Here is a 113,545-nt window from a genome sequence, read left to right as displayed (position 1 = left end):
TTGGCGACCCGCTGGTGAACCACCCCGGCATTGCCGCAGTGAGCTTCACGGGTTCGGTCGGCGTGGGCCAGCGCATTGCCCAGGCCTGCGCGCTGAACATGAAGAAGGTCCAGTTGGAGATGGGTGGTAAGAACCCGCAAGTCGTGCTGGACGATGCAGACTTGGCGACTGCTGTGGAACTCAGCGTGCAGAGCTGCTTTTATTCGACCGGCCAGCGCTGCACCGCATCGAGCCGCCTGATCGTCACCGATCGCATTTACCCGGAATTCATCGCCGCCATGCAACGCCGCATGGCCACTATCCAGGTGGGTGATGCCTGCCAGACGGGAACCGATATTGGCCCCGTGGTCTCACAGGCACAACTGGAGCAGGACCTGTCGTATGTGGAAATCGGCAAGGCCGAAGGCGCACAACTGCTGATGGGCGGGGAACGACTGACACGGACCACCGAAGGGTTCTACATGGCGCCCGCGCTGTTCGTGGACAGCACAGCCACCATGCGTATCAACCGTGAAGAAATCTTTGGCCCGGTGGCCAGCGTGATCCGCGTCAAGGATTATGAAGAGGCCTTGGCGGTTGCGAACGACACACCGTTTGGTCTGTCGGCCGGCATTGCCACCACATCGCTCAAATACGCCACCCACTTCAAGCGCCATGCACAGGCCGGCATGGTCATGGTGAATCTGCCCACCGCTGGTGTGGACTACCACGTGCCGTTTGGCGGGCGCAAGGGTTCCAGTTATGGTTCGCGTGAGCAGGGCAAATATGCGCAGGAGTTTTTCACGACGGTAAAGACGGCGTATGTGATGGGTGGGTAGATAGGGGTCTGTTGGGGCATCTGCGGCGGCTGTGCTGAAAGTAGCTCCCGAGACAAAGCCGAAATTGACTAGAACGAACTCGGCGCTCAATAGCAGACGTTGATGCTCTAAAACCTGTCGTTTGGCTTGGTGCCTCAGATGTCATGGACTTTAGTCGGTCTCTGATGTTCGGCAATTGGCCCCGCAACGGAGATTGGTTGGAGGAACGCGCCGACTATTTGCGGCAGTTGGTGATCACTTTCAATCGTGCTGCTCAAGAGTGTGTTCGATGGATCAGACTCATCCCATCTCGCAAAACAGTACCTTACTGACTGGCCTTGGTCGATAGAGCAAACGGACGAATCTGGGCAATCACCGCATCGACCAAAGGATTCGGCCGGGCTTTGTTCCACGCCATCGCCGTGGTGACAACGTCCAGTTTTTCCTGCAATGGCCGCACCACCACATTCTCTGGCGCCAACTTCTTCAACACTGCAGGCACCAGCGCGATGCCTTGCCCACAACCGACAAACGCAATCTGCGACGCCACCGAACTGACTTCATGCACGATGCGGGGTGAAAACCCGTGCGTCTGGCACGAAGCAATCAAGTGATCAAAATACACCGGGCTGACCCGGCGCGAAAACATCACAAAGTCTTCCTCAGCAAGCGACGCAAGACGAATGCGCGCTTTTTGGGCGCTTGGGTGTGTGCGTGGTAGCGCGACGGCGAGGCGCTCCTGGATCAACGGCAGGGCTTGCACCGTCTCTCCCAGGTCGCCCTCCAGACGGGCGAAGGCCAGATCGATCTCGCCCGCCAGCAACAGCGGCACCGCGTCCACACTATCGATCTCCCGAACTGAAACCGTGAGCTGCGGATACTGGGACTTGAGCTTGCTGATGATGCCAGGGAGCACGTCCAGCATCGCGGAGGTGATGGCGCCCAGGGTCAGAACGCCGGTTTGCCCGGTGGACGCCTCACGCACCACAAACTCCAGGCGCTCCAACTGCTCGGCCAACTTCTGCACGGCGGGGAGGATCGCTGCACCCACGGGGGTGAGTTGCGCGCCGCGGCGCGAGCGGTCAAACAACTTCACCTTCAGCGATTGTTCCAGCACCTGGATCTGCTCGGTCAGCGGAGGCTGGGACATGCCCAGCCGCTCTGCGGCTTTTCTGAAAGTCTTCTCTTCGGCCACCACAAGAAAGAGCCACAGGTGGCGGATCAGGCGGAAATTGATCATGCTGTTAGTGATAGGTTTTCAGGAATGAAATGATCTGTTCTTAGGAATTTACATATCATATCGCTGGCCTCAGAGTCACGCCTATCCAAGCAACCTGAGGACCATCCATGACCCCATCCAGCCCACTGGAACGCCTGTCGGCACTTGATACCAACACGGTGTCCGACGCCCTGGACTTTCTCCACCTGCCGGGAGCAACCTTCGGTATTCGCCCGCTGTGGGACTGCCCCAAGATCGCCGGCCGCGCCAGCACGATCCAGTTGGGAGCCAAGACCGATGCGGCGCCCACGGTTCACCTGATCTCGCCGGTCATCGCCGACATCACCACCGGTGATCGCGTCCTGGTCATTGCCGGCGGGCTCGATGGCATTTCCTGCTGGGGCGACATCTTGGCCAACGCCGCGCAGGTGAAGGGAATCCGCGGTTCCGTCATCGATGGCAACAGCCGTGACATCGACGGCAGTGAATCGATTGGCTACCCGGTCTATGGGCGCGGGGTGACGATGGTCAGTGCGCGCAACCGCGTTGTGCAAGTGTCAGCTGGGCAACCGGTCAACGTGGCAGGCGTCACCGTGCAGGAAGACGACTACGTGATTGCGGACCGTTGCGGCACAGTTTTTGTACCTGTCGCGCACATTGCAGCAGTGCTTGATCTGAGTGAGCGCATCGAGCGACGCCAGGCGGGCATGGTCGAAGCCGTGCGATTGGGGCGCTCGGTGGCGGATGTCATGCACGACAAGGAATTCCAAGCCATCCAGTCGGGGAGCGCGCAATGACACGGCACGAAGACCAAGAACTCGTCGCCCTGTTCGCGGGCCTGGACACACCGGGCGTCTCGGACGCCATGGACAAGCTGGGCCTGCCCGGCCAATGCCTGGGCATCATGCCCCTGGACAACTACAAGGGCGTGGTGGTCGGCCCGGCCTTCACGGTCCAGTACGTGTCGGCCAGCACACCACCCGGAACCGTGGGCGACTTTATCGATGACGTCGCTGAGGGTGACGTGGTCGTCATTGCTAACAACGGTCGCACCGACTGCACGGTCTGGGGCGACATCATGACCCAGTACGCTGGCACCCGCAAGATCGCTGCCACGGTCATCGACGGCGTCTGCCGCGACGTGTCAAAAGCCCTCAGCGACAACTACCCGCTGTTCAGCCGGGGCCGCTTCATGCGCACCGGTAAGGACAGGGTGCAGGTGGAGGCCACGCAGGTACCGGTCTCCATCGGCATGGCGCGTGTTTGCCCACGCGACATGGTTGTTGCAGATGCGAATGGTGTCGTGGTGGTTCCCCGCGCACGGGCCCGAGAGGTTGCCGAGACGGCGCGGGCCATCGAACAGGTGGAAGCCAACATCCGAGCCCAGATTGGTCAAGGAAAGACGCTCAGAGAGGCCCGCGCGGCACTGGGATATCACACACTGCAAAGGAAGACAGCATGATGATCCCCACCCCACATATGGCTGAACGCTGCGTTCAACTCGGAAGCTCAACACTCTACGAGGCTTCGGGTTTGCCGTGCTCCGTAGACCCCGATATCCGCAGCCTCTGGGTTGGCGCCACCCTTGCGGCGCCAGCGTTTCCGCTGGTCTGCTCACCGGGTGACAACCTTTCCATCCACATCGCGATGGAGCGCGCACCGCGCGGCAGCGTGCTGGTCGTCAGCACGGGCAATTTTGTGGCTGGCTATTGGGGCGAAGTGTTGACCGTCGCCGCCGAAGCGGCGGGAATCGTAGGGCTGGTCATTGATGGCGGTGTCCGCGACGTGGCCGCCATGACCCGGCGCCGGTTTCCCGTCTTTACGCGGGGCGTCAGCGTGCGGGGAACGATCAAGGCCAGCAGCCCATCGGTGGGACAGAGCATGCTCCTTGGTGGTGTGCCCGTGGCCGCAGGCGATATGGTGGTCGCCGACGATGATGGTGTCATCATTGTCCCCGCCGCTGCGTTTGAGCACACCCTGGCCGCTGCTGAAACCCGGGCCAGCAAGGAAGCCGAGATGATGGTGCGCCTGTCCCAGGGAAAAACCACGATGGACCTGTTGGGTCTTTCCGCCTGGAGGGCGCAGCCATGAGCACGCATACACACATCCTGAACGTCAACCTGGCCCAGGCCCAACCCTCGGCCACCTACCGCATGATCGACCGCGTGGCCGCGCGTAGGGCATCCGGTGCCAATATCATTTCCTTGAGCGCGGGCGAGCCGGACTTTGATACGCCTGTACATATCCGTGAGGCGGCCATTGCGGCAATCCATGCTGGACACACGCGCTACACGCCGGTAGCAGGCATGCGTGCGCTGCGCGAGGCTGTCGCCGCCAAGTTCCGCAATGAAAATGACCTAGCCGGCACGACCTGGGAAGACACCATCGTGTGCAGCGGTGGCAAGCAGGTGATCTACAACGCGTTGGCCGCGACCCTCAATACCGGTGATGAAGTCATCATTCCGGCGCCCTACTGGGTCAGTTACCCGGAGATGGTGCAGTTGTGCGGCGCAGTGCCTGTGCTGATTCCGTGTGGCGGCGCAACCGGTTTCAAGTTGACCCCGCAAGCCTTGCACGCGGCGATTAGCCCCCGGACGCGCTGGCTGATCCTCAATTCACCATCCAACCCCACGGGCGCTGTCTACAGCCGGGATGAGCTCGCTGCATTGTCTGCGGTACTGCTCGACCACCCGCAGGTGCTGGTGCTGGCCGACGATATCTACGAGCATCTGGTCTTTGACGGCGCCACGTTCCATACGATGGCGCAGGTGGAGCCGCGGCTGCGCGAACGCACGCTGACGATGAACGGCGTGTCCAAGGCCTATGCCATGACGGGTTGGCGGATTGGTTTTGGCACCGGCCCCCGCTGGCTGATTGACGCGATGGAGAAGCTCCAGGGGCAGCAGACGTCGGGCGCCTCGTCCATCTCACAGCATGCGGCACTCGCCGCACTGACCGGGCCGCAGGACTTTATCCCCACATCCCGGTCGGTGTTTGCCGCGCGACGCGACATTGTGGTGCGGATGCTCAACGACACTCCGGGCCTGCAATGCGAAAACCCAGGCGGCGCCTTCTACGCGTTCGCGTCCGTAGAGGGACTGATTGGCAAAACCACGGCGGGCGGAACCCTGCTGACAAGTGATGAGGATGTTGCCTACGCCCTGCTCGACGAAGCCGGCGTGGCCATTGTCCATGGCAGTGCGTTCGGTCTTGGTCCTTACATTCGCATCGCCTATGCGCTGGACGACGATTCCCTGCGCCAAGCCTGTGCCGCAATCCAGCGTTTCTGCCAGCTTTCCACTTTCTAGGAGCCCACCATGCCTGAGCACGCAGAATTCACCAAGAGCCATCTACCGCTGTCCGTAGCAGGTGTTGGACTCGACATTGCAACTATCTTCCGCCACGGCGACCGTGCGCCCATCGTGTTTCTGCACGGTTTTGGCTCCACCAAGGAAGACTACGCGGACATTGTTCAGCACACCGCCTTTGATGGTCGGCCGTTTCTGGCCTACGACGCGCCCGGCTGCGGTGACAGCACATGTGCTGATCTGTCACAGGTCTCCATCCCTCTTTTGGTCGACACGGCACTGGCCGTAATGCAGCGACACGGGATAGAACGCTTCCACCTCGTCGGCCACTCCATGGGCGGGCTGACCGCGCTGATGCTCGCGCACCAGAACCCGGAAAGAGTACTGAGTTTTGTCAACATCAAAGGCAACATCGCGTCAGAAGATTGCTTCTTGAGCCGGCAAATCGTGGACCATCCCGAAGCGGACGCCGAGCGCTTCTTTGACGCTTTCATAGACCGGGTTCTGCACGCGCCAGCCTATGCCAGTGCCTTGTATGCCTCCCGCCTGCGCCACACCGTTCGCAGTGGCGCCGTGCGCGGCATTTTCCAATCCATGGTGGAACTGTCCGACAACGGCGACTTGATGCGCAAGTTTGTGGGCCTGGCATGTCCAACCATGTTTATGTATGGCGAGCAGAACCGGTCCCTCTCCTACTTGGACCACATCCAGGCGAATGGTGTCCGACTAGCCGAAATTCCGCAATGTGGTCACTTCCCGATGTATTCCAACCCGGTTGCCATGTGGGACGGGATCGCGGATTTCATTGCGGTAACTGAAGCCGCTTGATGAGCGAAAAGGTTGCGAATGGAGCGCGGCTTGGATAATTCACACGGATCCTTAGGTCCTCACTTAAGACGCCTGCCGATAAGTGAGCCGGATACCCGAAAGCGGTCATTGATAAACGGCAGCAATTGGCCCACAGCAGTACATTCCTCCGCCGTCTGCAAGACCCGCAAGGCTTCCCGCCCCCAATTGCCCAGCGAGTCGACATCGTTCCCCATGCCCGCACCCGTTAGCACCATGCGCTACGTTGTTGATAGCAATATAGCCATATCCCACGAGGGCTAGAGACCATTTTTAGTTGGAAATCGATATCTCAAGGGGTTTTTGGGCATTCCCGTCAATTTCAATATCACCGGCGATATCAAGTTTGTGGAAATTAGGCCAACCGACGCCGTCAGCCTTGGACTTCTCGCCAAGCTTGAACATACAAGCGCCCCCTGGCCAGCACCTCGCTTGCGGGTGTGCCCGGCGCATAGAGCTGACTGCCAATACCAAAGCCGGTAGCTCCAGCGGCAGCCCACGGCGCCATGCTCTCCGGCGTGATGCCGCCGACGGGCCACAAATCGGTGCCCGCGGGCAACACCGATTTCAAAGCCTTCAGTCCGCCATGCCCGACCATTTCTGCCGGAAATAATTTGAGCGCATGTGCACCAGCCTGCAAAGCCGCGAAGGCTTCGGTCGGTGTAGCAACACCGGGTGCGCACAGCATTCCCAGTTCCACGCCGCGGGCGATCACACGTGCATCGCAGTTGGGGGCGACCATCAGGCGTCCACCGTGGGCATGGACCGCTTCCACATCAGCCACGGTCAGCATGGTGCCGCCGCCTACCAGTGCATCGGCGGGTAGCATGCGGGCCAGTATTTCTATGCACTGCAGCGCGCTGGGGCGGTTCAGCGGAACCTCCAAGGTACGAAACCCACTTTCCAGCAGCGCCTCGCCAACGGCCAGTGCGTTGGCCGGGTCCAGGCCGCGCAGTATGGCGACCAGCGGCATGTTTCGGGTTTGAACCAGCCGTTGTTGTGGTGCAGTGTTCATCATGGGTGTTGGGTAGCAGATTGAATGCGGGCCACGGCCGCTAGAAAGGCCGCCTTGGCGTCCAGCACCTCGAAGCGCAGGTCGAACAGCGTGGCGGCGGCCTGGTAGTGCTGGGCAAGTTCGGGTGAGCCTATGAGTTTGAACGTGTCCATGTTGTGCGAGCCGGTTGGGGTTCGCCGCACATCATGGAGTTCACTGCCGATCAGCAGGCCACTCAAGTACGCCTGGCTGCTGGCGGCGGGCATGTCGCCGCACACTACCCTGGCACGGCAAGAAAAGAGTTGGTGGCTCAGCGCGTCTTTGCCGGCAGCATGCACACCGTCGGCGAATGCGCTCGCATCCCACACGGGTGCTGACTTGCCCATGGCCGTCGCCAGCGTGCCGTGCTGGCCCAGCAGATTGAACAGCTCGCCCGTCATGTAGGTGCGCAGTTGCAGGATGCGTCCGTGTTCCAGCTCGACCCATTTGCTGTGCGTGCCCGGCAACACAAACCAGCCGCTGTGGTGGCCCAGGGCCAGTGCACCCAGCAACTGGGTTTCCTCGCCCCGCATCACGTCGGGCTGGCCCCACTGGTCGCGGATGCAATAGCCCGGGACGATGACACAGCGCGCGGCAGTGGGCACGTCCGGCACCGCGAACAGGTGTGCGGGCAGTGCATCCAATGCAATACAGCCGTCCACATACGGCACCTCGTGCCAGCCCAGCGCACTGCCCACCATGCCGGACAAGACCACCAGTTCCGGCCTTCCCTGCAACTGGTGCAGTGCTGCGTGCAGTGCGGTAGCGAATCGCCCCTTGCATGCCATGGCGCCGTCACTGTCGGCGAAGGTGGCTACACATGCACCGCCTGCATCTAGCGCATAGGCGCGGCGGTGCGTGGTGCCCCAGTCCACACCAACGACTTTCACTTTTTCGTTATGCGTCATGTTTTTCTACTTGGCCAAAGATGTGCACTATTGCGACTTGCGCCCCGACTCAAACACCCGTTGCAGCACACAAAATACAAACAGCAGCACCCCAATCACAATACGCGTCCACCACGAGCTGAGCGAACCGTCAAACATGATCAGCGACTGGATGATGCCAAGCGTGAGCACACCAAACAACGTGCCCACCACATAGCCCACGCCGCCACTGAGCAGCGTGCCGCCAATCACCACGGCGGCAATCGCATCCAGCTCCAACCCCACGGCGTGCAGGCCGTAGCCCGACAGCATGTAGAACGTGAACACCACGCCACCCAGCGCCGAGCAAAAGCCGCTCACGGTGTAAACCAGTATGGCGGTGCGGGCCACCGGCAGACCCATCAGCTTGGCCGAGTGTTCGCTGCCGCCGATGGCATACACGGTGCGGCCAAATTCGGTGCCATGGGCCACGAACATGGCGACGGCCAGCACCACCAAGGCCAGCAGCGCGCTGAGTGACAGGGCGGCACTGTCGCCCCACAGTTCGACGCGCATTTGCGCCAGCGCGGTGTAGGCCTCGTCGGTGATGCTGATGGAATCGATGCTGATGAGGTAACACAGGCCACGCGCCAGAAACATGCCCGCCAGCGTGACGATGAAAGGCTGCAGGCGAAAGCGCTGGATCAGCCAGCCCATGAAGGCGCCGAACAATGTGCCCATGGACAGCACCAGCGGGATCGCCAGCCAGAGGCTCCAGTGGCGATGTTCCACCAGCGCCGCCAGCACCATGGTGCTGAGTGCCACCACTGAACCCACCGACAGGTCGATGCCACCGGACAGAATGACGAAGGTCATGCCCACCGCCACAATGACCAGGAAGGCGTTGTCAATCAGCAGGTTCAAAAATGCCTGGGCCGAGAAAAACCCGGTGTAGGACACCGAGCCAAACACGGCCATCGCCAGGAACAGCGACACCGTGGCCGCCAGTGGCATGAATTTAGGGTCCAGCCGCCAGCGCCGTGTGGATGTCGTCTGCGTGAGGTTGTTGCTCATGCGCGGCTCCCTGCTTCTGGGCGCACCACCCATGTCCGCACGGCACTGCGGAAGTCGGCCGACTGCAACAGCATGACCGCAAACACCACGGCCGCCTTCACCACCAGGTTGATCTCGGGTGGCACCCCAATCGAATAAATGGTGGAGGTCAGCGTCTGGATGATGAGTGCACCCACCAGGCTACCCGCCAGACTGAAGCGCCCACCGGTGAGCAAGGTACCACCCAAGGTCACAGCCAGAATCGCGTCCAGCTCCATCAGGTTACCGGCGTTGTTGCCATCGGCACTCTTGACGTTGGAGCTGATGATCAGGCCCGCCACCCCGGCGGTCAGGCCGCAGAAGGCATAGACACACACACTGATCAAGCGCTCACGCACACCGGCCAGCCGCGCGGCGGCCGGGTTGATGCCAATGGCCTGGATGAACAGGCCCAAGGCCGTGCGTGTGACTGCCAAATGCACCAACAGGTACACCGCAGCCGCAATGAACAGTGCAAACGGCAAGCCCCACAGGAAACCATTGCCGATGTAGAAATAGGGGGCGTAGTACACGGTCACGATTTGCCCGCCCGTTGCCAGTTGTGCAATGCCGCGCCCGGCCACCATCAGGATCAGCGTGGCGATGATGGGCTGCAGCCCGATCTTGGCTACCAGCAAGCCATTCCACAAACCACAGGCCAGCGCCACCAGCAAGGCGCACAGGATGGCCAGCGGCATCGGGTAGTTGCTCACGTGGGTGGGCACACCGTCGTGGATGACCAGCTTGCCGCCAATCATCAACGCCGCCACCGAGGCACTGATGGCCACCACGGCGCCGACCGAAATGTCTATGCCCCGCGTAGCGATGACCAGGGTCATGCCCAGCGACACCAGCATCAGCGGGGCCGAGCGGTTCAGGATGTCGATGATGCTGCCGTACAGGTGGCCATCGCGCCACTGCAGCACCCAGAAGCCCGGGTTCAGGCTGGCGTTGACGGCCAGTATCAGCACCAGCGTGACCAGCGGCCACAGCAGCGGATGCGCCCGCAGGCGTTGGGCCCAGGAGCCCGTGTTGTGCGCAGTCATGCCTGCCCCGCAATCATGGCGTAGACCGCGTGGTCGGTGGTGCCGGCGGGCAGTTCACCCACCTTGGCGCGGTCACGCATCACCACGATGCGGTCAGATACCCGCACCACCTCTTCCATCTCCGATGAGATGAACAACACGGCCATGCCCGCGCGGGCCAAGGTCAAAATCTCGTTCATGATTTCCTGCTTTGCCGCGATGTCTATGCCGCGGGTCGGTTCATCCAGTATCAACAGACAGGGCTTGGTCGCCAGCCAACGCGCCAGCACCGCCTTTTGCTGATTGCCGCCTGACAATTGACCGATAGGTGTTTCGATATCGGCGGTCTTGATGCCCAGGGCCTTGACGTAGTGCAGTGCCAGTTGCGCCTGCTGCGCGCGTGACATACAGGGCCACAGGCCTTGGCGCGCCTGCAGCGCCAGCGCAATGTTTTCGCGCACCGAGAGTTCGGCAATGATGCCCTCGGCCTTGCGGTCCTCGGGACACAAACCCAGGCCCAGACGGATGGCCTGCGCCGGCGAATGCAGGCGCACGGCCTTGCCCTGCACCGTCATCTCGCCGGCATCGCTGCGGTCCAGGCCAAACAAGACACGCGCCAGCTCGGTGCGCCCCGAGCCCAGCAAGCCCCCAAGCCCCACGACCTCGCCCCGGCGCAGAGCTAGGTCCAGCGGTTTGACATGGCCTTGCCGCGCTAGGCCATGCACCGTTAGCACCTCGGGCGCCTGCGCGAGGGCATCCTCTTGTGTGCTGGCGTGTGGCGTCAGACTGTTCACCATCTCGCGGCCCACCATGGCCGCAATCAGCGCGCTATGGCCCAGATCGGCGGCCCGGTATTCACCCACCAGTTGGCCATTGCGCAGCACTGTGATGCGATCACACAAGGCATATACCTGATCGAGAAAATGCGTCACAAAAAGAATCGCCATACCCTGCGCACGCAGTTGGCGCAGTACGGTGAACAGGCGCTCGACCTCGTCGTCGTCCAGGCTGGAAGTGGGCTCATCCAGAATCAGCACCCGCGCCGAGATGCTCAGGCCCCGCGCAATGGCCACCATCTGCTGCACCGCCACCGAATAGCTGCCCAGCGTTTGCGTGACGTCGATGCTGAGGTTCAGCCGCGCCAGCAAGGCGCTGGCGTCGCGGTGCATGCGCGCCCAGTCGATGGCCCAGGCACCACGGGCGCCGCGGCGCGGGTAGCGCCCGGCAAAGATGTTTTCCGCCACCGACAAATTGGGGCACAGGTTGACCTCCTGGTACACCGTGCTGATGCCCAGTTGCTGCGCCTCCAATGGCGAGGCCGCGGCGATGCGTTGCCCGCCCAGGCGCATCTCGTCCTGGTCGGCACGGTGCACGCCGGTCAATACCTTGATGAGCGTGGATTTGCCCGCGCCGTTTTGCCCCATCAGGGCATGCACCTCACCGGCGAACAGGCGCAGGTTGACCCCGCCCAGCGCCTGCACGCCCGCAAAATGGATGGCAATGGCGGACAACTCCAGCACGGGCTGCGCCGCGCCGGTGGGTGTCTCGTGGTGGACGGTCATAGTTTCTTTGTTGGCTCATGCAAAACAAGCCGCAGAGCGGCTTGCTTCAATCAATATACGCCCGGGCTCATTGCACCCGGGTCAAACCGGCTCAGTACTTGCGTGACGGGAATTCCTTGGCCGCCACTTCCATGGGGAAGATACCTTCCTGCGTCACGATGCGGCGGGGCAGGGTCTTGCCCGCCACCAGGTCTTTGACGGCTGACATCAGTTGCGGGCCCAGCAGGGGGCTGCATTCCACGGTCACATCCATCTTGCCGGCGATCATGGCTTCGAACGCGCCCTTGACGGCATCTACGGAGATGATGGTGATGTCCTTGACCGGCTTCAGTCCTGCTTCTTCAATGGCCTGAATCGCGCCAATGGCCATGTCGTCGTTGTGTGCATACAGCACATTGATTTTCTTGCCCTCGGCCTTCAGGAAAGCCTCCATCACTTCCTTGCCCTTGGCGCGGGTGAAGTCACCGGTTTGCGAGCGGATGATCTTGATACGCGGCTCGGCCTTGATGATTTCCTCAAAACCCTTTTTGCGGTCAATGGCCGGGCCCGAGCCCACGGTGCCTTGCAGCTCGACCACGTTCACATCACCGGTGGTGTTCTTGACTTTTTCCAGCAACCAGCGGCCGGCCTTGCGGCCTTCTTCGGTGAAGTCGGAGCCCATGAAGGTCACATACAGCGAGGTATCTTTGGAGTCCACCGAACGGTCGGTCAAGATGACCGGAATCTTGGCAGCCTTGATTTCCTTGAGCACCGTGTCCCAGCCAGACTCCACGACCGGCGCGAACGCAATCACGTCCACTTTCTGCGCGATAAAGGAGCGCAGGGCCTTGATCTGGTTTTCCTGCTTCTGCTGGGCGTCGGAAAATTTCAGCGTGATGCCTTCCTTGGCGGCCGTGTCCTTGATGGAGTTGGTATTGGCGCTGCGCCACTCGCTCTCGGCACCGATCTGGCTGAAGCCCAGCACGATTTTCTTTTGTGCAAAAGCACTCAGGGGCATGCCCACTGCGAACGATGCCGCAACCAGTGTGGCAATCAGCGTACGTCGGTTCTGTGTCATCAAAGTCTCCTCTTGTGTTGTATGGAGCGCGATGATACGGACGCAATTGATATACATCCAATTGATATTTGGAGACTATTGATGTGTAAAGAAGGATTGGTGAAAACCCTGAATTTCGGCGGAAAAGTTGCGCAACGCTGATCATTGCCTTCTCACGCGTGGGAGGAAAAATATTTGAAAAAATTTAACCCCGTATGGCGGCCTCGCTCGTTCCACCCCGTTCCATAACTTTTTTTGGGGGAATCAGCATGCAGTTGAGTTTTTGCGGTGTTGTACGGGCGCTGGTTGGCGCGGGTTTGCTGTTGGGGGGGATGGCCCAAGCCCAGGAAGTTGTCCAGGCGACGCGAGCCGATGACCGGGTGCAGCCCGCCTACGTGCTCGGTGCCAATAGCCAAAAGTGGCCGGGGGGGCAGTTCAATTGGTACTACAACCCGCAAAACCAACCCGCGAACCTGACAACGGCTGCGGTTCTGAATGCCATTCAAACGGCCGCTGCACGATGGAGTGGAATGTGCAACATCACGTTCAACTACATGGGGCTTACCTCGGCGGCGCCGTATCTGGCCACCGATCCCTCTGCAATTGACAGGATGAATGTGATTGGCTGGGGTGTTTTGCCGGGCAGCAGCACCCTGCGTGCCAACAACAATAAGTGGTATGTCGGAACGGCGATGGTCGATGCCGATGTGATGATGAACACGACACTCAGCTGGACGGCCGAAAATGTCGATGCGCTGATGACCCAGGCCTTTGGCAGCAATATGGGCTTGAATGGGTCCAACGTTGCGAATTCGGTGCTGTCAGCCAATGTGCCCCATGACCCAGTGTTCCTGAGGACTCTGCGCGGAGACGATGCCCAGGGTTGCGCGGCGCTCTATGGCGCCGCCAGCACTGCGGAGTCGGACCGTGCCTTCAATTGGGCGGAATCGTTCTACCCGCAATTTTTGGCCCCCGCACCAGCCGTATCCGGTACTTACGCGGGCTACTACTACCGTTATTACCCGGCCATCCAGTCTTATGTAGGAACCAAAGAAGGGGCGGTGTATTTCATGGGGCCCGACGGTGTCATCCAGAGTCTGGGCCCGCTTAGCGGCTTTACCAGCCTGGCCCAGAGCGCCGGGTTTTAAGAGTTAGCTGTCGCGCCATCGTGCGGGGCGGGTGCGAGATTGTTATCTCGCCCCGCCCCTGGGTGGTGTCTGCGGACCCAGCGGTTAAGATTCCAAGCGGCACAAAGATCGGGTTTCATCGCGCTGGGAGGCAAGCATGTGGATGTTGGGTTGGTCGCTGCGGGCGCGCATAGGTTGGTGCTCGTGGGTCGGCGCAAAAGGCTGGCTGCTGGGGCTGGCCTTTTTGCCTCTGTCGGCCTTTGCTGCGGTCGGCTCGGGGACGGGATTTTTCATTACCCCCGATGGCCACATTGCGACCAACTTCCATGTGATTGAAGGGGCCGTCGAAGTGGCAGTGCGCGACAGCAGCGGCCGCACCCACGCGGCCCGCATTGTCCGCACCGACATCAAAAACGACCTGGCGATCTTGAAGATCGAAGGCCGGTTTCCGGCGCTGGCTTTGGCCCATTCCAACACCATGCGCAAGGGCGACTCCGTGTTCACGCTGGGGTTTCCCAATCCGGGTGTGCAGGGCTTGGCAGTCAAGTTCACCGAGGGCACCATCAGTAGCCTCTCCGGCATCCAAGACCAGCCCAATGTCTTTCAGATGTCGGTTCCGATTCAGCCAGGGAACTCGGGCGGCCCCTTGCTGAGTCGCGACGGGGCGGTGGTGGGGGTCGTTGTCGCCAAGCTCAATGCAACGTACGCCATGCAAAACGGCATGGGCGTGCCAGACGCCGTCAATTACGCCGTCAAGTCCAATTACTTGTTGGAGCTGGTGGGTAATGAGCCCCAGGTGCAATCCCAACTGCCCGCACCGACGAATCTTTCTGGAGCGCCCGTACTTGCAGACCTGATAGCGGAGGTGGAGTCCAAGGTTGTCTTCATTGTTGCCAAGCTGCCGGACGTGGCGCGTGCATCTGTTCCGCCCTCTCGCAACACACCGGCGCCTGCACAGCCTCCCGTTGCACGCCCCATGCCGCCGGCGTCCAGCGCACAGCAACCGCGCTACGAGCGCGACGCGGAGGCGCAGGAGGCTTACCTCAACGGACGTACGGCCCTCAAGGAGTCGCGCTGGGCGGATGCACTGCGCTTCATAGGGCGGGCGGCCAGCCTGGACCTCGCTGAAGCACAGGCTGAAATGGGTGTCATGTACGCCTATGGTATTGCGGTGGTGCGGGACGACGTAGAAGCCGTGCGCTGGCTGCGCTTGGCCGTTGACAAGGGCAACGCCACGGCGCAGGCGAATCTGGGCCTGATGACCGAGCAGGGGCGTGGCGTGGCCAAAGACCAGGCGCAAGCACTGCGGTGGTATCGGATGTCGGCGGACAAAGGCAATGCCCTGGGGCAGTACCAATTGGGCCGTGTGCACTTCGAAGGCTTGGGCGTTACCCGCGACCCGGAGGAGGCCGTGCGCCTGTACCGATTGGCCGCAGCGCAGGGACTTGCCAGTGCACAGGCGGGCATGGGGCTGGCGTATTCCAAGGGCGAGGGTTTGCCCAAGGACCGGGTGGAGGCCTTGCATTGGTATCGGCTGGCCGCGGATCAAGGGAACACGGCTGGCCAAGCCTTTGTGGGGCGTGCTTATCTCTTGGGGCAAGGGGTTAAGAAGGATGAAGTGGCAGCCGAACACTGGACGCGATTGGCTGCTGAAAAAGGAGACCCCGAAGCGCAAAACCGTTTGGCATATATCTTGGCAAACGGACTGGGCGTCGCAAAAGACGATGTCCAGGCTGTGCGCTGGGCTCGCCTCTCCGCCAATCAAGGCAACCCATTTGGACAAAATCAGCTAGGCCACCTGTATCTCAATGGTCGCGGGGTCGCAAAGAGCATTCAGGAAGCCTTGCGTTGGTTCCGTCTATCCGCAGAACAAAATCATCCAGATGGGCAAAACAACTTGGGTTGGATGTATGCCAGTGGAACTGGAGTTGCCAAAGATGATGTTGAAGCGGTGCGTTTGTACCGACTGGCGGCGGATCAGGGCAATATGTATGCTGAGAATAATCTGGCAGATATGCTGGCGAGTGGACGCGGTGCCGCGCGCGATGAAGAGCAGGCATTGCGGTTGTATCGCCTTTCTGCGGCCCAAGGAAGCGAAAAGGCACAGGCGAGCTTAAAGAGGCTCGCTCCCACCTTACCTTGATCAATCGCAGCCGTCGTTACAGACGGACGAAAATGCGAACGGCTATCAACCTCATACGCAAGCAGACCGCCAGTCCATGGGTATTGACGCAGCCCTTTGGCAAATACCGCGATGGCGCAGAAAATAGGGGCATTGCAATCAGAAGCCAAGGAGAACCCCATGAAGGGCGACGCACAAGTCATCGCGCACCTGCAAGCGCAATTGAAGAACGAACTGACAGCCATCAACCAATACTTCCTGCACTACCGCATGCTCAAGCATTGGGGGCTGGATAAGCTGGCCAAGAAGGAGTACGAGGAGTCCATTGGCGAAATGAAGCACGCCGACCAACTGATGGACCGCATCTTCATGCTCGACGGCCTGCCCAATCTGCAAGATTTGTCCAAGCTACTGGTGGGCGAAAGCGTGCCGGAGATTTTGGCCTGCGACCTGCAGAGCGAACAGGGTGCTCAGGCGACGATCAAGGCAGGCATTGCGCACTGCGAATCGGTGCGCGACTATGGCTCGCGCGACCTGTTGCAAGGCATTTTGGAAGACACCGAAGAGCACATCGACTTCCTGGAAACCCAGATTGACCTCATCGACAAGGTTGGCCTGCAGAACTACCTGCAAAGCCAGATGGGGACGCCCAGCTAGTTAATCAGCCGGCAGGAGACGAGGCAGGTGGTCTAAGCGTGAATCGCTGCCAGCCTGCCGTGCATCACGACGGGCTGGGTTTCGCGGTTGAGTGCCGCCACGGGGTGCGTGCGGTTGCACTGGGCCACCACGTCACGGGCGCATTCTTCGCATTTGCCACATTGCGTTGCCACGCCCAATTCAAACTGAATGTCGTCAAAGCCCATGCCCGCATGCACATGGCGAGCAATTTCTCGGTCAGAGACGCGCTTGCAAACACAAACAATCATGGGCTAGGGCTATGTGGGCGATAGGTTGATGAATGTGATTATAAATGCGAATTCCTCGCATTCGCAATATCCCTAAAGTCTGCCCTGGTTCTGTTCCGTTGTGCCTCTGCACCGGTTAAGCCTAGGCTGAAGCCTGCAACACGTGGGCCAAGCCCGTCACGTTGATACGTACCTGGGAACCGGTGGTGATGGCCGGGTTGGTGGGGATGTTGACCGCAATGGAGGTTTCTGGCGAGACGTCCCGGGTTAGCAAGGCCGAGTGTTCATTCGAGGGCAATCGGATGTGTACGTCACAGGTACTACCCAGGAAATTCAGGCCGCTGACCACGCCAGTGGTCGCAGGAAGGCTGGCGTCTGCAGTATGCGGCGTTGCGTTGACGATGGTCAACTGTTCGGGCCGCAGCAGGATGCGTTGTGCGCCCGACAGCGGCGAATCACCCACTGGAATGTCGCCCAGATCGCAGCGTGCACGGCCGCCCTCTACCAGAGCCTGCAAGATGATGGCGTCGCCCAGGAAGATCGCCGTTTCGGCATCCACCGGGCGCTGGTACACCTCGCGGGCTGGGCCTACCTGCACCAGGCGCCCGTTACGCATCACGGCCACGTTGTCGGCAAATGACAGAGCCTCGGCTTGGTCATGCGTGACCAGAATGGTGGTGATGCCCGCGCGCGCCAGCAATTCGGCTACGGCCTTGCGGGTGGCGACCCGCAGGCCGGTGTCCAGCGCAGAAAAGGGCTCGTCCAGCAGTATCAATTGGGGGCGCAAGGCCAGGGCTCGGGCCAAAGCAACACGCTGTTGCTGCCCACCCGAAATCTCATGCGGCCGTGCGCGCAGCAGCGCGTGGTCCAGGGCAACCATATCCATCAACTCGTGGATGCGCGCTTGCCGGTCCGCCGCTTTGCGCGGCAGGCCAAAGCCGATGTTGTCCGCCACGCTCAGATGCGGGAACAGTGCGCCCTCTTGCGGCACAAAACCTATGCCCCGCAGATGGGCTGGCACCGCTTGCGCGCCGTCGGCCAGCGTGCGCCCGCCCAGGCTCAACTGCCCGGCATTGGGTGCCTCAAAGCCTGCGATGACGCGCAACAGCGTGGTCTTGCCCGAACCGGAAGGCCCCACGATGGCCATTCGACTGCCTGCCGCTACCCGTAGATCGATGCCATGCAGCACGGCTGTGTCGCCATAGCGCTTGTGGATGCCGTGGAGTTGGAGGTAATCGGTCGTCATCTTCTTGTTATCGCCCAGCGCTTCGTTTCGATTGCATTTGCAGCATCCATGTCATCGGCAGCGACAGCAGGACCATCAGCAATGCATAGGGTGCAGCGGCTGCGTAGTCCAGTTCACCGCTGTAATTCCAAAAGCTGGTTGCCAGGGTTTGCGTGCCATTGGGCGCCAGCATCAGTGTGGCCGTCAACTCGTTGGTCACACCCAGAAATACCATGGCCATGCCAGCAGCTGCCCCCGGTGCGGCCAGGCGCAGCGTGACGGACCATAGTGCGCCAGTTGGTGTGCGGCCCAGGCTGCGCGCCACTTGTTCCAACTCCACTGGCGCCTGGGAAATGCCTGCGCGCAGGCTGACCAGTGCGCGGGGCAAAAACAAGATGGCGTAGGCCAGCAAAACGGTGAGGGCGGTTTGGTAGATCGGCAGGCGCACGGTGACCGTGATCAAGGCCAGGGCTACCACGACCCCCGGCAAAGCGCCCACCACGTAGTTGCCGGTTTCCAGCCAGCGCTGCAGGCGGCTGGGCGCACGTACGGAAAGCCAAGCCATGGGTATTGCCACCAGGGTTGTCAGCAGGGCTGCACCGGTGGCCAGACCCAGGGTTTGTGCAATGGCTTCGGTCATTTCCGCAGCGTTCCAGGCCCCGGCGCCACCGATCAGCAACCAGCGCCCCAAGGTAAGCAGCGGCACACCCAAGGCCAATGCGGTTGTCAGTAGGGGCAATATCAGGCACAGCAGCGTGGCGCCGCCCAGGCGCTGGCGTATGGGCATGCGCGGTGCGCCTGTGCCCACGCGCGCATAGCGCTCATGGCCCCGCGCCAGGTTTTCTGCGCCCAGCAAGGCCAGGCAACACACAGCCAGCACGCCGGCCAGCATGCTGGCGGCAGGGCTGTTGTAGCTGGATTGAAATTGATCGACGATGGCGGTGGTGAACGTGTCAAAGCGAATCATCACGTACAGCCCGTACTCTGCCAACAGATGCAGGCCGATCAGTAGCGCACCACCACACAGTGCCAGACGCAGTTGCGGCAAGACCACGCGGAAGAAGACTTGCACAGGGGGCAGGCCCAAGGAGGCCGCGGCATCTTCCACACCAGGGTCCAGACGGCGCAGTGCGGCCGCGACGGGCAGGTACATGAAGGGCAGGTAGGCGCAGATCGAAACCAGAACCCCGCCACCCAGACCGCCAAGTCCCGGTGCCACCGTGATCCATGCATAGCTTTGCACAAAGGCGGGCACTGCCAAGGGGGCCACTGCCAACCAGGACCATAGGCGATGGCCGGGCAGGTCGCTGCGCTCGGTCAACCAAGCCAGCGCGGTGGCCAGTACCGCGCACAGGGGTATGGTGCAACCAACCAATAGTGCGGAATTGATCAACAACTCACCCACGCGCGGGCGAAAGACCAGAGCGACAACCGTGTCCCAGCCGGTCTGTATCGCGACCCACACGACAAAGCCCAGTGGCAGCAACGCGCACACGGTCACCAAGAGGGCAGCTACCAGCACCCACGGCGTGCCCATACGGCTGGCTTGGTAGTCTCGGGTAGCAGCGGCCGGGCCACGCGCAGCCTGTGGGGCTGCCGTTACGGTGCTGTCGGTGGTCAAAGAGGGCGCTGTCTGCAACGGTTAAGAGCCTGGAGCCTTACAGCAGCCCAGCCTGAGTCATCAGCTCCGCGACCTTGCGGCTGTTGAGCTTGGAAGGCTCCAGCTTGGGCGCATGCAGATCGGCCAAAGGCACGAGCTTGGAGCTGGACTCCGCGCCCAGTCCCACCGCGTATTCGTAGGAGCTGCCGGTGCGAAGGATCTCTTGCCCGTTCTTGCCCGCAATCCACTGCACAAAAGCTTGCGCCTGTGGCTTGTGTTTGCTGGCAGCCAACACGGCACCGCCGGAAATGCTGACAAAGGCGCCGGGGTCTTCATTACGGAAGTAGTAGACGCCGGTGCTGTTGCTGTTCTCACCGGTCTTGGCCTGGTCGCTGACGCGGTAGTAGTGGTAGATCACGCCAGAGTCCACCTCACCGGAGTTGACTGCCTTTAACACCACGCCATTGCCTTTGTAGGTCTTCGCGTTTTCCTTCATGCCTTTGAGCCAGTTCAACGTGACGGTCTCGCCTTTGAGCTCCAGCATTGCGCTGACGATGGCCTGGAAGTCAGCGCCGGCCGGTGCGGCCGCCCAACGGCCCTTCCACGTCGGGCTGGCCAAGTCCAACAGCGACTTGGGAGCCTGGCTGGAGTTCATCTTGACCTTGTTGAAGATGAACACGGTACTGCGCGCGGCAATGCCCGTCCATTGACCGGTGCCGGAGCGAAAGTGCGCAGGCACCTGGGCCAGCGTGGCCGGGTCCAGTGGCGCCAGCAGGCCGGCGGATTCCACCAGCGTCATGGCGGGTGAGTTCTCGGTCAGAAAGACATCGGCGGGCGTGTTGGCGCCTTCTTGCACCAACTGGTTGGCCATTTCCGTATCGCCACCGTTGCGGACGATCACTTTGATACCGGTATCTCGCTCAAAGCCTTCGACCCAGGCCTTGGTCAGCGTCGCGTGTTGGGCGTTGTAGACGGTGATGGTGCCGCCGGCTGGGGCCTGCGCCCATGCGCCAACCGAAGTGGCGCCCATCAGGCACAGCAGGGCCGCGCCCACAAGTGTTTTGTATGTCATAGCTTTTGAAAGCACGTTTGAAAATCGGATACCAAGCAAAACGGAGCCTACTGATCGCCCTCAAAACCGTGGCACTTCGACCGGGGTTTCCATGAAAACAGGGGGCGATTCGTGGGAAAAAGACCGTGCTATTGTCGCAAATACAATTGAGAATGATTCTCAAGTAAGGAGTTTAATTTGCCAGGGCGGCTCTGTCAAGCTTGCCAGTCTTCAGTGGATGTTAAGGCCGTAGCCCGCCATTGAGCGCAAAAGGCCCAATTTGGGATACTGTGCAGCACCCCCACTCCTTCTCTGGCCGCCATCCCATGAATGCCACAGCCTCCTCTGGTACACCACCCCACACCGAACCCCGCCTGACCTCGCTATCGCATGGCGGCGGTTGCGGCTGCAAGATCGCGCCGGGTGTACTGTCGCAAATCCTGAAGACGACCACCGCGATGCCGCTGCCACCGGAACTGCTGGTGGGTATAGAGACGGCGGACGATGCGGCGGTCTACCAGCTCAATGCAGAGCAGGCGCTGATCGCCACTACCGACTTCTTCATGCCCATTGTCGACAACCCCTACGACTTTGGCCGCATTGCTGCCACCAATGCCATCTCCGACGTCTACGCCATGGGTGGCACCCCCATCATGGCGCTCGCCCTGGTGGGCATGCCCATCAATGTGCTGTCAGTCGAGACCATTGGCCAGATCCTGGCCGGCGGTGCTGCGGTGTGCAAGGCGGCGGGCATACCCATTGCAGGGGGGCACACCATTGACTCGGTGGAGCCTATCTACGGCCTGGTGGCCTTGGGGCTGGTGCACCCCCAGCGGGTCCGGCGCAACGCCGATGCCAAGGTCGGTGACCGCCTGATTCTGGGCAAGCCCTTGGGCGTGGGCGTTCTGTCGGCGGCGTTGAAGAAAGAAAAACTCGATGCCGCCGGCTACGCCCGCATGCTGGAGGTGACCACGCAACTCAACACGCCCGGGCCCGCTTTGGCGGCCCTGGACGGCGTGCATGCCTTGACGGATGTCACCGGCTTTGGCCTGGCGGGCCACGCCCTGGAAATGGCGCGTGGCGCCCAGTGTGTGGTGCAGGTGGATTGGGCGCGTGTGCCACTCATCGACGGCGTGCAGGCCCTGGCTGGCGCGGGTATGGTCACGGGGGCGTCGGGCCGCAACTGGGCGGCCTATGGGCACGAGGTCGCGCTGCCCGCGGGTTTTGCCGCTGTCGATCAGGCGCTATTGAGCGACCCGCAGACCAGTGGTGGTTTGCTGGTCAGTTGCGCACCTGAGGCGGTGGATGCCGTGCTGGACATCTTTCAGCGCCATGGCTTTGCGGCGGCTGCAGAGATAGGGTGTGTACTACCCGCTGGCAGCGCTGACGGAGGCGCCGTGCTGCAGGTCGTCTGACGCCGCGGGGGTGGGCTTGTCTAGGTGGACGGATGGGCAAACCGCGCGACAAAGCGCTTGTCCCGCCAGCTTTTCCACCACCACACCCACCAGCCCTGGGCGCTCAAGCGGCCCCAGGCCGCCACGGCGTGGCGCCCGCCGCACGATAGCAGGTTCAGGCCCATCCGCGGTGGGTGATGGGGCTTGAGTGCGGAGCCGGTCACTGCTGCTGCCAGGTTGTGGGCCAGTGCGGAACCCGTATTAGCGTCGTTGCCGTCGCTGGCCAGGGGGTGGCGGTCGACGCGGCTGCTGACGCCCCCGGCCGCAAAGACGCGGCTGTGGCTGGTGGAACGCTGGTAAATGTCCACGGCCAAGAACCCCTGGCTGTCCAGCGCCAAGCCACTGCCAGCCAGCCACTGCGGCGCTTGCGCGCCCATGGCCAGCACGGGAACATCACAGGCCAGATTGGCGCCACAACCCAGTTGCACCGAGTCTGCTTTCAAGGACAGGGCCACATCTTGCAACACCGTGACGCGGCGGCGCTTCAGCATGGCCACCAGGCGCTGCTGCACCTTGGGCGAGTAGGCGGCGCCCGGGAGTTCGGGACCGCACACCAAGGTAACGGCCGCGTTGCGCAGGCGGTGGCGCACGGCCAAGGCCAGCTCCACGCCCGGGGTACCGCCGCCGACCACGGCCACACGCAGGGGGCGGGCTTCGCCCATGGCGACCACCCGTGGCCACAGCGCGCTGAAGGCCTCTGCGGGGCGTATGAAGAGACCGTGTTCGCGCGCGCCCGGCAGGGCCTGTTCCATGCGCTCACGGTCCTGCACCGGGCCGGTGTTGACCGACAGCCAGTCAAAGGCAAGTGTGCTGCCATCGTCCAGTTGCAGCGCCTGCCCCTGTGCATCCAAGGCCGTGGCGTTGCGCTCCAACCAGCGGATACCGCTGCGTTGTACCAGCGGCTCCAGCGGTATCTGGCAGCGGTCCAGCGGGTAATGGCCAGCAACAAAGCCGGGCACCATGCCGGCGTATACGAGGTTTTGGTTGGACGCCACCAGGGTCACCGCCACTCCGGGCAGGGGGTGGGCGGCCAATTGAGCCAGCACCTGCACATGGGCGGGGCCGGCGCCCAGCAATACCAGTTGCTGGGTTCTTGGCGGAGTGGCTTGCGGCGGGCTGGCTTGGGCTGTCATAGGGCGGCTATTGTTCCACGAGTGTCAGATCGCCGACATAGGCCAGGCTGGTCTCGCCGGTGTTGTCGGCATCGGCTCCCACCACGATGGCCATCAGCGGTGGCACGGTGTTGCTCTCGGTGCCGAAGCTCTTTAGAAAGTCGGCGTTCAAGTCGCGGCTGTGGACCACCCAGTGTTGCAGCGGACTGTGGGCGGAATCCAGCACCAGGTAGTGCATGCGTTTGGTGAAGGCATTGGGTAGCTCGGTGCCGGCGGCCAGCTTCTGATCCCATACGTAGCACAGCGTAGCCCCCGGCAGGTGTTCACCGCTGGCGCTACGGGCCAGGCGCAGCAGATTGCGGTCGATAAAACCCAGATGGTCCAAGGGGAGATCAAACAGTGCGCAGACTTTGATCGGCGTGTCGTCACCGCTCTTGGTATGCAGGTCAGCCCCCACAATGGGTTGATCCAGCCGCCAGCGCCAGCGCAGCAGGTAGTGGCCGGCGGTCTTGTAGGGAGTCAACGCGTGGGTCAGGTTGGCATAGGAGTGGTCGGTTCGCACGCGCAGCACCCTGTCACCGCCCAGGGGGACTACGTCAAACTGCGTCAAGGGCTTGCGCGTATTGCCCGGAAGGCCGACCACGCGCCAGGGCACAGGGGGCGGCCCCTCGGCGGCGTTGGAGAACGGGTGCAACGTTGGCGGGGTATGGGGAGCTGTCTGTGCTTCTTCCGCCAGGCTCTGGGCAGACAGGCATATGCAAATAATGCCGCCAGCCCTCGCCAAGATTGGATGAGAAGCTATTAAATCAGTAGCAGACGTTTGAAAGCGGTTTACCCGCACGCTGGCCTCCGGCATGGGCCTGCGCAACCACTCCCGCAAGCCTTTAGGGCCAGTGTAGGCCAGGTTTCGCCGCGGGGCCGCTAAATCTGGTTACCTGCTGTTTCCACCGCCAGGGTCTGGCGCAAGCGGTGCTGTGCGCCGGGTTGCAGATGGACCATGTCGGCGCCGGCATTGGCCACCTCCGCACATAAGAAGCGGCACCAGCTCTCGCCGGGCACATCGGCCATGCTCTGTGCTTGGGCCTGGCCGGGGTTCCAGACCACCAGCGACTGGCTGCCTTCGGTGTGGATATGGATGCGGCGCTGCCCAGCCCTGTCGTGCAGCAGGTAGTGGTGCTGGGTTGTGGCCGGTGTGGTTTGCTGGTAAACGCGGTCACACGCCTGGTCCAGCACAAAGGGGCCGGTCTGTGTCTGCCCGGCGGCCCCGGTGAGTTTGTCGTCGTAGCGCAGGCCGTCAAGCGCCGCGATCTGCACCTGTTGAACGTCTTGCACCGCAAAGTAGCTGTGCAGGGCCTGGGTCAGCGCAAAGGTCTGCTCACCGGTATTCTGGGTCTCCAGTGTCTGTACCAGAGTCTCTCCCAGGTCAATCTGCACGCTGACCACCAGGCCGCTGGCAAAGCGGGTCAGAGGGTCGTCGGATGCCGCGGTGCGGCAGGGCGCCAGTGTCAGGCTGACGAGGTCCGCACTGTCGGCGTCGACGCGGACGACCTCCCAGGGCCGGTTGCGCACGGGGCCGTGCTGCATGGCGCCCTCGGGCATGCCCTGCTTGCCAAACCAGGGCCAGCAAATGGGGACGCCGCCCCGCAGCGGGTTGGGCAGAGTGCTCAGCGTGGGCGACACCCACAGCACTTCACGCTGGCCGGCGGGTTGCCACGACAGCAACTGGGCCCCGTGCAGGGCCAGGACGGCAGTGCCGTGGCGGGTGCTCAGCCGCAGGCAGGGGCGGCCCGCATGTGCCAGGGCCTGGATGTGGGAAGGGTTCTGCATGCCCTATCGTAGGCCCTCGGCAAAGGCCCGTGAGAAGCTGAGCGCCGCGTGTTCGTTCAGGCTGCTGCAGGTGGGGGACACAGTAGTGGCGCCGCCCAGGCAGGGCGTGTCGCGGTCCAGCGACCAGAAGTGCAGGCCGCCCAGTTTCTCCTGGCGTACCCATCGTGCCAGCGCAGTGGCGTCGTCTGGCGTGAACACGTTCTCAACGACATCGTTGACACCCAGCATGGCCGTGACCTCGATCTGGGCCAGTGGCACACCGTGGCGGGCATGCAGATTGTGCGCAGCCTGGCGGGCTGACGCCGCCATGTCGCAGCGGCCATCGCGCACCACGCAGTTGGCAGACTTGGCGGGGCCGTAGTCCATGACCATCAGGTTGATGAAGTAGTTGTCGAGTTTGGCCGCGCGTATGGCGTCCAGCACGGTCTGGCCTTGCGCATTGATGCTGGTTTGACTGCCGTCGCTGGCCGCCAATGTGGCTACGGTAAAGCTCAAGCGCAAATGCGGCTGTGCCAATTGCATGGCCTTGATGCGCAGGAGCAGGCTGCGCACCATCTCCGGGGTTTGACCGGCTTCAATGTCAAAGTCAAAGCCCAGCAGCGACGGCGACGCGTAGCGGGCGATGAATTGCGCCATTGCCGCATCGCTGCCGCAGGTGAAGATGTTGCCTTCACCACCGGTGGAGATGATGTAGGGCAGGCCGGCTTGTTGCAGAGCGGTGATGTTCGCATCGGCCACGGTCTGTCCGGCCAGGGTGCCCCAGCGTTCCTGGCCACACTCACCGGCTGCAAAGGCCAGTGTGAGTGCCGTGGCGCCCGGCAGCAGCGTGGGCCGGGGCGTGACGGCCACCACTTGGCGTGGTCCGTTGACCTGGGTCGCGGCAGCAGGCATCTGCGGATCCAGTGCCATGGCCAGGTGCTTATAGGGGCTGTACACAAATTGTGTGGCCTGAGTCTGTGCCGATACCTTGCCCGGTTGTGGCGGAGCGGCGGCACAACCCAGCAGACCCAGGCTCAGGATCGCGCAGGGAGCGTATGCGGCCAGGCTGCGTAGCAGCGCCTTGGGAGAGAAGTGAAGCAGTACGGGAAATGCCATGGTGTTGGTTCTATCTGTTCTTGTCTGATCATTGCATGCGAAAAAAATGGGCAGGGAATTGCTTCCCTGCCCACTAAACAGACTGCGTTCGCCCCCGATTCAAGCAGCCCCCATCGCTCAGGAAATTGTCATATTCATGTAGCACTTAGCACGGGCTATCAGTACTTGACGCGCACGGTCGCAAACAGCGTGCGGCCTTGGCGACCCACGTCCACTTGGTCGCCGGTACGTGCAGAGGTCGTGCTCATCACCGGATCCAACAGATTCTGGCCTTCGATGGACAGGATCACGTTGGGGTTGATGTTGTAGTTGAATGCCATGCCCAGGGAGCCGCCGGCATCGACGTACACCGAGCGGGACGGCTGTGTGCCGAACAGGTAGGGTGAACGCTTGCTGTAGCTGATACGTGCGCTGAAGTTGCTGTCTTCGTAGTAGGCGCCCAGGTTGTAGGTCTGGCGGGATGTACCGAACATATTGCAGTCCACCGCGCCCACGAAGCTGTCGCCTGCGCACAGGGAGCCCTTCAGAGGTGTGGTTTCCTTGCCTTCGGCGTAGGTGTAGTTGGCATCCACACCGAAACCACCGCCCAGCGCTTGCTGGTAGCTCAGCTCGATACCACGCACGGATGCATCGGTAGCAGCGGGGCCGCCGATCGTGTAGGTCTCAACCTGCTTGGTGATGGAGTTGTAGAACTGGGCCTTGCTTTCGCCGTAGGTCACGTAGCCTTGCAGATTGTTGGTGAACAAGGTGGCAGCCAACAGCGAACGGGGAGCAAAGTACCACTCAGCGCCGATTTCAAAGTTGTTGGACGTTGTGGGGGCCAAGGTGGGGTTGGCACCGGTGCCGGTGTTGGTCGTGTCGTTCTTGTTCAGGCCAGCGTACTTGCCGAAGTCGGGGTGCGACATGGTCTTGCTCAGGGCCACGCGACCGATCAGCTCCTTGCTGAAGTCGTAGCGCAGGTTCAGGCTGGGCAGCACGTTGTTGAACGAGGCAGAGGTATCCCAGGGTGCGAACTTGTCGTTGCTTTGCAGCACGGTCTGGTAGGTACCGTTCACGTTGTCCACTTGGAACTGGTGCACGTCGTCCTTGGTAGTGACGAAGCGCACGCCCACATTACCGGACAGCTGGCCTGCGGCGAAGTTGCCTTGCACATAGGCTGCATTGACGGTTTCCTTGAAGTCAAACGCCTGGTTCCAGTCTTGGTCCTTGGGGTTGAAGCGCACATTGGCGTCGCCCCAGGCCTTGATCTGGTCGGGTGTGAAGGTCCAGAAGTTTTGCAGAGCACCGCCTGCGCCAGCGTCAAAGCCGGTGTAGAGGCTGGCACCAGGCAGGCTGGAGCCCAGCTTGCCGGCGTCAGTCTTGCTGCCGACGATCCAGCTGCGGCTGCGGGTGTGCTCTGTGCCGCGGATACCGAACTTCAGCGTGTGGAAGGTGCCGTCCAGGTTCAGCTTGCCGTCCAGGTGGAAGTAGTTCTCTTCATCCTTGGTGTCCATGATGTTGGACCAGCCTTGGACTTCGTCTTCGGTGCCCAGGCCGCCAGCGGTGCGCAGCGCGGCATTGGTTGCGTTGTTGCCGTTGGCGAAGGTGCCCGAGCTGGGGAAGGTCATGTTGAAGGCCTGGCCCTGGCCGTTCATGCGGTAGCCGGAGGCTGCGTAGGGACCCCAGATTTCGATGGCGTAGTCGGTGGAGTGGCCGGCGCTGGTGGTCTTGCCCAGCTTCAGGTCGAAGCTCAGGTCATCGTTGACCTTGTACTTGGCATCGAAGTTGGTGTATTCGGTCTTGGTGCGTGCGTCAGGACGTGCGGCCAAGTCCACGGCATTGGCGTGGGCAGCGGCGCAGCGTGCGGCGGCCTGTGCAGGCGTTGCATTCAGGGACGGTGCGATGACGCAAGGACCGGTGAATTGCAACTCTTCGATGATGCCATTGCCGTTGACGCGGGCAACCGTGGGCACCACACCCTTGTTCAGCATCGCAAAGCCGTCTTGCATCCAGTTGACGTTGTAGTTGGCAGCCTTCATTTCGCTGCTGAATGCATTCAGGCCCAATTGCAGGTTTGCGCTGGGCTTGAATTGCAGATCGATCAAACCACCTTCGCGCTTGCGGTCTTGGGTGAAGACAGCACTACCGTTCAAGGGCGCATAGCGGTGGGTCTTGGTCAGGTCGACGCCAGCGGCGGCCAGGGCTGCATTGGTGTCGCCACCCCAGCTGGTGTCTTCGTACAGCTTCCAGACGTTTTCAAACTCTTCGCGCTTCAAGGTGCGGGCTTGCGAGAACACTTGCACCAGAGCACCGAACGTGCCTTCGTCGTTCTTCCAGGAGCCCAGGGCCGACATTTGGGTGTCGTTCTTGTTGGCGTAGTTTTGGTTGGCAATACCCAGGCTGGCGGAGAAGCTCAGGGGTTGCTTGAAGTCCAGCGGACGGCGCGATTCGATATCGACCGTGCCCGACACGCCACCTTCGGGGATGGATGCTTCGGAGCTCTTGTGCACGGTGATGCGGCCCACCATATCGGAGGGCAACAGGCTGTAGCTGACGCTGCGGCCGCTGCCCACGATGTCGGCCCAGAACCAGTCGGCGCTGGCGACCGAGTGGCCATTCAAGGTGGTCAGTGTCAGGTTGTCCGCAGTACCGCGGATGGACACTTTCTCGTTTTCGCCCACTTGGCCAGCCGCACCACCGGCGGTGGTATTAACGCCAGGCACGCGGGACAGCGAGTCGGCCACGTTCTTGTCGGGCATCTTGCCGATGTCTTCGGCCGTGATGATTTCCACAACGGAGTCGGCGTTGCGCTTTTGGTTGATGGAGCGTTCCAGTGCACCGCGAATACCGGTCACCGTCACCGAGCTGAGCTCAGCTTCCGATTTGCCGGCCGCTGTCTGGGCCTGCGCCGATGCAACGCTCAGCAGGGTGAGCGCTACGGCGGCAGCTATGGGGGTGCGTATGAGTTTCATGTTGTCCTTTTCTTCAATAGGTCAAGGTGGGCCACTGGGTAATAAATCTCTTTTCCACCCCTCAATGCGGCTGGAGGCGCGTACCGCTTGAGGGGTTGTGGAACCTTTGATGCGTACAAACCAATTAATACCACATCAAAATTCTCAGATGCCACTATGCTACCAATTGTGTCCATTTGCAAGAATATTTGGTTCTGTGGTCCTAGGGAAAAACCCTATTTGTGGCTTTTTTCCGTCGTCTTTTGGGACAATGTGGTGCCAATGTTGTATGCAATCCCGTAGACCGGTGCGGCTATGTTGCGCATTAGAAGTCGCAGGTACTATCCAGAGGGGGAATGCTGGGCGGAACGCTGTCTATAGCGGCCTGGCCATTGGCTCGCAGAGCCTTCACTTGGGCGTCCACCTGGGCGGGCGTCAGCAACTGGTCTTTGACATGCAAAACCCAGTCCACATCCTGCTCGTAAATGCGAGTCGTTTTCGATACCGGTAAAAGACCACCTGGGGAAAACCACAGATTAAAGTTCAGTGACATGGGTACCACGGGGTAATTGCGGCCGCCGTGTTCGGCCAATACCACTCCGTCCAGCAAGTGGCGGGTCTTACCGTCCTTGATCTGCAGCATCAGCGTATGCCAGCCAGCGATCGAGCGCTTTTCCTGGTGGGCCTGGTTGTGGGCTTGCCAGGGCTCGACGCGCACCGTCTGCCAGGTAATGCCATACAGACGCGTGGTGGTATCACCCCAGCCGCCGTTGGGCAGGTATTCCCAGTCCACTTCACTGAACTGGGGGTCGAAGTCGTGCTTCAAGGGGCTGACAAGGTAAAAGGTCTGGACCACGACGTCGCCGTCGGCCCCGCTGACGGGCTCGTCGCTGAAGCGGATGCGGGCGGCATAGGTGCCTTCGAAATACTTGCGGGCATGGCAGATCTGGGCCTGGGTCGTTCCCTGGGGTGTGCCGTCGGTGCTGGCCCGCAGGCGCAGGAATTGGTTGCCCGGTACCTGGGGGTCCTGCACCAAGGCGACGCTGTTGGGTCCCCATTGCGCGCCGGCAATGCCGGGGTGGCCTACCGCATGGCGCAGGATCCAGCCATGGGACTGCAGGTCGGCAACGGCGGCCTGGCTGAAGTCGTCAAAGAAAACGCCGCCTGCTGCGGCCTGGGTCGCCGGGGCGTTGCCCAGATGCAGGCACAGCGCGGCGCCTAGCGCCGTGGCGCGGAAGAAATGCTTGATAACCATGGCAAACCCCTCAAGGTGTGTGGGCCAGCGCGCAAGCGACCGCCGCCATGGCGCGGGTAGCCCCTACAGTGCTTTTAAAAAAGCGTTCAGGTCCACCAGCTCCTGCGGCGTGAACCCGATCGCAAACTTCTTGTCGTAAAAGGCAATGACATCGGCCAGGGTCTTGGCCGAACCGTCGTGGAAGTAGGGCGCGCGCATGCTCAAAGCGCGCAGCCCCGGCGTCTTGAAGCGGCCGATGTCTTTCCACAGCCCGCTGACCATGGCACGGCCGGGGTCCTGCGTTTGCACCAGCTCTCCGGTCTTGGTGTTACGCAAGGTGAACAGCGGCATGTCTGCCGTGCGTAGGTCGGCATCGGACGTGCCGATGTTGAAGTAACGGGGCTCCGCCAGGCTACCCACATTGGGTGTGCTGTGGCACACACTGCAGGTCAGGAAGGAAAAGCCCAGGCTTTCCGTGCCCGGCACCGTCTTGCTGACATTGAACTGCTTGGTGTTGAACAGCGTTTGGCCACGGGCTATGGACTGGCGTGCCGCCACGGCCGTAGGGTTGCCTGCCGACGCGTTGCTGACCCAGGTGGTGAACAGTGTGAAGACGTTGGTGTTGAACAGGCTGGCATTGTTGGAGGCCACGGCATTGAAGATGCTGTTGGCAGCAAACGCGGCATTGGCAGTGGACAGGGCTGCCGCCCCACCCGTGCCGTCTGCGCCGAACAGCAAGCCTGCCGCAGTGTCCACCTGCTGGGCCGCAAACAGCGTCTTCTCGAAAGCGACGATGCCGCTTTGCTCGCCCTTGCTCAGGTCGGCCTGGGCCTGGGCATGGCCATTGTTGGCCGTGACCGCCTGGCGGGCCAGGTTGGCATCCAGGGCGGCGAAGCAGCTAGCTTGCACGCAGTTGGTGGAGCTGCTGTCGGCCGTGGTTTCGCGGCCGTCCCACATCACATCGGTGAGGAATTTCAGGTTCGCGGCGGGCAGCGGCCTGCGAAACAGCGACAACTCGCGGGCGGTGGAAAAGTTGTAGGGGTCGTCGGCCCGCAGCAACTCGAACTCGGCGTCTTCGGGTATACGCAGGCCGATGCGGAACACGCCCCGGTCCAGCAGCAGGCTATAGGCCACGCGGCGGTCTTCCAACGTGGTGACGGCCAGGTGTGGTGAGTTGGCGCCGTCGTGGGGCAGGAACACCGGGTCGGTGCCATTGGTTTGTGCAAACAGGGCTTGCACGGTCGTCGCCGATAGCGAAAAGCCGTTGTCCTGCCGGTGGCAGCTGGCGCAGCTTCGGCCATTGCCGAAGGACTTGAAGAAAGGCCCCGTGGTGTCTATGGCACCAGCCGTGCTGTAGCTGCGTGCAAAGCCGTTGTCATTGGCGAAGATGCCGGCCTGGGCATCGGTGGGGAATACATTGTTGGCATCGGCTAGCAGGCCGTGCGCATTGGGTTGGCCCGTGGCTGGTTGCGCGACCGGTGTCGCAGGTGTTGCCACTACCGGTGTGGCACCACCCCCCGAGCCACCACCGCAGGCCCCCAGCACTGCCAGCAGGCTTGCATGCACTCCACGGACCAGGAGCCGCTTCATGGTGGATGGTTACGCAGCGCTGTCGGCAGCAGGAGACGGGAATTTCACGAAGAACATCAGCACCAGGGCCGGCACGCCGCAGGCAATCGTCCACAGGAAGAAGTGCTCGTAACCCATCTGGACCTGGATGTCCCCGCTGATAGTCTTGGAGATGATGAAGCCCAACTGCATGACACCGGAACCCAGCGCATAGTGCGCGGTCTGGAAGCGCCCCGGCGCAACAGCCTGCATGATGAACAGGATCATGCCCACAAAGCCAAATCCATAGCCCAGCATCTCAACGGCCACGGCAATGCCGATGTGCAGCATCTCGGTTGGCAAAGCGCTGGAGAGGTAGTAGAACACCGCATTGGGAACCGCCATGGCCACGATCAGCACGGGCATGGCCTTGCGCAGGCTGAGCCAGGCTGTGAAGTAGCCGCCCAGAATGCTGCCCACCAAAAAGGCGGCTGTGCCCACGGTGCCATAGATGCCGCCCACCTGCTCGGTGGTCAGGCCCAGGCCGCCCTTGTCGCGGGCTTCCAGCAAAAACAGCGGGCCTATGGTCTGCACCTGGCCTTCGGCAAAGCGGAACAGCACGATGAACAAAATCGCCAACCAGATGCCGGGCTTTTGCAGAAAGTCTTTGACCACCTCCACCAGGGTATTCCATACGCTGGCCGCGCTCAGATCCGTGTGCTCGGTGTTAAGCGTGCCGGGCAGGGACCAGGCGTTGTAACTGGCCAATGCGGCCAGCACCACGGCCAGCAGCACAAAGATGGCAGACCAGGCATTGAACACCCCAAAACGGGTTTCCAGATGGCCGGCCAGAACCAGCAGCCCGCCCAGCGTCAGGAACTTGGAGGCGTTGAAGAACGCGCCCTGCCAGCCCGCATAGGCCGCCTGCTGCTTGTCGCTCAAGCTGCCCATGTAGAGACCGTCGCAGGCAATGTCATGCGTGGCCGATGCATAGGCCAGCACAAAGAACACCGCAATGCTGGCCGCAAAGTACAGCGGCAATTGCAGTGCAACGGCCATCAGCGCCAAGCCCGCGGCACCGGTGAACTGCATGGCCACGACGATCAGCTTCTTGCTGCGCGCCATTTCCAGGAACGGGCTCCATAGCGGCTTGAAAGCCCAGGCCAGGCCCAAGAGGCCGGTCCAGCGTGCGATCTGGTCATTGGACACGCCCATGTTCTTGTACATCAGGCCGGCGATCAGCATGACGACAAAGAATTGCATGCCCTGCACAAAGTACAGGCTGGGCACCCAGGTCATGGGCGAACGCGGAGTTGCAGTTTCAACGGTCATGGGGTGTCCAGTTGGGGGATTCAAGAAGTCGTCAGACCCGTGTCAGGGCCACGGGCGCTACGCCGGTGGCTGCAGCCTCACCTTGCAGCCAGTGTTTCAGTGCCAGCATGGCGCCATCGGCATAGCCCCAGGTCACGATGGCCGGTGCATTCACGTCCAGCACCTGGAAGGGGTTCCAGATCGCCAGGTGCAGGTCCACGCCTTCGGCCTGGGCCGACGCCGCCTGGTAGCGGCCATGGTGGTTGGAGACCAGTACATTGCGCCGGCCGTCGCGTGGCAGCGTTTGCACATCCAGCTCGCGCAACGCAGCTACCGGCAGGTATTGCACGTCGCGGAAGTCGGCGAACAACTCCTGGATTTGTTCCAGCGGCAGGCCGGCCTCGGAGACACCATCACTGACCACCGAAGCTTGGGCAATCACGCGCAGCGGCGTGCTGCGGGTGGGGGGGGTGGGCGCACCCACGGCAGTCAGGCCACGGGCCCAGGCCTTGTTCATCAGCGCCACATCCAGCGCCTGCTGCACGTCGCGGTAGGGCGTGGTGTGCAGCGGGAAGCGGCGGGCCAGATCGTCCACGCGGTCGCATGCCGTTTGCAGTGCGGCGCTCTCCAGAGCACCGTCTTGCAGTGCGGCGCCAATGGATTGCAGGGCGGCCAGTTGCTCGTGGCGCGCGCCCTGTGCCAGCACCAGGTCGGCGCCGGCCTGCAATGCCAGCACCGCAGCGCGGGCGTGGCCGTAGCGGTCATACACGGCCTTCATCATCAGTGCGTCGGTGATGACCACGCCTTGGTAGCCGATGGCATCGCGCAGCACACCGGTCAGCACCTTGCGCGACAGCGTGGCAGGGTGCTCGGGGTCGATCTGCGGGTAGACGATGTGGGCCGTCATGACCGCAGGCGCCGTTTTCGCCAGCTCGCGGAAGGGGATCAACTCCAGCGCTTCCAACTCGGCCAGCGACTTGTCCACAGTGGGCAGCGCGTGGTGCGAGTCGGTGTGCGTGTCGCCATGGCCGGGGAAATGCTTGACGCTGCAGGCCACGCCTTCGGACATGGCGCCTTCCATCCACGCACCGGCCAGATGGGCCACGGCCATGGGGTCGGCGGAGAAGCTGCGCTCGGCAATCACCGGGTTGGCGGGGTTGTTGTTGACGTCCAGCACCGGTGCAAAATTCCAGTTGATGCCCAGGCTGCGCAGGCCGCGCGACACAGCAGCGCCCACCTGCTGGGCTTGCTCCAGGTCACCACAGGCGCCCAGCGCCATCGCCGCGGGTGCCTGGGGCAGAAAGGTGGCGCGTATCACCGAGCCGCCTTCCTGGTCGATACCGATCAGGGCCAGCGGCCCCATCACTTCGCGCAGATCGGCGGTGAGCTTGCGGACTTCGGCCTCGGTGCCCAGGTTCTTGCGGAACAGGCACACCGCGCGGATGTGGTGGGTGCGCAGAAAGTCGGCCGTATCGGCGTCCAGGGACTTGCCCTCCATGTCCACCATCACCAGGTGGCCGGGCTGTAGCGTGTTGTGTTGCATGTTGTGTTGGTACTGCGTATGCCGCGTGCGGCTCAGTGGGTCTTGGTGACCTTGGCCAGGAAGCGTGGCTCGTCGGGGTTGCGGCCACGGGCACGGGCCAGTTGCTCCACCATGGGGTAGAAGCTTTGGATCAGCGAAATCGGGTCCAGGTCAATCGAGTCGGTCTCCACGATGGGCAGGTTGGCGCCCGGCGTGCCCGCCGGTGCGGCCAGCAGCACCTTGGCACCGCGCAGGCGCATCTCTTCGGCCAGGGCCAGCAGGCCAGCCTGGGCCGGGCCGCGAGGCGCGAAGATCAGCAGTGGGTAGCCTTCTTCGATCAAGGCCATGGGGCCATGCTTGACCTCGGCGCTGGAGAAGGCCTCGGCCTGGATGCCGCAGGTCTCCTTGAATTTGAGTGCTGCTTCGAGTGCGACCGGCATGCCGGTGCCGCGGCCAATGACAAACAGGCGGTCCACGTTGTGCAGGACTTCTACCGCAACCGACCAGTCCATATACGCCGCGCGGGACAACACACCCGGCAGTGCGGACAGTGAAGACTGCAACACCAAATCGTCTTGCCACGCCGCAACGACACGGGCGCCGGCTACCAACTGGGCGATATAGCTCTTGGTGGCCGCCACGCTGGCCTCGGTACCGGCGTGCAGCGGGAACACCCACTGCGCGGCCTGGGCCAGCGGCGAGTCCGCCTTGTTGACGAATGCCGCAGTGGTTGCGCCGCCCTCGGTGAAGAAGCGCGTGGGCGCGACCAGGTCCGGGCTCTGGCCGGACTGCGAGAAGGCCAGGGACACCAGACCCTTGCAAGCGATCTGCGATTGGTACAGCGTGATCAGCGACATGGGCAGCGAGGTCACCAGGCGCCCCATGCGGGCCATCACCAGATAGGCCAGGAAATGCGCGGCGTGGTCCGAGCTGCCACGGGCCACCGTGAGTACAGCGGAGGGGCTTTGGGTGCGCAACAGGGCACCAAAGTCAAAGTATTCCTTGTCGTTATGGGCCAGCTGAAAAGCGACGGCCTGGGGCGCCTCGCGCGCCTCAGAGAGCATCAGTGTGTTCAATGGGATTCCCTTCAATGTAGATGGATTGCAGTTGCAGGTCGCGGTCCAGCACGACGACATCGGCCCAGGCGCCCATGGCCAGGCGGCCGCGGTCCACCACGCCCAGGTAGTCGGCGGCGTGGGTGGAGACGCGCTTGGACGCGTCCAGAATCGACAGGCCCAGCGTGTCCACCAGGTTGCGCAGGGCCTGGTCCAGCGTCAGCGTGGAGCCGGCCAGCGTGCCGTCGGCCAGGCGCACACCGCCCAGGCACTTGAACACCTGGTGGCTGCCCAGGCGGTACTCGCCATCGGGCATGCCGGTGGCGGCCGTAGAGTCGGTCACGCAGTACAGGCAGGGGATGGAGCGCAGCGCCACGCGGATGGCACCGGGGTGCACGTGGATCAGGTCGGGTATGAACTCGGCGTACTGGGCATGGGCCAGCGCCGCGCCCACCATGCCGGGCTCGCGGTGGTGCAGGCCGGTCATGGCGTTGAACAAGTGGGTGAAGCTGCGCGCACCCTTGGCCAGGGCCTGCACACCATCTTCATACGTGCCCATGCTGTGACCAATCTGCACGCGGTAACCGGCGTCGCACAGTGAATCGATCAGGTCCATATTGCCCGGCACTTCGGGCGCCATCGTGATCAGGCGGATCGGTGCCAGTGCATTGAGCTGGCTCAGCTCGTCGGTCTGCACGGGCCGTGCGAACGCGGGCTGGGCACCGAGTTTGCCGTCGTTGATGTAGGGGCCTTCCAGGTGCACGCCCAGTACCCGGGCGCCGCCCGGTGCGCGCTTCTGGCAAATGCCGGTCAGCGCCTGCATGGCCGACACCAGGTCTTCCATGGGGGCAGTCATCGTCGTGGCCAGAATGGATGTGGTGCCGTGTTGTGCGTGGACCTGGCTGATGCGCGTGGCCGCGTCGCCGCCTTCCATGATGTCGCGGCCGCCTGCGCCGTGCACATGCAGGTCGATGAAGCCAGGCAGCACCAGCGGCTCGCCAGACGCACGGGCCGCCTCTTCGCTGATGGCTTTGCCGTGGATGTGGTCGATACGCCCCTCGGGCGTAAAGGCCATGGAACCGTGCACAAAACCCGACGGGGTCAGGATATTGCCGACGACGACAGCAGCGCTCATCGTTCGCGCCTCATTTCGGCCACAAAGTCGTAGTAGTCGCTACGGCAATAGGAGTGGGTCAACTCCACAGCCTGGCCTGATTCGAGGTAGCCGATACGGGTGATGAACAGCACCGCCTGGCGGTCGGGTATGCCCAGTTGCTCGGCCAGCCGGGGCTGGGCGTTCAGCGCACGGATGTGCTGCAGTGCGCGCACCGGTGTTTGGTTCACGCTGTCCAAATACTCATACAGCGAATTGCCCACCAGCATGGGGTCGGCAATGATGGTTTGTGGCAGCACGCTGACCTCGTAGGCCATGATGACGTTGTCTGCCAGGCGCAAACGCTCCAGCCGCACGACCTTGGCGCCGGTGGACAGGCCCAGCGACAACTGCTCGTCGGTCATGGCCACATCGACCTTGCGCTCCAGCCAGCGCGACGACGGTGTGTAGCCGCGGCGCAGCAGTTCTTCGGAGAAGCTGGTCAGTTGCGACAGCGGCTGCTCCAGCATGGGTGCGATGTAGTTGCCCGAACCGCGCCGGCGCACGATCATGCCCTGCGACACCAGTTGGTCGATGGCTGAGCGGGCCGTGACGCGCGACACATTCAGCGTTTCGGCCAACAGGCGCTCGGAGGGCAGCGCCTCTTCGGGCTTGTAGCGGCCTTCGCGTATCAGCTGGGCCAGCTTGCGGGCCAGCTGCATGTAGATGGGCGAGCTGTCGCGCGGATCCGGCTCGAAGGTAATCTGAACTTCGCCTGATGTCATAGTGACTGTTCCAAGGATTGGTGAACAAGCGTCAGGGCGCCGTGTACGGCATCCTGGGGTGATGCGATGGCGCGTGCGCGGGTAGCGCTCGCCAGTCGCGGCAAGAGTTGGCGGCCCACGCTGCCGCAGATGGCCAGCGGCAGCGTGCCGCTGGGGTCCAGTGCGGCGGCCATGCGTTCCAGTGCGGCGGCGGCTTCCACCAGCAGGGCTTCGGCCACGGGGTCGCTGGCGGCGGATTCGAACACGGTCCGCGCCAACTGGGCATATTCGTTCTGCCCAGCCTTGGCGCACCAGTCTTGCAGGGCGTCGCGGTGGTCGCCGCAGGTGCTGTGGATGCTGCGGGCCAATGCGCCGCCCGGCAGGCGGCGGTCCAGCACCTCCTGGGCGTGGGCCATGGCGCGCAGGCCCAGCCAGGCGCCGCTGCCCTCGTCGCCGACCGGGAAACCCCAGCCGCTGACCTGGTGGCGGCTGCCGTCGGCATACAGGGCCTCGCCCACGCTGCCGGTGCCTGCTGCCACCATGGCGCCGGGTTGGCCGTTGTGGGCGGCCAGCAGCGCGATGTACGCGTCGTTTTCGACAAAGAGGCGGGCAAAGCCCGGGTTTTGGTCCACAAAGGCATCGCGCCAGGGCTGGTGATGCACACCGGACAGGCCAGCGCCCAGCGCGCATTGCGACCAGACGGGTTGGGCCAATCCAGCCTGTTGGAAGGCCTGTTGTGCCGCCGCCAAGATGTTCTGCCAGGCCGTGGCCACGCCTTGCCCCAGCGCGGACGGCCCTGCGCTGGCCTGGGCCAGCACGGAGCCACTCTGGGTGGCCAATAGGACGCGGGTACCGGTGCCGCCACCGTCTACACCCAACAAATACTCAATCATGGCTTTGGGACTTGCTTTTGACGCACCGAGTGGGTGCAGATTGAACTTCGTGATATCTTAACATACCAATTTAATACCAGTAATGGGATTTTTTCAAGTTTTTTTGTAAATATTTGAGTGACGCCGGTTTTACCCGGAACGGACCGGTTTGAGGTGCACAGCCCTGGTGCCAAGTGGTTGCCAGTGTGGCGCACCGATAGGGGGAAGTGCTGGTATGGTCTTGGTCTGGCGAAATGAGGTTGGTTTGCCCTAAACAGAACCGCTACCGTACCGCCCCAGCCGGGCGGCACCGATATTACCCGCCCGATGTGGCAATGCGCAGCAGGCCGTCGGCCGCTATTTCCAGCGGTACGTGGATCAGGGACTCGCCCACGCAATCCCCAGCCTCGCAGACTCCGTCGGCCCAGCGGTAGCGTGCGTAATGCACATTGCAGGTGATGCTGACCCGGGGCGTGAAGATGAGTTGCGACTGCTTGACCGCCAGCGGCACGCCAAAGTGGGCGCAGCGGTTTGCAAAGGCGGTGACCTGTGGGCCATCGCGCAGCAGCAGCAGCTTGAAGACCTGGCCCAATCCGGCGCCGGTCTCCAGTTCCCACAGCGTGGCCTGGCCATCGGCCAGTGCGTCCCGCTGGCACAGCACCGTGCCGGGCGCCGGTGCGTGGGCCAGGGTTTGCCAATGCGGGAGCGGGGTTGGGTGGCTCATGGGGCTCAATAAATACCCAAAATGGGTTTTATGGGGTGGCTTTCGAGGAGATTATAAAGAAATTGGCCTCTAGCCCTCGTCGAATGTGCATAGTGTGCTACATAAAGCGTAGCAAAGACAGGGCGCCTCAATCCACCAACGCGGCCCCTGCAACCGCCAGACCGGCCGCCACGCCGCCAAAGCGGTTGCCCTCCACCAGTGTGGCGCCGGGCATGGCCTCGCGCAGGGCGGCCATCAGCGGGCGCAACGCGGACGAGCCCCCCGTCAGGTAGACGGCGTCCACGCCGGCCAGGCCCGAACGCTGCACGCATGCCTGAGCGCACTCCACCACCTGGGCCAGGGCCTGTTGCAGTGTCTCGGCCATGCCGGGCGCGCTGATGGTGGCGCCCAGGTGCTCGCTGGGGCCGTGGCCCAGAAAGTCCAGGTCTACCAGCGACTCTTCACCGGAGATGGAGCAGGCAATCTTGGCGGCCTCCACCCCGGCCAGCATGCGGTGGCCGTGCTGACCCTCCAGCGCGTCCATCAGGCGGGCGTGCAGGGTCTGGTCGGTGTAATCGGTCCACAACTCCTTGGCAAAGTGCATGGCTTTGCGGCTGTAGGCCTGGTGGATCAGGTGCCAGGTGGTCAGGTCAAAGAACACGCTATTGGGCACCGGGCGCCCGCCGGTACCGATGTGCTTGTAGCCCAAGAGCGGCATCACGGTGGACAGGTCCAGCAGGCGGTCGAAGTCGGTACCGCCGATGTGCACGCCGGTCGTGGCCAGGATGTCGGCCGTGCGGTCGCTGACGCGGCTGCGCGTTGGGTTCAGGCGTATCACCGTGAAGTCGGACGTGCCGCCGCCGATGTCCACCACCAGGGCGGTGGTTTCGCCCTGCACGCGTTGCTCGTAGTCCAGCGCCGCGGCAATGGGTTCCAGTTGGAAGGCGATGTCGGTAAAGCCGGCCTCGCGGGCGGCGCGGCCCAGCGTCTCCTGCGCGCGTGCGTCGCGCTCGGGGCTGTCGTCTACAAAGTGCACCGGGCGGCCCAGCATGGCACGGGTCAGCGGCTGGCCCAGTTGCGCCTCGCAACGGCGCTTGAGCTCCTTGAAGAACAGCACCACGATGTCAAAGAACTGCACGCTCTGGCCGTTGACGGCCGTGTATTCGTCCATCAAGGGGCTGCCCAGCAGGCTCTTGAGCGAACGCAGCAGACGCCCCTCGGCACCGCTCAGGTAGGCCTGCATGGCCTCGGAACCATAGAGCACCGTGTGGGTCTCGCTGGCAAAGAACAGGGCCGTGGGCATTTCAGAGCGGGCTCCATCCAGCGCCATGGTGTGCATCTGGCCGTCGGCGCCTATCAGTGCGGCGGCGGAGTTGGAGGTACCGAAGTCTATGCCCAGGGTCGGGCCCGGTAACGGATCGCTAGGCACTGGCAGACGCCCCTAAAACTTGTTTTAGGAACGCGGAGATATCGGCAATCTCTTGCGGATGCACGGCGTGCTGCATGGGGTAGGTGTGCCATTGCACGGGATGGCCCAGGGCCACCAGAGCCTTGCGCGAGTCTTCGCCGCGGGCCAGCACCACGACCGGGTCTTGCGTGCCATGGGCCATGAAGACGGGGGTGTGGGCATTGGCGGCATGGCGCTCGCTGGCAAAGCGGTCGGCCAGCGGCAGGTAGCCTGACAAGGCCATGATGCCCGCGATGCGCTGGGGCAGGCGCAGGCCGGTGTGCAGGGCCATGGCGCAGCCCTGGCTGAAGCCGGCCAGCACGATGCGCTCGTAGGGGATGCCGCGGGCCACCTCGTTGGCAATCAGCGCGAGGATGTCTTTCTCCGACTTCTGGATGCCGGCGGCGTCCTGGCGGTCCACCAGGTTGAGGCCAAAGATGTCGTACCAGGCCGGCATCACGTAGCCGCCGTTCAGCGTGACGGGGATGCTGGGCGCGTGGGGGAAGACAAAACGGATGGGCGGGCAACCGTCCAGGTCCAGCTCCGGCGCCAGGCCGGCGAAGTCATTGCCATCGGCGCCCAGGCCGTGCAGCCAGATGACAGCGGCCGTGGGGTTGGGGGCGGATTCGAGTTCTACACGGGGAAGTAGAGGGGGCAGTGGTGCGGTCATGGCGTGGAGGGCTCTGGGCAGGGATTGCGGAACCCTCCATTGTCCATGAAGGCGGTGCCCTGACGCCAAGCACCGCGCGACAGCCGGGTTTAGTCGAAGCAGTCCGGGTAGACCAGGCGGGCTTGGTCGAGCGCGCGGTCACCCAGGGCGACCAGATCCTTGACCGTCTGCAAGGTGAGGGGTGCATGGGGCAGACCAGCAATCTCTTCCAGGTGGCGGTTGGCGTGCAGCATCTGGTGCAGGTCGTGGATGGTCATGTCCAGCAGCTCGAAGGCCAGCTGTATGGCCATGGCCCGACTGCCCTCTTGTTCGCGCGGCAGCATGCCGTGCAGGTAGACGGTGCCCAGGCACAGCGCGTAGATGCCTTCGTGGGCGATCAGGTAGCGGCCTATGGGGCTCAGCGCATCGGTCTTGGCGTCGCGTAGGGATACCAAGGCGTTGGACAAAAAGCGCAGTGCCGCAACCTCGTTGAACCGCACCTTTTGCAGTTGCTGGCTCCACTGCAAGAGCTGGAGCTGGGTCGTCGGCCGTTGGAGTAATAAAGATGTTGTCATGCCACGATACCTATGAAATGGTGGACCTCTCACCACTCTATCGGCACATCTTTACAAAACTAAATACCCAATGGATACGCGGCGATCCGGTGGTGGTACGCCGCGGCACAACGGCTTATGCCGGGGTGTCAAAGCCCGACAGGTGGTTGGCGATGTGCATGGCATGGGCCTGCTCGTATTCGGCCTTGTTCAGCTCGCCATAGGCGAAATGCGGGCGCAGCGGGCCGGTGCTGGCCTGAAAGTCGGCAATAGCCTTTTGCAGCCGGGCCAGGGCGGCAAGGGCATCGGTGCTGGTGTCCAACGTGGGCGCGCCGGGTATGGGCTCGGCCAGGTCGTGGCTCATGCGACCGCGCCAACTGAACACCTTGAAGGCCGCGGCACCGGCCGTGGATTGGAACAGCGCCGACTTGGCTTGCGGAAAACCGGTCAGCGAAAACTCGATGCTCTGCGCGCAGTGGGTCAGCGTTTGCGGCCAGCTCCACACGGCGGCGGATTTCAGTGTGGGCAGCTTGGACAAGCGGTCCAGCTCACGCTGCGCATCGGCAAACGAGGCAAATACGAGGCGGCGGTCGGTCATGGCAGCATCCTCGCAGGCGGTGGTGGAACCCGCTGCCAGCAGGCCGGCTGCGGCGGAGGTGGATACGAGAAAGCCTCTGCGTGTAGCGGGCATATGGGCAGGCGTGTGATCGGGTGGGGTGGCCATGGCGGTGTGCGCTCCAGTCAGGGGGTGGATGGTGCGGGCTTGGGCAGCCAACCCAGGCCATGGGCATGCAGGCTCTGCACATAGAGCCGGTCCTTGGTCTCGGTGATGGCCGTGGTCTCGGGGTAGGCGCCACTAGGGTCTTGCAAGTCGGCCACCACCTTGCCGTCTTCGGTGAAGGCCATCACATGGCCGTATGACTTGGGCACGGGCCACAGCGCACGCGGTAGGCGCAGCGTCAGGCGGCGCAGCCAGGGTTTGTCGGCCATGTTGTCGGCGGTGGGGTTGCGCGGCTTGGCCAGGCCCAGCCAGATTTTGCCGTCCAGCCCGCGCATCAGGTTGTCAGGGTAGCCGGGCAGGTTGTCCAGCAGCACGCTGGCCTGCGGGCTGGTCTGCGCCACATCCAGCTTGTTCGCGCTGACGGCAATCTTCCAGACGCGGAACTTGCCGGTCTCGTTGACGAACAGCGACTGTTCGTCGGCGCTCAAGGCCACGCCATTGGCAAAGGCCAGGCCCTGGGCGACAACGCGCGTGGCCTTGGTGGCAGGGTCGTATTCCAGGATGCGGCCGGTGGCGGCACCTTCGATGATGTCCAGCACACTGGCCTCAAACGTACCGCCCCAGTCTTTTGGCCCGAAGTGGGCCGATGCATCGCTGAAATACAGCTTGCCGCTCTTGGCCACGACCACGGCGTCGGCATAGCGTATCGGCTCACCGTTCAGCGTGTCGGCCAGCACCGTGATCTTGCGGTCTGGCGCAATGGACAGCAGACCCTTGTAGCCGTCGGCGGCAACCAGGTTGCCCTGGGCATCAAAGTCAAAGCCCAGCACCCGGCCGCCCGTGTTGGCAAACACCTCTTGCGCCGAGCCGTCGGCATTCATGCGCAAGATATTGCCGCTGGCCACCGTGGTGTAGAGCTTGCCATCGGCCCCGACAGCAATGTGCTCGGGGCCGACCTCGCCATGCAGGTCAATGAGTTGCAGGTTGGCGAGTTTGGTGTTGACGGCGTGCGGACCAGCATAACCGGGAGCCGGTTGCAGACTGAAGGGGACTGGCGCAATGGGCACCGGCCACAACAAGAGGTAGGCGACTGCCAATATGAGCAAGACAGCCAAAGAAGCAAACACTTTTTTCACCGCGGGGTCTCCTTTTTTATGTGCGAAGGATAGCCGCAATGTAGTGGGGGCTTTGTTGTGTGTCTGTCGGGTAGCGGACTTTTCTCCGACAGCGGGCTTGTTGCCGGAGACCGCGCCCGGCAAGGTGCAGGAAGGGGTTAACCCAGCAACGCCTGCGCAAACTCCCGCGCGTTGAAGGTTTCCAGCTCTTCCAGCTTCTCCCCCACACCAATGAAGTACACCGGCACCGGCCGCTCGCGCGCAATGGCCGCGATGACGCCGCCCTTGGCCGTGCCATCCAACTTGGTGATGATCAAGCCGGTGAGTTGCAGCGCATCGTCAAAGGCCCGCACCTGGGTCAGCGCGTTCTGGCCCGTGTTGCCGTCGATGACCAGCAAGACTTCATGCGGCGCCGTGCCATCGGCCTTTTGAATGACGCGCTTGATCTTCTTCAGCTCTTCCATCAAATGCAGTTGGGTCGGCAGGCGACCGGCCGTGTCGATCAGCACCACATCCTTGCCGCGGGCCTTGCCGGCGCTGACGGCGTCAAAGCTTACGGCGGCAGGGTCGCCACCCTCTTGGCTGACGATCTCCACCAGGTTGCGGTCGGCCCACACGCCCAACTGTTCGCGCGCCGCGGCACGGAAGGTGTCGGCCGCGGCCAGCAGCACGGTTTCCTGGTGGTCGCATAGGTGCTTGGTCAGCTTGCCGATGGAGGTGGTCTTGCCCGCGCCGTTGACACCCGCCACCATGATGACCGTGGGTTTGTGCTCGCCAATGACCAGCGGCTTTTGCAGCGGCTGCAGCAGGTCGGTCAGCGTGGCGATCAGGATGTTCTTCAGCGCGATGGGGTGGGTCACGCCGCTGTCGTTGACCTTGCGGCGCAGCTCTTTGATCAGGAATTCGGTGGCTGGCACACCGGCGTCGGCCATCAGCAGGGCGTCTTCCAGTCGTTCGTACAGAGCGTCATCGATCAGCGATCCGCCAAACACCGTGGAGATGCTGCCGGCCGTCTTGCCCAGGCTGGCCTTGAGCTTGTCTACCCACTTTTGCCGCTCGGGTGGCGGCGCGCTGGGGTCGGGAATGTCGATGGGGATGACCAGCGCGCTGCCGATCATCGAGCCGCCACCGCTGGGTGGGGCGGTAAAGCTGGGGCGGGGGCTGGGCCCGGGCGCTGTGGGGGCTGCGACCGGGGCTGGCGCCGCGGTGTCCACTACGGGAGGGGCGACCGGGGGAGCAGGGGGCTTCTTTTTGAAAAAACTGAACATGGGCTGGGTTCTTAGAATGGCTCCATTCTATGAAACACCTCTTTTTACGCCTTCCCCTGCTGCTGGCTATGGGGATTGCTTGCGCTGCCCCCGGCTTTGCGGCGACCCCGGCCGCCGGTGAGCAGACTGCTCCATCTACAGCGCTACAAGCCTCTGCTTCCGTTGCCGTGCGGCAATTCACGCTGCGCAATGGCATGACCTTGATCGTCAAGCCCGACCACCGCGCCCCCACGGCCGTCAACATGGTCTGGGTGCGGGTGGGCTCCATGGACGAGGTGGATGGCACCACCGGCGTGGCCCATGTGTTGGAGCACCTGCTGTTCAAGGGAACGCCCACCGTGCCCGAAGGTGAGTTTTCGAAAAAGGTAGCGGCACTGGGCGGTGTGGAGAACGCCTTCACCAGCAAGGACTACACGGGCTTCTACCAGCAGATCCCCGCCAATCGCCTGCAGGAGATGATGGGCCTGGAGGCTGACCGCTTTGCCAACACCCAGTGGAGCGAGACCGCCTTTGCCAAGGAACTGGAGGTGGTCAAGGAAGAGCGCCGCATGCGCACAGAGGACGAGCCCCACGCACGCCTGGAAGAAGCCCTGGACGCCACCATCTTCATGGCCCACCCTTACCGCCGCCCCACGGTCGGCTGGATGAGCGACCTGGACGCAATGACCGCCGACGATGCCCGCGCCTTCTACCAGCGCTGGTACACGCCGGCCAATGCCGTGGTGGTGGTCGCCGGCGATGTGGATGCGGACCAGGTCCGTGCCTGGGCTGAAGAGACCTATGGCAGCATCCCCCAGCGCCCCGTGCCCAGCCGCAAGCCGCGCGAGGAGCCCGCCCAGGCCGGCATGCGCCGCCTGGATTACAAGGCCCCGGCCGAGCAGGCCTATGTGGCCCTGGCCTTCAAGGTGCCCAGTCTGAGCCCCGCAGCCTTGGCCGCCCATGCCAATGCCAGCGCCGATGCTGGCGCCAGTGCTACCGATGCCGACGCCCTGGCCTTGACCGTGCTGGCGGCCTTGCTGTCGGGCTACGACGGCGCCCGCCTGGAGCGCGCGCTGACCCAGGCCCAAGGCCATGTGGCCGATAACGCCGGCGCCAGCTACGGCCTGGCCGGGCGTGGCCCCCAGTTGTTCACTGTGTACGGCGTGCCATCGCCTGGCAAGACCAGCGCCCAGGTGGAGCGGGCCCTGCGTACCGAGCTGGCCCGCGTGGCGCGCGAGGGTGTCAACGCCGCAGAGTTGCGCCGGGTTAAAGTGCAGTGGATGGCCAGCGAGGTCTACAAGCGCGACAGCGTCTTCAACCAGGCTCAATCGCTGGGCCAAAACTGGATCCATGGCTTTGGCTTGGATGCCGACGAGCGCTTGATCGCCCGTCTGCGCACCGTCACCGCCGCCCAGGTGCAGGCCGTGGCCGCGCGCTATTTCGGCGACGACGGGTTGACCGTGGCCACGCTGCTGCCCCAGCCCGTGGACAAAAACCGCGCACCGCGCCAACCGGTGGCTGGCTCACACCACTAACCAGATTTCAGGTTTGCTATGAATAAAAGAGCGCTATGCGCATGGTTGACGGGGGCTGGTGGCCTGTTTTTCTCAAGCCTTGCTGGCGCAGGCATACCCATCGCGCACTGGACGCAAGCCTCGGGCGCGCAGGTCTTTCTGGTGCAGAGCCCGGCCATCCCCATGGTCGATGTGCGCCTGGAGTTCGACGCCGGCAGCCGCCGCGACCCGCCGGGCAAGGCCGGTCTGGCCAGCCTGATGGCGGGCTCTTTGTCCGACGGCGTGAGGGCCGGTGGGCGCGGCGAACCGGCCCTGGATGAAAACGGTCTGGGCGAGGCCTGGGCCGATCTGGGGGCGGCGTTCTCAGCCGGCGCAGGCTCGGATCGCCTCAGCGTCTCGCTGCGATCGCTCACCGACCCCGAACTGCTAGCCAAGGCCGTGGCCCTGGCGGCCCGCCAGCTGGCGCAGCCCGCCTTTCCACCGGCTATCTGGCAGCGCGACCGTCTGAAGTGGATCGCGGCCCTGCGCGAGGCCGACACCCGCCCCGCCACCCAGGCGGCCCGCGCCTTCAACCGTGCCGTGTACCGCGACCACCCCTATGGCGCGGAGATGACGGAAGCATCGCTGAAGCGCATCACCGTGCAGGACATGGCGGCCCTGCACGCCCGCATGCTGCGGCCCTGCTATGCCAAGGTCAGCGTGGTAGGCGCGCTGGACCAGGCCCAGACCGATGCACTGGTGACCCAACTGCTGGCTCGCTTGCCGGCCGGCAACTGCCCGGCGCTGCCTGCCGTGCCCGAGGTGCAAGCCCTGTCCGCCGCGCAAGAGAAGGCCGTGGCCTTTGCGTCCGCCCAGGCCCACGTGCTGCTGGGCCAGCCCGGCTACGCGCGCAAGGACCCCGACCACTTTGCACTGCTGGTGGGCAACCATATTCTGGGCGCCGGGGGCTTCACATCCCGCCTGACCCAGGCCGTGCGCGAGCAGCGGGGCCTGAGCTACAGCGTGGACAGCCAATTCGCGCCGGGCCTGCATGCCGGTGCCTTCGCCATCAGCCTGCAGACCCGGCCCGACCAGGCCAAGGAGGCCCTGCAAGTGGCCCGCGAGGTACTGGCGGCGTTCGTGCAGGACGGCCCGACTGAGGCCGAGCTGCAGGCCGCCAAGGACCATCTGATTGGCGGCTTCCCGCTGCTGCTGGATGGCAACCAGAAGTTGTTGGAAAACGTGGCCGGCATCGCCTGGAACGGTTTGCCGCTGGACTACTTAGACACCTGGACCCAGCAGGTGCAGCGCCTGAGCACCGCCGATATCCGAGCCGCTTTTGCACGCAAGTTACAGCCGGAGCGGATGGTGACTGTGGTGCTGGGTGGGAAATAGCCCCCACGGTCGCTCACTGTGTGTAGCTCCCTGCCCCCGAGGGGGCAGCCTTTCCCCTTGGGGCGGCCCGGCGGTGAAACTTCCGCTCTGCAGTAGGGGTAATCCCGCCCGTTTGAGTCGGTATAAGCGCCCGGGCAAGTTGCACAATGTGACAAACGCCCAAGGGTTTTGCTTCGATGCATTTTGTCCTGATCATCAACGCTGCCGTCAGCCTCATCATGGGGTGCGCGCTGGTGCTGGTGTGGCGCCGCGATCCCACGCAGGGCTTTACCCGCTACATAGGCTGGGCCAACCTGGTGCAGCTTCTGGTGCCGTTGACCTACTGGGTCAAGGTGCATATGGGGGACGCCGGGGAGACGCTGGGCAACTTCGCGCTGGCCGTTGTGGCGGGCGGCTATTCCACGTTGCTGCTGCTGGGCACGGCACAGCTGGCCGGCCGCACCCTGCCACCCAAGTCCATGTGGGTGAGTGTGGTGGTGCTGTCCGCGATCAACGCTGCGGCTGTATTCTGGGGCGGACCGCGGGTCGGGCAGGCCAGCATGGGAACCATTAACACGGCATTGGGCGTTGTCTGCTGCTACTGGCTGTGGAACGCGGGCCATGCCTTGCTCTCACGTTCACCGTCTGCGCCCGGCGCTCTGCTCCCCGGGACCGCTGTCAGTAGTCGTTACAACTCTGAAAAGATGGTCGGGCCACTGCTCGTGCTCCTGGGGCTGATCCAGTTCATCTATGTGGCCTACCAGGACGCCGGGACCGAACTGCTGGCCACGCTGGGTGCCCTGCTGCGCACCATGCTGGGCCTGGTGCTGTTGTACGCGGCGCTGGACCGCAGCGCGCTGGCGGCCCGCAAGCTGCAAAACCGCTTCGAGCGGCTGGCCGAACGTTCGCACCAGGGCATCATGATCAGCCTGGGCGATGCCAGCATCGTCTACGCCAACCCGGCGGTGTTTGCGATCTACGGGGTCGCCAACTTGACGGAGCTGCGGGTGGCTACCGTGGCCCGCACCATACCCAAGCCCGAACGCAAGCGGGTCGGCGAAATACTGACCAATATCCAAAATGGCTTGTTGGAAGGCGCCAGCTACGAGGCGCTGCGCCACCGCGCCGATGGCACGCCCATGTGGCTCAGCTTTCACTACTTTCCGACCGAGTGGGACGGTGCCCCGGCCGTGCAGGTGCTGATCGCCGACGATACCCGGCGCCACGAAGCCACGCAGGCCCTGATCCACCAGGCGCTGCACGACGAACTGACCGGCCTGCCCAATCGCACCGCGCTGATCGAAAGCCTGCGCCAGCGCTGCATGCCGCAGGAGCCGCTGCAGCGCTTTGTGCTGGTGCTGATGAATATTGATCGCTTCAAATTGTTCAACGAAGCCCACGGCCATTCCATGGGCGACGATGTACTGCGCACCATGGGTCAGGCGCTGCGGGCCACGATGGGTGCGGACTGCGAAGTCATGCACCTGGCCGGCGACGAGTTTGCGCTGGTGTCGGCCTCCGACGGCAATGGGGATACGGCGGCGGACATGGTCTCCCGCGTGCGGCAGTTGCTGGCCAAGCCGCTGTTGGTGGCGGGTCAGGAGTTTTTTCTGGATGCATCGCTGGGCATTGCGCTGTACCCCAACAGCGCGCGCGATGCGGATTCGTTGTTGCGCGCGGCCAATGCGGCCATGCATGTGGCCAAGCGCACGCCGGGCACCTCGCATGTGTTGGCCGAAAAGGCGTTTGAGCGGGGCTCAAGCAATGCCCTGGAGCAGGAGCAAGCGCTGCGGGCCGGCATTGAGCGATCGGAGTTCCACTTGGTCTACCAGCCCAAGGTCGATGCCCGTACCGGCCGCCTGACCAGCCTGGAGGCACTGGCACGCTGGAACCGGCCCACAGTGGGTAACGTTAACCCCATGGAGTTCATTGGTGCGGCCGAACGCACCGGCCTCATTGGTGCGCTGGGTACGGCTCTGTTGAAGCAGGCCTGCCAGCAGATCGCGCAGTGGCAGTCCCAGTTCAGCCAGTGCGTACCGGTGGCGGTCAATGTGTCGCCGCTGCAGATGCTGGACCCACGCTTTCCACAACTGGTGGCGAATACCCTGCAGTCCTGCGGTGTGGAGCCGCAGTGGCTGACGTTGGAGATCACCGAAAGCTCCGCCGTGCAAAACCTGGACCAGACCACGGCCCAGGTGCAGCAACTGCGGGCCATGGGCGTGCATGTGGCCATGGACGATTTCGGCACGGGCTTCTCGTCGCTGAACATGCTGCGCAGCCTGCGCCTGCACACGGTCAAGATTGACCGGGGCTTGATTGACCCGTTGCCGTCGCCCGATGCCGTGGCCGTGGTGCGTGCCATTTGCCAGCTCGCCGAGGCGCTGCACCTGCATGTGGTCGCCGAAGGCGTGGAGACACTGGCCCAGGCGGCCACCGCGCGGGATGCGGGGTGCGGCGAGCTGCAAGGCTATTTGTATTCCAAGCCCCTGCAGCCGGATGACGTGGAAGCGTGGTTGCGTCGGTTGGCGGCGGATGTCGACGCCGATACCGTGGTGTTGCCCCTGCAGTCCGTTAAGCTTGGGACATGAAGAAACCCAGCAAGTCTCCCTCCAAAAACACCAACAGCTCCGCCAAGCCAACGGGCAAACCCGTACGCACCCCGGTGCACAAACGTCCCGCTGGCGAGATTCGCCTCATTGGCGGGCACTGGAAACGCATCAAGCTCAAGGTGGCTGATACCCCCGGTCTGCGCCCCACGCCAGACCGCGTGCGCGAGACCTTGTTCAACTGGCTGGGCCAAGATCTCCACGGCCTGCGCTGCATAGATGCCTTTGCCGGCACCGGTGCGTTGGGCTTTGAGGCCGCCTCGCGCGGCGCGGCCGAGGTGCTGCTGGTGGAGCACGATGGCGCGCTGGTGGCCCAGTTGCAGCGCGTGCAGACCCAGTTGCTGGCGCTGGAGTTACCGGAACCCGCCGCACCGCAAAAGCTGCAGATCGTGCGGGGAGAGGGTGTGGCGGCGCTGCGCCAACTGGCGCCTGCCAGTTACCACGTGATCTTTCTGGACCCCCCGTTTGATGGCGGTTTCTATGAGGCGGCGCTGACCGCCGCCGCCCGCGCGCTAGCCACGAATGGCACCATCTACCTGGAGGCCCCCACGGTCTGGACCGATGCCATGCTGGAGCCCATGGGCCTGGTGGTGCATCGCCACCTGAAGGCTGGTGCCGTGCACGCCCATGTGCTGCGGGCCGCGGCCGCAGTCAGCGCTGCATAATCGGGGCTATAGCTGGGCCAGCCTGCCCCGGAGCCTTCCCTGATGCCAAACCCCGTGATTGCCGTCTACCCCGGCACCTTTGACCCCATTACGCTGGGCCACCAAGATCTGATTCGGCGTGCCGCCAGCCTGTTTGGCACGGTCATCGTGGCCGTGGCCGCGGCCCACCACAAGAAGACCCTGTTCAGCCTCGAAGAGCGCCTGGACACCGTGCGCGAGGTGATGCGGGCCTACCCCAATGTGCGCGTAGAGTCCTTCACCGGCCTGGTGCGCGACTTCGCGGTGGACCATGGCGCCAAGGCCATGCTGCGCGGCGTGCGTTCGGTGACCGACTTTGATTTTGAGAACCAACTGGCCGGCATGAACCGCGCCTTAGCCCCTGATGTGGAGACGGTGTTTCTGACGCCGGACGCGCGCTACCAGCACATTTCCAGTACGCTGGTGCGGGAGATTGCCACGCTCAAGGGTGAGGTGGCGCAGTTTGTAGACCCCACTGTGCATGCCCGCTTGCTGCAAAAGCTGAAGCCCACACCCTGATCCACCATTGCCAAGGAACACCATGAAAATCCTGCTGCCTGTAGATGGTTCGGAGCTGTCGCTGGAAGCGGTGCGCTTTGCGATCCGCATGGTGCTGGCCGGCCTGCGCGCCGACGTGGTGCTGGCCAATGTGCAAGAACCAGCGTCGCTGTACGAGCTGCTGGTGGCCCATGACCCCGAGGTCATCAACCGCGTGGCCGAGGAGGCCGGGCAGCACACGCTGGAATCTGCCAGAGAGCTGCTGAACGCGGCCGGTATTGCCTACGAGTGCGAAGTGGCCAAGGGCGACCCGGCCCACACGATCATCGATATCTCCGAGCGCTTTGCCTGCGACCTGATCGTCATGGGCGCGCGGGGCCAGAGCGCACTGCGCAGCGCGATGTTGGGCTCGGTGTCCAACGAGGTGCTGCATGCCAGTGCCATCCCCGTGGTCATTGCCAAACCGGACGAGGTCTGAAGACACACCATGGCCTTGCTCATTACCGACGAGTGCATCAACTGCGACGTCTGCGAACCCGAATGCCCCAACGACGCCATCTACATGGGCGTGGAGATCTACGAGATCGACCCCCACAAATGCACCGAGTGCGTGGGCCATTTTGACGAGCCGCAGTGCGTGCAGGTCTGCCCGGTGTCGTGCATACCGGTCAACCCGGCGTTTGTGGAAGACAAAGAGACGCTGTGGCAGAAGTACCGGCGTTTACAACAGGCGGCGGCTGACACTAAGGCCTAGGTGCGTGGTGGCTAATTTGCCACGTACGCGGCTTGAGCAGCTTGGTGCTTCACGGCCCATGCCGCCATCTGCTCCTTGGGCATAGGTTTGCCGTAGTGGTAGCCCTGGGCATGGCTGCAACCCAGGTCGCGTAGCCGCGCACCGATCTGTGCGTCCTCAATGCCCTCGGCAATGGTGCTCAAACCAATGGAGCGCGCCAATTCCAGCGCAGCCTTGATGATGTGCAGGCTGCGTTCGGACTGGTTCACCTGTTGCACAAAGGTCTTGTCGATCTTCAGGCAGGTGAAGGGCAGGGCCTGCAGGTAGTCCAAGCCAGCATAACCGGTGCCAAAGTCGTCCAGCGCGATGCCAATGCCCAATGCGCGCAGGCGGTGCAAGGAGGCTGCTACGTCCGACATGTTCTGGATGATGATGGTTTCCGTCAGCTCGATGCGCAGCTCTTCGGGTGCCATGCCGTGCTGGTCCAGGCAGGCTTGGACCGCGGCCACAATATCGCCGCCACCGAGTTCCGGGGCGGAGAGGTTGATGCTCATGAAGGGCTTGTGCCGGGCGTTGGCTACGCAGAAGGGCCGCAGCTCGGCCCAGTCGGCAACCGAGCGTTGCAGTACCCACTGGCCTATGCGGTGGATCAAGCCGGTCTTCTCCGCCAGCGGGATGAATTCGGCTGGGCTGATCAAACCCAAACTGGGGTGGTGCCAGCGTATCAAGGCCTCAAAGCCCACCACCGTCAATTGGTCGAAGGCGATCAGCGGCTGGTAGAACAGTTCGAGTTGCTGGCGGTCGATGGCGTCGGACAGGTCTTGCGCCAGCGATAGCGTGCGTACGGCGGCCTTGTGCAGATCGACCGCGTTGCTGGCGACCTGTGGGGCACCGGCGGCGTCGGATGCCGCCTGGCGTTGTTGCAGGCCTGCGGCATCGTGGGTGCTGCGAAAACGGGTCAGCAGCAGGTGCATCAGGTATTGGATGACCGAGTCCGAGCGCAGCAGAAGCTCTTCCACATGGCTGCGGTCTATGCGTATCAGGCGGGTGGGGACCAGGGCGCGGACCGAGGCGGTGCGGGGCTGGCGGTCCAGCAGCGCGACCTCGCCAAACATCGCGCCCTCTGTCAATATGGCAATGCGCCTTTGCTCGGGGCCTATGCCGGTCAGGACTTCGACACAGCCTTCTTCAATGACGTAGGCAGAGTCTCCAGGATCACCCCACTGGAAAACCAGTTCTTGGCCGTCGAATACTTCCCTGTCAAATGCGTCTGTCATGGATGGACCCAGGTCGTGCGGTGTGCCAAAGCCCACTATAAACCAAGCATTGCGTGCTGTGTCGATCCTGTGCTGGTGCTACCCAGCCCTTGGCGCGAGCTTATCTCAGGCACCGCGGGCACTATTTGGCGGGCTTGACTGGGGCTTTAGGGGTGGCGGCTGGGCCCTGTGCGGTGAAGGAGTCCGGCTCTTTCTGCTTTTTCTTGCCCGTCTTCTTCTTTTTGGCCTTGCTATTGGCGGCCGCAGGGTCTCCACCGTTGGCCTGGCTGGCTGCAGCCTTGGGCTTGCTGGCCGCTTTTTTGGCTTCTGCCGCCGCGAGTTTGGCCTGCGCGGCACGTTGCCGAGCCTCCTCTGCCAGGCGGGCCTTTTCCATGGCATTGGCAGTGGCCGTGTCGCGCCGGGTGTTGGCATCGGCCGCCGCCTTTTGGGCGGGCGTGCGGCTGTCGTCTACGTCAACCTTGACGGCCTCCGGACAGGGTTTTTGGCTGTAGCTGCTACCGCATCGATAGACATCTTCGGCGTTAGCCCTCGTCGTTGTTATGCAGGACGCTACCAAAATCATAGTGACCAAGAGGATGTTCTTCATGGTGCGGTGTTGCCGTTGGTTTGGGGGGCGGGTGCCGGTGCTATGGTCGTCTGGGCTGGCGGAGCAGGCGTATGGGCCCGGGGTGGCTTGTGGGTGTGTACCAGCAGCGTGGCTTTTTCCATGTCACCAGCCAGCAAGGCGGGCAGGGCCTTCAGCGAGCGGTCTATGCACTGGTCAATCGCGATGCGGTGGTCGAGCGAGGGCTTCTTCAGTACCCAGTTGGCGACTTCGGACTTGTCGCCTGGATGGCCTACGCCCAGCCGAAGGCGCCAGTAGTCGCCGCTGCCCAGTTGGGCATGGATATCGCGCAGGCCATTGTGCCCTGCATGGCCACCGCCAAATTTCAGTTTCACGTTGCCCGGGGTGATATCGAGTTCATCGTGCGCCACCAGAATCTCGTTGGGCGCAATTTTGAAGAAGCGGGCCAGGCTGCCCACCGAGCGGCCCGACAGGTTCATGAAGGTCTGCGGTTGCATCAACCAGACCGTCTGGCCATGCAAGGTGGTGCGTGCGACCAGGGCCTGGTAGCCCTTGTCCATGTTCAGCGTCACCTTCAACTCACGGGCCAGCGTGTCTATCCACCAAAAGCCGGCGTTGTGGCGGGTGGCTTCGTATTCAGGGCCTGGGTTACCCAGGCCGACAAACAGTTTGATCATGGAGCGTGGCGAGAAGGTGGTGCCTGGGATGGTAGGGCAAATTCGCGTGCGTTCCAAACGACAACGGCCCACCGAAGTGGGCCGTCGACAACACGGCTTGCGCCGTGCGAATCGCATCGCGTAAGCGGTGGATTACTTCTTGGCTGCGGGCTTGGCAGCGGGAGCGGCCTTGCCACCCTTGGCTGCGGGTGCGGCAGCAGCAGCTTCAGCGGTGGCTTCGGCAGAAGCTTCGGCAGCGGAAGTGACCACAGACACCAGCACGGGGTTTTCGCGACCCTTGACGACAGCCTTCAAGCCTGCGGGCAACTTCAGGTCGCTCAGGTGGAAGGAGGTGCCCTTCTTCAGACCGGTCAGGTCCACTTCGATGAACTCGGGCAGATCCTTGGGCAGGCAGGAGATGTCGATTTCGTTCAGCACGTGGTTGATCAGGCAGTGGTCGATCTTGAAGGCGGAAGATTCTTCCTGGCCCTTGAAGTGCAACGGCACCTTGGTGTGCATCTTGGTGTTGGCATCGACGCGTTGGAAGTCGATGTGCAGGATCAATTGCTTGTAGGGGTGCATTTGCACGTCACGCAGCAAAACCTTGCTTTCCTTGCCAGCCAGTTCCATGTCCAGCACGGATGCGTGGAAGGCTTCCTTCTTGATGGCGTGCCACAGTGCGTTGTGGTCCAGTTCGATCAACAGGGGCTCACCGGCTCCACCGTAGACGATACCGGGTGTGCGACCCGTATTGCGGAGACGGCGGCTCGCACCCGTGCCCTGCTTGGCGCGCTCAAAAGCGACAAATTTCATAACTTACTCCTAAAGGAATCCACCGCGACCAGTGGGCTCCGGTTTAACAAAAGCGCTGAATCGCTGCCCTATGCAGCGGCGCTTGCTTTTTGCCTGGACTAGAACAGGTTTTCTTGGTCCGAGAACAAACTCATGACCGACTCACCCTTGGCAATGCGCTGAATCGTTTCAGCGATCAGCGGTGCCACGGTGAGTTGGCGAATCTTTTGGCATTGCCGTGCGGCATCGCTCAAAGGAATGGTATTGGTCACCACCACTTCGTCGAGTGCGCCACCGTTGGCGATGCGCTCAATGGCGGGGCCTGAAAAAATGGGGTGCGTGCAATAGGCATACACCTTCTTGGCGCCGCGCTCCTTGAGCACTTCGGCGGCCTTGACCAGCGTGCCGGCCGTGTCAATCATGTCGTCCATGATGACGCAATTGCGGCCGTCGATCTCGCCGATGACATGCATCACTTCAGACACATTGGCCTTGGGACGGCGCTTGTCGATGATGGCCAGGTCGCAACCCAGTTGCTTGGCCAGCGCACGGGCACGCACCACACCACCCACATCGGGCGAGACCACGATCAGGTCTTCGTACTTCTTCTGGCGCACATCGCCCAGCAGCACCGGGGACGCATAAATATTGTCCACCGGGATATCGAAGAAGCCCTGGATCTGGTCTGCATGCAAATCCATGGTCAGCACGCGGGACACGCCAGCGGCTTGCAACATATTGGCCACCACCTTGGCCGTGATCGGCACGCGGGTGGAGCGGGGGCGGCGGTCTTGCCGCGCATAGCCAAAATACGGAATCACCGCGCTGATGCGCTCGGCCGATGCGCGTTTCAGCGCATCTACCATGATCAGCAACTCCATCAGGTTGTCATTGGTCGGCGCGCAGGTGCTTTGCACCACAAACACATCACGAGCCCGCACGTTCTGGCTGATCTCTACCGTCACCTCGCCATCGGAGAAGCGACCGACCGTTGCCGCACCCAGCGAAATACCCAGATGGCGGGCGATGTCTGCAGCCATGCCAGGATTGGCATTGCCGGTGAAAACCATGAAATCTGGGGGTGGTGAGGCCTGCATAGGATTCCAGCGATTGAGGTTAGGGTGTGTCTGTACGTTGCGCGCGCTGTGGTCGGGTCAGTCCCGGACAACAGATTTGGCAGGGGAAGAAGGATTCGAACCTTCGCATGCTGGAATCAAAATCCAGTGCCTTAACCAACTTGGCGACTCCCCTACACAGGTTGGCAGCTAAACGCTACCCACCGTAAAACCGTCTATAACCCATCGCTGGACGCCCAACCCACCAGAGGATGAACATCCATATTGCTGCACAGCTTCACTTGCAACGCGTCCGGCGCGCTACCTTCATCTATGCCATGCAGCACTTGCGCAAACACCGCACTTCCAGAGCCTGTCATCCGACCACTGAGACCCTGCGATTCCAGCCATTCTAGGGCTTGATTCACACCAGGGCACAGCTTCTGGGCAACAGCTTGCAAGTCATTTCGACCGTATTTGAAAATACGCTCTGCCGTGTTTGCAGCGAAGCCTGAAATTATAGCAGTTTCAGAATCGCGCTTCAACATCGGGTCAGAAAAAATTAACTGTGTTGGCAATCCGGCATCGGGTTTGACTACGACAAAGCGTGCGCTGGGCAATTCCAGCGGCGTGATTTTCTCGCCGATCCCTTCGACCCAGGCATGCTTGCCGCACAGAAAGAAAGGCACATCGGCGCCCAGCGCCAGCCCGATCTGCGACAGGGCCTGTACGCTGAGGTTGAGTCCCCACAGGCGGTTGAGCGCGAGCAGCGTGGAGGCTGCGTCGGACGAGCCACCGCCCATGCCGGCTTGCGCAGGGACTGACTTTGCAATGCCAATGTGCGCGCCCAGTTTGCAGCCCGTGGCTTGCTGCAAGGCCTTGGCGGCACGCACGGCCAAGTCATCCGCCGGCAGAGCCCAGGTCAAGTCTTCACGGCTGATCTGGCCATCGGTGCGGATGTCGAGGTGCAGCGTATCGCACCAGTCGATCAGCATGAACACGGACTGCAGCAGGTGGTAACCATCGGCGCGGCGGCCGGTGATGTGCAAGAACAGATTGAGTTTGGCGGGGGCGGGAATGTCGTAGAGCGACTGCATGCGGCGATTATCCGAGGCTATTGAGCCTTGTGGCTCAGCGCTCCAGGATGATTTTCAGATCGGCCGGAACGTCGGGTGGCAGGCGCTGGGCACTGAGGCGGCCATTGGTGGTCAGCTCATGCAGATCCACCTGCCAACCAGGTGTTGGCGGCTCATCCCCCTTCAGCCAGGCGAACATGCTGCCGATGGGCAGCGTGGCGCCGGTGGTATGCAATGTCAGGGCCTCCAAAGATTCAAAGCGCTGCGGCTCGCCATTGGTTTGCAACTGTGCACCGGTGCCGTCCCACTGCAGGCGTGCGGCAGTGCTGCCCAGCGGCGTGAAGAACGACAGCGTGCCAGCCTGGGCACTGCCTTGCAGTTCAAAGTCGGCGGTGAACGCCTGGGCTGGCGTGCTGTGCACCTTCAGTGCCAAGCGCCCTTGCCAGTAGGCATCGCTTGGGATATTTGGGTCTCTAGCCCTCGTGGAATGTGCGCATCCCGCTATAAAAATGGTAGCTGCAAGCAGGGCGAACAGTCCCCACAGGCGCAGGCAGGAGCGGTGCAAGCTGTTCACGGCTTGCCACGCAGGCGCCGCATGGTCTCGCGCAAGGTCTCGTTTTGCGGGTTCAGTCCCACGCCTTCCTGCCAGATGGCGGTGGCCTGGTCCAACTGGCCCATGCTCCACAGCACCTCACCCAGGTGGGCGGCGATTTCTGCGTCGGGCCGCGCCTGGAAGGCATTGCGCAGCAGGCGTATGGCTTCGGCCGAATTGCCGGAGCGGAACTCCACCCAGGCCAGGCTGTCCATGATGAAGGGGTCATCGGGCGCAAAGGCCAGCGCCTGGGTGATCAGTTGGCGCGCTTCCGGCAGGCGGATGTTGCGATCGGCCAGCGAGTAGCCCAGTGCGTTGTAGGCGTGGTGGTAGTCGGGTTTGGCCTGTATGACCTGGCGCAACAGTTTTTCCATCTCGTCGGGCTTGCCCAGCTTCTCGGCCATCATGGCCAGGTCGTAGACCAGTTCTGTGTCATTGGGGTAGCGGGCCATGCCCTCTTGCAACAGCTGGTGGGCCGCGACATAGTTGTGGCTGTCGCGCAGCAGTTGCACTTCTGCATTGAGCTTGTCCAGGGCGTCGCTGGCCTGCAATTCCGGCACTTCGCGGATGGCGGCGCGGGCCTCTTCGAGCTTGCCTTGGCGGGCGAGGATGGATGCGTGGCGCTTTTGCACCCGCAGGGCGTCTTTGGGGCTGACGATGCGGTCCAGGTAGGCCTTGGCCTCTTCCAGTCGTTGGCTTTGTTCGGCTACCTGGGACAGCAGCAAATAGGCCTGCACCAGGCCACGCCCCATGGTGGCGTTCTGGCTGGCATCGGTGGGCGTTGAGTTCAGCGACACATAGGTGTTCAGCGATGTCTCGGCCAGGGCAAGCTTGCCATCCTGCAATTCCAGGGAGCCGCGCAACAGCCAGGCATCAGCGTAGTCGGGCTTCTCTTGGGTGATCAGTTCCAACTGGGTATAGGTTTCGGCATAGCGCTGGGCATTGATCAGGCTGCGTGCGTAGGCCATGCGCACATCCGGCGTGGGCTTGCTGGCCAGGTACTTGCGCACCATGGCTTCGGCTTCCGGCGTCTTGGGGCTGATCAAGGCGATGGCCAGTTGCAGCACGTCTTCCGACTCAGGGTCCAAGGCCATGCCGCGGCGGGCGGCTTCCAGCGCCCCATCCGTATCCTCGGCCTGCAGCCGCATGGTGCCTATCGTGGCCCAGGCGGCAGCGCCGGTGTTGCGGTTCAGCGTGTCGGCCAGCAAGACTTTTTCCACTACCGTGGTTGCCAATTTCTTGTCGCTGACGCGAGCAAAGTAGCGGGGCAAGATGGGAATGACCTGGGCCCGCTCGGCGGCCGTCAGGCTCGCCAACTCGCGCTTCAAGGGCTCCTGGGTTTCGGCGACACGGTTCATGCCCAGCAATAGCTGGAATTGGTAGCGGTTGGCTTCGCGGGAAGAGGGCTGGGCCCGTGCCCAGGTCTGCGCGGCCTCCAGGGCCGCTTCGCCATTGCGCGACTGGTAGGCCATTTCAATGGCGCGCTCGTACAGGCGCGGCGAATTGCTCTTGCGCGCGGCATTGAGCATCAGCCCATAGGCGGCCGTACGGTCCCCCGAAACAGACTGCAGTTCACTGACCAGCAGCTCAAAGAACAGCTCGCCATCCAGATTGGAGTTGCTAGGCCCCTCGCCCTTGGGCGGCTCGGCCCAGGCGGGGCCGCACACGCAGGCTGCTGCCAGGGCCAAGGCGAAAAGACGGTAAATGCGTGACATCAGACCATAATAATCCAACCCGAAAGAGCCCTACACACCATGCCTGAATTGCCAGAAGTCGAGGTTACGCGTATCAGTTTTGCGCAGCGGATTGCGGGCGCATGCATTGAGGGTGTGCACCTGGGAAAGCCCTTGCGCTGGCCGCTGCACTGCGAGCCAGAAACCCTGGTGGGGCAGCATGTATTGGCGGTGCGGCGCAGGGGCAAATACCTGCTGCTGGATCTGGAACGCGGCCTGCTGCTGGTGCACCTGGGCATGTCGGGTAGCCTGTCTTTCGTGCTGAACCCACCCGAGCCGGGCAAGCACGACCACTTTGATCTGCGTACCTCCCAGGGTGTGTTGCGCCTGCACGATCCGCGCCGCTTTGGTGCCGTGGTGTTTGCCCGCGATGAATCTGACCCCATAGCCCAGAAACTGCTCAGCAAGCTGGGCGTGGAGCCCCTGGATGCGGGGTTCGATGCCAAGCTGTTCCACCAAGGCCTGGCCCAGCGCAAGGCGCCCATCAAGCAGGTGCTGTTGGCCGGCGAGGTGGTGGTGGGCGTGGGCAATATCTATGCGTCCGAGGTGCTGTTTCTGGCCGGCATACGGCCCAGCACCCCGGCCGCGCGCCTGAGTCGCCCCCGCGCCGTGCGCCTGCACCAGGCCATCCGCGACGTGCTGGCGCGGGCTGTAGCGCGGGGTGGCAGCACACTGCGCGACTTCTCCAACGCCCAGGGTGAGGCGGGCCATTTCCAGTTGGACGCGATGGTGTATGCCCGCGAAGGGCAGGGCTGCAAGGTGTGCGGAACCCCCATACGGGCCATGCGCCAGGGGCAGCGATCCACATTTTTCTGCGCCCAATGCCAAAAACCCTGAACAGCAAGACAGGGCGCGGTGCTATATTGAACAGTTAGACGGGGGGACTCTTGACTACTTCATTTAACGACCAATTCGACCAACTGGGTGCCTGGCGGCGCGAATTCGCGCTGCGCCTGAAACTGCTGGGCGAGTGGATGAAGGACAACGAACTGCTGGACGCCGCGGTAGAGGAAAGGCTGCGCCGTCTGGGCACGCAGGTGCGTTCCGACAAGGTGATGGTGGCCTTTGTCGCCGAGTTTTCGCGCGGCAAATCCGAGATGATCAACGCGGTGTTTTTTGCCGGCTATGGCCGCCGCATCATGCCCGCCAGCGCCGGCCGCACGACCATGTGCCCGACCGAAATGGGCTACGACGCCGACGTGCCGCCCTGCCTGCGCCTGCTCCCCATCGAGACCCGTTTGCAACCCCAGGCGCTGATGGAATGGCGCATGGTCCCCGAAAAATGGACCCGGATTGACCTGGATGTCAACAATCCGCAACAGTTGGCTGGTGCTCTGGAAAAAGTGGCAGAAACCCGCAAGGTCACGCAGGACGAGGCCCGTGCCCTGGGCTTCTGGCACAGCCAGGCCCCCGAAGACAACCCCATGGTGGACGCCCAGGGCATGGTCGAGGTGCCCAAATGGCGCCACGCCCTGATCAATATCGCCCACCCCCTGCTGAAGCAAGGCCTGGTCATCCTGGATACGCCGGGCTTGAACGCCATCGGTGCCGAGCCGGAACTTACTGTCAGCCTGATCCCCCAGGCCCATGCCGTGGTGTTCATTCTGGGTGCTGATACCGGCGTTACCAAGTCCGACCTGTCGATCTGGCGCGAACACCTGATCACCGAGTCTGCGGCCGAAACCGATGCCCGCCTGGTAGTGCTCAACAAGATCGACACCCTGTGGGACGACCTGAGCACGCCGGCGCAGATGGAAACCCAGATTGAGCGGCAAAAGGCCAGCACGGCCGAGATACTGGGCATTCCCCGGGATCGCGTGATCGCCGTGTCGGCACAAAAAGGCCTGGTGGCCAAAGTGACCGAAGACGACGAACTGCTCAAGCGCAGTTGTCTGCCGGTACTGGAAGACGCGCTGGGCCGCGGCATGATGGGCAAGCGCCAGCGCATCCTGGGTGAGGCCATGGCCTCCGGCATCACCGATTTGCGTGCCGAGACGGCCCGTGTCATCAACATCCGCAAGCGCGACCTGACCGAGCAGATGATGGAGCTCAAGGGCTTGCAGGGCAAGAATGCAGCTGTCATCAAGCACATGCGTTCACGCATCTCGCAAGAGCAGGCCGAGTTCGACCTGGGCGGCGCCAAGATCCACGCCGTGCGTTCGGTGCACCTGAAGCTCTTGCGCGAAGTGTTCGGCATTCTGGGCTCGACGGCGCTGAAGAAGGAGATGAACAATCTCACCGCCACGCTGCTGCAAAAGGGCCTGAAGCTGGGCGTCAAGCGCGCCTATGGCGAGACCTTCGACCGCTTGCGCGCCAATCTGCAAAAGGTGCAAACCCTGTGTGGCGATATCCAGGCCATGCTGGCCGCCACCTTCCGCCAGCTCAATGGCGAACACGGTTTCTCGCTGCAGGCGCCTACCGAACCGCAGATGGCGCAGTACCTGACCGACCTCAACATGGTGGAACGCAGCCATGTGCAGTACCTGGGCATTGGCAATGCTTTCAAGCTGGCCCAGCCCGAGTTCGCGGACCGGCTGGTGCGTGCGCTGTCTACCCGCCTGCGCGGCATCCATGAAACCGCGCTTAGCGACGTGGAGCTGTGGAGCAAATCGGCCGCCGCCCAACTGGACGCGCAATTGCGCGAGCGGCGCCGCAATTTCAGCCGCCGCATCGAAGCCATTGACCGCATCCAGCAGGCCGCCGGTGGCCTGGAGGACCGCATCCAGGATGTGGACCAACAGGAAGCCGCGCTGAGCCAGATCGAGCTCAAGCTGATCGAACTGACTGATTATCTGATCGCCGCCCACCGGCAGTCGGGTACTGAGGTCGACATCGCCTTCGCCTGAGAGCGCTGCCGTGACACGGGGCGCCTTCGCCGGGCGGGTGGTGGCCTGGCAGAAAACCCATGGCCGCAACGATCTGCCCTGGCAAAACACACAAGACCCGTACCGCGTGTGGCTGTCGGAGATCATGTTGCAGCAGACCCAGGTGGTCACGGTCAAAGACTACTTTGCCCGCTTCCTGGCCCGCTTTCCCAATGTAGCCTCTCTGGCCCAGGCCAGCCTCGACGATGTGCTGGGCCTGTGGAGCGGCTTGGGCTACTACAGCCGGGCCCGCAATCTGCACCGCTGCGCACAAGATGTCATGGCCCTTCATGGCGGAGCATTCCCGGCCAAAGCCGAAGTACTGGAGACCCTGCCCGGCATAGGCCGCTCCACGGCGGCGGCGATTGCGTCCCTGTGCTTTGGGGAACGCTCCGCCATCCTGGATGCGAATGTCAAACGCGTGGTCACGCGGGTCTTGGGTTTTGACGCCGACCTGGCGCAGGCCAGCGCAGTGCGCAGCCTGTGGGACGCGGCGACCCAACTGCTGCCCACGGGCAAGGACGCGGCAGCGGCCATGCCGCGCTACACCCAGGGCATGATGGACCTTGGCGCAACCCTCTGCCTGCCGCGCAAACCCCAATGCCTGCTGTGCCCGGTGCGCCAGGATTGTGTGGCCGGACAGGCAGGTGATGCCGAGCGCTACCCGGTGCGCACCCGCACGCTCAAACGCAGCACCCAGGCCCTGTGGCTGTTGTGGGTGCAGAGCGCAGAGGGCTCCGTGTGGCTGGACAAGCGCCCCACACCGGGCGTGTGGGCCGGTTTGCACTGCCTGCCGCTGTTTGACAGTGAAGATGTTTTGAGAGCCGCTGTGCCCCCAGCACTGCAGGCCACCTTGCATGCGCTGCCCGTGTTCACCCATGTGCTGACCCACAAAGACCTGTACCTGCATGTCTGGCGGCTGGATGTTGCCAAGCCTTCCGGAGCGTGGGGTGCTGGCCGCTGGGTGGCCAGCACCGACTGGCCTGCACTGGGTTTGCCTGCGCCGATCCGCAAGCTGTTGCAGGGCACCGATTGACGGCTTTCATGTTGGATAAATAGGCCGCTAGCCCTCGTCAAATATGCGTGAGCCGCTATTGAATTGGAAGCAATCGCGCCTATTCACCCCGCAGGCTGTGCGGTGGATTGTCCCGCTGGCCTGCATTCTGGGCCTGGGCTATTGGCTGGCAGTTATCCGCTCGAACCCGTCAACCCAGCATCCGGCCTTGCTGCAACTCCCTCCGCACATGTTGTGGGCGTGGGAGCGGCGTGAAGACCTGCGCTGGCTGCCTGACAACGTGGGTGTGGCCTACGTCGCCACCTCCGTTGCACTGGAGGGCAACATCGCACGCACCATGCCCCGCGCGAATGCGCTGCAACTGCGCCCCGACACGGTCGCGGTGCCGGTGGTGCATGTGGATGCATCGTGGCGCAATCCGCCCGCGCTGCATGCGGCGCAACAGGCTGCCGTGGTCGACCAGGTGCTGGCGGTAGCTGCGCGCCACGGTGAACCGGGCCAAGCGCGGGTGGTGCAACTGGATTTTGAAGTGCGCCAGTCGCAGCGCGCATTCTTGCGTGCGGTGGTGCAAGACATTCGCCGCCAGCTCCCGGCCGACACGGCCTTGTCCATCACGGCGCTGGCATCGTGGTGCGCGGGGGACTACTGGCTTGACGACCTGCCCGCAGACGAAATCGTGCCCATGGCTTTTCGCATGGGGCGAGACGACGCGCGCCTGCGCGCCCAGTTGAACCAGGACGGCGGCTTCACCCGCCCCCGCTGCCAAAGCGCCCTGGGCACGGCCACCGACGAACCCGCCGTGCTGGCCCATGCGCAACGGCGTTACCATTTCTCACCCACTGCATGGACGCAGCAACAGTGGCAGCAGTACATACGGTAACTTTTCAGGAGAGGAACACCCATGCACCCCACTTTGCGCCCATGGCTGGCAAGGCTTGCCGCATTCACATTCACATTGGCACTGGCTGCGGGCACTGCCCAGGCCAGCGGTGGCGACGGCTACGAGCAAAACAGTTTTGTACCCGAATCGGCGCCGACTACGAAAGACCTTCCGCTGTATGCCGGTGGGCAGATCGGCGTCGTGCTGGGCAGCTATTGGCGGGTCTACCAGTTTCTGGCCTACCGCGCTGCCAGTGGCCAGCCGCTCACGGCCGCCGAGCTGCAATCGCTGGACATACAAGGCTGGAGGATCGGTGCCATTCAGAACGCTGCAGACAGCAGCAAAGACGCTGTCGATCCGCTGAGCGCCTGGCTTGCGGCCCGCAAGAGCATTGCTGGCGCGGCACCCATCGAGATCGGGGTCACCAAGTACGACGACGTCAACTATGCGGAATACCTCAACTGCGCAGACGATGCCCTGAGCCGCGCCAGTAAAACGTTGATGGAACGGCTGAAGTCGGGTGGCTTGCCGTGGACCCGGGTCTGGCTGGCCAACCAGGACGCTGTGTTTGCCAACTGCGGCCTGGTGACCCACGTACGCAGTGGCAAGCCCAAGCCGGTGTCCCCCATGCCCGCTGCCTTGCCTGGCGACGCACCCGCGTGGTTGCGCAAGGACCACGCCTACCAGACCGCAGCGGCCCTGTTCTATGCGGGCCAGTTTGACTCCGCGCGCCAGCAATTTCTGGCCATTGCAAAAGACAAGGCATCGCCCTGGCAAACCTGGGGCGAATACCTGGCCGCACGCAGCCTGATCCGCAAAGCTACGGTGGACCGCGGCGAACCCAACCCCAGCAACGCCGAGTACACCGAAACCGAAAATAAGAAATGGCGCAGCCAACTGGAGCAAGCCCGCACGGAGCTGTCCGCCATGGCTGCCAGCTTTCCGCAAGCCCAGGGCTTGCTCGGCTGGGTTGATGCCCGCATCCGTCCCAAGGAGCGGCTGGCCGAGCTGGCGAGCACCCTGCACAGTGGGCGCTTCACGGCTGCGTCGCCCCGTTTGCTAGCCGACTACCTGCTGATCTGGGACAACATGGACGCGACGTCCACACTGCAAGCCAAGGAGCCGCTCACACAGTGGATTGCAGCCATGCAAGGCGACCGCAAGGCCGGGCTGGCTGTTGCCCGCCAGCGCTGGAAAGCCCAAGCTGAACCTCTCTGGCTCATGCCGTTGCTGGCCCAGGCGCGTGCGGGCGATCTGAGCGCCGAAGAGTGGAGGGTTGCAGCCGCAGTGCCGCCCAGTGCCCCCGCTTACACGCACCTGCAGTACCACCTGGCGCGCCTGGAGGTGGCTGGCGGAAAATCAGCCGATGCGGATACGCGCATCAGCGTGCTTCTGCAGCAGGCTGGGCTCTCCGTTGCCACGCGCAACCGCCTGCTGGGCATCAAGATGCTGACCGCAGCCACTCGCGAGGGCTTCTTCCAGGCCGCCGCACGCCAGCCCGCCGATTCGGAGGCCGCGGTGCCCATCACGAGCGAAGCAAGCCCCGCTTCGCCCCAGTCGACCGACACGGACTACCTGCGCCACCTGTCCCGCCACTTTTCGTTGGCTGAACTGCTGAAGGCACGCCCCCTGACCAAGGGCCTGCAAAGCCCCGCGATGGCCGACATGCTGTGGACCCGCGGCATCATCCTGGGGGACTACGCCACTGCGGACAGTGTGACCACGGATGTCATGGTCGGGCGTGATACCACCCACCACCTGTACCGCCGCTACCAAGAGGCCAAGGACCCCGCGGCCAAGCGCGACGCAGCGGTACTCATTCTGGCCAACGCGCCCGAATTCAATGCGAGTGTCGGGGGTGAGGGATGGGGCTGCGGCGCGGTCAGCTCCCCGTCTGCAGAGACTGAGTCGCTGGACGCCGCCTGGCCCCGTTTCTTAAGCGCCGAAGCCCGCAAACAAGCCACCGACGAATTGCAAAAACTGCTGGCGCTTCCCAAGCGCTCGGACTATTTGGGTCCGCTGCTACTGGACTATGCCCAGCGCAACCCTGACGACGCCGAGGTTCCCAAGGCCTTGCATTTTTTCATAGCCTCTACCCGCATGGAGTGCAGCTACAGCGACAAGCCCAAGGGCAAAAAGAGCTTCTCGCAGCAAGCCTTTGAGCTTCTGAAAAAACGCTACCCCAAGAGCGAGTGGGCATTGCGTACCAAGTACTACTACTGAGCAAGACTGCGGGGCCTGGCTCGCCCCTCAGATTTTTACGGCCAGGTCGATTTCGCGGTGGCGCTTGAGCGTGACCCAGTGCGGCGCAAAGCGCTGGGTCAATTGCTCCACCAAGTACACCGAGCGGTGCTGGCCACCGGTGCAGCCAATGGCCACCGTGACATAGCTGCGGTGGTCGCGCACGAGGGCGTCCAGCCAGCTCTCCAGAAATTGGGTGATGTGGCTCAGCATCAAACCCACTTCCTCTTGCCCGCGCAAAAAGTCGGCCACCGGCTGGTCCCGCCCCGTCAGTTGGCGCAGCGTAGGCTCGTAGTGCGGGTTGGGCAGCATGCGCACATCGAACACATAGTCGGCATCGGTCGGCACGCCGCGCTTGAACGCAAATGACTCAAACACCAGCGTCAACTGCCCGCTGGGCGCCGAGATCAAAGCCTTGACATAGGCTTGCAACTGGGCGGAACGGATGATGCTGGAGTCGATGACATGGGCCTGCTCGCGCAGGGCGGCCAGCAGACGGCGCTCTAACTCAATGGCATCCACCAGGGCGCGGCGCGCATCCTGTTCGCCCAGGTCCGGGTCGGGCTGAGACAGCGGGTGCTTGCGCCGTGTCTCCGAATACCGGCGCACCAGGGTCTCGGTGTCGGCATCCAGGAACAGGGTTTTGACGCCTATGCCCTGCTGGCGCAGCGTGTCGAGTTGCTGCGGCACCAGGGGCAGGGATGTGCCACTGCGCACGTCCATGGCGATGGCCACGCGGCGGGCCTGGTGCTTTTGCTCCAGCTCCACAAAAGGCAGCAACAGCTCGGGCGGCAGGTTGTCCACGCAGTAGTAGCCGGCGTCTTCCAGGGCGTGCAGGGCCACGGATTTGCCCGAGCCCGACATACCGGTGATCAGCACCAATTCCACGGTGGGGCTTGTGCTGTCGTCTTGCATAGGCTCAGGCTCCCAGTTGCAGCATTTCCTTGGCGTGGGCCAGGGTGGTGCTGGAGAGCTTCTCGCCGCCCAGCATGCGGGCGATTTCTGCAACCCGTTGCTCGCCCAGCACGGCGGCTACCGTGCTCAGCGTTGTCTTGCCGCTCAACTGCTTGGCAACAACCAGATGGTGGTCTGCGCAGGACGCCACCTGGGGCAGGTGGGTGACGGCCAGCACCTGCCGGTCGACGCCCAGTTGGCGCATCAGGCGGCCAACCGTCTCGGCGACCGCACCGCCGACGCCCGAATCCACCTCGTCAAAGATCAAGGTCTGTGCCGTGCCCAACTGGCTGGTTGTCACCGCAATGGCCAAGGCCATGCGCGACAGCTCACCACCGGATGCCACTTTGCCCACTGGGCGTGGCGTGCTGCCAGCGTGGCCCGCGGCCAGAAAGCCCACGTCTTCCAGGCCGCTCTGCATAGGCTGGGGGCTGGCCTCCAGCACCACCTGGAACTGGCCGCCCTGCATGCCCAGGCCTTGCATGGCCTGGGTGATGGACTGGGCCAACAGCGGAGCCGCCTTGGCCCGCGCCTTGGACAGGGCCTTGGCCTCGGCCATATACGCGGCCTGGGCCTTCTTTTCTGCACCCTGCAGACCATCCAGATCAGACGCAGCATCCAGCCGCGCCAGCTCGGCATGCCAGCTCGCCAGCAGGGCCGGCAATTCCTCGGGTGGGCGCTTGTAACGGCGCGCCAGCGACACCCACAGGGACATGCGCTCGTCCAGTTCGGCCAGGCGCTCCGGGTCCAGCTCGGTGCGGCGCAGATAGCCGTGCAACGTGCGAACCGCGTCCTCCACCTGGGCCAGGCTGGACGCCAAAACCTCTATCGGTTCAGTAAAGTCTTTTTCCAGATGGGCCTGGCTTTGCAACTGCTGCAGCGCGTGGTTCAGCAGGTTGAGCACATTGCTGTCATCGTCTTCCAGCACCTGCACCGCCGATTGCGCGGCATCCATCAGGGCTTGGCCATTGGCCAGGCGGCTGTGGTTGCTTTGCAGTTCATCCCACTCATCGGCTTGGGGGTTCAGCTTTTCCACTTCACCAATTTGCCAGGCCAGGCGCTCCCGCTCTTGCTGCAGCGAGTCTTGTGCCGCCTGGGCCTGGACCAACGCGGCCTGGGCTTGGCGCCAGCTGTGCCAGAGGGCCGTCAGCGCGTTGGTGGAGACCTTGGCATAGGCATCCAGCAGGCCCCGCACGGCGTCGGGCCGGGTCAGGCTTTGCCAGGCGTGCTGACCGTGGATGTCTAGCAACTGCTCACCCACCGTGCGCAATTGCTGGGCAGTGGCCGGGCTGCCGTTGATCCAGGCGCGGCTCTTGCCAGCCGTGTCTACCGTGCGGCGCAGCAGCAGGGGGTCGCCTTCATCATCAAAACCGGCCTCTTGCAGCACTTCGCGCACACTGGCCGGTGTGTCGAACTCGGCGCTGACGTCGGTGCGGCTGGCGCCTTCGCGGATAACGCCGGTGTCGGCGCGTGCGCCGGTGACCAGTTGCAGGGCATCGATCAGGATTGATTTGCCGGCGCCCGTTTCACCGGTCAGCACCGTGAAGCCACTGTCCAGATCCAATTCCAGTTCGCTGACGATCACAAAATCGCGCAGAACAATCCGCTTCAGTGCCATCAGGCAACTCCCTCATTCCAATGTAGTTTCTGCCGCAGCGTGTCGAAATAGGTCCAGCCCTTGGGGTGCAAAAAGCGCACCTGGTACTGGGACCGTGTGACCACAATGCGGTCGCCGTGCATCAGCGATGCCAGCGATTGCATATCAAAATTGGCGCTGGCGTCGCGCCCTGCCACCAGCTCAATCACCACCTCCGACACATTGGCCAGCACGATGGGCCGGTTGGACAGCGTGTGCGGCGCAATGGGCACCAGCACCCAGCCGGGGATGGACGGGTGTATCAGCGGCCCGCCGGCCGACAGCGCATAGGCTGTGGCCCCGGTGGGTGTGGCGATGATCAGGCCGTCGGCCCGCTGGTTGGCCACAAAATTGCCATCCACCTCCACCCGCAGTTCGACCATGCCGGCCGTGGCGCCACGGTTGACGACCACGTCGTTCATGGCCCGCGCGGTGAACACACAGTGACCGCCGCGCATCACCCGTGCCTGCATCAGGCTACGGTGGTCTTCCTCGTAGTGGCCGGCCAGCATGGGCTGTAGCGTGGCTTCAAAATTGTCCAGCGGGATGTCGGTGATAAAGCCCAGGCGGCCCTGGTTGATGCCGATCAGCGGCACGCCGTACTGCGCCATCTGCCGGCCAATGCCCAGCATGGTGCCGTCACCGCCCACGACAACGCAGGCATCGCAAGCGCCACCGATACCGGCAACGTCCATCGTGGTGTAGCGGTTCAGCCCCATGTTGGCCGCCGTCTCGGCCTCCAACACCACCTCGCATCCCTGGTCCATCAAAAAGTGGGCGATGCGCTCCAGGGCGTCCCGCGAGGATGCACCTGTCGCGCCCGAGGAGACGGCGTGGTATTTGCCAATCAAGGCAACCTGGCGGAATTGGGACTTCATTCGCAAATTACATCACTAAAACGTTACGAAGCCTGAACGATCTCGATTCAAATACCAAGACTAATGGACAAAGAAGGCTGGCTTTGCCCGCCACGAGGGCAATGGGAAAGCACATCCCCCTTTTTGGCCAGCCAAATTCGCGTCAATGCCAGTGAGGCACTACCATGTGATCTATAAGTTTTCCGTACCACTAGCGGCTTTTCGCTACTTACATGCCCAATTGAGAGACTCATTACATGGTCCGTTTTGTCTTTTCCTTGTTGTTACTTACGCTCTGCAGCAACTCATTTGCAGGCGTCTACAAATGTACGCATGCCGACGGAAAAATTGAGTATCAAGCCGCCCCTTGTACAGCCGGCCAAGAGTTGACCGTCAAGACGCCGACGCCTGCAATACAAGAGGTCAGTTTAAGTCCTGCAAAACCGAACGCTCGGGATTTTTGCGGAGGCAGGGGCATTCAAATTAAATTTGAAAGTCTCGATGTGATTTCTTTGCTTGGGCTTCTCGCTGACAACTCCGGCAACAAGCTGCAAGCTGACAAATCCATTGTTGGGCGAGGAGCGTTTGACTATCCATGCGTTCCAATTGCAGCAATATTGCAGGACGTCGCCCAACGTTACAGTCTTGACATACGGATTGAGAACGGGACAATTTACGCGCGTCGGCGTTAGCGGGGGTAGTGGGTAGGTGTCCCCGAAGCAGTTCAAAACCAGCAGCCGAAGGTCTATTCGACCGAGCGAACAGTAAAATGCCCCAATGCTCGATGATCGTTCCAAGTTGTTGCTCAAAGCGCTGGTAGAGCGCTACATCGCCGATGGCCAACCCATCGGCAGCCGCACCTTGTCGCGGGCCTCGGGCTTGGAGCTGTCGCCTGCCACCATCCGCAATGTGATGTCGGATCTGGAGGAACTGGGCTTGATCGTCAGCCCGCACACCTCGGCCGGGCGCATCCCCACGGCGCGGGGCTACCGCGTGTTTGTGGACACCATGTTGACGGTGCAGCCCCACCAATATGGGTCACATGTGTTGGCGCCGGACCAACCGCAAAAGGTGATCTCCAACGCGGCCAATCTGCTGTCCAATCTGTCGCAATTTGTGGGCGTGGTGATTGCGCCACGCCGTACGTCGGTCTTTCGCCATATTGAATTTTTGCGGCTCTCGGAACGGCGCCTGCTGGTCATCATTGTCTCGCCCGATGGCGATGTGCAGAACCGCGTCATCTTCACCGAGCAGGACTATTCGCAAGCACAGTTGGTGGAGGCCGCCAATTTCCTGAACAGCCAGTACGTGGGTATGGATATGGAGCACGTGCGCGAGCGCCTGAAGAGTGAGGTCGAGTCGTTGCGCACCGAAATCGCCGCACTGATGCAGGCTGCGGTGACCGTCAGTTCCGAAGCCATTACCGAAACGCAGGACGAGGTCATCATCTCCGGTGAACGCAATCTGCTGTCGGTCTCTGACTTCTCCAGCGACATGAGCCATTTGCGCCGCGCCTTTGAGCTGTTCGAGCAAAAGGCCCAGTTGATGCGCCTGATGGACGTGGCCGGCCAGGCCGAAGGCGTGCGCATCTTCATCGGTGGCGAGAGCCAGGTCGTACCATTCGAAGACCTGTCCATCGTCAGCAGCCCCTACGAGGTGGATGGCAAGGTGGTGGGCACGCTGGGCGTCATCGGCCCCACGCGCATGGCCTATGACCGCATGATCCAGATCGTGGACATCACCTCCAAGCTGGTCAGCAACGCCTTGAGTCACAACAAGTAAACAGGCTCGGGTGTGCCGTGCCAGGTGCCAAGCGGTCTATTTATACCCAATTTAGGTTTGTTGATGGCGTCATCAACAAGATTTTTGAAAGATTATGTGCTAGCCCTCGCCGAATATGGACGAGTAGCTATTGAATGTATAGCGTGCGGTATCCGGGCGTTAGCTCAGTTGGCTAAAGCAGAGGACTCATAAGACACGCTACAGCGGTCTATTCTCTCCTCGTAAGCCGAAGATGTTGAATTCCGCTGAACCCTGACCCAACCTTGGGGGACCCCTTCGGGCTGGACCTCTTGATGACATGGACCTTCTCCTTCTATGAAGGCCCAGCAAGCGTATCAGTTCATCAGCCCCCAGTGGTCCACCCCGAAGGGGTCACTCCACTGCCAATGTACCTAGCCCGTTAGGGCAAAACAAGCAAAGTCGTTAAACATTTCCCACCCCATTGATCACGATATCGAACAACGGGTTGAACGACGGACATCTCGCTCTTACCTTTGCTAAATCAAGATAAGCAGCAATTTTGGGATTGTGGGTGGCATTCGAATATCGAGGGCGAGAATCTATGCGACTCAACCTTGTTAAATGCTCCTTGGGGCTATCAATCGTTTCCGGCGCAATCTTTTGAGCAGCAGGCCTCCAGCCCGTAAATACATGTCGAACAGCATCTATATCCGCAAGGATCCAAGACTCTATTTCTTGAATAGGGACCAGTGCACACATGGGCGCAGTTACCCCCGATGGGGCAATCACATTGTTGATCAAACGATTCCGTCGTTCAATGGGGTCGTCACCATCAGAGTCATAGCAAACAACATAGCGTTGCGCGTTACCCAATGCTTGAAATAATTGCAATTGGCGGGCACCCTTGCGTAACATTTCTGAGCATCCGTTATACCCTTTTCCATGCACAGGGAGATTGTGTGTCCGCGCCAGTTTTCTGATCAATACGGTCAGCGTCTCAACGTCGGACCGATCTTCGGCAATTACTGCGAACAAGTTTCAGCGCTCCTCAACAGATTCAATGAACTCCGACAAAGGGCCATCGTTGGCCATAAATTGGCGAGCTGCATTTAATTCATTGGCACTTAACTGTTTCACACGTGTAAAACCATCCACAAGATCGACAAGCCTTATTTCCTCTGGAGAAATTCTGTTTAAAACATCGGGTGAATGACTTGTAATAATGAATTGATTAGGTATGGCGTATGAACGGAAAATAGGGATTAACTTGTGAAGTAGTCCTGGGTGAATACCATCTTCTGGTTGTTCGATCAATGAAATTGCAGCATTGTCGTAAAGCAGGGATGTAAGCATCCGGGTTATTCGACGTGTGCCAAATGACAAATTGGCAAACTGCAAGCCATTTGGACTCTTTTTCCCACTCGAATAAAAGTTAATGAAAAAGTACCTCTGGATTGTTGGCTTTCCAGAAATATCGTTGGGGCCAGTAGGTGCCTCGACAGATGTGACGTTTATATGGTTTAAAAGATCTACACCTTGAGGGCCTAAAAGGGATAGCAGTTCATCAAAGACTTCGCGTTGTGTTAACCACAGGTCCAAGATTTTGAAAAGAATTGTGCTATTGGCATCGCTTGCGCCAGTCTTGGTGCTGACCCATTGCGCGTATTCTTTGTCGACAATGAAAGGAACAGCGTATGCAGTCTCAAATTCTTCTATTGGGTAGTACTTGATTGAGCCAAAAAATTCACTAAGCTTTCTGATGTGCGGTGTGAGTTCGTGATCAGGGAACAGAGACAAAACAGATTGCGCCGCACTGATAGCCGGTCCAATTTTGGCAGTTGAGCGTTCTTGACCAACCGTTAACCCACCTCTGTTGCTTGCGAAAATGAGGTCGTCAACCCCTTCTGACTTTTCTTCGAACAAGATTTCCGTCAGGTGATATACCAAATTTTCACGTGGTGGTGTTTCGTTAGTACCTTCCATGGTACCAATTACGGCAACCATATAGCGATAAGTGGATAGCCCCACCTTTAAGCGAAGAGTAACCGTACCATCCTGCAACAGGTGCATTTCCAATGAACCTGCTGTTGAAAAAATACTTGCAGCCCAATCAATTGCCTTCAGCACGGTCGTTTTTCCACCACCATTACGGCCGACAAATGCAACCAGTTCACGCATATCCTTAATTTCGACCGATTTACACGATCGAAAATTTTGAATTTCAACTGAAAGTAGCATGGACGGAGGGTCTTAGTTTGGTGATTCGGCGCATTCTCTCACGACTGGAAAAGCGCAGTTTAAACCGCAATTTTGCTACAAAATATGTAGCTGTTGCCACAGAAATGATGGGCAGTAGTCCTCTTTCAAAGGCCTTTGTTCAAAGCACACCACTCCCGCTCAAATGTGCGCGTTTGAGTACCTCCGAGAACAGCATTTCTACCCTGTCATAGTCTGATGGATCAACCTGCGACTGGATCACGTCGGTCGCGCTTCTTGAGGCGCTTCCCTTGGCGCACTTTCTAGTGGCTTTCGCCAGGTATCAGCGGGGTAAATTCCAACCCAGGCAGCAACAGGCAGTTGTTCAGGCCATTCAAGAACGCCTCAAGCACTGGGACATAAGCGCCGCTGATGTGCTGTGGCGGATAACGGAAGGGCTCCCAAAGGCCGCGCAGGTCTACGAACCCATAGAGGCGCATGCCGCCGAGCTGGGCTCAAAAGGCGCAGCTATCGCCCGTCGATCGGCAATCCTCATTACGGGGACCAGCGAAGGCCCGGTGGCGCAGTCATGCAACAGCACAATTGGACGACTCCTAGGTGGTATCCAAGCTGGGGACGGTGGTTCCGAAGCACCGAACTAGCCGAACAGGATGGATTCCGCCCGCAAGCCCCAAATTCGAGATACTGTTTAAGCAGCTGGGCAAGTGTTGTACCGCCACATATTGGCCTCCAACAACCCCATTACAATCTCCCGCTGGTTCGGGGCGTTAGCTCAGTTGGTTAGAGCAGAGGACTCATAATCCTTTGGTCGAGTGTTCAAGTCACTCACGCCCTACCATTTACCTTGAAATGTAAAAAGCCTGCAATTCGATTGAACTGCAGGCTTTTCGCTTTTCTGTGGCTTGGGTGGTGCCGAAATCTCGCCCGTCACAGCAGCAACTGGATGATCTCCGGCTTGCCCACCTCTTGCGCCACGGCCAGTGCCGTCTTGCCTTCCAGGCTGGTGTTCTTGTCCATGCCGCGCCCGGCGACGAAGAGGGCCACGGCCAACTGGTCGCTGCGGCGAATGGCGGAGAAGAATTGGCCCTGGTCGAAGTACTGCAAGCCCATGGCGGTAAGCTGCTTGCGGGCTTCCAGCTCGGGCCACTCGGCCAGCGTGCTGACGACTGGAATATTGCTGCCCGCTGGAGGCACGCCCGCCAGTGACGCGGCTGTGCGTGCGGCGGGCAGGGTCTGGATCATTTCTTCCTGCACGTCCTTGACGGCAGCAGCGGGGGCAGAGGAGGACGACGACGGCTCGGCGGCGCCAAAGCCCTTGCGGCGCAATTCGCGGTTGGCGTCCAGCAGCATTTCGATGCGGGCGAAGACTTCAAAGCGCGAGAAGGGCTTCTTCATGAAGTCGTCGGCGCCGATCTTGTTGGCGTAGAACTGCTCGGTGGCGTGTTCGTTGCCGCTGATCATGATGACGGGGATGTGGTGGGTGGCTGGGTCCTTGCGGATGACGCGCAGCGCTCCAAAGCCGTTCATGCCGGGCAGCACGATGTCCAGAAAGATCAGGTCCGGTTTGACCTCGGCCAGCATGGCCAGGCCGGCCTCGGCGTCGCCAGCGTCGCGGGTGATGTAGCCGGCCGACCGCAAGATCTTGCGCAGCGCCGCCACCACGGTGGGGGAGTCGTCAATGATCAGCGCAGTAGCACCCTGGCGCGCATTCTTGCGCTTGCGGTTGCGCCGCTCAATGGCGTTTTGTACCGGCGAGGCGGCGTCGGGCGCGGGTGTGGTGCCGGGCTCTTTTTTGGTCAGAGCTTTGAAACGGTCAAAGAAACTCATGGCATTGCCTTATAGGGAGAAACGGCTTCGCAAGCGGGGGCTGGCAATTTTCTTTTCAGGTGGGGTGGGCGTTGGGGTCAGTGCAATTTTCCCAGATAAGTTTCTGAAAACAAGGATTTGCGGAATTCCATCTCATCGGGCTGGTGTTCGTCCAGCGCCAGGCGCTCCAGCTCGTAGGCGGGCATGGGCAGGGAGAACAAGAAGCCCTGCAGCTCGTTGCAGCCCATGGCCACCAGCAGATCGCGCTGGCCGGGTGTCTCTACACCCTCGGCCACCACGCGCAGGTTCAGCGCCGTGGCCATGTTGACGATGGACTGGACGATGGAGCGGGCGTCTTCGCTCTCCTCCAGGTCGGACACAAAGGCGCGGTCGATCTTCAGCTCGGCGGCGGGCAGCTTGCGCAGCGCGGCCAGGCTGGAGTAGCCGGTGCCAAAGTCGTCGATGGAGACGTGGAAGCCTGCATTGCGCATCTTCTCAAAGGTGAGCTGCGTGACCTTGGTGTCTTCCATGGCGACGGACTCGGTGATCTCACAGGTAAAGCGCTCGGGCTGTATGCCGTTGCGTTGCAAGGCCGCCTCAATACGGTTGACCAGGTCGTCTTCGCGCATCTGGTAGCCCGAGATGTTGACGGCCACCCGCATGCGCAGGCCTTGCTCACGCCAGCGCGCGGCCTTGCGGCAGGCCTCTTCTATGACCCAGTGGCCTATGGGGCCGATCAAACCATATTGCTCTGCCAGTGGGATGAATACCACGGGGCTGACCAGGCCGCGCTCGGGGTGGTGCCAGCGCAAGAGGGCCTCGGCCCCAGTGACCTGCAGGCTGATGGCGTCGATCTTGGGCTGGAAATAGAGCTCGAACTCGCCCTTTTCCAACGCGCTGCGCAGACCGTTGAACAGCAGGGCCTGCTCGCGCACCTCCACACCCATTTTGGGGTCGTAGAGGCAGAAGTCGCTACCCCCGTTGAGCTTGACGCTGCGCATGGCCAGCGCGGCGTTGCCCAGCAGCTTGCTGATGGCGCCATGGTCCGGATAGATGGCGATGCCGATGGAGCAGGTGAGCTGGGCGCGGATGGTCTCGTAGCTAAAGGGCACGGCCAGCGCGTCGGCCACGCCCTGCGCCGAGGTGTGGGCGCTGTGGTGGTCGCCGTCCACGATAAGCGCGAATTCGCCGACCGCAATATGGCAGGCCTGGGTCTTGGGGCCGTTGCACAGGGCCAGGCGCCGCGACACTTCGCGCAGCAGACGGTCGCCGGTTTCGTTGCCGAAGGCATCGTTGAGCATCACGAAATTGTCCAGTGCCACGTACAGCACACCGAAGGGGCCGGCACCGTTGTTGTCGGCCTTCAGCGCCCTTCGGGTCAATGCAGCATCGAAGCCTGCGCGTGTCAGCAGGCCGGGCATGGCGTCGCTGCCGGCTTGGGTCGACAACTGCTTGCTCAAGCCATCCATTTCTTGCGCCAGCGCCAGCCGGCGTTGGCGTTCACGCCAGTACAGCGCGGCCATGGCGAGGGCGATGACCACACTGGCAGCGGCAATGGCAGACCAGGTGTTCATGGACAGCGTGGCGGGTATGGGGCTTGGCACTGGGAGGGCACAAGGCATCATAGCCAGTTTCGGGCCGCTGGCAGCGGCTTTTGCGGGCTCAGGCCTTGCTGTCTGTGCGTTGACGCACTTCCAATTGCTTGCGCGCGTAGGTGTTGATGACGCGCAGCTCGGCCAGTGTTTCGTCGATGCGGGCGCGCTTCTTCTCCAGCTCCACAATCTCGGCGTCGGTGCGCTCGATGACGTAGTTCAACTGCTGGTTGCGCCCCTCGCCCTGGTGGCCATACAGGTCCAGGTAGCGTTTGATCTCGGACAGCGGTGAGCCAATCGCCTTGGCCCGCAGTATCAGCGCCAGGCGGGCCCGGTCGCGCCGCGTGTAGACCCGCGCACCATTGATGCGCCGCGGGGCTAGCAGGCCCTTGTCCTCGTAAAACCGCAGCGCCCGCAGCGTGATGCCGAATTCGCGGCACAGCTCGGTGATGCCAAAGAGTTCGGTCGTGGCCTGGTCGCGGTGGGAGTCGACAAAGGCCTGTGCGTCGGTTGCGGACATCGTCGTGGACTCAGATTACGCGTTGCAGGCGCATGGCCACGCCCATGTCACCACTGACCTTGAGCTTGCCGGCCATGAAGCCGGTGGTGGGGTCCAGGTCGCCGCCGAGCATGGCGTTCAGATTGTCCAGTGTGATGCCCACGGTGCAGTCGCTATCCACGTTGTCATTGGTCACCGTGTTGGGGGTGGATGCGCCGTCGATGCGGATCACGCCGTCGGCACCGCAGTCGAACTTGAGCGTGGCGTTCAGGCCGCTGTCGGCGCCCACCTTGGTTCGGATGGCTTGGGTGCAGGCTTCGAGATTCATAGGGACGCTCCTTGCGTAGTCAGGGTGGTGATGGAGCCGGATGGTATCGGTGGAGTATCACCTAAACATCAGTAAAAACACCTATACGGCACTAGGTTGACGTTAACGTCACCATGCCGTCTAATGCCAATCACCAATGCAAGGACTTCTAGGACTGCTACCCATGCCTGCCCTCCGTTCCAAGATCAAAACTACATCCGACGCCTTTGCCGCCAATGCCCAGCGCATGCAGGGCCTGCTGGCCGAAGTCCAGCGCCTGGAAGGCCTGGTGATTGCCGAGTCTGAATCCAAGCGCGACAAGTTCGCGCAGCGCAAGCAGTTGCTGCCGCGCGAGCGCGTGGCCCGCCTGCTGGACCGCGGCACGCCCTTCCTGGAGTTGAGCCGCCTGGCCGGGCTCAACATGCACGATGACGACGGCAAGAAGTCGGTCATGGGCGGCGGCTCCATCGTCGGCATTGGCGTGGTGGCGGGCAAGCGCTGCATCATTTCCGCCAGTGACAGCGCGGTCAAGGGCGGCACCGTGGCGCCCATGGGCCTGAAGAAGGGCCTGCGCATGCAGCAGATCGCGCAAGAGAACAAGCTACCGCTGATCTCGCTGGTGGAGAGCGGTGGTGCCAACCTGATGTACCAGGCCGAGATCTTCATCGAAGGCGGCCGCACCTTTGCCAACCAGGCCCGCATGTCGGCCATGGGTCTGCCGCAGATCGCGGTGGTGCATGGCTCGTCCACGGCTGGTGGCGCCTATATGCCGGGCCTGTCGGACTATGTGATCCTGGTGCGTGGCCGTTCCAACATCTTTCTGGCCGGCCCGCCCCTGGTCAAGGCTGCCATGGGTGAAGACTGCACTGAAGAAGAGCTGGGCGGTGCCGAGACGCATGCCCAGGTCACCGGCCTGGGTGAGTATTTGTGCGAGGACGATGCACACGCCATTGCCATGGCGCGCGAGGTCATGGACAAGCTGCGTTGGGATGCAGCGCAGCCGCCCGCCACACATGCCGAGCCGCTGTTTGATGAGCAGGAGCTGATGGGCATAGTCCCCGCCGACGAACGCGAGCCCTATGACGTGCGTGAGGTCATTGCCCGCCTGGTGGATGGCTCGGACTTTCTGGAGTTCAAAGCGGAATATGGCGCCGAGACGGTGTGCGGCCACGCCCGTGTGCAGGGCCATCTGGTCGGCATTCTGGGCAACAACGGGCCGATACAGCCCACCGGTTCGACCAAGGCCGCGCAGTTCATCCAGCTGTGCGACCAGAGCGGCACGCCGCTGGTCTTTTTGCAGAACACCACCGGCTACATGGTGGGCTCTGCGGCGGAGCGGGGCGGGGCCATCAAGCATGGCAGCAAGATGATCCAGGCCGTGGCCAATGCGCGCGTGGCCAAGTTCACCTTTGTGCTGGGTGGCTCCTACGGCGCTGGCAACTACGGCATGTGTGGTCGCGGATTTGACCCCCGCTTTATCTTCGCCTGGCCTTCGGCACGCACGGCGGTGATGGGGGGCGCGCAGGCGGCCAAGGTCATGGACATTGTCAACCGCGCCAAGATCGAGCGCAGCGGCATGGAGGCCAATGAAGAGGCCCTGGCCGCCATGTCAGACGGCCTGCGCCTGCGGCTGGACAAGGAATCCACCGCGCTGTTTGGCACGGCCCGCCTGTGGGACGACGGCATCATCGACCCGCGCGACACACGCCGCATCCTGGGCCTGGGTTTGGCGCTAGCGGCCGAGGCCGAGCAACGCAAGCTGAACCCCAACACCTTCGGCGTCGCCCGCATGTAAACCCCTACCAACGACAAGAACAACGCCACCATGAAATTCACCCCCGAGCACGAGCAGATCGCCGACACGGTCCGCAAATTTGTCGCCAAAGAAATCAACCCCCACCTGCCGGAATGGGAAAAGGCCGGCATCTTCCCCGCCCACGCCCTGTTCAAGAAGATGGGCGACCTGGGCCTGTTGGGCATCAAATACCCCACCGAGTTTGGTGGCCTGGGGCTGGATTTCAGCTACTCCATGGTCATGGCCGAGGCGCTGGGTGAATGCAATGCCGGCGGCGTGCCCATGGCCATTGGCGTGCAGACGGATATGTGTACGCCGGCACTGGCCCGTTTTGGCAGCGACGCGCTGCGCCATGAGTTTCTGGCCCCCAGCATTGCCGGCGATATGGTGGGCTGCGTGGGCGTCAGCGAGGTGGGGGGTGGTTCCGATGTGGCGGCGCTCAAGACCACGGCCCGCAAGGATGGTGATGACTACATCATCAACGGCTCCAAGATGTGGATCACCAACGGCATGCAGGCCGACTGGTGCTGCCTGCTGGCCAATACGTCCGAAGGCGCGCCGCACAAGAACAAGTCCATGATCGTCGTGCCGCTGAACAGCCCGGGCGTGACCCGCCAGAAGATCGACAAGATAGGCATGCACTCCAGCGACACGGCACAACTGTTCTTCGACAACGTGCGCGTGCCGCAGAAGAACCTGATCGGGCAGGAGGGCATGGGCTTCATGCTGCAGATGTTGCAGTTCCAGGAAGAGCGCCTCTACGGTGCGGCCGGCAGCCTGCGCTCACTGGACCGGTTGATCGACCAGACGATCGACTACACCCGCAACCGTGAGACCTTTGGCAAACCCATCCTGCACAACCAGGTCGTGCATTTCCGCCTGGCCGAGTTGCGCACCGAGGTCGAGGCCCTGCGGGCATTGACCTACCGCGCGGTCGAGAGTTATGTGGGCGGCAAGGACGTGACCAAGCTGGCCTCCATGGCCAAGCTCAAGGCCGGGCGCTTGACCCGCGAGGTGGCGGATAGCTGCCTGCAGTACTGGGGTGGCATGGGCTTCACCGCCGACAACCCCATTGCCCAGTCCTACCGCGATGGCCGCCTGATCTCGATTGGTGGCGGTGCCGACGAGATCATGCTGGGCATCATCTGCAAGCTCGAAGGCACCTTGCCAGGAAAAGCCTGATGGCAAATGCTATGAATTTCGAAGCGATACAGGTAGAGCGGACGAGGGCTACCACGCATATTTGCTTAAGCCGTCCTGAATCCCGCAACGCCATGTCGCTGCAAATGGTGGCGGAGTTGCGCCAAGTGCTGCAGGATGCGGAGGCCACCGTTGGCACACCCGATGCGGTGCGCGTGGTCGTGCTGCGCGGTGCGGGTGGCCACTTCAGCGCTGGTGCTGACCTGAAGGACATGGCGGCAGCACGCATGCGTGCCATGCAGGCGCCTACCGATGGTGCAGACCCCATTGCCGAAGTCAACGCTGCATTTGGCGAGTTGTGCGCGGCCTATGCCCGCACGCCGCTGGCCGTGGTCGCGGTGCTGGAGGGCACGGTCATGGGCGGGGGCTTTGGCCTGGCCTGCGTGGCCGATGTGGCCATTGCCAGCGAGACCGCGAGCTTCCGTTTGCCTGAAACCTCGCTGGGTGTGGTGCCCGCGCAGATCGCGCCCTTCCTGGTCGAACGTTTGGGCTACTCGCAGGCCAAGCGTCTGGCCGTCACTGGTGGCCGGCTGGATGCAGCCGCTGCCCTGCGCCTGGGGCTGGTGCACAGCGTGGTCGACACCCCCAACCTGCAGACAGAGCTGGACAGCGTGCTGGCCGAGATTCTGGCCTGCGCGCCCGGTGCGCTGGCCGCCACCAAGGTACTGATGGCCCAGGCCCGGCTGTGTGAACCGCAAGACCTGGTGCAACAGGCCGCGACAGTCTTCTCCAAAGCCGCCCAGGGCACGGAGGGGCAAGAGGGCATGGCCGCATTCCTCCAGAAACGCAAACCTAATTGGACATTGACAACATGACATTCTCAGCACAACAGATCGCCACTGAAAGCTTGTGTGGCAGAGGGCTTTGCGTAGGTAAAGGAGGAGGCCGCGCAGCGGACGGGGGACACGGAGCAAAGCGCTCTGCCACACAGGCTTTCCGCGAGGCACTCCATGTTTAGCAAGATTCTTATTGCCAACCGAGGCGAGATCGCCTGCCGCGTGATCCGCACCGCGCGCCACCTAGGCTATCGCACCGTGGCCGTTTTCAGTGATGCGGACCGCAACGCGCCCCATGTGGCGCTGGCCGACGAGGCCGTGCACATCGGCGCATCGCCAGCAGCCGAGTCTTACCTGCGTGTCGACGCCATCCTGGAAGCGGCGCGCAAGACCGGTGCCGATGCTGTGCACCCCGGCTATGGGTTTCTGAGTGAAAACGCCGGTTTTGCGCAGGCCTGTGCTGATACCAGTCTGGTCTTCATTGGCCCACCCGCCAGCGCGATCGAGGCCATGGGCGACAAGGCATTGGCCAAACGCCGCATGCTGGATGCGGGTGTGCCCTGTGCCCCGGGCTACCTGGGCGCGGACCAGAGTGATACGGTGTTGACCGCCGAGGCCAAGAAGCTGGGCTACCCGCTGCTGGTGAAAGCCGTGGCCGGCGGCGGTGGGCGCGGCATGCGCCTCGTCCACAGCGACGCTGAGTTGCTGCAGGGCATTGAAGGCGCACGGCGTGAAGCCACCAGCGCTTTCGGTGACGGCACACTGATGCTGGAGCGCCTCATCGCCAACGGCCGCCACATCGAAATCCAGGTCTTTGCCGACGCCCATGGCAACGCGGTCTACCTGGGCGAGCGTGATTGCACGGCCCAGCGCCGTCGCCAAAAGGTGATTGAAGAGGCACCGTCGCCGGTCGTCACGCCCGCCATGCGCGACGCCATGGGCAAGGACGCCGTGGCCGCCGCACTGGCCGTGGGTTACCGCGGCGCGGGCACGGTGGAGTTCATCGTCGACGACAAACTGAACCACTACTTTCTGGAGATGAACACCCGCTTGCAGGTGGAGCACCCGGTGACCGAATGCATCACCGGCTACGACCTCGTGGAGTGGCAACTGCGCGTGGCCGCGGGTGCGCCGCTGCCCGTGCAGCAGGCCGATGTCACCCTCACCGGCCATGCCATCGAGGCCCGCCTGTATGTGGAAGACCCCTACACGGGCTTTGCGCCGCAGACCGGCACGGTGCTGTGGTGGCAACCTGTGAGTGGACTGCACGCGGGCGTTCGCGTGGACGACGGCATAGCCCAGGGCAGCGTCATCTCGCCGTACTACGACCCCATGGTCGCCAAAATCATCGTACATGGCCGTGACCGCGATGACGCCATCCGCCGCCTGCGCGCAGCGTTGACCAACACGCCCTTGCTGGGACTGAAGAACAATGGCCGTTTCCTGAGCGACTTAGTGGACCACCCGGCCTTCCGCAAGGCCGAAATGACCACCACGTTGATCGACCAATGGCAGGAGCAGGGCGAAGCCTTGTTGCAGGCCCCGGTGCCGGGCGACGCCGTATGGCGCGTTGCTGCGATGGCCATGGCAACACGTGACGGCAGCAGCTGGCGCGCCAACAGCGTGGCCGCCTTTGATGTGAAGCTGCAATGCGGTGACGTTGTGCGCAACGTCCGCGTGCGCCCGGACCGCCAGGGTGCAGTAGCTGTGGCGTTGGACGCTGGCACCGCGGTGGATGCCTCGGTGCTGGAATTTGCCGATGGCCGGCTGCGTTATGCGGTGGACGGCGTCACGCGCAATGCCATCGCCGTGTTTGCCGGCACCACGCTGCACTTGGCGTTGGACGGGCATAGTTTTTTATTCGCCGAGGTCTCGCCATTCCCTGACGCCGATGCACGCAAGGACGCCAGCAGGGCCCGCTCGCCGGTAGCCGGCAAGCTCACCCAAGTTCTGGTGTCGGCGGGTGCGGCGGTGCAGGTAGGCCAGCAACTGGCCTGCGTGGAAGCCATGAAGATGGAAATGTGGCTCTGTGCCGAAGCCACAGGCGTGGTGCAGGCCGTGCACGCCAAGGCGGGCGACCAAGTGGAAGCGGGCGCGCTGTTGGTCGAACTGGAAATCGCTGCAACCCAAAACAAGGAAGCTTAAGAAAATGGAAAAAGCCATACTGACCTGCGCGCTGACCGGCGTGCTGACCAACCCCAAGCAGCACCCCGTGCCGGTGACCCCCGCACAGATGGCCGCGGAGGCGCGCGACGCCTTCAACGCCGGTGCAAGCATCATGCATGTGCATGTGCGCAACCAGGAGGAGGGCATGGGCCACCTGCCGTCGTGGGACCCGGAGGTCATGGCCTCCGTCACCGATGCGATCCGTGCGGCATGCCCCGGCGTCATCATCAACCTGACCACGGGTGTGGTGGGTAAGGACATCTCCGGCCCCTTGGCCTGCATACGCCGCGTCAAACCCGAGATCGCCGCCTGCAATGCTGGCAGCCTGAACTATTTGAAGATCAAGGAAGACGGCCAATGGGCCTGGCCGCCCATGGTGTTTGACAACCCGGTCGCCAAGGTCCAGCAGTTTCTGGACGTGATGGCCGAATGCGGCACGCACCCCGAGTTTGAGTGCTTTGACGTGGGCATCGTGCGTTCGGTGGGCATGTACATCAAGTCCGGCATGTTGAAGCCCGAGATGGGCCGGCCGGAGTACAACCTGGTCATGGGCGTGGCCTCCGGCATGCCTTGCGATGCCGACCTGCTGGCTCTGTTGCCGCAATGGATGGCGCCCAACGCCGTGTGGCAAAGCACGCTGATCGGCCGGTCCGAGATCTGGCCCGTGCACCAGAAGACGGCCGATCTGGGCGGCATGCTGCGCACAGGCTTGGAGGATACGTTCTACCTGCCCAATGGCGAGCGGGCCAGCGGCAACGGCGCCTTGATTGCCGAATTGGCCCAGTGCGCACAGCGGGCCGGACGGGTGATTGCGTCACCGCAAGAGGCCCGCGAAATGCTGGGTCTGTAATATTTTCAGAACTGCCAAAAAGCTGTGCTACAATCATTGGCTTAGCGGCTGTAGCTCAGCTGGATAGAGTACTTGGCTACGAACCAAGGGGTCGTGGGTTCGATTCCTGCCAGCCGCACCAAACGATAGCCCTAGAACAGCAATGTTCTAGGGCTTTTTCGTTTTTGCGCCCCGTTCTTTCCCGTTCTTTTATCCTATGCACCCATGAACAAGGCTTTCACCAAAGAGTCGGACCACGCAGACGATGAAGACGGCGATCCGCAACTGCCCCCCATTCCGGGTGGCGGCAAGAACTACATCACGCCCAAGGGCTACGCCACACTGCGCAACGAGTTGCTGGACCTGATCGACAACGAGCGGCCCAAGATCGTTGAAGTAGTGCATTGGGCTGCCAGCAACGGCGACCGTTCGGAGAATGGGGACTATCTGTACGGCAAGAAGCGCCTGCGTGAGATTGACCGCCGCATCCGCTTTCTGACCAAGCGCCTGGAGATTGCAGAAATCGCCACGCCCTCAATCCACTTTGGCAACGACAAGATTTTTTTTGGCGCCACCGTCACCTATGCTGATGAGGCCGGAGAGGAGCGCACCGTCACCATCACCGGCATTGACGAGGCCAATAGCGCGCTGGGCGAGGTGAGTTGGATCTCGCCGATTGCCCGTACGCTGCTCAAGGCCCATACGGGCGACGTGCTCAAGCTGGTGATGCCCGGCAAGGTGGAAGAGATCGAGGTGCTGAAGGTCAGCTACCCTGCACCTGAAAACAAGACTACTGGCTAGTGGGGCCGCTGGCGTAGTTGGGCGTTGCCACCTTGCGGCGCTCGGCCCGCATGACGGATGCCGTGCGGCTCAGGTTGCGCAGCACCATGGTCAGGTGAGCTGTGTCACGCACGCCGACCACAAAACGGAAGTCCACATCCTCCTGCGCACCCTCGCTGCCCATGTCGATGTGCACGATGTCGGCCTCGGCAGCGGCCAGAGACGCTGCTACCTTGGCCAGCACACCTTTGCCATTCTTGGCGGTGACCATGATGCCCGTTTCGAAGGAGCGCACCGGCTCGTCGGACCAGTCCACATTGATGAAGCGCTCACTATCCTTGTAGAGCAGCTTTTTGGCGACCGGACAATCGTGCACGTGCACGACCAAGCCCTCGCCACGGCCCAGGTAGCCGACGATGCTATCGCCCGGTATCGGTCGGCAACAGCTGGCAAATTGCACCGATGCGTTTTCGCTGCCGTCCAGTGTGATGGAGGCTTGCGCTGTAGATTCGTGCGCGGTGAATCGCTCGCGCGTCAGTAGCAGGGCGTCGGGCTTCTGGCCGCTGTCGGCCAGCAGATGCACTAGGCGCTTGGCCACAATATTGGCAATGCGCTTGCCCAGGCCGATATCGGTCAGCAACTCCTGACGGCTCTTATTGCCGGTAAAACGCAGTAACTTCTCCCAAATGGGTTCGTATGTGGGGTCTAGCTCCGCATCGGGGAAGCGGTCAATGCCCTCGGCACGCAGGGCCTGGATCAACAGCTTCTCGCCCAACTCCTCGGACTCGGTGTGGGCCATGGTCTTGAGGTGGTGGCGGATCTTGGATCGGGCGCGGCCAGTGCGCACAAAACCCAGCCAGGCCGGGTTGGGCGTGGCCATGGGCTCGGTCAATACTTCTACCACGTCGCCATTTTTGAGTTCGGTGCGCAAGGCGACCTGTTCGCCATTGATGCGTGCAGATACCGTGCGATCGCCCACATTACTGTGGATGGCATAGGCGAAGTCCACCACCGTGGCGCCCCGCGGCATGGCCATGATCTGGCTCTTGGGTGTGAAGACGTAGACGGCGTCGGGGAAGAGGTCGACCTTGACGTGGTCCCAGAATTCGCCGGCGTCGCGGGTTTCGTCCTGGATGTCCAGCAGGGACTGCAGCCATTTGGTGCCCAGTCGATCCGGTGGAGCCTCGTCCGGGTTGTTGACCTTGTACAGCCAGTGGGCCGCTACGCCGGACTCGGCCACCAGATGCATGGCCTCCGTGCGCATCTGAAACTCCACATTCACGCCCGATGGCCCCACCAGCGTGGTGTGCAGCGACTGGTAGCCGTTGAGTTTGGCGATGGCAATGTGGTCCTTGAACTTGCCCGGTAGCGGCTTGTACAACTGGTGCAAAACGCCTAACGCCGTGTAACAGTCGATAACGGTTGGCACTATGACCCTAAAACCATAGATATCGGTCACTTGAGCAAAGCTCAGGTGCTTGCTGTCCATTTTCTTGTAGATGGAGTACAGCGTTTTTTCGCGCCCGGCAATGCGGACGCTGATGCCGGCCTCGGCAAAGGCGGCTTCCACCTCTTTGTCCACCTTCTGGATCAGGTCGCGCCGGCGGCTGCGGGCCTTGGTGACCGCCTTGGACAGCGTGGTGTAGCGCCAAGGTCTCAGGTGGCGGAACGACAGGTCTTGCAGTTCGCGGTATGTCTGGTTGAGGCCCAGGCGGTGGGCGATGGGGGCATAGATTTCAAGCGTTTCGGATGCAATGCGCCCCCACTTGCTACGGGGTACATCGCCCAGCGTGCGCATATTGTGGGATCGGTCGGCCAACTTGATCAAGATCACGCGCACATCGCGGGCCATGGCCAGTAGCATTTTGCGGAAGGACTCGGCCTGGTTTTCCTCGCGGGTGTTGAATTGCAGCTTGTCCAGCTTGGTCAGCCCGTCCACCAACTCCGCGACCGGGGAGCCGAATTTCTCGATCAGCTCGGTCTTGGTGACGCCGCAGTCTTCCAGCGAATCATGCAGCAACGCCGCCATCAAGGCTTGGGCGTCGATCTTCCATTCCGCGCACTGGGCGGCCACGGCAATCGGGTGGGTGATGTAAGGTTCACCGTTGTTGCGCAACTGGCCCAAATGGGCTTCGTCGGCAAAACGGTAGGCCTGGCGCACCTTTTCCAGGTCTTCAGGCGACAAATAGTCCAGCTTGGACACCAATCCGGCAAAACTGGCGGCGGCGGCGTTGGCCGCGGCGTTGGTGGTCGCCGGGTCGAGCACGGGCGCATCAAGCGCACCCGATACGAGAGCATCTTTGCGCGGCGGTGGTTTGACAGGGGTGCCCATGGCGTAAATGTAGCGTGCTCCAAAAACATTGGCCGCGCCCAGGCCGCGAATGGGCCAAAAAAAAGCACCGCATGCGGTGCTTTTTAGGGAGCGCCAAGGCTTAGAGGGGGACTTTTTTCAGCATTTCAATGCCGACCTTGCCCGCAGCGATTTCGCGCAGGGCGGTCACACCAGCCTTGTTCTTGCTCTCGATCTTGGGCGTGTGGCCCTGGTTCAGCATGCGGGCGCGGTAGGTGGCCGCCAGCACCAGTTGGAAACGGTTGGGAATCTGCACCAGGCAGTCTTCTACAGTAATACGGGCCATGGAGTTCTCCGAAAGACTAGGGGATGAGCAACGCTTTGAATGTTTCGGCTCGGGCACGACGCTGCGCTGCAAATTTGAGCCGCTGGGAGTGAACAATGGCCTTCAAATCGAAAAGCGCACGGTCAAACAACTCGTTGATTATAACGAAGTCGAATTTTCCGGCCTGGGCGACCTCGATTGCGGCGTTTTTCATGCGTACGTCGATGACCTCGGGGGCGTCCTCGCCGCGGCGCTCCAACCGTGAGCGCAGCTCTTCCCAACTGGGGGGGAGGATGAAGATGGATACGGCGTTGGCAAAGATGTTCTTGATCTGGATGGCGCCCTGGTAGTCGATTTCCAGGATCACATCGGCGCCCTGGGCCATGCGCTCTTCGATGGCACGCTTGGAAGTGCCGTAGCGAAAGTTGTGCACATGGGCCCATTCGACGAAACCGTCGGCGGCGACCATGGCGTCGAACTCTTGTTCAGATGCAAAGAAGTATTCCCGGCCATGCTTTTCCTGGCCCCGGGGCGGCCGCGTGGTGTGCGACACCGAAGGCTGCACATGGGAATCCAGCTCCAGCAAGGCCTTGACCAAGCTGGATTTGCCGGCCCCACTGGGGGCGGCGACGACAAAAAGGTTACCGGGGTAGTCCATGCCCTATTCTATGTTCTGAACCTGCTCGCGCATCTGCTCGATGAGCACCTTCATGTCCACCGAGATATGGGTCAGCTCCAGCGCGGCTGACTTGGAGCCCAGCGTATTGGCTTCCCGGTGTAATTCTTGTATCAAAAAGTCCAGGCGCTTGCCGATCTCGCCGCCCTTCTTGATCAGGCGCTCGATCTCGTCCAGGTGGGAGGAGAGGCGGGTGATTTCTTCCGCCACGTCGATGCGGATGGCAAAGGCCGTGGCTTCGGTCAGCGCGCGGTCCTGGGCCGCCTCGGGCAGCGTGGCGCCTTCGGTCAGGGCCATGGCCTCTTTCCAGCGGGCCAGGAACTTCTGGCGGTTCTGCTCCACCAGTTGGGGGATCATGGGAACGGCCTTCTGGGCCAGGGCGCGCAGTTGCTGGATATGGTCCAGCAGCATGGTGCTCAGGCGCTCGCCTTCGCGCTGGCGGGCGTTCAGCAAGGACTTGAGCGCCTTGTCGGCCAGTGGCACGACCACGGCCGCCCAGTCATGCGAGCCGGTCTGTTCGGCGGCCGACAGGCGTATCACATCGGCCACGCTCAGCGGCGTGGCTGTGGGCAGCCAGGCCTTGACGTTGTCCTGCACGGCATTGAGGCGCTGCAGCATGCGCGTGGTGGGCTCGGCAACCGAGCTGGCGGCTTGCACCTCGATGGAGGCGCGCACCTCGACCTTGCCACGCTTCAACACACCCACCAGCAGGTCGCGCAACGCGGGCTCAAATTGGCGCAAGTCCTCCGGCAGACGGAAGGCCAAATCCAGGAAACGGCTGTTGACTGAACGTATCTCCAAGCCCAGTTGCCCGGCGGGGCCTTTGGCGTCGCCGTCGGGGGTGGCAGTGCCCGTGCTGTGCTGTGCACTGGCGTAACCTGTCATGCTATAAACTGGCATTGGGTGTTCTCGGTTCATGAAACGGCCCCGAGAATAACCCGGTTCAGACGGATCAGACAGGCGAGCAACTCTTAATTTATGTCGAAGGTCAAACCAGCACCCTTACCCCCCGACACCACGATTGGCGGCTACCGCATCATTCGCAAGGTGGCAGCGGGTGGCTTCGGCTTGGTGTATCTGGCGTTGGACGCCGATGGCCAGCGTGTGGCCGTCAAGGAGTATCTGCCTTCGTCGCTGGCGACCCGCGCACCTGGCGAGCTGCTGCCCCAGGTGCAGCCCGAAAAATTGTCGCTGTACCGCCTGGGCCTCAAAAGCTTCTTTGAAGAAGGCCGCTCGCTGGCGCAGATTTCCCACCCCTCGGTGGTCAGCGTGCTGAACTTCTTCCGCGAAAACGAAACCGTCTACATGGTGATGAACTACCTGGAGGGCGCCGCTCTGCAGGACTTCATCGTTACCGCGCGCGACCTCAAGCAGAGCAAGGTGTTCCGTGAATCGACCATCCGCTCGCTGTTCGACGAAATCCTGCGCGGTCTGCGCATCGTGCACCAGCACAAGATGCTGCACCTGGACATCAAGCCCGCCAATATCTTCATCACTGACGACAACAAGTCCGTGTTGATCGACTTCGGCGCCGCCCGCGAAGTGCTGAGCAAAGAGGGCAACTTCATCCGCCCCATGTACACGCCCGGCTTTGCGGCTCCCGAGATGTACCGCCGCGACGCCTCCATGGGCCCGTGGACCGATATCTACGCCATTGGCGCCTGTATCTATGCCTGCATGCAGGGCTTCCCGCCGAATGAGGCACCGCAGCGGCTGGAGAAAGACCGCATTGCCGTGGCCCTGGCCCGCTTGCGCGGCGTGTACTCCGACAACCTGATTGAGGTCGTGGAGTGGTGCATGTCGCTGGACCCGCTGTCTCGGCCGCAATCCGTTTTTGCGCTACAAAAGGAACTGAGCCGTGAGGGCGAACGCCGCTACACCAAGCTCAGCGTCGGTGAAAAGGTGCGCATGCAGTTTGACACCATGGTGACCGACACCAAGCGCAGCATGCTGGGTGTCGCCAACGCAGGCGCCAAACCGAAATGAAGTTTTCAGTATTCCAGATCAGCCGCAAGGGCGGTCGTGAAAAGAACGAAGACCGCATGGGGTATTGCTACACCAAGGCGTCCGGTCTTTTCTTGTTGGCCGATGGCATGGGTGGACACCCCGAAGGCGAAGTGGCCGCCCAGATGGTGCTGCAGGCCATATCGGCGCTGTACCAGAAGGAAGCCAAGCCCGAGATCGAAGACCCCAAAGCCTTCTTTGCCACGGCCATCATGGCAGCCCATCGCCAGATCCTGCGCTACGCCGCCGAAAAGCATTTGATGGACACGCCGCGCACCACGCTGGTGGCGGCCATCGTGCAGGGCGGCGTAGCCCACTGGGCACACTGCGGCGATTCGCGTCTGTACTTTGTGCGCCATGGCGAACTGCTGGCCCGCACGCGCGACCATTCCTATATCGAGCAGCACCAAGAGGCCAAGCCTGACGTGCCGCTGCCCGAGAAGTTCAACCGCAACGTGCTCTACACCTGCCTGGGTTCTCCGACCAAGCCCGTGTTCGACGTCACCGGCCCGGTGCCGCTGCAGCAGGGTGACCGCATTTTGCTGTGCTCCGACGGTTTGTGGGGCAGTGTGGAAGATACCGATATCGTCTACCAACTGGGCCAGAAGCCGGTGGCCTCTGCGGTGCCCGATCTGGTGGAGCGCGCGCTGATCAAGGCTGGTGCGCACAGCGACAACGTGACCGTGATCGCCATGGAGTGGGAGACACCCGACTCCTTCGAATCCACCCGCGGCAGCATCTCCACCGACACCATTGACGATGGCGTGTTTGCGTCCACCGTGCAGGCTGGCTGGCTGGATTCTGCGGTCGATGACCTGGACGACGCGGCCATTGAACGCTCGATTGCCGAAATCAACGAGGCGATACGCCGCTCTGCCGCCCGCAAGGCCTAGCCGCCACCAGGGTCACACCACCTTCATAGACGGCGGGCATGGTTGCTGCGCCGTCTTTTGCTTTTATCGTTTTCTTTTATTGGGATTTGTATGACCGAATTTGCCCGCTCCGGCGCACGCGCCGCCGACCAATTGCGCCCCGTGCGCATCACCCGCAGCTTCACCATCCATGCCGAGGGCTCGGTGCTGATCGAGTTTGGCAACACCAAGGTGCTGTGCACCGCGTCGGTCGAAGAACGTGTGCCGCCGCACAAACGCGGCAGCGGCGAGGGCTGGGTCACCGCCGAATACGGCATGTTGCCCCGCGCTACCCACACCCGCAGTGACCGCGAGGCCGCGCGTGGCAAGCAAAGCGGCCGCACGCAAGAAATCCAGCGCCTGATTGGTCGCTCCCTGCGCGCCGTGTTCGACCTGAAGAAGCTGGGTGAGCGCACCATTCAGCTGGACTGCGATGTGATCCAGGCCGACGGTGGCACGCGCACCGCCGCCATCACCGGCGCATTCGTCGCCGCCCAAGACGCCGTGAACGGCTTGCTGAAAGCCGGCAAGATCACCGAGTCGCCGATCACGGCTCCCGTGGCCGCTATCAGCGTGGGCATCGTGCAGGGCACGCCGCTACTGGATTTGGAATACGTGGAAGACTCCGCCTGCGACACCGACATGAACGTGGTGATGACTGGTGCCGGCCATTTTGTCGAGGTACAGGGCACGGCCGAAGGCGTGGCCTTTACCCGCGCCGAGATGGACAAGCTGCTGAGTCTGGCGGAGAAGGGCATCACCGAGTTGATGGGCTTGCAAAAGCAGGCGCTATCAATATAGTAGCTGCAAACGAACGATTGACGAGGGCTAGAGGCCGATTTGTCAATGAATGCCATTGAATTCGTGTCAATAAACCCATATTGGGGTAGTTGAGGCCTGAGTCCAGGCCTGTCTGGCAAGGAATGGAAAAAGTGAAAATTGTTCTCGCATCCAATAACAAGGGCAAACTTGCCGAACTGCAAGCCATGCTGACACCGCTGGGCTGCACGCTGGTGCCCCAGGGCGAGCTGGGCGTGCCCGAGGCGCCCGAGCCCTATCGCACCTTTGTGGAAAACGCGCTGACCAAGGCGCGCAATGCTGCGCAGCACACCGGTCTGCCCGCGCTGGCGGATGACGCCGGCTTGTGTGTGGACGCCTTTGGCGGCCTGCCGGGCGTGGACACGGCCTACTACGCCACGCAGTATGGCTATGCCAAGAGCGACGACAACAATGTGCTGGCGTTGCTGGAGCAGATGCAGAACATCAACAACCGCCGTGCCGCGATGGTCAGCACGCTGGTGGCTGTGCGCAGTGCCGACGACCCCGAGCCGCTGATCGCCGTGGGCCGCGTGGTCGGCGAGATTGCGCGGGAGCGGTTGGGCAGCAATGGTTTTGGCTTTGACCCGGTGATGTGGATACCGGAGTTTGGGCAGACCTTTGCGCAGTTGCCGAATGAGGTGAAGAATGCCAACAGCCACCGGGGACGTTCGGCGCAGCGCATGGTCGCGCTGATTCGTGAGAGTTGGTTGGCATGATTCGCAGCAGCAGATTCGCGCAAAAGCCCTCTCGCTCGCTGGAAGCCTGGGCGGCAGAGCGTTCTGCTCCGTGTCCCCCGCCCGCTTTGCGGGCTCCTCCTTTTACCTGCGCAGAACGCTCTGCCGCCCAGGCTCCCGGGGTGTTGGTGTGATTCCGATCAAGCCCGCAAATCCGGCGCAAGATGCGGCGGCTGTTGTGCATGACGTTCAGCACTACATGCGGCCGGGTACGTTGCAGTTGACTGCGTTGCCGCCGCTGTCGTTGTATGTGCACCTGCCGTGGTGCTTGAAGAAATGCCCCTACTGTGATTTCAACTCCCACGAAAAGGTGGGAGACGAACTTCCCGAGCAGCGCTATGTCGATGCGGTCATCGCCGACCTGGAGGCCGCCTTGCCACTCATCTGGGGCCGCACCATCCACAGCATCTTCATCGGCGGTGGCACACCCAGCCTGTTCGCACCGGCCACGATAGACCGGCTGCTGGGTGACATTCGCGCCCGGCTCAAGCTGGAGGCCAACTGCGAGATCACGATGGAGGCCAACCCCGGCACGTTTGAGAAGGACCGCTTCCGCGCTTTCCGCCAGGCGGGTGTCACGCGGCTGTCCATCGGCGTGCAGAGCTTCAACGACGACCACTTGAAGGCCCTGGGCCGCGTGCACGACCGGGCCCAAGCGCTGGCGGCGGTGGAAGAGGCGGCGCAGTCGTTTGACACGTTCAACCTCGACATCATGTATGCGCTGCCCGGCCAGACGCTGGAGCAGGTGGGCCAGGACATCGCCACCGCCTTGCAGTTTGCGCCGCCGCATATCTCCATCTACCACCTGACGATTGAGCCCAACACCTACTTCGCCAAGTTTCCGCCGGTGATCCCCGAGGACGACACGGCCTATGCCATGCTGGACCACATCACCGAGCTGACCGGCGCCGCGGGGCTGGAGCGCTACGAGGTGTCGGCTTACGCCAAGGCAGGGCACCGCTGCAAGCACAACCTGAACTACTGGCAGTTTGGCGATTACCTCGGCATTGGTGCCGGTGCGCACAGCAAGCTCAGCTTTGCACACCGCGTGGTGCGCCAGGTGCGCTTTCGCGAGCCGCGCTTGTACATGGACCATGCGCTGGCCGGCAACGCGGTGGCCCAAGATGAAGAGGTGGCGCGCGCCGATTTGCCGTTTGAATTCATGCTCAACGCGCTGCGCCTGCGCAACGGCTTTGGCCTGCGCGACTTCACCGAGCGCACTGGCTTGGCCGTGACCGCCATTGCCAAGGCGCTGGACGCTGCCGAACGCAAGGGCCTGATCGAACGCGACTTCGCGCGTGTGCGCCCCACGCTAAAAGGTTACGATTTCCTCAGTGACTTACAGGCGCTTTTCCTGCAAGAATAGATATTGCCCCCACGCTCCGCCGCTGCGCGGGTCGCTGCCCCCCAAGGGGGTTAATTTGCCTTGGGGCGGCCCGGCGGCAAATTGCCGTCTCTCGGCGGCCAACCAATTGGAGGACCCGCATGTTCTCGGTCTACGGCAAGGCAGGTCGCACCTTCAGGGGCTCGCTGGAAGAGCTGCGCCAAGTTGGTCCCATTGCTCGCGCCACCCGCACGCCGGTGGTCGCACCGGTGGGCATGGATGCGCAAGACCAGAACCCGGGCGGCAGCCACTTTGCCGATCTATTGCCTGCCACCAGCACGCCCCCGGCGCCGCGCGACGTGGCCCACCGCACGGCGCTGGCAGCCTATGAGCAAACCCGCAAGCCCGGCCTGCCGCGCCACCCGGTGACCCGCGTGGACGCGGTCATGAGCAGCCCGGTGGTCACGATTGGGGATGCGTCCACGGTGGAGCAGGCCTGGCAGGTGCTGGCACAACACAACCTGGGCCAGGCCCCGGTGGTCGATGCCGGTGGCGTGTTGATCGGCCTGTTCACCCGCGCCGACCTGCTGCGCCCCGAGCGCCTGCCCGGACCGGACAGCAGCCAGGCCCCGCACTGGACGAGCCTGCTGCAGCAAAACGTGACCGAGGTGATGTGGACGCCGGTGCCCAGTGTGTCGCCCGACGCCGATATCCGCCGCGTGGCCCGTGTGCTGCTGGACTCGGGCTTGCCCGGCCTGCCGGTGGCGGACGAGGCTGGCCTGGTCATTGGCTTTGTGTCGCGCTCCGACATCCTGCGCGCCGTGGTGGCCGACCCACCGCTGGATCTGTGGACCTAGCTAGCTAGCGTTTACTGGATGCAGGTCTTGCCGATGAAGCGGGTGCAGGGTTTGACCGGGGGAGGTGTCACGGGCGGCGCGGCTACCGGTGCTGCAATCGGCGCCACGGGTGTCGTCACCGGCTTCAATTGCCCCACCAGATTGGCCAGTTTGGCGGGGGTGGCGGCAGTGCCCGCACCTTTGTCATTGCTGCCCGCAGCCGGGCTGCGGTTGTTGCCCGTGGCAGTGTTGCCACCAAACAGGTTTTGCCCCGGGTTGGCCACCGTGACCGGCGGCGTATTGGCTGCGCCGGTGTAGCTGACCTGCGTGGGCGTCAAGGCAGCGGTCTGGCCGCCATTGGCCACCGTGCCGCTGCCTACCACCAGGCGCTGGTAGCTGCCGGGAGGTGTGGCGCTGTTGCCGCTGTTGCCTGCACCGGCTTTGGCATCGCCCTTGACGACGGCCGATTCCAGGTCCCCGCCCTTGAGTTTGACCGTGGCATTGCCCGATTGCAGCGTGAAGTTGGATGTCTTTTTGCTGTCCATCAGTTCCGCACCGATGACGCGGGCCGAGCCGTTGACCAGGTTCACGACCGGGGCCTTGTTGTCCGCACCTGCTGCTGGGGCGTCAATTTTCAATTCGGATTCGGGCCGCATGCCGATCAGGCTGCCGTCGGGCAGCAGTACCTGCGAGATGGCGCCCGACGGCGTCACCAGGCGTTCACCGGTTTGCAGCGTGTCGCCCTTGCTGGCTGGGCGTGTCGCGCCGCTGTTGGTGACGATTTGAGTGCCCTGCTGCGCAAACAACACGGTGCCTGCCGCCGCCGCCATGGCCACGTCGTGGGTAAAGGCCCATGCCGCCAGGGCGCAACAGGTGATCCGAAAGTGCTTCTTCATGGTGGGTCTCCAGGAATGGCTTACTTGGTGACGGGGCGAGGCGCCGTCTGCAAAATCGTGCGCTTTTGCTCGGGCGTCAACGTGGGCGCGGTGGAGGCGCTTCCGGTGTTGGTGGTGCTGGTCCCACTGCTGCCGGATGTTGTTCCGCCGCTGCCTGCGGGAGCCGTGCCACTACTGGAAGACGTCGATCCCGACCCGGTATTCGTGGTGCCCGATGTGGTGGCCGGGCTGCGGGTGCCGGTGGTCGGTGCGGGTTGGGTTTGCGCGGTGCCGCCCGCTGCTGCATCGCTGCCGCTGGGTGGCTGGTTGTTTGTTGTTGTCGTCGCGGTGCCGCCCGACAGGGCTTCGCGCCGTGCGGCGACCGAGGGGCGCAGCAGGCCATTACCTTTCTTGTTGCCATCGGCCTTGCTGTCGTCACCGTCTTTGCTGTCACGCGCATCGGTCTTGACCTCGACCTTGTAGAAATCGGGAATCTTCAGCAAGACCTGAGGCGGTGTGTCGGCGCCAAAGGGTGCAAAGCCCACATCGCCCCGTTTGAGCGACAGCATGCCGCCGGCGTTGCGGATAAAGGTCTCCCCGTCATTGACCTTGTCATACAGGCCGGGCGGCAACTGGTTCTGGCCACTGTTGCCGGGTGTGTTGTCTTGCACCACCACGGGTTCATGGTCGGTGCCGCGTATGCCGATGGTGGCAGTCCGGCTGCGGATCTGGTAGCCGTTGGGGTTGGTGCGGCCGATCAAGCCGGTGATGGAGCGAAAGCCGCCGCGCAGCAGCGATACCAAGAAGTTGGACTTGCTGGCATCCTGCTCGTCGTAGACAAAGCGGTCGATCACCATCTCGGTGTTGGGCCGCACCGACATATAGCCGCCGTCGTGCAGGCGCACCTGCACCAGCGAGTCGTCATGTGTGACCACCTTGTCACCGGCAAACAGCTCGGCGCCTTTTTGCAAGGCGCGCTCCTTGCCCTCGGGCTCCACTGCCTTGGCCGAGCCGGATACGGCCATCACGCGGGCCGCACTTTGTGCCCAGGCCAGTTGCGCCGTGCCCAGCAGGCAGGCCACCGTGACCAGACCGGCACGCGCAAAGGTGGGAAGAAGAGAAACGCAGACTTGCATGGCTTGGAAGAAAAATGAAATGGGAGGTTGAGGTTGTGCTGTTGCTGCTGCGGGGCGATCAGTAGTCAAAGCGCAGATTGACCGAGAAATCGCTCTTGTCATACGAGTACAGATCGGCATTGCTGGTGTTGCGCAGCGTGCTGAATTGCGGCCGTACTGACAGGCCTTTGCCCAGTGTCCAGGTCATGCCCAGCGAAATGTCGTACAGCGATTCGTCGCGCGACAGCAGGTACAGGCTGTTGGTGCCCGAGTACTTGGAGTAGGTGGCCCCCATGGAAGCGTAGGCCCCAAACTTGTCGGCAAAACTCTTTTGCAGCGTCAGGCGCGGGCCATAGAAGCGCCGGTCGCCATCGTCGCGCCCGCCTACGCCTCGCTCGACGCCGAGCGATCCGGTTAGGCTGAAGATGGCGCTGCCCTCGGCCAGCGAGGTCAGCCAGCCCGCCGTCAGCGTGGTGGTCTGCGTGTCCTGGTTGCTCGACGTGCTGACCAGGTAGCGCGCGTCGCTGTACGAGGTGCCCAAGGAGAACTGGCTGTTGCCCATGCCCATGCGCCAGTCCAGCGTGGCGCCCCAGGTGTCACGGATGCGGGCCTGGTTCAACGAATACTGCTGGCCTGTCAGCCCGGCCCGCAGCAGCCAGGGACCGCCGGTGTAGCTCAGGCCAAAGCGGCTGTCCAGCGTGGCGTAGCCGGACTCGGTGTACTGCTGGTAGGCGCGGCCCCGGTAGTCGGCGCCGCCATACAGGCCCCATTGGTCGGTCAGCTTGTGGTTGATCTCGCCGCCCAAGCCGACCGTGCCGTAGTTGTCGGGCGTCTGTTTGCCGGTGGGCGGTGCGGGTGCATAGAGGCCGGTGGCTGGCAGGTTCACAGAGCCCAGGGCGGTGGCGCTGCCGATGTTGCTGTCAGAGCCCACACCCACTTCCACATACCCGGTGGCAATGGTGCGCTTGTTCTGGGCGCGGGCTTCGGCTGCCTTGGCGTACTGCTCCACCGAGCTGCGCAGGTCGGGCGGCAGGTTCTGGATGGACAGCACGGATTCAAACTCGATCTTGGCCCGGCCATAGTCGCCCAGCGCCATATAGGCCCGCCCCATGTCGGCCCGTATGCCGATATAGGAGGGCGTGACCGCCAGAATGCGCTCGTAGACAAAACTGGCTTTGCTCGGGCGGTTGCTCTCCAGCGCGGCCGTGCCCAGCAGGTAGTCATACACCTGGTCACCAGCACCGGCCACCTCCCAGGGCTCCAGCAGCGCATAGGCCGCCTCGTACTCGCGGGCCTTGAGCAGGCCCTCGGCCTTCTCCAGCAGGGCCAGGTCCACATCGGCCCAAGCCAGGGGCGCCAGCAGCGCCAGTCCTATGCAAACCGCGCTGCGCCGCCACCGTTGCGAGCCGCCAGCATCTGGGGGATAGGCCATGCCAAAGTCCTTTCACGGCCCCTGCGCGGACGCGGGGCGATTTTTGTGTCGATATGCACCAAGTATAGAAAGGCCGAGGGGGCTTGGGTGGAAATTTTGGGGGTGGGATGGAGAGCTGGGGTGGGAGGGGGTGGCAATCAAAGCGCTATAGTTGTAGTAGCGCGTTGGGTCCATTCCACGAGGGCTACAGGCGAAAGTGCGATGGGTCGGCAGTGCCGGGAGCCACATCAGCTGGAGCCGGTAGCGAAGCGGGCCGGTAGAGTCGAAAGGCATTGCGCACATGGCCGCGCAATAGATCTTCGTCCCAGGGCTTGGTCAGAAACTTGAACACAGATCCCTGGTTCACGCTGTCTATCACCACATCAAGCTCGGTGTACCCCGACAAGATGATGCGGATCGTGTCCGGGTACAAGCTCTTCACGATGGTCAGAAATTGGGTTCCCGACATTTCCGGCATGCGTTGGTCGGAGATGATCACCTGCACTTCGTGATTGGCCAGCATCTCCAGGCCCTCCTTACCGCTGGCGGCCAGCAGCACACGGTAGCCTTCCTTGCGCAGCAATCGGTTGAGGGCCGACAGGTTGCCCGGCTCGTCGTCAACAATCAACAGCGTCTCTTTGGCTGCTGACGGCGCAGTGGCAAGGTTCAGGCCCTTTTCATCACGCAGCATGGCGCCAAAAACGGCCGGAACCACCGCGGGGCTGAAGTAATACCCCTGCAACTGGTCACAGTGCAGTTGGCGCAAAAAGCGCAACTGCCCCTCGGTTTCCACGCCTTCTGCCACGACCTTCAGTTTCAGGCTGTGTGCCATGGCAATGACGGCGGTGACGATGGCCGCATCGCCCGGCTTGGTCGTGACGTCGTGGACGAAGGAGCGGTCGATCTTGACAAAGTCGAAGGGAAAGCGCTGCAGGTAGGCCAGTGAGGAATAGCCGGTGCCGAAATCGTCCAGCGACAACACGGCACCCATCGCCTTGAGCGCGCGCAGATCGGCGATCGCCTGCTCCGGGTCATCCATGACCACCGATTCGGTCAACTCAAACTCCAGATACCGCTGCTCCAGGCCGTGCCGCGCGGTGGCCTGCGCAATGGTCTGCATCAGCGCGCCTTTTTTGAACTGCAGCGCCGACAGATTGACCGCCACCGGCACGATCTCAATACCCTGCTGCCGCCAGGCCGCCTGCTGCGCGCAGACGGCGTCGATGATCCAGGCGCCCAGGGGCACGATCAAGCCCGTGACCTCGCACAAGGCAATGAATTGCGTGGGTGGCACCATGCCTTGCTGGGGATGCTGCCAGCGGATGAGGGCTTCGGCACTGGCGATGCGCCCGCTGACGAGGTCCACACGCGGTTGGTAATGGACCACAAACTGCTGTTCGTCCAGCGCGGTGCGCAAGGCGCTTTCCAGCGCAATCCGGGCCGCATTGGCGGCGTTCATCTGCGGTGCGTAGTACTGCACGCGAACACCGGAAGACTTGGCGTTCTTCAGCGCGATCTCAGCGTGCAGCAGCAGGGATTCAGCATCGACACCATCGCTTGGGAACAGGGCCAGGCCGGCGCGTGCCGACACGCTCATGTCCTTGTCCTCGAGCAGGAACGCCGCTTCGATGGTGTCCAGCAGGGTTTGTTCAACCCGCGCGGCGGCGGCGGCCCCATCCGCCAGGTCGTTCAAGATCACGGCAAAGGAGTCGCCGGCCAGCCGCGCAACGCTGAACGGCGCCTTCAAAACGCCCGTCAGACGTTCCCCCACCATGCGCAGCACGGCGTCGCCGGCGCTGTGGCCCAGCACGTCGTTGATTTGCCCAAACCGGTCCAGATTGACCAACACCACGCAGGCAACGGCCTCGCCCGGGTCACGGTCGCGCAAGGACTGGTTCAGCCGGTCCCGGAACAGCGCCCGGTTAGGTAAGCCGGTCAACTCGTCGTAATGGGCGAGAAAGCTCAGCCGCTCGGCGTTGTCGATGAACTGCAAGGCAAAGTTGACATCCGCAACCAGCTTGTCGAGCAACTTCATCTCTTCTGCATCGAAAAATCCGGTGCTGTCCGCGCACAGGACCATGACCCCCACGGCGTGGCCACCCAAGGTCAGGGGCAGGGCCGCCAACGCGCGGAACCCGAACTCGGCCAGGTCCGGCGCGACCTGTGCCAACTCCGGGGCGGCGGCGATGTCGTTGCAGATGACCGGGCGCTGCTCGCGCACTGCGACGCAGGCAGGCCTGGCGCTGGCGGGCGTGTCGGGTCGTGCAGTGAGTGATATGCGCTGAAGGATGTCGGCGTTGCCGCCACACCATGCGACGACGCGGCCGTCCAGGGTGTCAGGGTCTATCACGCCGATCCACGCCATCATGAACAAGCCTTCCTCCACGGCCACACGGCAGGCCTCTGGGAACAGCGCGTCGCGGGTGTGGATGCGTGCAATGGCGGCATTGATGCCGCTGGAAACCGCAAGGATGCGGTTGAGGCGGGCGATCCGCTCGTGCTGCTGCTCTTGTTCGGTAACGTCCTGTATCGTGTTGAACCAGCGCAACCTCCCATCTGCGGACGCGTATCCCGGCAAGGGCTCCAGGATCTGCCGGAACTGGACCACGCCGCCGTCGGGGCGGCACACGCGGTAGGCCACGCTGGTGCGATCGGCCGTTTGAGCAGCCTGTATGCAGGCCTCTCGAAACTTTGCCCTGTCATCCGGATGCACGATGTCCAGCCAGTGGCGCGTCGTCGGCGGTATGTCGGTGGGCCCCAGACCTATCAACAGCGGCAGCGTATCCGACCAGCTTTCGAACGATCCGTCCGGTCCCGTGATCACATGTGCGCTCTTGTTCAGCACCTGAGCGCGGCGCAGACCGGCCTCGCTCTCCTGTAGCCGGCTGCTGACGCGTTTGCGGTCATCCTCCTGCTCCTGGTACAGCAAGGAAAAGGAGACATCGCCCGCGAGTTCGACCAGTAGCTTCAGTTCAGCCGCGTCGAAATAATCTTCTACCGCGGCAAACAACAACAGGACGCCCGCCACGCGATCACCCACCAGCAGTGGAAACGCAGCCATGGAACGAATACCGAGCCCGGCCGCCGCGTCGCGCCAGGAGGCGTATTCAGAGGCGCGGCACAGGTCATTGCAAACGACGGGCTGTTGCGTTCGCATGGCCTGGCGTGCCAGTCCATCGTTGCTGGGCGTGAAGACCCATTCCGCACCGGCCTTGGCCACCATCGTGGCATGGGTCGCGCCGGGGGCCAGCTCGCCAATGCAGGCCGAGACAAATTCGCCCTCCACGGTGGCGATGCGGCAGGTTTCGGCGAACAGGGTGGCCCGGTCGCGGGCCCGGACGATGGCGGAATTGATGCCGCTTAACACCGCGTAAATGCGGTTCAGGCGCGTGACCTTGTCCTGCGCCAGCAGGCGCTCGGTGACGTCGTGGGCCAACACGAACTTGCAGTCCAGTCCGTGGAACACCAGCGGGTGGGACGTGATCTCCACATCGATGTGCGAGCCGTCCTTTTTCAGGTGCTGCCATACACCCGATCTTTCTATCGTTTGCAGGCGCGGTTGCTGCAAGTTGTCGTGCAGCCTGGCCCACTCGGCGGACGGCCTGATGTCGCGAATGGTCATGGCCAGAAATTCGGCCTCGCTGTATCCATAGTGCACGACCGCCGCCGTATTGACGGCCTGAAACCGGAGCGTGTCCAGGTCATACACCCACATGGGCACGGGGTGGGCCTTGAACAGCGCGAGAAGAGCGGTGTCGTCGGTATTGATCACAGGGCAACCAGGAGTGATTGTTTTGTACAACTTGCGCGAAACCGCTTCTACCATCCTTGCGGGGTAGCCACTCGCTCTTCGTTTAGAACCAAAGACCGTGCAATAACTATACGCCTTTCACACGATGAAGCGTATGCACGGGAGTGCCTCTACACACCCGTCCTTCATCGTTCACGTAGAGGCACTCGGAAGCAGTTACTGCAGGCATGCCAAAATTCAGGCCTAACGTGTTTTTTTGGAGCAAACTTTTGAACAAAGCAGAACTGATTGAAGCCCTGGTCAAAGAGACAGAAATGTCCAAGGCCGCCGCCGGCCGGACCATTGATGCCCTGGTGCAGATCATCACCAAGACGGTTGCCAAGAAGGAGGACGTCCAATTGATTGGCTTCGGAACCTTCAAGGCGACCAAGCGGGCAGCGCGCAAGGGCAAGAACCCCCGCACTGGCGAGCCGCTCAAGATCGCAGCGGCAACCCTGCCAAAGTTCACGGCGGGCGCTGCATTCAAGGCCGCTGTGAACAAGAGAAAGTAAGCGGTAAGCCATCCGGCATGACCGTCGAGGCGCCAGTGGCCAAAGCCGCTGTCGCCTTTTTCGTTGGAACAAACACAAAAAACAAGAATTGGAAACTACCCATGAGTTCGTTGATTGATTCCCTTAAATCTGAGATTGCCCGTGTTGCCCGTAAAGAACTCAAGGACGAGCTGCAGTCCTTGCGAAAGCTCACTACTGCGCATCGCTCGGAGATTGCTGGTTTGAAACGTCAGATCAAGTCCCTGGCATCGGATCTCAAGACTGTCAAGCGAACCGCGGGGTCGGCCGCCAAAGACGCATCCGCCACTGCTAAAAAAGACGCGATGCCTCCCGGCCGCATCCGCTTCACGGCGGAACGGTTTGCGGCGCTCCGGGCGAAGCTGGGCCTGACCCAAGCTGAAATGGCCAAGGTATTGAGCGCGTCTGCGCTGTCCGTGCACAAGTGGGAATCTGGGGCCGCACATCCACGTGCGGCGCAGTTGCAGAAGATCGCTTCCGCCATGAAGCTGGGCAAACGGGAGGTGGCTCTGCTGCTTCAAAAGTGATGTGCGCAACGCGCGGATGCCAGCAAAACGTCCGCGCAAGTGGATACCAAGTTTGGGTAGCGCCAACCGTCAAAAAGCGGTTATTTCCCGCCAAAATGTAGCAATGAAGTCCATCGCCTTATTCGTTGCCCTGCTGTTGCACCACCTATCAGCCCATGCGGAGATATTCAGGTGCACAACAGGCGTATTCACAGACAAGCCTTGTCAGGAAGGCAATGGAGAGGTTATCAAGAGCGTTGCTTCCAATGCACTAGTGAAAATTGAGTTCATTGAAACAACGTCGTATTTCACAGTGGACGCCCCAACCCTTCAGGGAGTCAACACGATCTTCAAAGCGCAGACCTGGTCGGCTTACAACTACATGCACCCACCGACCATAAAGAGCACCACAAGAAGGAAAGGAAACGAGTGCGAGCTGGTGGAGGCAACGATCACGGTCACCAACGACAACCACATGCCAGTGTGGCCATACTATGACCAGGCAGACTTGGCATCCAAAAGAAGTTGGAACGCTTTCTACGAAGCAGCAGTTATTCACGAGAATGGCCACCGCGCTATCGCGCGTGAGTTCACCGTATTCCTGCGAGAGAAGCTGACGGGGGTAGGCCCCAAGCCCTGCGACACCCTGCAGCAATGGTTGGACGCGCAGCAAGCCCATGCGTGGACGCAGCTTCGAGAACGGCAAACAGCATACGACGATCAAACGCAGCACGGCATAGCCCAGATGGGGAGACGCTAGCGCTTCCGCAGCAATTGCGACCGCACCAGCTTGGTGATGACCTCTGAGCGCGTGAGGTTCTGGAGCCGCATATACACAGCCAGGCCGTCCACTGTTGATTTCCGCCGAAATCTGACCCACTGGGGTGCGGACAAAATTTTGGACTACCTGGAGGTAGTTCATGTATTCGTACGAAGATCGAGTCCGAGCAGTCAAGCTCTATATCAAGCTGGGCAAACGCACTGGTTTGACCATTCGGAAGTTGGGCTATCCAACAAAGAATTCACTGAAGAGTTGGCATCGGGAATATGAACAAAGTCTCGACTTGCGGTTGGGCTATATGCGGTCGCGCAAGTATTCTGATGAACAGAAGCAAGTGGCGGTTCAGCACTACCTTGACCATGATCGTTGCATTGCTTCAACCATGAAGGCAATGGGATAGCCGTGGTGAACAAAGAGGGTAGAAAACCACCCAACTCCCATAAACAGGGGATGGTAGTCTGTTCATCGATCTGTCATAGTTGATACATTCTGTTACATGGTGCGAAGCCCCACATTGCTCGTGGAGCCTCCAAAGAGAGGCACTGAAACGATCGGACTGTAGAGCTCAAAGACTGGTGGCCTTTGGAACTTGGGGGGAAAGAAGTAATGACAGTTCGTTGTCGCGCCGTTACGGCGTTCATGGCCGCGTGCGTTGGGCTAGCTCTAGCAGGCTGCTCTAGCATTTCTCACAAGGTTTCGGTCAGTGGAGTTACGGACATTGAAGAAGTACGTCATATCGCTGTATTTTTTGATGGAACAGCCAATGACGAGGGCTCCGATACCAACGTCAAGCGTCTTCACTCGCTGGTGACTTTGCAAAATCGCAGTGACATTGCCACGTTGTATATCCAAGGGGTTGGCACAAACTTTGACGCCATTGGCGCGGCCACTGGATCGGGCATCAACAAAAGGGTGCAGATCGCGTACGAGTTCATTCAAAGCAACTACCGGGTCAAGCCCGCCGGCGTTAAGCAGGACAAGATCTATATCTTCGGCTTTAGTCGCGGGGCTTATTCGGCGCGGATATTGGCTTCGTTGCTTTTCCATGCAGGCCTCCCGTATTCCGGTGATCGCGAGAACTGTCATATGAGTTCCTTCGAAGTCGCGGAGACAGTGCATTCTGCTGTAGCGCCAAAGGAGGCTGTATACGGCGCCGTAGATGAGCAGAGGCGGCGACAAATCGCACAGGACTGGTTGGCTAAAGTCAACGTGGATCCGAAGGAGCTTCCTGCAGCGCGTGGCTGTTTCACAACACCCAGCCCTTCCGTCGAGGTGGACGTGCTTGGAGTTTGGGATACGGTGGAAGCCTTGGGTTTCGCCGATTGGCCTAGCCGTATTGAGGATAAAGCTGGGCTCCACCAATACCTCGAGAGTGTGGATGTTCCAAATGCTCGCTACGGGGACAAGTTGTGCAACGTTCGCCATGCGTTTCATGCGGTTGCCATCGACGACAACCGCGCATGGATATTCACCCCTCTCTTGCTGACGAGACCGCATCAGTTTATCGGCTGCGAGATCCGCGATGGAAGGCCATATGCGCCTATGCTGACGCCGGCCGGAAAGATCATCCCGGGGCGGTTGAAGGAAGTTTGGTTTGCAGGGGCCCACTCCGACCTTGGCGGTGGTTATGGCAATAGCGCCTTGAGCGGCGTCAGTCTGAATTGGATGATCAAGCAACTCAAAGAAGAAGCGGGGGCTGAAAAGATGGGTCTGTTGCCAGAAGGTGCCGGCGTTCGAGAAGATGCATTCGGCTCAAGCCATAACCCGTCCACTGGCTTCTTTAACCTCACGTACCACAACATCCACCGAGACTTGTACAGATACATGCTTGGACTACAAGCTCCCATTGGAGCCGTACCAACTGATCCCAGTCCAGTAGATATATACAAAGGGACGATATGTGTGCACCCGTCGGTGTTTGAGCGTCGCGGGCGATTGCCGCCCCAACCTTACGAAAGCCCACAACTGCATCTGAAAAGCGAGGGCGTGGCCTATCTCAAGCTCCAACCAATTGAACCCAAGTTGCCTTGGACTTGGTTTGTGCAGGACGACGCCATGGCAAGCGAGCAACTGTTAGTCCAGCGTTATCCCAACTGCACCAATATGTGAGGTTGCAATGAACTTTGTTGCTCGCTCCTTCTTGGTAATAGTCTGTTTGTCAGTCTTCGGTTGCGCGTCAATCGAATATGAGCCCGTCTTTGTAGATTCCGCGATACCTTCGATTGGCGGCAAGCTGCTATCTGACCAACCATCATGCCCGGCTCGGCTCCCGGTCGGTAGCACTTGTGCGGCCGTAGTTCGGGCTCAGAACTGGTATTCCGACACTGGCCTGCGCGTGAAAAAAGGCGAGTCATATTGCATCCGAACTCCGAAGGGACAGGTATGGTTTGACGCCAGTCGTAGAAACAGTCCGCCCTACGGAGAAAGCGGAAGTCCCGGTATGAATCTATTCAAGTCGCTTAAGCGTCATGATGCTCCATGGTTCACGTTGATGGCCGGAGTCGTGGAATTTCAAGGCGACGAAATGCAGACGAGCCAAGCCCTGAAGGCATTCCCATTGCGCCAGTCCAAACGCATGGACGAAGGCGGGAAGCTCGACATAACAGATATCGGTGCTTTAGTGATATATCCGAACGATGCAAGCGGAGCGGAATACTTCTACGCTAACAACAGTGGCCAAATTTGGGTGCAGGTCTCACACGTTAAGTCGGCCGAAGTTTGTACAGACACGCTGATTCCTTAACTGAGGGTTTGTTGCGCTTGATGAGGCCGGTGACCAGTGACCGTGGCATGTCGTCTTACGCTCCCGCCTTGCAAGCCACTCCTCAGGCGCGTGGTGGATGAGCTCGCGAGCAAAAATACTCCAAAACTCAATGAGCACAGAGCGCTCGAAACCATATAACGGCTTGATAAGAAGGACGCATCAATGGAATCTACAGAATCTCGGCTGCTGTGGTTGAGTAAGTTGAAACCACTTTGGATGCTGTTGACTGGTGGCGCTTTCGTTAGTTTTTCTGGTAGCGCACTGACGCTGTTCTATTTCTGGAGCATTGGTGGTATACCAATTGGCCAAATCTCGAACACTGGGGCTTTGGCGAAAGTGGTGTGCTCTACTGCGTTCGTCCTAGCCATGGTTTTTCTGATGATTTGGTTGGCGCCAAGTATCTTGCTGTTGAATGTCACGCATGACAGATTTTTTGCATCTCGTTTGCGCCGAATGTTCAGGAAGACTAGCAATGTAAGCCTCGCTGCAAATAAGCAGGCATCGCATCAACCTGTTGAACCATTGGGTACCGCTCAACCGTCCGATAAGCCGTTGCAAGTGATATCAGAAGGGGCGGTCAGCGCGACGGCGCAGGAGGCATCCCCTTTGCGTATAGCCCTAAATCCTAGGCGACTGTTTTTGTTTGCAGCTGCTACGGTGGGCATGGGATGCCTAGGTCTTACCTTGGCAATGCTTGGTGTGGGTACTGATGAGCACAATGAATGGCAATTGCAGACTTGGCTAGTTTGCATGGTCCTCCCATTGCTTCTGATGACGCTCTTTCTTTCAATGTTGTGGAGACGGTTTGACAAGGCGTCGGAGGGTGATGTTATTGAAGAGGAGCAACTAGCGTACCAAGGGCAGGAAGCCGACGCTAAGGTTGGCTGGTTCTTCCTTGGCTATGGTTCAGCTCTAGTGGCGCTACTTCCACTGCTCTGGTTGCTTGCATATTTCATTAAGACAGACTTTCTTCTTGAAAACGAGTCCGTTCTGGCCTTCTTCTTCGGAGCTTTTGTTATCTCGATCGGGATAGTTTCGGCGTATGCATCAAGCTTGGCCGTCTTTTTGCACCATAGGCATGGCGTTGCCGTGCGTTGGACCGTGGCGATTTCGCTTAACGCTGCAATTCTTGTGGCGGTCGTTCTGATTCTCGGAGTCTCGCCAAGAGCGCTTGAGTCAGTAATGATGATGGCGTCGGTGCGAGTTGAGCACGCAGTGATGCTGCTAGAAACCGAGGGATGCGAGCAAATGGAGTCCATGCAGGCGATAGGGTGGGGGCGCACTCCCGGCGGACCCAATAAGTATTGTCTGCTCTATGACGTAACTATTCAATCTACATTGGAGCCTGAGGCCCAAGTTGCATGCTGGCGTGGAACCGTTAGCAAGAAGCGAAAGGCAAGCGCCACGCCACCAGAGAAATCTGTTGTGGTCGCCACGCCTGCGGTGACCCCAACGGCGGCGTCTTCTACGCTTGCCGAGCCTCAGAAGCAACAAATCATTGTTGAAATGGAGGGTGGACGAGGTTCTTTCACCATACCCTCGAAATATGTTCGGTCGGTTTGGAAAGCTGGAAGCGCTATGCGGGAGTATCCGTTGAATGTATGCCCGCAGTCGCTCAAGATCGTGAGTAGCTAGATTTCGCGAATGTATCCATTTGCGGTAGCCGCAGTACGCGGGCAACTATGTAGCCACTGATAGCTTCACATACGCTCCATTTTCTCGCTGCAAGTCCAAAATACTGTGTTTCTAATCCCTTGCGCAATAGAAGGAGCAATCTGATGGAAATTGTCGTTCTCATACTTATCGTGGCGGTGCCTTGGTTTTTGATCTCAGCTCACAATACAAAAAAGCGTCGGGAAGCCTTACTCAAAAAATACGGCAATGCGGATGTTGTCGATCGGATCATGCGCAAATTATTTTGGCAAGGGCAGACGCGGGAGCAATTGATAGACTCAATTGGAAAACCCATCGATATCGAGACGAAGGTTCTAAAGACAAAGTCTAAGGAGACATGGAAATACAACCGGGTTAGCAAAACCAGATTCAGTCTTCGAATTGTTCTAGAAAATGAAATAGTTGTTGGCTGGGAGAAGAAATGACTGGAGTGAGCAGCCTCCTAGCCGTCCGAGAGAAGACAGCGGAGTTCTTTGAACTTCACTGGCCGAAGCAATGGGGGCAATTCCCTCAATGGGGCGAGAGGTGGAATATGCGCAAAGACCACTCAAATCACGTTCTTAGCGGATGCTATCTTCTTCTAGACGTTGACGAAAGGTTGCTCTACATAGGCAAAGCATCGCGCTCTGTGAAAGGTGCGTTGGCACGTAGATTACTAGGACACGTCGTTCAGCCCGAATCGGATCGGCTGACATACGGATTCAACCGAAACCGCTGGCCAACAGCAAGCGCAGTCCACACACTGGGCTTCCCCGATGGACAGGACTACTTGGCAGTTTCCCTGGAAGCCTACCTCATCTGGCATTGCTCGCCTCAAGGAAATCGACATGGCCGACCAATTACCTCGCCATGAAGTCACGGTACGGCATGCAGCCGGTCGTAGCAAGCAGAGACTATGGTCAGTCCAGAGAAAAATTTTGCCCAGACTCGTGCGTTGACGAGCGCATGTCCTTTCGCTGCCCGAGAGGCCTTGTCGCTCAAAGCCAGTGCTGGAAATTCTTGCCGTTCATCGCCTTTTGCAAGGCTCTGGATGCTCCGCGACTTCCGCCGATTCGCGTGGCGCGCATCCTTTCCTGATTTACAGCAACCACCTCTTTCGCTCCTGCCTTCCATGACTTGCTTGCCCTTGATGTTTCGGTGAAAAAATCATGGCATGGCGGTCCATGGGGGCATGGTTTTAGACTGCGATGGTCTGGAAACCCGCATGGATACAGGGGGGTGTCAATTTTCCCCGTCGTTATTGGGTTTGCGGGGGCATCGGTCTGGAAAGCCAATGCTGGCGCGGGCTCCCAAGGGGTAGGGCTTCAAAAGCCGATAGATTTCGCTTCTTACGCGGTTGTGGATTTTTTGGCGACGCAACGCAGCTGGCTGCTTCCAATGTCGAGCCTCCTAGGGTGTTTGGGGCTAAATCGGGCCGCGTTTGCCCGCGTCTGAGGATCTAGCAGCGGGGAGTTTGAAAGCCGACTGATAATGAAACGAAGGGATCTTTGAGATCTGGCTACCGCCCCTCACCAGTTGGTCAGCTACTTTGCCCGCCAGCATGTGAGATAGAAGCAAACGTTCTAAGCGGGCGTCAAGTAGCGCAGCTCCAACAAGAGCCGCACCACGGTCAGACTCCTTCTGAAACTCCTCCAGGAATTCGGTCATGTACTCAATATCGGGTTCAGTCATGGTTCATATTCAATTCATTGCCATCTGTTGCAAGGTGAGTCTTCAAGCGAGAAGTCGTTCACCTCAGTTGGAGAGCAAAAATCTAGGTGCCCGGTTTCGCCTGTGCCCGTTTTTTGGACGCTGAAGTGTCGTCTTTGCGGCAAAGAGTAATGTATGTTTTCTCAGGCTCATTTACGTGGTGCAGTTCAACCTCCCAACTGGAACCCATCATGCGCTGTGGTTGGAAGGATGCTGTTTGCGAGATTACTCTATCCGAATCAAAGTGCCTGTATTCAACGGCCTTCGAAATCGGAACGTCTGTTTCAACGATGCGCAATGCCCCGTAGAAGTCGAGTCGCTTAATTCGGATGTGGCCGACTGGAGTTTCGACCATCAATTCGTTGGTCTGATCGAAACCGCCCCAGCTCGTGTGGACCAGCTTTGGGCTATCTGGGTATACGCCCTCGTAGCAGTCGTTGACTTCCGCAAGTGTTCTCACAAAAGCCTCGGTTAGATTGAAGCGAACTTTCTCTAGTTGGAAATACAGAATTCGAGAATGGTCATCCCCGTCCGTTTCTCCAAAGTCGCGCCCAAGTGCGCTTGTTCCTGCTTCAACCCATTCTTCGGGCTCGTCGTAGTGAAAAATCACATTTACGTGATGCAAGTCTTGAAATTTCCAAATCACTTGCATCTCGGAGAGCTTCAGCCAGCTGGCGAATTCCGCTGGTTGCAAGCTCTGAACCTCTCGCAATTCAATTCCCCCGGCAAGTGCCGCTATACGTGCTCCAGAGCTGAACCCTGTGGTTGATACAGCCGTAACCACATCAAATTTTCCTATTGCCTTGCGCCCTACGAGTTGCTCAAGCCAAGGTCTACCCGCAGCGCCACCCGCAGGCCGGTCACGGCATTCAATGAGCCAAGAGAATGCTCCCTCGTTTCTCCGCCCACGAATTACAACGTCAAGCTCGTCAATTTGGACGCCGTCATCGTCGAATGAGCGGACGTTTGTCTTCAATTCAAAGCCCGGTGGTAGCAGTAGTCCCTCGATAAACGCAACCAGCGATTCAAGTGATTTCCCGTCCTTTGCCATGGGCTTCTCCTTGAATTATTGGCGGTTGCTTTGTAGTTTGACGGCTTGGACTAATAGGTAGGAGTGGATATCTCCAAGGTCAAAGTACAGCATTAAAAGCAGGAAAAGTCTACTTGGCGAACTCCCCAGGGTGGAAGCCATTGCCGCACAGTCTCACAACGTGCCAAGCAACACGGTGGGTAGAAAGGTGGGTAGAAGTACCCAACCGCCCGGGAGCCCTTGAGAAAAAAGGCCCGGTGGCGGAAGCGGTGAGATTCGAACTCACGGAGGACTCACATCCTCGCCGGTTTTCAAGACCGGTGCCTTAAACCGCTCGGCCAAGCTTCCAGAGGCGCATATTCTAACCGCAAGCCTATCCGTGGCGCTTGGTCGCGGCGGGTTGGTCTCAGCGCTCGGCTTTGATGCCCAGCAAATTATTGACCTCGGCCTTCACCTGGGGACTGGGGTCATATATGACGTGGAATGGTGAGTTGAACAGCCAGTGCTGGTAGGTCGTTGGCTTGCATTGGCTGAATATCAGCTTCATCAGCGCGACGTCGCGTTCGGATATGGGTATGGTGGGCTTGCGGTTGGCGGAAACCATGGCGTCAGTCACCGCGTAATCCGTCTTGATATCCACAGCGGCAACGATGTTGCATACCTGGGTGGCGTTCCAGTTCCAGCAAGAGCCTGTGCCGCAGCGTTCGGTTATCGCACCGCGAATGTCGCGCTTGGCCGCATCGACGGATGGTATGGAGGGCAGGTAGCTTGCGTCTTTGGGGTCGCCCGCGAAGCACCACGGTACTGCGAGCCACAGGCAGACGAATATCAAGAAGGCGTGTTGGTGGCGCATATCGGGCTTGCTTGTGGTGTCACGGGGTCTACAGTGATAGCGCCCAGTATGGCGCAGAAGTTGGCGGTCGGCTCGGTTGCCTGCATCCAAATGGCGCATTGCCGAATGCCCCAATTTTGGCGATGATGACGCCCGACACGGTAGGCGAACTGCGGGGCAAATACCTGCCGGCCAGAGACAGGCGCCAAGTACAAACAAAGCAATGGCAACAAGTAGAACAGTGCAACTGCACAAGGGAGTTCAGGTAGATG

General features: G+C 61.7%; 103 protein-coding genes, 4 tRNA genes and 1 pseudogene (2 of these 108 only partly in view). 47 read left to right on the top strand and 61 right to left on the bottom strand.

Annotated elements, in window-relative coordinates; translation table 11 throughout:
* On the top strand, positions 1-818 hold the 3' portion of the coding sequence (locus AC07OO_RS11795; RefSeq protein ID WP_495082298.1) for an aldehyde dehydrogenase family protein. It extends 628 nt beyond the left edge of the window; the window shows 818 of its 1,446 coding nt (coding positions 629-1,446); its start codon lies beyond the left edge, outside the window; it ends in the stop codon at positions 816-818.
* Between the two features lie 304 nt (positions 819-1,122).
* On the opposite strand, the gene AC07OO_RS11790 is transcribed toward AC07OO_RS11795, so the two are convergent.
* Positions 1,123-2,037, bottom strand: coding sequence for a LysR family transcriptional regulator (locus AC07OO_RS11790; protein WP_495082297.1), 915 nt, complete (start codon positions 2,035-2,037; stop codon positions 1,123-1,125).
* Between the two features lie 107 nt (positions 2,038-2,144).
* Between AC07OO_RS11790 and AC07OO_RS11785 the strand changes: the two genes are divergently transcribed.
* The 5 genes from AC07OO_RS11785 to AC07OO_RS11765 are packed head-to-tail and all read left to right on the top strand — an operon-like array spanning position 2,145 to position 6,152.
* Positions 2,145-2,813 carry an RraA family protein gene (locus AC07OO_RS11785; RefSeq protein ID WP_495082296.1) on the top strand — a complete coding sequence of 223 codons (669 nt, stop codon included), beginning with the start codon at positions 2,145-2,147 and terminating at the stop codon, positions 2,811-2,813.
* The gene (locus AC07OO_RS11780; protein WP_495082295.1) at positions 2,810-3,478 is read left to right on the top strand and encodes an RraA family protein; all 669 of its coding nucleotides are present in this window, start codon (positions 2,810-2,812) and stop codon (positions 3,476-3,478) included. Before AC07OO_RS11785 ends, AC07OO_RS11780 begins: the two co-directional genes overlap by 4 nt.
* Positions 3,475-4,107 (top strand): RraA family protein, encoded by a 633-nt coding sequence (locus AC07OO_RS11775; RefSeq protein ID WP_495082294.1) that lies wholly within the window; start codon positions 3,475-3,477, stop codon positions 4,105-4,107. Before AC07OO_RS11780 ends, AC07OO_RS11775 begins: the two co-directional genes overlap by 4 nt.
* The gene (locus tag AC07OO_RS11770) at positions 4,104-5,324 is read left to right on the top strand and encodes a pyridoxal phosphate-dependent aminotransferase (RefSeq protein WP_495082293.1); all 1,221 of its coding nucleotides are present in this window, start codon (positions 4,104-4,106) and stop codon (positions 5,322-5,324) included. Before AC07OO_RS11775 ends, AC07OO_RS11770 begins: the two co-directional genes overlap by 4 nt.
* A 9-nt stretch (positions 5,325-5,333) precedes the next feature.
* Positions 5,334-6,152, top strand: coding sequence for an alpha/beta fold hydrolase (locus AC07OO_RS11765; RefSeq protein WP_495082292.1), 819 nt, complete (start codon positions 5,334-5,336; stop codon positions 6,150-6,152).
* Positions 6,153-6,543: 391 nt separating this feature from the next.
* Here the strand turns inward: AC07OO_RS11765 and AC07OO_RS11760 are convergent, their stop codons facing one another.
* From AC07OO_RS11760 to AC07OO_RS11735, 6 genes are all read right to left on the bottom strand, one after another.
* On the bottom strand, positions 6,544-7,188 hold the full coding sequence (locus AC07OO_RS11760; protein ID WP_495082291.1) for a 2-dehydro-3-deoxy-6-phosphogalactonate aldolase: 645 nt from the start codon (positions 7,186-7,188) through the stop codon (positions 6,544-6,546).
* Positions 7,185-8,111, bottom strand: a complete 927-nt coding sequence (locus AC07OO_RS11755; RefSeq protein ID WP_495082290.1) for a 2-dehydro-3-deoxygalactonokinase — start codon at positions 8,109-8,111, stop codon at positions 7,185-7,187. The genes AC07OO_RS11760 and AC07OO_RS11755 overlap by 4 nt, the downstream gene beginning before the upstream one ends.
* 27 nt (positions 8,112-8,138) lie before the next feature.
* Entirely contained in the window at positions 8,139-9,143 is a 1,005-nt protein-coding gene (gene yjfF / locus AC07OO_RS11750) for a galactofuranose ABC transporter, permease protein YjfF (protein WP_495082289.1), read from the bottom strand.
* Positions 9,140-10,207, bottom strand: coding sequence for an ABC transporter permease (locus AC07OO_RS11745; RefSeq protein ID WP_495082288.1), 1,068 nt, complete (start codon positions 10,205-10,207; stop codon positions 9,140-9,142). The genes yjfF and AC07OO_RS11745 overlap by 4 nt, the downstream gene beginning before the upstream one ends.
* Positions 10,204-11,748: a sugar ABC transporter ATP-binding protein gene (locus AC07OO_RS11740; protein ID WP_495082287.1), complete on the bottom strand. Its 1,545-nt coding sequence runs from the start codon at positions 11,746-11,748 to the stop codon at positions 10,204-10,206. Before AC07OO_RS11740 ends, AC07OO_RS11745 begins: the two co-directional genes overlap by 4 nt.
* A gap of 91 nt (positions 11,749-11,839) precedes the next feature.
* A complete protein-coding gene (locus AC07OO_RS11735; RefSeq protein WP_495082286.1) occupies positions 11,840-12,805 on the bottom strand; it encodes an ABC transporter substrate-binding protein in 966 nt (321 codons plus the stop codon).
* A 248-nt stretch (positions 12,806-13,053) separates the two neighbouring features.
* On the opposite strand from AC07OO_RS11735, the gene AC07OO_RS11730 reads away from it, so the two are divergent.
* The 3 genes from AC07OO_RS11730 (at position 13,054) to bfr (ending at position 16,690) form a co-directional block, all read left to right on the top strand.
* Complete coding sequence (locus AC07OO_RS11730) at positions 13,054-13,932, top strand: hypothetical protein (RefSeq protein ID WP_495082285.1); 879 nt, start codon at positions 13,054-13,056, stop codon at positions 13,930-13,932.
* A 136-nt stretch (positions 13,933-14,068) separates the two neighbouring features.
* Entirely contained in the window at positions 14,069-16,054 is a 1,986-nt protein-coding gene (locus tag AC07OO_RS11725) for a trypsin-like peptidase domain-containing protein (RefSeq protein ID WP_495082284.1), read from the top strand.
* A 159-nt stretch (positions 16,055-16,213) separates the two neighbouring features.
* On the top strand, positions 16,214-16,690 hold the full coding sequence (gene bfr, locus AC07OO_RS11720) for a bacterioferritin (RefSeq protein ID WP_495082283.1): 477 nt from the start codon (positions 16,214-16,216) through the stop codon (positions 16,688-16,690).
* A 32-nt stretch (positions 16,691-16,722) separates the two neighbouring features.
* Here the strand turns inward: bfr and AC07OO_RS11715 are convergent, their stop codons facing one another.
* The 4 genes from AC07OO_RS11715 to AC07OO_RS11700 form a co-directional block, all read right to left on the bottom strand.
* A complete protein-coding gene (locus AC07OO_RS11715; RefSeq protein ID WP_495082282.1) occupies positions 16,723-16,959 on the bottom strand; it encodes a (2Fe-2S)-binding protein in 237 nt (78 codons plus the stop codon).
* 121 nt (positions 16,960-17,080) lie between these two features.
* Positions 17,081-18,184: an ABC transporter ATP-binding protein gene (locus AC07OO_RS11710; protein ID WP_495082281.1), complete on the bottom strand. Its 1,104-nt coding sequence runs from the start codon at positions 18,182-18,184 to the stop codon at positions 17,081-17,083.
* Between the two features lie 7 nt (positions 18,185-18,191).
* A complete protein-coding gene (locus AC07OO_RS11705) occupies positions 18,192-19,784 on the bottom strand; it encodes an ABC transporter permease (RefSeq protein ID WP_495082280.1) in 1,593 nt (530 codons plus the stop codon).
* Positions 19,785-19,821: 37 nt separating this feature from the next.
* Positions 19,822-20,835: an iron ABC transporter substrate-binding protein gene (locus tag AC07OO_RS11700; protein ID WP_495082279.1), complete on the bottom strand. Its 1,014-nt coding sequence runs from the start codon at positions 20,833-20,835 to the stop codon at positions 19,822-19,824.
* Between the two features lie 305 nt (positions 20,836-21,140).
* Here AC07OO_RS11700 and selD point away from each other — a divergent pair, with 305 nt between their 5' ends.
* A complete protein-coding gene (selD, locus tag AC07OO_RS11695; protein WP_495082278.1) occupies positions 21,141-22,229 on the top strand; it encodes a selenide, water dikinase SelD in 1,089 nt (362 codons plus the stop codon).
* A gap of 20 nt (positions 22,230-22,249) precedes the next feature.
* Here the strand turns inward: selD and AC07OO_RS11690 are convergent, their stop codons facing one another.
* From AC07OO_RS11690 to ftsY, 20 genes are all read right to left on the bottom strand, one after another.
* On the bottom strand, positions 22,250-23,401 hold the full coding sequence (locus AC07OO_RS11690) for an FAD-dependent oxidoreductase (protein WP_495082277.1): 1,152 nt from the start codon (positions 23,399-23,401) through the stop codon (positions 22,250-22,252).
* Between the two features lie 7 nt (positions 23,402-23,408).
* Positions 23,409-24,074: a DUF3047 domain-containing protein gene (locus AC07OO_RS11685; protein WP_495082276.1), complete on the bottom strand. Its 666-nt coding sequence runs from the start codon at positions 24,072-24,074 to the stop codon at positions 23,409-23,411.
* Positions 24,075-24,301: 227 nt separating this feature from the next.
* On the bottom strand, positions 24,302-25,207 hold the full coding sequence (locus AC07OO_RS11680) for a D-hexose-6-phosphate mutarotase (RefSeq protein WP_495082275.1): 906 nt from the start codon (positions 25,205-25,207) through the stop codon (positions 24,302-24,304).
* 3 nt (positions 25,208-25,210) lie between these two features.
* A complete protein-coding gene (locus AC07OO_RS11675; RefSeq protein WP_495082274.1) occupies positions 25,211-26,302 on the bottom strand; it encodes a glycoside hydrolase family 18 protein in 1,092 nt (363 codons plus the stop codon).
* Between the two features lie 158 nt (positions 26,303-26,460).
* The gene (locus tag AC07OO_RS11670; RefSeq protein ID WP_495082273.1) at positions 26,461-29,253 is read right to left on the bottom strand and encodes a TonB-dependent receptor; all 2,793 of its coding nucleotides are present in this window, start codon (positions 29,251-29,253) and stop codon (positions 26,461-26,463) included.
* Positions 29,254-29,557: 304 nt separating this feature from the next.
* A complete protein-coding gene (locus AC07OO_RS11665; RefSeq protein ID WP_495082272.1) occupies positions 29,558-30,487 on the bottom strand; it encodes a glycoside hydrolase family 16 protein in 930 nt (309 codons plus the stop codon).
* Between the two features lie 63 nt (positions 30,488-30,550).
* Positions 30,551-32,056: a cytochrome C gene (locus AC07OO_RS11660; protein WP_495082271.1), complete on the bottom strand. Its 1,506-nt coding sequence runs from the start codon at positions 32,054-32,056 to the stop codon at positions 30,551-30,553.
* Positions 32,057-32,065: 9 nt separating this feature from the next.
* The gene (locus AC07OO_RS11655) at positions 32,066-33,346 is read right to left on the bottom strand and encodes an MFS transporter (RefSeq protein WP_495082270.1); all 1,281 of its coding nucleotides are present in this window, start codon (positions 33,344-33,346) and stop codon (positions 32,066-32,068) included.
* 31 nt (positions 33,347-33,377) lie between these two features.
* Entirely contained in the window at positions 33,378-34,868 is a 1,491-nt protein-coding gene (gene nagZ, locus AC07OO_RS11650; protein WP_495082269.1) for a beta-N-acetylhexosaminidase, read from the bottom strand.
* Between the two features lie 32 nt (positions 34,869-34,900).
* Positions 34,901-35,911, bottom strand: a complete 1,011-nt coding sequence (locus AC07OO_RS11645) for an SIS domain-containing protein (RefSeq protein WP_495083337.1) — start codon at positions 35,909-35,911, stop codon at positions 34,901-34,903.
* The gene (nagA, locus tag AC07OO_RS11640) at positions 35,901-37,037 is read right to left on the bottom strand and encodes an N-acetylglucosamine-6-phosphate deacetylase (RefSeq protein WP_495082268.1); all 1,137 of its coding nucleotides are present in this window, start codon (positions 37,035-37,037) and stop codon (positions 35,901-35,903) included. Before nagA ends, AC07OO_RS11645 begins: the two co-directional genes overlap by 11 nt.
* Entirely contained in the window at positions 37,034-37,780 is a 747-nt protein-coding gene (locus tag AC07OO_RS11635) for a GntR family transcriptional regulator (protein WP_495082267.1), read from the bottom strand. The genes nagA and AC07OO_RS11635 overlap by 4 nt, the downstream gene beginning before the upstream one ends.
* A complete protein-coding gene (locus tag AC07OO_RS11630) occupies positions 37,777-38,652 on the bottom strand; it encodes a glucosamine kinase nucleotide-binding domain-containing protein (protein ID WP_495082266.1) in 876 nt (291 codons plus the stop codon). Before AC07OO_RS11630 ends, AC07OO_RS11635 begins: the two co-directional genes overlap by 4 nt.
* 295 nt (positions 38,653-38,947) lie before the next feature.
* Positions 38,948-39,355: a Rieske (2Fe-2S) protein gene (locus tag AC07OO_RS11625; protein ID WP_495082265.1), complete on the bottom strand. Its 408-nt coding sequence runs from the start codon at positions 39,353-39,355 to the stop codon at positions 38,948-38,950.
* 127 nt (positions 39,356-39,482) lie between these two features.
* Positions 39,483-40,763 (bottom strand): Hsp70 family protein, encoded by a 1,281-nt coding sequence (locus AC07OO_RS11620; protein WP_495082264.1) that lies wholly within the window; start codon positions 40,761-40,763, stop codon positions 39,483-39,485.
* Positions 40,756-41,451, bottom strand: a complete 696-nt coding sequence (locus AC07OO_RS11615) for an alpha/beta hydrolase (RefSeq protein WP_495082263.1) — start codon at positions 41,449-41,451, stop codon at positions 40,756-40,758. Before AC07OO_RS11615 ends, AC07OO_RS11620 begins: the two co-directional genes overlap by 8 nt.
* Before the next feature lie 89 nt (positions 41,452-41,540).
* A complete protein-coding gene (locus AC07OO_RS11610; protein WP_495082262.1) occupies positions 41,541-42,005 on the bottom strand; it encodes a hypothetical protein in 465 nt (154 codons plus the stop codon).
* Positions 42,006-42,120: 115 nt separating this feature from the next.
* Positions 42,121-42,708, bottom strand: coding sequence for a DUF1569 domain-containing protein (locus AC07OO_RS11605; protein ID WP_495082261.1), 588 nt, complete (start codon positions 42,706-42,708; stop codon positions 42,121-42,123).
* A 17-nt stretch (positions 42,709-42,725) separates the two neighbouring features.
* On the bottom strand, positions 42,726-43,841 hold the full coding sequence (locus AC07OO_RS11600) for an SMP-30/gluconolactonase/LRE family protein (RefSeq protein ID WP_495082260.1): 1,116 nt from the start codon (positions 43,839-43,841) through the stop codon (positions 42,726-42,728).
* Between the two features lie 137 nt (positions 43,842-43,978).
* Positions 43,979-45,088 carry a signal recognition particle-docking protein FtsY gene (gene ftsY / locus AC07OO_RS11595; RefSeq protein WP_495082259.1) on the bottom strand — a complete coding sequence of 370 codons (1,110 nt, stop codon included), beginning with the start codon at positions 45,086-45,088 and terminating at the stop codon, positions 43,979-43,981.
* 29 nt (positions 45,089-45,117) lie between these two features.
* Between ftsY and AC07OO_RS11590 the strand changes: the two genes are divergently transcribed.
* From AC07OO_RS11590 to AC07OO_RS11560, 7 genes are all read left to right on the top strand, one after another.
* Entirely contained in the window at positions 45,118-46,602 is a 1,485-nt protein-coding gene (locus AC07OO_RS11590) for a M16 family metallopeptidase (RefSeq protein ID WP_495082258.1), read from the top strand.
* An 18-nt stretch (positions 46,603-46,620) separates the two neighbouring features.
* Positions 46,621-47,955: a M16 family metallopeptidase gene (locus AC07OO_RS11585; RefSeq protein ID WP_495082257.1), complete on the top strand. Its 1,335-nt coding sequence runs from the start codon at positions 46,621-46,623 to the stop codon at positions 47,953-47,955.
* Positions 47,956-48,131: 176 nt separating this feature from the next.
* On the top strand, positions 48,132-50,522 hold the full coding sequence (locus AC07OO_RS11580) for a putative bifunctional diguanylate cyclase/phosphodiesterase (RefSeq protein ID WP_495082256.1): 2,391 nt from the start codon (positions 48,132-48,134) through the stop codon (positions 50,520-50,522).
* On the top strand, positions 50,519-51,205 hold the full coding sequence (gene rsmD / locus AC07OO_RS11575; protein ID WP_495082255.1) for a 16S rRNA (guanine(966)-N(2))-methyltransferase RsmD: 687 nt from the start codon (positions 50,519-50,521) through the stop codon (positions 51,203-51,205). Before AC07OO_RS11580 ends, rsmD begins: the two co-directional genes overlap by 4 nt.
* Positions 51,206-51,247: 42 nt before the next feature.
* Positions 51,248-51,742 (top strand): pantetheine-phosphate adenylyltransferase, encoded by a 495-nt coding sequence (coaD, locus tag AC07OO_RS11570; RefSeq protein WP_495082254.1) that lies wholly within the window; start codon positions 51,248-51,250, stop codon positions 51,740-51,742.
* A 22-nt stretch (positions 51,743-51,764) separates the two neighbouring features.
* Positions 51,765-52,199 carry a universal stress protein gene (locus AC07OO_RS11565; protein WP_495082253.1) on the top strand — a complete coding sequence of 145 codons (435 nt, stop codon included), beginning with the start codon at positions 51,765-51,767 and terminating at the stop codon, positions 52,197-52,199.
* Between the two features lie 9 nt (positions 52,200-52,208).
* Positions 52,209-52,475, top strand: a complete 267-nt coding sequence (locus AC07OO_RS11560) for a YfhL family 4Fe-4S dicluster ferredoxin (RefSeq protein ID WP_495082252.1) — start codon at positions 52,209-52,211, stop codon at positions 52,473-52,475.
* A gap of 11 nt (positions 52,476-52,486) precedes the next feature.
* Here the strand turns inward: AC07OO_RS11560 and AC07OO_RS11555 are convergent, their stop codons facing one another.
* From AC07OO_RS11555 to AC07OO_RS11515, 9 genes are all read right to left on the bottom strand, one after another.
* Positions 52,487-53,731 (bottom strand): EAL domain-containing protein, encoded by a 1,245-nt coding sequence (locus tag AC07OO_RS11555; protein ID WP_495082251.1) that lies wholly within the window; start codon positions 53,729-53,731, stop codon positions 52,487-52,489.
* Between the two features lie 121 nt (positions 53,732-53,852).
* Positions 53,853-54,317, bottom strand: coding sequence for a hypothetical protein (locus tag AC07OO_RS11550; protein ID WP_495082250.1), 465 nt, complete (start codon positions 54,315-54,317; stop codon positions 53,853-53,855).
* The gene (pth, locus tag AC07OO_RS11545) at positions 54,314-54,973 is read right to left on the bottom strand and encodes an aminoacyl-tRNA hydrolase (protein WP_495082249.1); all 660 of its coding nucleotides are present in this window, start codon (positions 54,971-54,973) and stop codon (positions 54,314-54,316) included. Before pth ends, AC07OO_RS11550 begins: the two co-directional genes overlap by 4 nt.
* A 132-nt stretch (positions 54,974-55,105) precedes the next feature.
* The gene (locus AC07OO_RS11540; protein WP_495082248.1) at positions 55,106-55,765 is read right to left on the bottom strand and encodes a 50S ribosomal protein L25/general stress protein Ctc; all 660 of its coding nucleotides are present in this window, start codon (positions 55,763-55,765) and stop codon (positions 55,106-55,108) included.
* A gap of 98 nt (positions 55,766-55,863) precedes the next feature.
* Positions 55,864-56,841 (bottom strand): ribose-phosphate pyrophosphokinase, encoded by a 978-nt coding sequence (locus AC07OO_RS11535; RefSeq protein ID WP_495082247.1) that lies wholly within the window; start codon positions 56,839-56,841, stop codon positions 55,864-55,866.
* 77 nt (positions 56,842-56,918) lie between these two features.
* Positions 56,919-56,995: transfer RNA gene (locus tag AC07OO_RS11530), tRNA-Gln, on the bottom strand.
* A gap of 40 nt (positions 56,996-57,035) precedes the next feature.
* Positions 57,036-57,896 carry a 4-(cytidine 5'-diphospho)-2-C-methyl-D-erythritol kinase gene (gene ispE / locus AC07OO_RS11525; RefSeq protein ID WP_495082246.1) on the bottom strand — a complete coding sequence of 287 codons (861 nt, stop codon included), beginning with the start codon at positions 57,894-57,896 and terminating at the stop codon, positions 57,036-57,038.
* A gap of 34 nt (positions 57,897-57,930) precedes the next feature.
* The gene (locus AC07OO_RS11520; RefSeq protein WP_495082245.1) at positions 57,931-58,308 is read right to left on the bottom strand and encodes a lipoprotein insertase outer membrane protein LolB; all 378 of its coding nucleotides are present in this window, start codon (positions 58,306-58,308) and stop codon (positions 57,931-57,933) included.
* Positions 58,309-58,445: 137 nt separating this feature from the next.
* Positions 58,446-60,182, bottom strand: coding sequence for a tetratricopeptide repeat protein (locus AC07OO_RS11515; protein WP_495082244.1), 1,737 nt, complete (start codon positions 60,180-60,182; stop codon positions 58,446-58,448).
* A gap of 39 nt (positions 60,183-60,221) precedes the next feature.
* Here AC07OO_RS11515 and mutM point away from each other — a divergent pair, with 39 nt between their 5' ends.
* The 5 genes from mutM to AC07OO_RS11490 all read left to right on the top strand — a co-directional run bounded on the left by mutM (position 60,222) and on the right by AC07OO_RS11490 (position 67,182).
* Positions 60,222-61,037: a bifunctional DNA-formamidopyrimidine glycosylase/DNA-(apurinic or apyrimidinic site) lyase gene (gene mutM / locus AC07OO_RS11510; protein ID WP_495082243.1), complete on the top strand. Its 816-nt coding sequence runs from the start codon at positions 60,222-60,224 to the stop codon at positions 61,035-61,037.
* A gap of 50 nt (positions 61,038-61,087) precedes the next feature.
* Complete coding sequence (locus AC07OO_RS11505) at positions 61,088-63,046, top strand: dynamin family protein (protein WP_495082242.1); 1,959 nt, start codon at positions 61,088-61,090, stop codon at positions 63,044-63,046.
* A gap of 10 nt (positions 63,047-63,056) precedes the next feature.
* Positions 63,057-64,100, top strand: coding sequence for an A/G-specific adenine glycosylase (gene mutY, locus AC07OO_RS11500; RefSeq protein WP_495082241.1), 1,044 nt, complete (start codon positions 63,057-63,059; stop codon positions 64,098-64,100).
* A 97-nt stretch (positions 64,101-64,197) separates the two neighbouring features.
* A complete protein-coding gene (locus AC07OO_RS11495) occupies positions 64,198-64,959 on the top strand; it encodes a hypothetical protein (protein ID WP_495082240.1) in 762 nt (253 codons plus the stop codon).
* A 21-nt stretch (positions 64,960-64,980) separates the two neighbouring features.
* On the top strand, positions 64,981-67,182 hold the full coding sequence (locus tag AC07OO_RS11490; protein WP_495082239.1) for a hypothetical protein: 2,202 nt from the start codon (positions 64,981-64,983) through the stop codon (positions 67,180-67,182).
* 27 nt (positions 67,183-67,209) lie between these two features.
* Here AC07OO_RS11490 and rapZ read toward each other — a convergent pair whose 3' ends face one another.
* The 3 genes from rapZ to AC07OO_RS11475 are packed head-to-tail and all read right to left on the bottom strand — an operon-like array spanning position 67,210 to position 70,668.
* On the bottom strand, positions 67,210-68,115 hold the full coding sequence (gene rapZ, locus AC07OO_RS11485) for an RNase adapter RapZ (protein WP_495082238.1): 906 nt from the start codon (positions 68,113-68,115) through the stop codon (positions 67,210-67,212).
* Positions 68,116-68,119: 4 nt separating this feature from the next.
* On the bottom strand, positions 68,120-69,772 hold the full coding sequence (recN, locus tag AC07OO_RS11480; RefSeq protein ID WP_495082237.1) for a DNA repair protein RecN: 1,653 nt from the start codon (positions 69,770-69,772) through the stop codon (positions 68,120-68,122).
* Positions 69,772-70,668: an NAD kinase gene (locus AC07OO_RS11475; RefSeq protein ID WP_495082236.1), complete on the bottom strand. Its 897-nt coding sequence runs from the start codon at positions 70,666-70,668 to the stop codon at positions 69,772-69,774. Before AC07OO_RS11475 ends, recN begins: the two co-directional genes overlap by 1 nt.
* Positions 70,669-70,904: 236 nt before the next feature.
* On the opposite strand from AC07OO_RS11475, the gene AC07OO_RS11470 reads away from it, so the two are divergent.
* On the top strand, positions 70,905-71,339 hold the full coding sequence (locus AC07OO_RS11470) for a DUF4124 domain-containing protein (RefSeq protein ID WP_495082235.1): 435 nt from the start codon (positions 70,905-70,907) through the stop codon (positions 71,337-71,339).
* A gap of 85 nt (positions 71,340-71,424) precedes the next feature.
* A complete protein-coding gene (hrcA, locus tag AC07OO_RS11465) occupies positions 71,425-72,429 on the top strand; it encodes a heat-inducible transcriptional repressor HrcA (RefSeq protein ID WP_495082234.1) in 1,005 nt (334 codons plus the stop codon).
* Between the two features lie 423 nt (positions 72,430-72,852).
* Here hrcA and AC07OO_RS11460 read toward each other — a convergent pair whose 3' ends face one another.
* The gene (locus tag AC07OO_RS11460; protein WP_495082233.1) at positions 72,853-73,425 is read right to left on the bottom strand and encodes a DUF4276 family protein; all 573 of its coding nucleotides are present in this window, start codon (positions 73,423-73,425) and stop codon (positions 72,853-72,855) included.
* Positions 73,426-73,428: 3 nt separating this feature from the next.
* The gene (locus AC07OO_RS11455) at positions 73,429-74,628 is read right to left on the bottom strand and encodes an AAA family ATPase (protein ID WP_495082232.1); all 1,200 of its coding nucleotides are present in this window, start codon (positions 74,626-74,628) and stop codon (positions 73,429-73,431) included.
* A gap of 740 nt (positions 74,629-75,368) precedes the next feature.
* Here AC07OO_RS11455 and AC07OO_RS11450 point away from each other — a divergent pair.
* A tRNA-Ile gene (locus AC07OO_RS11450) sits at positions 75,369-75,445 on the top strand.
* An 89-nt stretch (positions 75,446-75,534) separates the two neighbouring features.
* Here the strand turns inward: AC07OO_RS11450 and AC07OO_RS11445 are convergent.
* From AC07OO_RS11445 to AC07OO_RS11430, 4 genes are all read right to left on the bottom strand, one after another.
* A complete protein-coding gene (locus tag AC07OO_RS11445; RefSeq protein ID WP_495082231.1) occupies positions 75,535-76,434 on the bottom strand; it encodes a response regulator in 900 nt (299 codons plus the stop codon).
* Positions 76,435-76,511: 77 nt separating this feature from the next.
* Positions 76,512-77,987 carry a putative bifunctional diguanylate cyclase/phosphodiesterase gene (locus tag AC07OO_RS11440; protein ID WP_495082230.1) on the bottom strand — a complete coding sequence of 492 codons (1,476 nt, stop codon included), beginning with the start codon at positions 77,985-77,987 and terminating at the stop codon, positions 76,512-76,514.
* A gap of 88 nt (positions 77,988-78,075) precedes the next feature.
* Positions 78,076-78,525, bottom strand: coding sequence for a MerR family transcriptional regulator (locus AC07OO_RS11435; RefSeq protein WP_495082229.1), 450 nt, complete (start codon positions 78,523-78,525; stop codon positions 78,076-78,078).
* A 10-nt stretch (positions 78,526-78,535) separates the two neighbouring features.
* Positions 78,536-78,832 (bottom strand): SCP2 sterol-binding domain-containing protein, encoded by a 297-nt coding sequence (locus tag AC07OO_RS11430; protein ID WP_495082228.1) that lies wholly within the window; start codon positions 78,830-78,832, stop codon positions 78,536-78,538.
* A gap of 163 nt (positions 78,833-78,995) precedes the next feature.
* On the opposite strand from AC07OO_RS11430, the gene AC07OO_RS11425 reads away from it, so the two are divergent.
* The 7 genes from AC07OO_RS11425 (at position 78,996) to greB (ending at position 86,378) form a co-directional block, all read left to right on the top strand.
* On the top strand, positions 78,996-80,606 hold the full coding sequence (locus AC07OO_RS11425) for an acyl-CoA carboxylase subunit beta (protein WP_495082227.1): 1,611 nt from the start codon (positions 78,996-78,998) through the stop codon (positions 80,604-80,606).
* Positions 80,607-80,636: 30 nt separating this feature from the next.
* Positions 80,637-81,788 (top strand): acyl-CoA dehydrogenase family protein, encoded by a 1,152-nt coding sequence (locus AC07OO_RS11420; protein ID WP_495082226.1) that lies wholly within the window; start codon positions 80,637-80,639, stop codon positions 81,786-81,788.
* Complete coding sequence (locus tag AC07OO_RS11415; protein WP_495082225.1) at positions 81,788-82,621, top strand: enoyl-CoA hydratase/isomerase family protein; 834 nt, start codon at positions 81,788-81,790, stop codon at positions 82,619-82,621. Before AC07OO_RS11420 ends, AC07OO_RS11415 begins: the two co-directional genes overlap by 1 nt.
* 135 nt (positions 82,622-82,756) lie before the next feature.
* Positions 82,757-84,727, top strand: a complete 1,971-nt coding sequence (locus tag AC07OO_RS11410; protein WP_495082224.1) for an acetyl/propionyl/methylcrotonyl-CoA carboxylase subunit alpha — start codon at positions 82,757-82,759, stop codon at positions 84,725-84,727.
* 4 nt (positions 84,728-84,731) lie between these two features.
* Positions 84,732-85,598 carry a beta-keto acid cleavage family enzyme gene (locus AC07OO_RS11405; RefSeq protein ID WP_495082223.1) on the top strand — a complete coding sequence of 289 codons (867 nt, stop codon included), beginning with the start codon at positions 84,732-84,734 and terminating at the stop codon, positions 85,596-85,598.
* Positions 85,599-85,642: 44 nt separating this feature from the next.
* Positions 85,643-85,719: transfer RNA gene (locus AC07OO_RS11400), tRNA-Arg, on the top strand.
* A gap of 83 nt (positions 85,720-85,802) precedes the next feature.
* A complete protein-coding gene (gene greB / locus AC07OO_RS11395) occupies positions 85,803-86,378 on the top strand; it encodes a transcription elongation factor GreB (protein WP_495082222.1) in 576 nt (191 codons plus the stop codon).
* On the opposite strand, the gene AC07OO_RS11390 is transcribed toward greB, so the two are convergent.
* The 4 genes from AC07OO_RS11390 to AC07OO_RS11375 form a co-directional block, all read right to left on the bottom strand.
* On the bottom strand, positions 86,368-88,689 hold the full coding sequence (locus tag AC07OO_RS11390) for a RelA/SpoT family protein (RefSeq protein WP_495082221.1): 2,322 nt from the start codon (positions 88,687-88,689) through the stop codon (positions 86,368-86,370). The genes greB and AC07OO_RS11390 overlap by 11 nt on opposite strands.
* 100 nt (positions 88,690-88,789) lie before the next feature.
* Positions 88,790-88,993, bottom strand: a complete 204-nt coding sequence (gene rpoZ / locus AC07OO_RS11385; protein ID WP_479610817.1) for a DNA-directed RNA polymerase subunit omega — start codon at positions 88,991-88,993, stop codon at positions 88,790-88,792.
* Between the two features lie 16 nt (positions 88,994-89,009).
* A complete protein-coding gene (gmk, locus tag AC07OO_RS11380; RefSeq protein ID WP_495082220.1) occupies positions 89,010-89,630 on the bottom strand; it encodes a guanylate kinase in 621 nt (206 codons plus the stop codon).
* 3 nt (positions 89,631-89,633) lie between these two features.
* Positions 89,634-90,548, bottom strand: a complete 915-nt coding sequence (locus AC07OO_RS11375; protein ID WP_495082219.1) for a YicC/YloC family endoribonuclease — start codon at positions 90,546-90,548, stop codon at positions 89,634-89,636.
* Positions 90,549-90,626: 78 nt separating this feature from the next.
* On the opposite strand from AC07OO_RS11375, the gene AC07OO_RS11370 reads away from it, so the two are divergent.
* The 6 genes from AC07OO_RS11370 (at position 90,627) to AC07OO_RS11345 (ending at position 96,297) form a co-directional block, all read left to right on the top strand.
* Positions 90,627-91,634 carry a serine/threonine protein kinase gene (locus tag AC07OO_RS11370; protein WP_495082218.1) on the top strand — a complete coding sequence of 336 codons (1,008 nt, stop codon included), beginning with the start codon at positions 90,627-90,629 and terminating at the stop codon, positions 91,632-91,634.
* Positions 91,631-92,545, top strand: a complete 915-nt coding sequence (locus tag AC07OO_RS11365) for a PP2C family protein-serine/threonine phosphatase (protein WP_495082217.1) — start codon at positions 91,631-91,633, stop codon at positions 92,543-92,545. The genes AC07OO_RS11370 and AC07OO_RS11365 overlap by 4 nt, the downstream gene beginning before the upstream one ends.
* A 90-nt stretch (positions 92,546-92,635) precedes the next feature.
* Complete coding sequence (gene rph / locus AC07OO_RS11360; RefSeq protein WP_495082216.1) at positions 92,636-93,364, top strand: ribonuclease PH; 729 nt, start codon at positions 92,636-92,638, stop codon at positions 93,362-93,364.
* A gap of 131 nt (positions 93,365-93,495) precedes the next feature.
* Positions 93,496-94,098 (top strand): RdgB/HAM1 family non-canonical purine NTP pyrophosphatase, encoded by a 603-nt coding sequence (rdgB, locus tag AC07OO_RS11355; protein WP_495082215.1) that lies wholly within the window; start codon positions 93,496-93,498, stop codon positions 94,096-94,098.
* Between the two features lie 217 nt (positions 94,099-94,315).
* Entirely contained in the window at positions 94,316-95,482 is a 1,167-nt protein-coding gene (hemW, locus tag AC07OO_RS11350; RefSeq protein ID WP_495083336.1) for a radical SAM family heme chaperone HemW, read from the top strand.
* Positions 95,483-95,601: 119 nt separating this feature from the next.
* Positions 95,602-96,297, top strand: a complete 696-nt coding sequence (locus AC07OO_RS11345; RefSeq protein WP_495082214.1) for a CBS domain-containing protein — start codon at positions 95,602-95,604, stop codon at positions 96,295-96,297.
* Between the two features lie 11 nt (positions 96,298-96,308).
* On the opposite strand, the gene AC07OO_RS11340 is transcribed toward AC07OO_RS11345, so the two are convergent.
* From AC07OO_RS11340 to AC07OO_RS11325, 4 genes are all read right to left on the bottom strand, one after another.
* Positions 96,309-97,172 (bottom strand): FecR domain-containing protein, encoded by an 864-nt coding sequence (locus AC07OO_RS11340; RefSeq protein WP_495082213.1) that lies wholly within the window; start codon positions 97,170-97,172, stop codon positions 96,309-96,311.
* 20 nt (positions 97,173-97,192) lie between these two features.
* Positions 97,193-98,287, bottom strand: coding sequence for a FecR family protein (locus AC07OO_RS11335; RefSeq protein WP_495082212.1), 1,095 nt, complete (start codon positions 98,285-98,287; stop codon positions 97,193-97,195).
* 58 nt (positions 98,288-98,345) lie between these two features.
* Positions 98,346-99,698 (bottom strand): hypothetical protein, encoded by a 1,353-nt coding sequence (locus AC07OO_RS11330; protein WP_495082211.1) that lies wholly within the window; start codon positions 99,696-99,698, stop codon positions 98,346-98,348.
* A gap of 184 nt (positions 99,699-99,882) precedes the next feature.
* The gene (locus AC07OO_RS11325) at positions 99,883-103,449 is read right to left on the bottom strand and encodes an EAL domain-containing protein (RefSeq protein WP_495082210.1); all 3,567 of its coding nucleotides are present in this window, start codon (positions 103,447-103,449) and stop codon (positions 99,883-99,885) included.
* Positions 103,450-103,697: 248 nt separating this feature from the next.
* Here AC07OO_RS11325 and AC07OO_RS11320 point away from each other — a divergent pair, with 248 nt between their 5' ends.
* The 8 genes and pseudogenes from AC07OO_RS11320 (at position 103,698) to AC07OO_RS11285 (ending at position 110,147) form a co-directional block, all read left to right on the top strand.
* A complete protein-coding gene (locus AC07OO_RS11320; protein ID WP_495082209.1) occupies positions 103,698-103,979 on the top strand; it encodes an HU family DNA-binding protein in 282 nt (93 codons plus the stop codon).
* 101 nt (positions 103,980-104,080) lie between these two features.
* Positions 104,081-104,524 (top strand): helix-turn-helix domain-containing protein, encoded by a 444-nt coding sequence (locus AC07OO_RS11315; RefSeq protein WP_495082208.1) that lies wholly within the window; start codon positions 104,081-104,083, stop codon positions 104,522-104,524.
* Between the two features lie 103 nt (positions 104,525-104,627).
* On the top strand, positions 104,628-105,263 hold the full coding sequence (locus AC07OO_RS11310) for a DUF922 domain-containing protein (protein WP_495082207.1): 636 nt from the start codon (positions 104,628-104,630) through the stop codon (positions 105,261-105,263).
* Between the two features lie 160 nt (positions 105,264-105,423).
* Positions 105,424-105,681: pseudogene (locus tag AC07OO_RS11305) on the top strand (IS3 family transposase); the annotation flags it as partial.
* Positions 105,682-105,890: 209 nt separating this feature from the next.
* Complete coding sequence (locus tag AC07OO_RS11300; RefSeq protein WP_495082206.1) at positions 105,891-107,393, top strand: T6SS phospholipase effector Tle1-like catalytic domain-containing protein; 1,503 nt, start codon at positions 105,891-105,893, stop codon at positions 107,391-107,393.
* A 331-nt stretch (positions 107,394-107,724) separates the two neighbouring features.
* Positions 107,725-108,027, top strand: a complete 303-nt coding sequence (locus AC07OO_RS11295) for a hypothetical protein (protein WP_495082205.1) — start codon at positions 107,725-107,727, stop codon at positions 108,025-108,027.
* A 183-nt stretch (positions 108,028-108,210) separates the two neighbouring features.
* Positions 108,211-109,683 carry a hypothetical protein gene (locus tag AC07OO_RS11290; protein WP_495082204.1) on the top strand — a complete coding sequence of 491 codons (1,473 nt, stop codon included), beginning with the start codon at positions 108,211-108,213 and terminating at the stop codon, positions 109,681-109,683.
* Positions 109,684-109,826: 143 nt separating this feature from the next.
* On the top strand, positions 109,827-110,147 hold the full coding sequence (locus tag AC07OO_RS11285) for a DUF2845 domain-containing protein (protein ID WP_495082203.1): 321 nt from the start codon (positions 109,827-109,829) through the stop codon (positions 110,145-110,147).
* A 979-nt stretch (positions 110,148-111,126) separates the two neighbouring features.
* Here the strand turns inward: AC07OO_RS11285 and AC07OO_RS11280 are convergent.
* The 4 genes from AC07OO_RS11280 to AC07OO_RS11265 form a co-directional block, all read right to left on the bottom strand.
* Entirely contained in the window at positions 111,127-111,393 is a 267-nt protein-coding gene (locus tag AC07OO_RS11280) for a hypothetical protein (protein ID WP_495082202.1), read from the bottom strand.
* An 82-nt stretch (positions 111,394-111,475) separates the two neighbouring features.
* Complete coding sequence (locus AC07OO_RS11275) at positions 111,476-112,462, bottom strand: hypothetical protein (protein ID WP_495082201.1); 987 nt, start codon at positions 112,460-112,462, stop codon at positions 111,476-111,478.
* Between the two features lie 237 nt (positions 112,463-112,699).
* Positions 112,700-112,789, bottom strand: a tRNA-Ser gene (locus AC07OO_RS11270).
* 58 nt (positions 112,790-112,847) lie between these two features.
* Entirely contained in the window at positions 112,848-113,294 is a 447-nt protein-coding gene (locus tag AC07OO_RS11265; RefSeq protein ID WP_495082200.1) for a hypothetical protein, read from the bottom strand.
* Positions 113,295-113,542: 248 nt separating this feature from the next.
* On the opposite strand from AC07OO_RS11265, the gene AC07OO_RS11260 reads away from it, so the two are divergent.
* Positions 113,543-113,545, top strand: partial view of a hybrid sensor histidine kinase/response regulator gene (locus tag AC07OO_RS11260; RefSeq protein WP_495082199.1) — the start only. The gene runs 2,937 nt beyond the window's last position; only the first 3 of its 2,940 coding nucleotides appear in the window; it begins with the start codon at positions 113,543-113,545; its stop codon lies off the right edge, out of view.

The sequence above is a fragment of the Rhodoferax sp. GW821-FHT07G04 genome, assembly GCF_059418585.1.
Note: the sequence above shows the minus strand (reverse complement) of the source record. Positions and strands in the feature narration are given on the sequence as shown.

Coding starts and splice junctions, on each gene's coding strand:
- AC07OO_RS11790 (WP_495082297.1), bottom strand. CDS start 2,037: ATGATCAATTTCCGCCTGATCCGCCACCTGTGGCTCTTTCTTGTGGTG.
- AC07OO_RS11785 (WP_495082296.1), top strand. CDS start 2,145: ATGACCCCATCCAGCCCACTGGAACGCCTGTCGGCACTTGATACCAAC.
- AC07OO_RS11780 (WP_495082295.1), top strand. CDS start 2,810: ATGACACGGCACGAAGACCAAGAACTCGTCGCCCTGTTCGCGGGCCTG.
- AC07OO_RS11775 (WP_495082294.1), top strand. CDS start 3,475: ATGATGATCCCCACCCCACATATGGCTGAACGCTGCGTTCAACTCGGA.
- AC07OO_RS11770 (WP_495082293.1), top strand. CDS start 4,104: ATGAGCACGCATACACACATCCTGAACGTCAACCTGGCCCAGGCCCAA.
- AC07OO_RS11765 (WP_495082292.1), top strand. CDS start 5,334: ATGCCTGAGCACGCAGAATTCACCAAGAGCCATCTACCGCTGTCCGTA.
- AC07OO_RS11760 (WP_495082291.1), bottom strand. CDS start 7,188: ATGATGAACACTGCACCACAACAACGGCTGGTTCAAACCCGAAACATG.
- AC07OO_RS11755 (WP_495082290.1), bottom strand. CDS start 8,111: ATGACGCATAACGAAAAAGTGAAAGTCGTTGGTGTGGACTGGGGCACC.
- yjfF (WP_495082289.1), bottom strand. CDS start 9,143: ATGAGCAACAACCTCACGCAGACGACATCCACACGGCGCTGGCGGCTG.
- AC07OO_RS11745 (WP_495082288.1), bottom strand. CDS start 10,207: ATGACTGCGCACAACACGGGCTCCTGGGCCCAACGCCTGCGGGCGCAT.
- AC07OO_RS11740 (WP_495082287.1), bottom strand. CDS start 11,748: ATGACCGTCCACCACGAGACACCCACCGGCGCGGCGCAGCCCGTGCTG.
- AC07OO_RS11735 (WP_495082286.1), bottom strand. CDS start 12,805: ATGACACAGAACCGACGTACGCTGATTGCCACACTGGTTGCGGCATCG.
- AC07OO_RS11730 (WP_495082285.1), top strand. CDS start 13,054: ATGCAGTTGAGTTTTTGCGGTGTTGTACGGGCGCTGGTTGGCGCGGGT.
- AC07OO_RS11725 (WP_495082284.1), top strand. CDS start 14,069: ATGTGGATGTTGGGTTGGTCGCTGCGGGCGCGCATAGGTTGGTGCTCG.
- bfr (WP_495082283.1), top strand. CDS start 16,214: ATGAAGGGCGACGCACAAGTCATCGCGCACCTGCAAGCGCAATTGAAG.
- AC07OO_RS11715 (WP_495082282.1), bottom strand. CDS start 16,959: ATGATTGTTTGTGTTTGCAAGCGCGTCTCTGACCGAGAAATTGCTCGC.
- AC07OO_RS11710 (WP_495082281.1), bottom strand. CDS start 18,184: ATGACGACCGATTACCTCCAACTCCACGGCATCCACAAGCGCTATGGC.
- AC07OO_RS11700 (WP_495082279.1), bottom strand. CDS start 20,835: ATGACATACAAAACACTTGTGGGCGCGGCCCTGCTGTGCCTGATGGGC.
- selD (WP_495082278.1), top strand. CDS start 21,141: ATGAATGCCACAGCCTCCTCTGGTACACCACCCCACACCGAACCCCGC.
- AC07OO_RS11690 (WP_495082277.1), bottom strand. CDS start 23,401: ATGACAGCCCAAGCCAGCCCGCCGCAAGCCACTCCGCCAAGAACCCAG.
- AC07OO_RS11680 (WP_495082275.1), bottom strand. CDS start 25,207: ATGCAGAACCCTTCCCACATCCAGGCCCTGGCACATGCGGGCCGCCCC.
- AC07OO_RS11675 (WP_495082274.1), bottom strand. CDS start 26,302: ATGGCATTTCCCGTACTGCTTCACTTCTCTCCCAAGGCGCTGCTACGC.
- AC07OO_RS11670 (WP_495082273.1), bottom strand. CDS start 29,253: ATGAAACTCATACGCACCCCCATAGCTGCCGCCGTAGCGCTCACCCTG.
- AC07OO_RS11665 (WP_495082272.1), bottom strand. CDS start 30,487: ATGGTTATCAAGCATTTCTTCCGCGCCACGGCGCTAGGCGCCGCGCTG.
- AC07OO_RS11660 (WP_495082271.1), bottom strand. CDS start 32,056: ATGAAGCGGCTCCTGGTCCGTGGAGTGCATGCAAGCCTGCTGGCAGTG.
- AC07OO_RS11655 (WP_495082270.1), bottom strand. CDS start 33,346: ATGACCGTTGAAACTGCAACTCCGCGTTCGCCCATGACCTGGGTGCCC.
- nagZ (WP_495082269.1), bottom strand. CDS start 34,868: ATGCAACACAACACGCTACAGCCCGGCCACCTGGTGATGGTGGACATG.
- AC07OO_RS11645 (WP_495083337.1), bottom strand. CDS start 35,911: ATGCTCTCTGAGGCGCGCGAGGCGCCCCAGGCCGTCGCTTTTCAGCTG.
- nagA (WP_495082268.1), bottom strand. CDS start 37,037: ATGAGCGCTGCTGTCGTCGTCGGCAATATCCTGACCCCGTCGGGTTTT.
- AC07OO_RS11635 (WP_495082267.1), bottom strand. CDS start 37,780: ATGACATCAGGCGAAGTTCAGATTACCTTCGAGCCGGATCCGCGCGAC.
- AC07OO_RS11630 (WP_495082266.1), bottom strand. CDS start 38,652: ATGATTGAGTATTTGTTGGGTGTAGACGGTGGCGGCACCGGTACCCGC.
- AC07OO_RS11625 (WP_495082265.1), bottom strand. CDS start 39,355: ATGAGCCACCCAACCCCGCTCCCGCATTGGCAAACCCTGGCCCACGCA.
- AC07OO_RS11615 (WP_495082263.1), bottom strand. CDS start 41,451: ATGACCGCACCACTGCCCCCTCTACTTCCCCGTGTAGAACTCGAATCC.
- AC07OO_RS11610 (WP_495082262.1), bottom strand. CDS start 42,005: ATGACAACATCTTTATTACTCCAACGGCCGACGACCCAGCTCCAGCTC.
- AC07OO_RS11605 (WP_495082261.1), bottom strand. CDS start 42,708: ATGGCCACCCCACCCGATCACACGCCTGCCCATATGCCCGCTACACGC.
- ftsY (WP_495082259.1), bottom strand. CDS start 45,088: ATGTTCAGTTTTTTCAAAAAGAAGCCCCCTGCTCCCCCGGTCGCCCCT.
- AC07OO_RS11590 (WP_495082258.1), top strand. CDS start 45,118: ATGAAACACCTCTTTTTACGCCTTCCCCTGCTGCTGGCTATGGGGATT.
- AC07OO_RS11585 (WP_495082257.1), top strand. CDS start 46,621: ATGAATAAAAGAGCGCTATGCGCATGGTTGACGGGGGCTGGTGGCCTG.
- AC07OO_RS11580 (WP_495082256.1), top strand. CDS start 48,132: ATGCATTTTGTCCTGATCATCAACGCTGCCGTCAGCCTCATCATGGGG.
- rsmD (WP_495082255.1), top strand. CDS start 50,519: ATGAAGAAACCCAGCAAGTCTCCCTCCAAAAACACCAACAGCTCCGCC.
- coaD (WP_495082254.1), top strand. CDS start 51,248: ATGCCAAACCCCGTGATTGCCGTCTACCCCGGCACCTTTGACCCCATT.
- AC07OO_RS11565 (WP_495082253.1), top strand. CDS start 51,765: ATGAAAATCCTGCTGCCTGTAGATGGTTCGGAGCTGTCGCTGGAAGCG.
- AC07OO_RS11560 (WP_495082252.1), top strand. CDS start 52,209: ATGGCCTTGCTCATTACCGACGAGTGCATCAACTGCGACGTCTGCGAA.
- AC07OO_RS11555 (WP_495082251.1), bottom strand. CDS start 53,731: ATGACAGACGCATTTGACAGGGAAGTATTCGACGGCCAAGAACTGGTT.
- AC07OO_RS11550 (WP_495082250.1), bottom strand. CDS start 54,317: ATGAAGAACATCCTCTTGGTCACTATGATTTTGGTAGCGTCCTGCATA.
- pth (WP_495082249.1), bottom strand. CDS start 54,973: ATGATCAAACTGTTTGTCGGCCTGGGTAACCCAGGCCCTGAATACGAA.
- AC07OO_RS11540 (WP_495082248.1), bottom strand. CDS start 55,765: ATGAAATTTGTCGCTTTTGAGCGCGCCAAGCAGGGCACGGGTGCGAGC.
- AC07OO_RS11535 (WP_495082247.1), bottom strand. CDS start 56,841: ATGCAGGCCTCACCACCCCCAGATTTCATGGTTTTCACCGGCAATGCC.
- ispE (WP_495082246.1), bottom strand. CDS start 57,896: ATGCAGTCGCTCTACGACATTCCCGCCCCCGCCAAACTCAATCTGTTC.
- AC07OO_RS11515 (WP_495082244.1), bottom strand. CDS start 60,182: ATGTCACGCATTTACCGTCTTTTCGCCTTGGCCCTGGCAGCAGCCTGC.
- mutM (WP_495082243.1), top strand. CDS start 60,222: ATGCCTGAATTGCCAGAAGTCGAGGTTACGCGTATCAGTTTTGCGCAG.
- AC07OO_RS11490 (WP_495082239.1), top strand. CDS start 64,981: ATGCACCCCACTTTGCGCCCATGGCTGGCAAGGCTTGCCGCATTCACA.
- rapZ (WP_495082238.1), bottom strand. CDS start 68,115: ATGCAAGACGACAGCACAAGCCCCACCGTGGAATTGGTGCTGATCACC.
- recN (WP_495082237.1), bottom strand. CDS start 69,772: ATGGCACTGAAGCGGATTGTTCTGCGCGATTTTGTGATCGTCAGCGAA.
- AC07OO_RS11475 (WP_495082236.1), bottom strand. CDS start 70,668: ATGAAGTCCCAATTCCGCCAGGTTGCCTTGATTGGCAAATACCACGCC.
- AC07OO_RS11470 (WP_495082235.1), top strand. CDS start 70,905: ATGGTCCGTTTTGTCTTTTCCTTGTTGTTACTTACGCTCTGCAGCAAC.
- hrcA (WP_495082234.1), top strand. CDS start 71,425: ATGCTCGATGATCGTTCCAAGTTGTTGCTCAAAGCGCTGGTAGAGCGC.
- AC07OO_RS11455 (WP_495082232.1), bottom strand. CDS start 74,628: ATGCTACTTTCAGTTGAAATTCAAAATTTTCGATCGTGTAAATCGGTC.
- AC07OO_RS11445 (WP_495082231.1), bottom strand. CDS start 76,434: ATGAGTTTCTTTGACCGTTTCAAAGCTCTGACCAAAAAAGAGCCCGGC.
- AC07OO_RS11440 (WP_495082230.1), bottom strand. CDS start 77,987: ATGAACACCTGGTCTGCCATTGCCGCTGCCAGTGTGGTCATCGCCCTC.
- AC07OO_RS11435 (WP_495082229.1), bottom strand. CDS start 78,525: ATGTCCGCAACCGACGCACAGGCCTTTGTCGACTCCCACCGCGACCAG.
- AC07OO_RS11430 (WP_495082228.1), bottom strand. CDS start 78,832: ATGAATCTCGAAGCCTGCACCCAAGCCATCCGAACCAAGGTGGGCGCC.
- AC07OO_RS11425 (WP_495082227.1), top strand. CDS start 78,996: ATGCCTGCCCTCCGTTCCAAGATCAAAACTACATCCGACGCCTTTGCC.
- AC07OO_RS11420 (WP_495082226.1), top strand. CDS start 80,637: ATGAAATTCACCCCCGAGCACGAGCAGATCGCCGACACGGTCCGCAAA.
- AC07OO_RS11415 (WP_495082225.1), top strand. CDS start 81,788: ATGGCAAATGCTATGAATTTCGAAGCGATACAGGTAGAGCGGACGAGG.
- AC07OO_RS11410 (WP_495082224.1), top strand. CDS start 82,757: ATGTTTAGCAAGATTCTTATTGCCAACCGAGGCGAGATCGCCTGCCGC.
- AC07OO_RS11405 (WP_495082223.1), top strand. CDS start 84,732: ATGGAAAAAGCCATACTGACCTGCGCGCTGACCGGCGTGCTGACCAAC.
- greB (WP_495082222.1), top strand. CDS start 85,803: ATGAACAAGGCTTTCACCAAAGAGTCGGACCACGCAGACGATGAAGAC.
- AC07OO_RS11390 (WP_495082221.1), bottom strand. CDS start 88,689: ATGGGCACCCCTGTCAAACCACCGCCGCGCAAAGATGCTCTCGTATCG.
- rpoZ (WP_479610817.1), bottom strand. CDS start 88,993: ATGGCCCGTATTACTGTAGAAGACTGCCTGGTGCAGATTCCCAACCGT.
- gmk (WP_495082220.1), bottom strand. CDS start 89,630: ATGGACTACCCCGGTAACCTTTTTGTCGTCGCCGCCCCCAGTGGGGCC.
- AC07OO_RS11375 (WP_495082219.1), bottom strand. CDS start 90,548: ATGCCAGTTTATAGCATGACAGGTTACGCCAGTGCACAGCACAGCACG.
- AC07OO_RS11370 (WP_495082218.1), top strand. CDS start 90,627: ATGTCGAAGGTCAAACCAGCACCCTTACCCCCCGACACCACGATTGGC.
- AC07OO_RS11365 (WP_495082217.1), top strand. CDS start 91,631: ATGAAGTTTTCAGTATTCCAGATCAGCCGCAAGGGCGGTCGTGAAAAG.
- rph (WP_495082216.1), top strand. CDS start 92,636: ATGACCGAATTTGCCCGCTCCGGCGCACGCGCCGCCGACCAATTGCGC.
- hemW (WP_495083336.1), top strand. CDS start 94,316: ATGCGGCCGGGTACGTTGCAGTTGACTGCGTTGCCGCCGCTGTCGTTG.
- AC07OO_RS11345 (WP_495082214.1), top strand. CDS start 95,602: ATGTTCTCGGTCTACGGCAAGGCAGGTCGCACCTTCAGGGGCTCGCTG.
- AC07OO_RS11340 (WP_495082213.1), bottom strand. CDS start 97,172: ATGAAGAAGCACTTTCGGATCACCTGTTGCGCCCTGGCGGCATGGGCC.
- AC07OO_RS11335 (WP_495082212.1), bottom strand. CDS start 98,287: ATGCAAGTCTGCGTTTCTCTTCTTCCCACCTTTGCGCGTGCCGGTCTG.
- AC07OO_RS11330 (WP_495082211.1), bottom strand. CDS start 99,698: ATGGCCTATCCCCCAGATGCTGGCGGCTCGCAACGGTGGCGGCGCAGC.
- AC07OO_RS11315 (WP_495082208.1), top strand. CDS start 104,081: ATGAGTTCGTTGATTGATTCCCTTAAATCTGAGATTGCCCGTGTTGCC.
- AC07OO_RS11310 (WP_495082207.1), top strand. CDS start 104,628: ATGAAGTCCATCGCCTTATTCGTTGCCCTGCTGTTGCACCACCTATCA.
- AC07OO_RS11300 (WP_495082206.1), top strand. CDS start 105,891: ATGACAGTTCGTTGTCGCGCCGTTACGGCGTTCATGGCCGCGTGCGTT.
- AC07OO_RS11295 (WP_495082205.1), top strand. CDS start 107,725: ATGAATCTATTCAAGTCGCTTAAGCGTCATGATGCTCCATGGTTCACG.
- AC07OO_RS11290 (WP_495082204.1), top strand. CDS start 108,211: ATGGAATCTACAGAATCTCGGCTGCTGTGGTTGAGTAAGTTGAAACCA.
- AC07OO_RS11285 (WP_495082203.1), top strand. CDS start 109,827: ATGGAAATTGTCGTTCTCATACTTATCGTGGCGGTGCCTTGGTTTTTG.
- AC07OO_RS11280 (WP_495082202.1), bottom strand. CDS start 111,393: ATGACTGAACCCGATATTGAGTACATGACCGAATTCCTGGAGGAGTTT.
- AC07OO_RS11275 (WP_495082201.1), bottom strand. CDS start 112,462: ATGGCAAAGGACGGGAAATCACTTGAATCGCTGGTTGCGTTTATCGAG.
- AC07OO_RS11265 (WP_495082200.1), bottom strand. CDS start 113,294: ATGCGCCACCAACACGCCTTCTTGATATTCGTCTGCCTGTGGCTCGCA.